The organism is Rhodovulum marinum, from assembly GCF_004343075.1.
GTDB classification, from domain to species: Bacteria; Pseudomonadota; Alphaproteobacteria; order Rhodobacterales; family Rhodobacteraceae; genus Rhodovulum; species Rhodovulum marinum.
Genome location: NZ_SLXP01000005.1, coordinates 20,936 through 134,371 on the forward strand (window position 1 = coordinate 20,936; position 113,436 = coordinate 134,371).

Here is a 113,436-nt window from a genome sequence, read left to right on the forward strand (position 1 = left end):
CACCCCCCCCCACCGACCCCCCCCCCCCCCCGCGCCCCCCCCCCCCCCCCCGCCCCGCCCCCCCCCCCCCCCCCCCCCCCCGCCCCCCCCCCCCCCCCCCCCCCCCCCCCGGCCGGTCGCGTTGCGACGCAACGCGACACCCTTGGCCGATCAATCCTGCAAAGCCCCGCGATCGGCCGCCGCCTCCAGCGCCGGGTAGCGCGCGCCCAGCGTCGCCGCGCGCGCCACGAAGGACACCAGCAAGGCTGCCCACAGCCCGTGATTGCCGAACACGGGAAGCAGAACCGCAGCCGCCGCCACATAGACCGCCAGCGAAATCGCCATCATGTTGCGCATGTCGCGGGTGCGCGTCGCGCCGATGAAGATACCGTCCAGCATGTAGGAGGCCAGCCCGAAGACCGGCGCGGCCACCATCCAGGGCAGGTAATCGCGGGCCGCCGACCGCACCTCGGGCGCGGTGGTCATCAGGTCGATGATCGCGCCTCCGAACACCGCGAACCCCGCGGCCAGCCCCACCACCGTGACCGCGCCCCAGGCACTCGTCATCAGCGCGGCCCGGCGCAGCGCTGCGCGCGCCCGCGCGCCCATCGCCTGGCCCACCAGCGCCTCGGCGGCAAAGGCGAACCCATCCAGCGCATAGGCGGTGATCTGCAGGAACTGCAGCAACACCTGGTTGGCCGCCAGCGGCACGTCGCCGAAATCGGCGGCGAGGAACAGGAACGACACGAAAATCCCCTGCAGCATCAGTGAACGCAGCAGGATGTCCGTATTCACGCTGGCCATGCGCCGCAGCCGCGCGGGGGCGAAGACCCGCGCCCGGTCGCGCCAGGCCGTGCCCCGGAACGCCGCGCGGCACAGCCACAGCCCCATCGCCGCCCCCGACCACTCGGCCAGCAAGGTGGCGGCGGCCACCCCCTGAACGCCCCAGCCCAGGCCGAGAACGAACCAGAAATCCAGCGCGATGTTGACGGAATTCATCCACAGCTGGATCGCCAGAACCGCCCTCGTGCGCCCCTGCGCGATCAGCCAGCCGGTGATGCCGAACAGCCCGATCGCCGCGGGTGCCGACCAGATGCGGATCGCCAGGTAGTCGCGCGCCAACGCCTCGACCTCTGCCGAGGCGGGCGAGACCAGGAAGGCGCCGGCGAAAAGCGGCCCCTGCAGCGCGATCATCGCCGCCCCCGCCGCACCGCCCACCATCAGCGCGCGCGACAGCATCGCGTCGACCTCGGCGGTGTCGCGCGCGCCCCAGGCCTGCGCGGTCAGCCCCGTGGTGCCCATGCGCAGGAAACCGAACACCCAGTAGATCGCCGACAGGATGATCGCGCCGATCCCCACGGCCCCGATGGGCACCGCCGCGCCCATCTGGCCCACGACACCGGTATCGACCGCCCCAAGGATCGGCACGGTGGCGTTCGACAGCACGATGGGCAGCGCGATCGCCAGAACACGCCGGTGGGTCAGCGTCGGCGCATCGGGCACCGCGGCGGCCGTGTCAGCCATTCCGGGTCGGCATCAGGAAATGGCCCGTCGCCTGGGCGAACAGCCGCGCGCGGTTATCCTGCCAGGCCTCGACATGGACGCTGGCATAGCGCCGCCCCGAGCGGTTCACCCGCGCCCGCGCATAGGCGTCGCGCGGCAGGCCCGAGCGCAGGTAATCCACGGTGAAATCGATGGTCTTGGGCAACCGGGGCAACGTTTCCGGCGTCAGTGCCAGCGGATCCAGCGCACCCGATTCCATGTCCTCCCAGACCAGCGACCAGGACAGCCCGATGATCGCCGTCACCTCCAGAAAGGCCGCGGTCGCGCCGCCATGCAGCGCGGGCAGCATCGGGTTGCCGATCAGCTTGTCGTCGAAGGGCAGGATCGCGGTCAACTCGTCGCCGCGCCGCTCGAACTCGATGCCCAGGAAATTGATGTAGGGCACGCCGTGCACCAGCGCCGACAGCGCCGCATCGCGCCGCTGCTTGATGACCTGCACGGGTTCGGGGGCCTTGCGCGTCATTGCTTGCCACCGGCGCCGCGTTCCACGGTAAAGGCCCCCGCCGCCGTCGCCACCGGGTTTTCGCGATCCTCGTCGGTGGCGGTCGCCCGCACGAAGGCCACCGAGCGGGTGACGTGATAGCACTGGGCCCGCGCGGTGATCCGCTGGCCGGGGCTGGCCGCGCGCATGTAGTCGATGCGCAGGTCGATGGTGGCGGTGCCCGCCGGCGCGTCCGGGTGGCTCATCACCGCCGCCCCGCCACAGGTATCCAAGAGCGCCGAGACCGCGCCGCCATGGATCACCCCGCTTTGCGGGTCGCCCACCAGGCGTTCGTCATAGGGCATGGAAATCACCGCCAGGCCCGCCCCGATCTCGTCCACACGCATGTTCAGCGCGCGCGAGTGCGGGATCATCTCGATGAATTGCCGCGCGATCCGCGCCTTGTCATCATCCATGGAGCATTCCTTTTCCGCCCGAGTTTATTGGCCCTTGCCAAGCATGCCGCAAGCGCTAACTTGTGCAACTGAGAACCATTCGCATTCGCATGGTGGCTGGCGAACATGGAAACGAACATCCTCGACAGACGGCCCGACCTGGCGCGCGTGGGCAGCGATTTCCTGGGTCCGATCCGCGGGCGGCGGCTGCTTGTGGCGCTGACGCTGCTGGGGCTGGCCCTTGCCCCGGGTGAACTCGGCCAGTTGACGCGCGAATTGATGACCGATGCCTACGTGCAGGTCAGCGTGTTCGTGGCCGCGACGCTGTTGCTGTTCTACGGCTCGGAACGGGTGTTCCGCTTCGACATGGGCACGGCGCTGAAGAACGCGCGCGGCTGGCAGGTGCCGCTGGCGGCGCTTCTGGGGGCGACGCCCGGCTGTGGCGGGGCGGTGATCGTGGTGGCGGCCTATACCTCGGGCAATGTGGGGCTGGGGGCGGTCGTGGCCGCGCTGACCGCGACGATGGGCGACGCGGCCTTCCTGCTGATCGCGACCCGGCCCGACGCGGCCGCCGTGGTACTGCCGTTCTCGCTTGCGGTGGGCGTGTTGTCGGGCTGGCTGGTCGACCGGTTCGACCGCAGCGACCTGCCCCGGCTTGCGGGGGCCTCGTGCGACCTTGCGCCCCGGATCGGGCGGCTGCGGCCCCGTGACATCGCCTATCTGTTGCCCATGCTGCCCGGTCTGGCCGTTGGCGTGGCGCAATTGGCCCAGATCGAGATCGGGCACGTTCTGGGCCTGCCGGTGGCGGCCATCGCCCTGAGCGGCACGGCACTGGGGCTGTTCATCTGGGCGACCTCGCCGGTCAACGCGATGACCAACGCCAAGGACGGGCCGCTGACCCGCATGGCCGAGGAAACCAGCTTTATCTCGGTCTGGGTGATCGGCGCCTACCTGGCCTATGACTACGCCGCAACCTTCGCCGGCATCGACATCGCCGCCTGGTTTCAGACCGTCGCGCCCCTCTTGCCGCTGATCGCCGTTGCCGTCGGCCTGGTGCCCGGCTGCGGGCCACAGGTTCTGGTGGCCACGCTCTACATCAACGGGGCGCTGCCGTTTTCGGCGCTGATCGGCAACGCGATCTCGAACGATGGCGATGCTCTGTTCCCGGCGATCGCGATCAACCCGCGCGCCGCGCTTCTGGCCACGGCCTATTCCACGGTGCCTGCGTTGATCGTCGCCTACGGCTTTCATCTTTTCGCCCCCGGTTTCATGAACTAAATTGAGGCGGCAACCGGATTGCCTGCGCAATCGCAGAGGCAAAGCGGAAAGTGCCGATGCCCGACGACCGTTTGAGTTTCAAGCAGATGTGCGCCCGTTTCGACGTGACGCCGCGCACCCTGCGCTATTACGAGTATATCGAGCTGCTGAGCCCCGAGAAGGAGGGGCGCACGCGCTATTACACGCCGCGCGAAGTGGCACGAATGACGTTGATCCTGCGCGGCCGGCGGTTCGGGTTCAGCCTGGAGGAAATCCGCCAGTGGCTGCTGATCTACGACGAAAAGGGCAGCCGCGCGCAGCTGGAAAAGATGATCGAGATGTCCGACCGCCAGCTCAAGGCGCTGAGCGCCGAGCGTGACGAGATCGAGCGCAGCATCGCCGAGCTGAAGGCCCTGCGCGACGAGGTCGCCGCCACCCTCGACTGAGCGCGGGGCGTCGTCAGGCCCGCGCTGGCCGTGACGCAGCGTTACGTTTACGTAAGCGTCATCCTGGCTTGTATCCTGGTCCGGCAATCTGCAATTCCGGGGTCAGGGAACACACCATTCAACAGATCGAAATGACCGAAGACACTATGACGATTCGCGAGATGTGCGACGCGTTCAACGTGACCCCGCGCACCTTGCGTTTCTACGAATCCAAGGAATTGCTGAACCCTGTCCGCGAGGGTCAGAAACGGCTGTACACCCGCCGCGATCGCGGTCGCCTGACCCTGATCCTGCGCGGCAAGCGGTTCGGCTTCAGCCTCGAACAGATCCGGCAATTGCTGGCGCTTTACGATGTCGACGGCGGCCAGGAGGCGCAGCACCGCGAGGCCCATGCGATCGGGTGCGAGCGGCTGGCCGACATGGAACGCCAGCGCGCCGAGCTGGACGAGGCGATCCGCGAACTGAAACAGCAACTGTCCTGGTGCGAGGAAAAACTGGCCGAATTCGCCAGAACCGCTCGCACCGGCTGAGACGGACCATGCCAGCCGCCCCGCAGAAGGGCGGCGCGCAGGTCAAGGGAGAGATCGATGCCGACCTATACCCCGCCGACCGAGGACATCCAGTTCGTCCTGCAGGACGTCCTGGGGTCCAGTTCCGCCGACATCCCCGGCTATGACGAGCTGGAACCCGATTTCACGGCCGCCGTGCTGGACGAGGCAGGCAAGATTTCCGCCGAACTTCTGGCGCCGCTGAACGCCACGGGCGACGCCGAGGGCTGCAGCTTCGACAACGGCGTGGTGCGCACGCCCAAGGGTTATCCGGAAGCCTACGAGCAAGTGCGCCAGGGCGGCTGGATCGGGCTGGACGCCGACCCCGACTATGGCGGCCAGGGCATGCCCTACCTGCTGCACACCGCGGTGGGCGAGATGTTCGTCTCGGCCAACATGGCGTTCAACATGTATTGGGGCCTGACCCATGGCGCGATCTCGGCGATCCAGGTCCACGGGTCCGAGGAACAGAAGGCGCTGTACCTGCCGCGGATGATCGACGGCACATGGTCGGGCACGATGAACCTGACCGAGCCGCAATGCGGCACCGACCTGGGCCTGATCCGAACCCGCGCCGAACCGCAGGACGACGGCACCTACAGGATCACCGGCACCAAGATCTGGATCTCGGCCGGCGAACACGACCTGACCGAGAATATCGTCCACCTCGTGCTGGCCAGGATCCCCGGCGGGCCCGAGGGCACCAAGGGTATCTCGCTGTTCATCGTGCCGAAATTCCTGCCCGATGCGGACGGCAAGCCGGGCCAGCGCAACGGCGTCGCCTGCGCCGGGCTGGAACACAAGATGGGGCTGCATTCCAACGCCACCTGCGTGATGAGCTATGACGGCGCGACCGGGTTCCTGGTGGGCGAGGCCCACAAGGGCATGCGCGCGATGTTCACCATGATGAACGAGGCCCGCCTCGGCGTCGGCCTGCAGGGCTATGCCCAAGGGGTCGTGGCCTACCAGAACGCGCTGGCCTGGGCGCAAGAGCGGCTTCAGGGCCGGGCGCTGGGCGCGCCGGCCAACCCCGGCGGCCCGGCGGATTCGATCATGGTGCACCCGGATGTGCGCCGGAACCTGATGCACCAGAAAAGCTTTGTCGAAGGGGCCCGCGCCTTCACCTTCTGGGGGGCGCAACTGATAGACCGCGCGCACCGGGGGGGCGACGCCCGGGCCGAGGCTCTGATCTCGCTTCTGACCCCGGTCATCAAGGGGTTCCTGACCGACAAGGGCTTCGAGACCACGGTACTGGCGCAGCAGACCCTGGGCGGCACCGGCTTTACCCGCGCCGCCGGGATCGAGCAATTCGTCAGGGACGCAAGGATCACCATGATCTACGAGGGCACCAACGGCATCCAGTCGCTGGACCTCGTGGGCCGCAAGCTGCCTCAGGACGGGGGCCGTGCGATCATGGCCTTCTTCGACATCATCAAGGGGTTCATCAAGGAAAACGAAGGCGACGCGGCCCTGAAGGCCGAGTTCCTCGACCCGCTCGAGGCCGCCTCCAAGGACCTGCAAGCCGCGGCGATGTATTTCATGGAACAGGGGATGACATCGCCGGCAAACGCGCTGGCCGGGTCCTACGATTTCATGCATCTCTTCGGCCATGTCTGCCTCGGCTACATGTGGGCACGCATGGCCCGGGCGTCGCGCGCGGCGCTGGCCGATGGCCGGGGCAACCCGGCGTTTCACGAGGCCAAGCTGGTGACCGGGCGCTACTACATGCTGCGCCAGCTGCCCGCGACGGCCCTGCACCTGGCCCGGATCACCAGCGGGGCCGAGACGGTCATGGCGCTGGCGCCCGAGGATTTCTAGGCTTGTGTCCAGGACCGGCCGAGGAGAAGACCATGCCGAAACGCCTGCGCCTGACCCGCCGCTTTCCGGTCGCGATGAGCGAGGACGCCTATCGCCGCCTGCGCCGCTTCGCGCGCGAGGCGGGGCTGGACGAGGGCGAGGCGCTGTCCTTCCTGTTCGAGCATTTCGACAGCGTCACCGACGCCGAGGTGCTGTCGCACCGGCTGCGCCTGTTCAATGCCGAACTGGAGGAGCGGACGCGATGACCTCGCGCTCGGGCAGCGGGCCCCAACGTTGGGCCGTTGAGTATTTCTGCCAAGAAAAAGAGGGCTGGAATGCCTCCTGCCCGGACGGCGCCCCCGGTCGATACCGGGGTGGAGGCGCCGGGCAGGAGGTCTTTTCCTTGGGCGGTCATCGGCTCTCCAGCCTGTACCGCGACTCGCAGACTGGCGTATTAACCTTAACGGCCGGTTATCGGGCGCGATCAATGGTCTTTTTCTTGGTTCAAATACTCATGGCCCGCCGCACGGCGCCGGGCGCACCGCGGGAGGGAAGCGCTTGACGATCCAACTCTACTGCTTCGGCGAAAGCGGCAATGCCTACAAGGCGGCGCTGACGCTGGAACTCGCCGGACTCGAATGGGAGCCGGTCTGGGTGGATTTCTTCAACGGTGCCACCCGCCGCCCGGACTTACTCGCGCTGAACCCGATGGGTGAGGTGCCCGTGATGGTCGATGGCGAGGTGACGCTCAGCCAGTCGGGGGTGATCCAGGATTATGTCAGTTCGAAGACCGGCAAGTTCGGTGGGCAAAGCGCGGCCGAGCGGCGCGAGGTGTTACGCTGGATGTTCTGGGACAACCACAAGATGTCGGGCCAGGCCGGCGCGCTTCGGTTCCTGATGAATTTCCTGCCGGAAGAGAAGCGCCCGACCGAGGCGATCGGCTGGTTGTCGGGCCGGGTCCATGCGGCGCTGAAGACCCTGGAGGCGGCGCTCGGGGACCGCGACTGGCTTGTGGGTGACCGGCCGACCTGTGCCGATCTCGCCTGTTGCGGCTACCTGTTCTACCCCGAGCCCTTCGGGTTCGACCGGCCCGCGTGGCCCGCCATCGACGCCTGGCTGGACCGGATCGCCGCCCTGCCCGGCTGGAAGCCCCCCTATGACCTGATGCCCGGCTCGCCCGCCGACCGGGCCTGATCCTGACAACGAGGCCCCCCATGACCGATGCCTATATCTATGACGCGATCCGCACGCCGCGCGGGCGTGGCCGCAAGGATGGCAGCCTGCACGAGGTGACCGCGCTGCGCCTGTCGGCGGTGGTTCTGGATGCCCTGTCGGCGCGCAACGGCCTGGACGGCGGCGCAGGGATCGAGGACGTGATCTGGGGCAACGCGACCCAGGTGGGCGAACAGGGCGGGTGCCTCGCGCGCAGCGCGGTGCTGGCCTCCGGCCTTGACGAGCGCATCCCGGGGCTGTCGATCAATCGGTTCTGCGCAAGCGGGCTGGAGGCCGTGAACCTGGCCGCGAACCAGGTGCGCGCGGGGGCGGGCCGGGCCTATATCGCGGGCGGGGTCGAGATGATGGGCCGCGTCGCGATGGGCAGCGACGGGGCCGCCATCGCCGTCGATCCCAGCCTGGCGATGAAGAGCTATTTCGTGCCGCAAGGAATTTCGGCCGACATCATCGCCACCGAATACGGCTTTACCCGCGACGATGTGGACGCGCTGGCGGTGGAAAGCCAGCGTCGCGCCGCCGCCGCGTGGGCGGCCGGGCGGTTCGACGGCTCGGTGATCGCGGTCAAGGACTTGAACGGCCTGACCATCCTCGACCGCGACGAGTACATGCGGCCCGAGACGGACATGCAGACGCTGGGCGCGCTCAAGCCTTCGTTCAAGGAGATGGGCGAGGTGATGCCGGGCTTCGACCAGGTGGCGCTGATGAAGTATCCGCATCTTGAACGAATCGAACATGTGCACCATGCGGGCAATTCCTCGGGCATCGTCGACGGGGCGGCCGGTGTGCTGATCGGGAACGCAGAGTTCGGGCGGGCCAACGGCCTGAAACCGCGGGCGAAAATCCGGGCGAGTGCCAAGATCGGGACCGACCCCACGATCATGCTGACCGGCCCCGTGCCGGCGACCGAGAAGATCCTTCGCGAGGCCGGCATGCAGATTTCCGACATTGACCTGTTCGAGGTGAACGAGGCCTTCGCCGCCGTGGTGCTGCGCTTCATGCAGGCTTTCGAGGTCGGCCCGGAGGTGGTGAACGTGAACGGCGGCGCCATCGCGCTGGGGCACCCGCTGGGGGCAACGGGGGCGATCATCCTTGGCACGCTGCTCGACGAGATGGAGCGCACCGACAAGGAAGTGGGGCTTGCGACGCTCTGTGTCGCCTCGGGCATGGGTGCTGCCACGATCATCGAACGCGTGTGAGGGAGGATACCATGGCTGAATTCCACTACAACGTCGACGCGGACGGGGTTGCCACGATCACCTGGGACGTGCCCGGCCGCAGCATGAACGTGATGAGCCTGGCCGGGTTCCGGGAACTCGACGCGCATATCGACACTGCCCTTGCCGATGACGCGGTCAAGGGCGTGGTCATCACCAGCGGAAAGAAGGATTTCGCCGGGGGCATGGACCTGAACGTCATCGCCCGGATGCGTGACGAGGCGGGGGACGACCCGGCCAAGGGTCTGTTCGAGGGCGTGATGGGGATGCACGCCGTCCTGCGCAAGATCGAACGCGCGGGGATGGACGACAAGAACAAGGGCGGCAAGCCGATCGCCGCCGCCCTGCCCGGCACGGCGCTGGGGATCGGGCTGGAACTGCCCTTGGCGTGCCATCGGATTTTCGCCGCCGACAACCCCAGGGCAAGGATCGGCCTGCCCGAGATCATGGTGGGCATCTTCCCCGGCGGCGGCGGGACCACGCGGCTGGTCCGGAAACTGGGCGCGATGGGGGCGGCGCCCTTCCTGCTGGAGGGCAAGCTGTCGGATCCGAAAAAGGCCAAGGCCGCCGGGATCATCGACGAGGTGGTCGAAGACCCGGTGGCCGCCGCCAAGGCATGGGTGCTGTCCGAGCCGAAGATCGTGAAACCGTGGGACGAGAAGGGCTACAAGATGCCCGGCGGCGCCCCTTATCACCCTGCGGGCTTCATGACCTTCGTGGGCGCCAGCGCCATGGTCAACGGCAAGACCAAGGGGGTTTATCCGGCGGCCAAGGCGCTGCTGTCCGCGGTCTACGAGGGCGCGCTGGTGCCCTTCGACGCTGCCATCCGGATCGAGGCGCGGTGGTTCACCCATGTGCTGATGAACCCGTCGTCGTCGGCGATGATCCGGTCGCTTTTCATCAACAAGGAGGCGCTTGAAAAAGGCGCCGTGCGCCCCGCCGATGTGCCCGACCAGAAGGTGGCGAAGCTGGGCATCCTCGGCGCGGGGATGATGGGGGCGGGCATCGCGCTGGTCGCCGCCCAGGCGGGGATCGAGGTGGTGCTGATCGACCAGCAACAGGAGGCCGCCGACAAGGGCCGCGCCTATACGGAATCCTACATGGACAAGGGCATCAAGCGCGGCAAGGCGACCGAGGCGAAAAAGGACGAGGTGCTGGGCCGGATCACCGCAACCACCGATTATGCCGCACTTTCCGGCGCGGATCTGGTGATCGAGGCGGTGTTCGAGGACCCGGGAGTAAAGGCCGAGGTCACGCAAAAGCTGCAAGCGGCGGTCGGCGAGAATTGCATCATCGCCACCAACACCTCGACCCTGCCGATCACCGATCTGGCCAAGGCCGCCGACCGGCCCGCCGACTATATCGGCATCCATTTCTTCAGCCCGGTCGAGAAGATGATGCTGGTCGAGATCATCAAGGGCCGTGAAACCGACGACCGGGCGGTGGCCAAGGCGCTGGATTTCGTGCGGCAAATCCGCAAGACGCCCATCGTGGTCAACGACGCGCGCTTCTTCTACGCCAACCGCTGCATCATTCCCTATATCAACGAAGGCATCCGCATGGTCGCCGAGGGCGTGACGCCCGCGCTGGTGGAAAACGCCGCGAAACTGGTGGGGATGCCGCTGGGGCCGCTGCAACTGGTCGACGAGACCTCGATCGACCTGGGAGTGAAAATCGCCAAGGCCACCAAGGCGGCGATGGGCGATGCCTATCCCGACGGGGCGGTGGACGAGGTGCTGTTCTGGATGGCCGACCAGGGGCGCCTGGGGCGCAAGGCCAAGGCGGGTTTCTACGCCTATGACGAGGCGGGCAAGCGGACCGGCCTGTGGGACGGGCTTGCTGCGCACTACCCGGCCGCCGAGGATCAGCCGGACCTGTCCGAGGTGCAGCACCGCCTGCTATGCGCGCAGGTGCTGGAGGCCGTGCGCGCGCTGGAAGAGGGCGTGCTGATGGACATCCGCGAGGGCGACGTGGGCGCGATCCTGGGCTGGGGGTTCGCGCCGTGGTCGGGCGGGCCGTTCAGCTGGCTGGACATGATCGGGGCGGCGAAGGCCGTCGCGCTGTGCGACGACCTTGCCGCCCGGCACGGCGAGCGGTTCACCGCGCCCGGGCTGCTGCGCGAGATGGCCGAGCGGGGCGAAACCTTCTACGGCCGGTTCGGCCCGGCCGCTCAGGCGGCCTGACGCGCCGTCCCGGCGGACTCGATCAGGCGCATCGGGCGCTGGTCTGTCAGGGTCTCGGCCAGGCGCCGCGCCTCGCGCGGGGCGGGCGGATGCCCATAATCCATGTCCGACACGATCTGCAGTTCGCCCAAGCGGTTCAGCGGCAGCGTCTCACCCTCGCCCCGGGCCGGGCAGAACACCAGTGCCGACCCGTTGGCAAAGGCGATCTCGGGCTGGTCGAACAGCGGCACGATGACCTCGACCGTCATGCCGAGGGCCGGCGCGACGCGCCGGATGTCCAGCGCCCCCTCGAGGTAGCGGGCAGGCAACAGCACGAACGGATCGCCATACAGATCCTCGGCCATGTCGGATTCGACCAGCACGCTTTGCTCGGGCATCAGGGTCAGCGGCGCGGAATTGCCCAGCACCCCCTCGGGCACCAGAAGCGGCCAAAGCGGTTCCGGGCAAGGCGCCGCGCCCCGCCACAGGAAACCGCGCTGGACCGCGCGCACCGGTTGCGAGCCGTGGTCGAAGGTCAGCACCCGGTCGCCCGGCTCCAGTGCTTCAACCCGGCGCCAGCCCAACGTGGTCGCGACCTCGGTGCCCGCGGCAAACCCCGATGCGATGCCCGCGACACCGGCCATGTTCCGCGCCGAACACGCGTCGCGCATGTCCCGCGCCCCCGAAACCGCCTGGCATCCCTCGAAAGCGATCCTGAATTCCATCCTTCGATCCCCAGATCACGCCGCGGGTCTTGTCCGGTCCTTGCCGCGGTCGGTTGTCGATTGTCCTGAATGCCGGGGCCGGTCCGGCACATTCGCTAACGGCATGTTAACGCGCGCAAGCGGACGCCAATTCGGCCCGATTGGGATGGCTTTGGGGCAGCGTGACACCGCGCGGGGGCAATCCCGCCAACGCCGGTGCGACTGCGCGGCGGAGACGAACAATTAACCTTGTTTTCAGAACCGATAGCCGAAGCGCGCGATATCCGCGGCGGCCAGCCGCCCCAGCCATGCGGCCGATTCGTCATCGTAATAGCGCCGGTAATCGGCCGCCCGGTCAGACGGGTTCACCCGCGCCAGCGGCCGCAGGCCGAAGCCCAGATGCGCCTCGACCGGGGCCAGATCCTCGTCCAGGTGCTCGATCCGCACCCAGGCGTCGCAATGTTCCACCCCGGCACCATCCGTCATGTAATCGGCATAGCAAGACGCGCGCAGGCTTGCGGCAATGGCGGGATCGGTCAGGAATGCACCGAAGTCCAGCCGCCGCGCAAGCTTCACCGCAGGATGGTCAAAGCGTTGCACGCGCAGCCAATGGTAATAGCTGGCCGCCCGGTCCCAGGGGTTGCGCACCAGGGTAAAGCAGAACAGCCCGCCGAATTCCTCGCGCGCGACCAGCCCCTCGATATCGGCAAGCCGCGAATGCTTCCACAGCCGCCCCGCCGTGCGAACTCCCTCGATCCGCCGCCGCCTCTTGCGGGCCTTGGGCGTGTCGCCGATCACGATGTCGCAGGCTGCCGCCCGCGCCTCGAGCGCCAGCGTCATCGCGGTGCCGCCCGTCTTGGGGATATGAACGAAGATATAGCGGCGGGCGCGCGAAACGATCATGGCCGACACGCTACCCGCAACCTGCCGCCGCGCAAGGCTTTGCGCGCGACGGCCCTTTTCAAAGACGCGCGCTGCGGCCAAACTCCGCGCCGACCGACGAAGCACCGGGAGGAGATGTCGATGGGCTGGCTGTCCGACGAAACGGGTCTGGAAAAATGCGCGGCGAATTACGTTCCGTTGACGCCGCTGTCCTTCCTGCATCGGGCCGTACAGGTCTATCCCGACCGCGAGGCCGTGGTCTACGGCGCGCGCCGCTTCACCTATGCCCAGTATCACGAGCGCGTCACGCGGCTGGCCTCGGCGCTGGCGGCGATGGGGGTAAAACCGGGTGACGTGGTCGCCACGCTGCTGCCCAACGTCCCCGCCCACGCCGAGGCGCATTTCGGCGTGCCGGCCTGCGGCGCGGTGCTGAACACGATCAACATCCGGCTGGATGCCAACACGGTCAGCTATATCCTGGACCACGGGGGCGCCAAGGTGCTGCTGTGCGACCCGCAATTCATCCCGCTGGCGGTGTCCGCCATCGAGGACATGGAGGGCGAGCCGCCCACCATCATCGAGGTCGCCGACGACGCCGCCGGCGTGCATGATTTCGGCGACTACCCCGAATACGAGGACATCCTGGCCAAGGCAGATCCGAATTTCGACTGGATCATGCCCGAGGACGAGTGGGAAAGCATCGCGCTGAACTATACCTCGGGCACGACCGGCCGGCCCAAGGGTGTCGTCTACCACCACCGCGGGGCCTATCTGAACGCGATGGGCCAGGTGATCTCGTGGCGGATCACGCTTTTCCCGAAATACCTGACCATCGTGCCGCTGTTCCACTGCAACGGCTGGTGTCACACCTGGATGATGCCGCTGGTGGGCGGCACGGTCGTGTGCTGCCGCGACATCACCGCCAGAAACATCTTCGACGCCATCGCGGACGAAGGCGTGACCCATTTCGGCGGCGCGCCGATCGTTCTGAACATGATCGTCAACGCCAAGGACGAGGACCGGCGCACGTTTTCCCACACGGTCGAGGTGTTCACCGCAGGCGCGCCCCCTGCCCCGGTGACGCTGGCCCGGATCGAACCGATGGGCTTCAACATCACCCATGTCTACGGACTGACGGAAACCTATGGCCCGGCCACGGAATGCACCTGGGACGCGAAATGGGACCCGCTGGAGGGCGACGACCGCGCCGCGCAAAAGGCCCGCCAGGGGGTCGCCATGCCCTTCATGGAGCCGGTGCAGGTCTGGGATGACACGCACACCCCGGTGCCGCTGGATGGCAAGACCCAAGGGGAGATCGTGTTCCGCGGCAACGGCGTGATGAAAGGGTACCTCAAGAACCCGCGCGCCACGCGCGAGGCGTTCCAGGGCGGCTATTTCCATTCCGGCGACCTGGCCGTCCAGCACCCCGACACCTACCTGCAGATCGCCGACCGGGCCAAGGACATCATCATCTCGGGCGGCGAGAATGTCAGTTCGGTCGAGGTGGAAGGCGTTCTGATGCGCCACCCCGACGTGCTGCTCTGTGCCGTGGTGGCGAAACCCGACGAGAAATGGGGCGAAGTGCCCTGCGCCTTCGTCGAGTTGAAGGATGGCCATTCCGTCGATGCCGAGGCGCTGATCACCTTTGCCCGCGAACGGCTGGCGGGCTTCAAGACGCCAAAGGCGGTGATGTTCCGGGAACTGCCCAAGACCTCCACCGGCAAGATCCAGAAGTTCGAGCTGCGCAAGCTGGCCAAGGAGCTGTGAGATTGTGGGCGGCGGCGCGCTCGGCTATCGTTGACGCAGAGGCAAGGCAAAAATCAGGCATGGTCGGCCGCCCATGACGGCGCTCAAGCGGTTTCAACGGCTGGAAAGCCCCGGGCTTTGGCGCGAACACGCCGAGGCGCAGCGGCGCAACGTGATCCTGTCTTTCGGCGATGCCTCTCTGGTCGTCTCCGACTCCGCCGAGCGCGTGTTGGCGCATTGGTCGCTGGCCGCGCTGGACCGGCTGAACCCGGGCGAGACGCCGGCCCTATATTCCCCCGGTGCCGACAGCGACGAAACGCTCGAGGTGGACGACGCCTTGATGATCGAGGCGCTGGAAACCGTGCGCCTGGCGGTGGCCCGCAGCCGCCCCCGACCCGGCCGGTTGCGCTTGGCCCTGTTCGCCGCCATCGCCGCGGGGATCGTCGCGCTGGGGGTGTTCTGGCTGCCGGGCGCGCTGGTCCGGCACACGGTCTCGGTCGTGCCCGCGCAGGTGCGGGCCGAGATCGGGCGCGACCTGCTGACCCGCGTGACCCGTGTCGCAGGCCAGCCCTGTACGCGGCCCGGCGGCACCCGCGCCCTTGACCGTCTGAGCGAACGGCTTTTGCCCGGCACCGGAACACGGGTGCTGGTGATGCCCTCGGGAATGCCACGTGCCGCGCATCTGCCGGGCCGCCTGATCCTGCTGAACCGCGCCCTGGTCGAGGATCACGAGGATGCCAGCGCCGTCGCGGGCTTCATCCTGGCCGAGGCCGCCCGCGCCGCGCAGACCGACCCGCTGGCGGTGCTGCTGGACGAGGCGGGGCTGCTGGCCACGCTGCACCTCTTGACCAGCGGCAGCCTGCCCGAGCGCGCGCTGGCCGACCATGCCCGCACCGTGCTGGCCGCGCCGCCCGCGCCCCTGCCGCAATCGGCATTGCTGACCCGTTTTGCCGCCGCGGGTGTGCCCTCGACCCCCTATGCCTATGCGCTGGATGTCTCGGGCGAGGCCGTGCTGGGCCTGATCGAGGCCGACCCCTTGCGCGGCAAGACTCCTGCGCCGCTGCTGTCCGATGGCGACTGGGTACAGCTTCAGGCGATCTGCGGCGGCTGACCGGCCCGGCGCCACGCAGAAAGAAAGACGCCCCATCCGGGGACGGGGCGTTTCAGTCTTGCTGCTCGATCGGGTTGCTTGCCTCGATATTTCTATTTGCGTGGAACAAGGTCGCGAAACCCCGCCCGCTGCAGCCGGGTCTCGGCCCGCGCCAGGTCCTCGGCATCGGCGAAGGGGCCGGCATAGATCACCTCGACCGGGCGCGCGCCCCGCCGCCCCTCGGCGCGGCTGGCCGGCAGGCCCAGCGCCCGGAGCCTGCGCACGGTCGGTTGCGCCGCTCCCGCATCGTGGAAAATGCCCACCCGCAGGAAACGCGGCGCGCGCGCGGCGACCTGGCGGCGCGGCACGGTATCGGTCCAGACCTGCGCCATCTGCGCATCACCTTGCGCCGTGCGCGGCCCGCGCAGCTCATTCAGCCGGCCATCGGTCCAGATCGCGCGATAGCCGCGCGGAATACGAATGGCCACGGGCTTCAGCGGGTCTTGGGGGGGCAGCGCGCGATGCACGCCCGTCCCGCCCCTGGCCGCAGCCGCCCGGCGCGCGGGGGTCGCGACCGCCCGCACCGGACGTGCCGACGGGGCAACCGCTGCGGCGGCCTTGACCGGCACGGCGCCTGTCGCCGGGGCGACCGTCGGCTGATAGCCGCACAGCGCGCTGCGGTCGCGCGACAGGCGCGGCACCCATGCCACCCGGCCATCGACGCCCGCCCGCATGAACACGCAACCGCGGCTATCGACATATTGGGATCCGCTGAATCCTTGCGGGGGCAGTTCGGCCGGGCCATCCGTGACCGCGTCCTGGGCGGCGGCCACACCCGCACCAAGTCCTGCCATCAGCAGACCGGCGCAGAGCCAAGCACGAACCTTCATGTCATCCCCCACAAGATGTGGGCGAATCATGCCTGATCACACACTACGAGTAAAGGCGGAATCCGGTTATCTTGTGCCGAACATGCGGTCCCCCGCATCCCCTAGCCCGGGCACAATATATCCATGGTCGTTCAGGCATTCGTCCACTGCCGCTGTGACGATCGGCACATCCGGGTGTGCCTCGCCCATCCGCTCGACCCCTTCGGGCGCGGCCAGCAGGCACATGAAACGGATGTTGTTCGCTCCGGACCGCTTCAGCAGGTCCACCGCCGCGGCCGAGGAATTGCCGGTCGCCAGCATCGGGTCCAGCACGATCACCAGCCGGTCTTCCAGGTCCTGCGGCACCTTGTAGTAATACTGCACCGGCTGCAGGGTTTCCTCGTCACGATACAGCCCGACATAGCCCACCCGCGCCGAGGGCACCAGTTCCAGGACCCCGTCCAACAGACCGTTGCCCGCCCGCAGGATCGACACCAGCGCCAGCTTCTTGCCGGCCAGCACCGGCGCGTCCATCTCGCACAAGGGCGTTTCGATCCGGCGCGTCGTCATCTCCAGTTCGCGGGTGATCTCGTAGGCGAGCAACTGGCTGATCTCGCGCAGCAGTTGGCGGAACACGGCGGTCGGCGTGTCCTTGTCGCGCATCAGGGTCAACTTGTGCTGCACCAGCGGGTGTTTGACGACGGTCAGGTGCTCATACATCGGCGGACTCCAGTTTCTTGACGATCTCGGCGCGGGTGTCGGCGTCGCAGAAGGCGGCGTCAAGGGCCACCCGGTTGATCTGCGCGAAATCGCCCTCGTCCCAGCCAAAGGTTTCGGCCAGCCGGTCGTATTCGCGGCGCATCGTGGTGTGAAAGAACGGCGGATCGTCGGTCGAGACGGTCACCTTGACACCCGCGCGGCGCAACCGGTCGATCGGGTGCGAAGGCCAGTCGGGATAGACCCCCAGCGCGATGTTCGAACCCGGGCAGACCTCCAGCACAATGCCGGTTTCGGCCAGGTGATCGACCAGCGCCGGGTCCTCGACCGCGCGGACCCCGTGGCCGATGCGGTCGACCCGCAGCGCCTCCAGCGTATCGCGCACCGCCCCCGGCCCGCCCCATTCGCCGGCATGCGCCGTCAGGCCCAGCCCCGCCTCGCGCGCCATGTCAAAGGCCCAGGCGAAATCGCGCGGGTGGCCCGCGCCCTCGTCGCCCGCGATGCCGAAGCCCACGATGAACCGCCCCGCGGTTTCCGCCGCGCACAGCGCCGTCTCGCGGGCCTTGTCGGGGCCGAAATGGCGGATACAGGTGACAATGCCGCGCAAGGTGATGCCATGCACCGCCTGGGCGTGGTGGGCGGCCTCTTCGATGGCGTGCAGGTATTCGCGCCAGGCCAACAGGTCGCGCCCCCCGCAGAAATCCGGCGAGAGGAAGGTTTCCAGGTAGACCACGCCTTCGGCCGCCGCCTCCTCCAGGATCACGGCGGTCAGGCGCGCATAGTCGTCGGGGCTTTGCAGGACAGAGGTCGCGGCCTCGTAGATGTCGAGAAACTGCACGAAATCCCGGTAGGCATAGCCGCCATCGGGGCCAAAAATGCCGGAAATGTCCAAGTGCCGCGCCTTGGCCATGTCGCGGATCAGCGCCGGGGGCGCGGCCCCTTCCAGGTGGTGATGCAGTTCGATCTTGGGAATGTTGGAAAGGGTCACAGGAAACTCCGTCCGGGACCGTGGGCGGGCACACCCAGGTGGGCCGCGACGCTGGCGGCGATATCGGCAAAGGCGCACAGGCCGACCGCGCGGGGGCCGAGGCCCGCGCCCAGCACCGGCACCCGTTCGCGGGTGTGGTCGGTGCCGGACCATGTCGGATCGTTGCCGTGATCGGCGGTGATCAGCACCAGGTCGCCCGGGCGCATGCGGGCAAACACGGCGGGCAGTTGCGCATCGAACCATTCCAGCGCACGCGCATAGCCCGCCACGTCGCGACGGTGGCCGTAAAGGCTATCGAACTCGACGAAATTGGCGAAGGTCAGGCTGCCGTCGGGGGCCTCGTCCATCAGGTCCAGCCAATGGCCCATCAACTCGGCATCGGTGCCCTTGCGCACCTCGTCGATGCCGCGCATGGAAAAGATGTCGCCGATCTTGCCGATGGCCTGCACCCGGCGCCCGGCCCCCCGCACCCAGTCGCACAGCGTCGGCGCGGGCGGCGCGATGGCGTAGTCATGGCGGTTCTTGGTGCGGGTAAACCCGGTTTCCGGCGTGCCGGTAAAGGGCCGCGCGATGACCCGGCCCACCTTCATCGCGTGCAGCGTGGGCGCGATGCCCTCGCACAGCCGCAGCAACCGGTCGAGGCCGAACGCCTGTTCGTGGGCGGCGATCTGGAACACGCTGTCGGCCGAGGTGTACAGGATCGGCCAGCCCGTCGCCATGTGCTCGGCGCCCAGGCGCGCCACGATCTCGGTGCCCGAGGCATGGCAATTGCCCAGCGTGCCCTCGACCCCGGCCAGCCGCCGCACCTCGGCCAGCAGGGTTTCGGGAAAGGCCGGCACCGCGCGCGGGAAATAGGCCCAGTCCCACGGTACCGGCACGCCCGCCAATTCCCAGTGCCCGGACGGCGTGTCCTTGCCCGGCGAGGTCTCGGTCGCCGCGCCCCACAGGCCCTGCGGCGCGGCGCGCAGGCCGGGCGGGCGTACACCGCTGGCCAGTTCGACCGCAGCCCCCAGCCCCAGATTGTCGAGATTGTGCAATTTCAACGGGCCGGATCGCCCGGTTTCGGCCTGTCCTGCCGCACAGGCCTGTGCGATATGTGCAAGCGTGTTCGCGCCGGTATCGGGCCGGCCATCATTGAAGAACCGGTCCGCATCCGGCGCCCCGCCGCACCCCACCGAGTCGATCACCACCAGGAAGGCGCGGGTCACCGCAGGATCCTCCGCCGGATCAGGGGCGGGATATCGGGGACGCTGTCGCCCAGCCGGAAAGCCGCCAGCACCGCCTGCGCGGCGGCCTCGGCATCCTCTTCGCTGGCGGCATGGACCAGCGCCAAGGGCTGACCCGCGCCGATATCCTCGCCCAGCGCGGCGATCTCGGACAGCCCGACCGAGGGGTTGATGCGGTCGACCTCGCGCCGCCGCCCGCCGCCCAGGCCCACCACCGCGTGGCCCAGCGCCTCGCCGTCGATCGCCTGCACGATCCCGCCCTCGTTGTCGACCACCTCCTGGATCACGGGGGCGGCGGGCAGGCGGTCGGGCCAGCGTTCGATGAAATCGGCGGGCCCGCCCAGTTCGCACACCATCTCGCCGAATCTCAGCGCCGCCTCGCCCGATTCCAGCGCCTGCTCGATCCGCCCCGCCCCGTCGGCGGCGTCATCGGCCAGCCCGCCCAACGCCAGAACCTCGCCGCCCAGCGCGCAGGTGATGTCCCACAGCGCGGGCGTGACCCCGGTCCCGGTCAGCGTCTCCATCACCTCGATCACCTCCAGCGCGTTTCCGGCGGCGCCGACCAGCGGTTGCGACATGTCGGTGATCAGCGCGGTCGTCATGCAGCCCGCCCCCTGCGCCGTCTGCACCAATGCGCGGGCCAGGTCCTCGGCCTCGTCCATGTCCTTCATGAAGGCGCCCGAGCCGACCTTGACGTCGAGCACCAGCGCCTCGAGCCCCGCGGCCAGCTTCTTGGACAGGATCGAGGCGGTGATCAGGTCGATGCTTTCGACCGTGCCGGACACGTCGCGCACCGCGTAAAGCCGCCGGTCGGCGGGCGCGATATCGGCCGAGGCCCCGACGATGGCACAGCCGATCTGGGCGGTGATCGCCTTCAACTCGGAAATGCCGACCTGGGTGCGGTAACCGGGGATCGCCTCCAGCTTGTCCAGCGTGCCGCCGGTATGGCCCAGCCCCCGGCCCGAGATCATCGGCACATAGGCCCCGCAGGCGGCCAGCGCGGGCCCCAGGATCAGCGAGACGCAATCGCCGATCCCGCCGGTGGAATGCTTGTCCAGCACCGGGCCGGGCAGGTCCCAGGTCAGCACCTTGCCGCTGTCGCGCATCGCCCGCGTCAGCCCGACCCGTTCGGGCGTGGTGAACCCGTTCAGCAGCACCGCCATCGCGAAGGCGCCCGCCTGGGCATCGCTCACCGCGCCCGAGGCGAGGCCCGCAACGAACCAGTCCAACTGCGCGTCGGTCAGCGGCTCGCCATCGCGGACCTGCGCGATGATCCGGCGCGCGTCCATCACGGCCGGTCCCCCATATGGGCGGCCGAGAATGCACCGGGCAGCAATTCGGCCACGGTCATGGTCAGCGCCTCGCCCGACAGCGTGGCCATGGTCACCGGCACGTCGGGGCGCGCGAACTCGGCCAGTTTCTGCCGGCAACCGCCGCAGGGCGTCACCGGGGCCGGGCCATCGGCGATGACCGCCACCTCGACGATCTCGCGGCAGCCCGCGGCCACCATCGCGGCGATTGCGCCCGCTTCGGCGCAGGTGCCCTCGGGCGAGGCGATGTTCTCGACGTTGCAGCCGACATGGATCGCCCCGTCCGCCCCCCGGATCGCCGCGCCCACCTTGAAGCGCGAATAGGGGGCATGGGCGTTCTCGCGCACCGCGCGGGCGGCGGACAAAAGCGTCATGGAGGTCTCCGTTTTGTGGTCAATCTGCGGCGCGCCCGCCGGGGATGCAAGAGCGGGCGCGACGCTCGGCCCCACCTTATTAGCGCTAACAGCGACAGGTCGCCCGGGTTTCTATCTTGCGCGGCGCGGCCCGCCTGCGTAACAGAATTGCCGAAACCAAGAGAAGGGACGACCATCATGGGCTACGCCGCGCTGTACGAGAGCTGGAAATCGGATCCCGAAAGCTTCTGGATGAAGGCCGCCGAGGCGATCGATTGGGACAAGAAGCCCTCGAAGGCGCTGTTCGACGAAAACGCCCCGGAATACGAATGGTTCTCGGATGGCATGGTCAACACCTGCTGGAACGCCGTCGACCGCCATGTCGAAAACGGCCGGGGCGACCAGACCGCGATCATCTATGACAGCCCGGTCACCGGCACCCGCAAGTCGATTTCCTATGTCATGCTGCGCAACCGCGTCGCCCAACTGGCCGGCGCGCTGCGCGCCAAGGGCGTGGAAAAGGGCGACCGGGTCATCATCTACATGCCGATGATCCCCGAGGCGCTTGAGGCGATGCTGGCCTGCGCGCGGCTGGGCGCGATCCACTCGGTGGTGTTCGGCGGGTTCGCGGCGCACGAGCTGGCGGTGCGGATCGACGACGCCAAGCCGAAATGCATCATCGCCGCAAGCTGCGGGATCGAACCGGGCCGCATCGTGCATTACAAGCCCCTGCTCGACGGCGCGCTGGAACAATCGTCCCACCAGCCCGATTTCTGCGTGATCTTCCAGCGCGAACAAGAGGTCGCGAAACTCGAAGAAGGGCGCGACTACAACTGGCACGGCTTCCAGTATGGCGTGGAACCGGCCGAATGCGTGCCGGTCGAGGGCAACCACCCAGCCTACATCCTGTATACCTCGGGCACGACCGGCCAGCCCAAGGGCGTGGTGCGGCCCACCGGCGGCCACCTGGTCGCGCTGAACTGGACGATGAAGAACATCTACAACGTCGATCCGGGCGACGTGTTCTGGGCGGCCTCGGACGTGGGCTGGGTCGTGGGCCACAGCTATATCTGCTATGCGCCGCTGATCCACGGCAACACCACCGTGGTGTTCGAGGGCAAGCCGATCGGCACGCCGGATGCGGGCGTGTTCTGGCGGGTGATCTCGGAACACAAGGTGAAAAGCTTCTTCACCGCGCCGACCGCCTTCCGCGCGATCAAGCGGGCGGACCCGAACGGCGAATTCGTGAACAAGTACGACCTGACCGGGCTCAAGGCGCTGTTCCTTGCGGGTGAACGGGCCGACCCCGATACAATCAAGTGGGCGCAGCGAATGCTGGGCGTGCCGGTGATCGACCACTGGTGGCAGACCGAGACCGGCTGGGCCATCGCGGGCAACCCGCTGGGCGTCGAGAAACTGCCCGTCAAGATCGGCAGCCCGTCTGTGGCGATGCCGGGCTACGACGTGCATATCCTGGACGAAGGCGGCCACGAGGTCGGCCCGAACACGCTGGGTGCCATCGCGATCAAGCTGCCGCTGCCGCCGGGCACGCTGCCCACGCTGTGGAACGCGCCCGACCGGTTCCGCAAATCCTATCTGGACCACTTCCCCGGCTATTACGAAACCGGCGACGCGGGCTACAAGGACGAGGACGGCTATCTCTACATCATGGCGCGCACCGATGACGTCATCAACGTCGCGGGCCACCGCCTGTCCACCGGCGCCATGGAGGAGGTCCTGGCCGGCCACCCGGATGTCGCCGAATGCGCGGTGATCGGGGTCGCGGACGAGCTGAAGGGCCAACTGCCGCTGGGCCTGTTGTGCCTGACCGACGGGGTCGACCGCGACCATGGCGAGATCGTCAAGGAATGCGTCAAGCTGGTGCGCGACCAGATCGGCCCGGTCGCGGCGTTCAAGCTGGCCTGCGTGGTGGACCGTCTGCCCAAGACCCGCTCGGGCAAGATCCTGCGCGCCACCATGGTCAAGATCGCCGATGGCGAAGAGTTCAAGATGCCCGCGACGATCGACGATCCCGCGATTCTGGACGAGATCACCATCGCGCTCAAGGCGCTGGGCTATCCCCAGGCGGCGTAACGGGCGGCGGTTTGGACCAACCTGACTTTTATACAGGTTGGTCCAAAGCCCCGCGAGGGGTACAACCGTGCCGATGCAACCTTTGCGAGTGCCGCCATGGCCGTCCTGTCGGACCCCGTTTCAGCGCCCGCGGTGACCGGATCGGCGCCGCGCGGGGGGACCGGGTCCGACACCCGCGTTGAAACGGCGGCGCGATCCCCGCATGACCGCGCCGCCATGTTGGGCCATGACATGCGCGCCGCAATCGCGGATGTGCTCGGCGGGCTTGCCCTTGCCGATCTTTCCCGGCTCGACCCGGAATCGCGGCTGCAACTGCAACGTGTCCAAAGCGCGGCCGAACAGTTGGCCCGCCTGACCGACGAGACGCTCGCCCTTGTCACCGGCGATGACCTGCCGCGCGCCAACACCCCGGTGCAGACCAGCCTTGGCCCGTTTCTCGACCGGATCGCCGCGCGCTGGCGTGCCCATGCCGAAGAGCGTGGCCTTGGCTTTGCGCTGGATTGCGACGAGGATCTGCCCGGCGAGATCGGCACCGACCCCGCCGCGCTGGAACGCATCCTGTCCAACATGATCGGCAACGCGGTGAAATACAGCCCCGCGGGCACGGTGCGCCTGCGCGTGCATCGCGGCGCGCAAGAGGCGCTGTGCCTGCGGGTGCGCGACACCGGGCCGGGCTTTTCCGACGCGGCGATGGCGCGGCTGTTCGACTATGCCGGCCGCCCCGAGGACAGCAGCCAGCCGGGCACCGGGCTCGGGTTGCATATCGTGCGCGACCTGGCCCAGCGCATCCGCGGCCAGTTGCAGGTGGCCAACGCCCGGGGCGGCGGCGCCGAGGTGTCGCTGATCCTGCCGCGCGCCGCCTGGGCGCCGGGCGTCGAGGCCCCGGCCGCGCTGAGCGCCCTGCCCGACCTGTCCGGGTGCACGGTGCTGGTGGCCGAGGACAACCCCACCAACCAGCTTCTGGTGCGCCAGATGCTGGAAACCCTCGGCGCCCGGGTCGCCCTGGTCGAGGACGGCGAGGCCGCGGCCGACGCGCTGGCGGCCCAACGGTTCGACCTGGTGCTGGTCGATATCGAAATGCCCCGCCTGTCGGGCATCGACGTGGTCCGCCGCCTGCGCGCCGCCGAAGGCGACGGCCCCGCGACGCCGGTGCTGGCCGTGACCGCCTTCGTGCTGTCGGCCAACCGCGACCAGATCTATGCCGCGGGGGCCGACGGCATCCTGGCGAAACCGATCATGAGCCTGGATGCCTTCGGCGAGGCGATCGCCCGCGTGCTCAGCAAACGCCCCGCCCCCTGCGACCCGACAACCGATAGCGCCGCGCCCTTCGACCCGGTGCACCTGGACCGTCTGCTGGCCCTGGCCGGCCCCGAAGACGGCCGCGAATTGCTGACCCGCATGCGCGAGGATTTCGGGGCCGTGCGCGACGGTCTTGCCGAGGGCCGCGCGCGGGGCGACAGCGCCCTGTTGCGCGCGCGGACCCATGTGCTGATCCCGCTGGCCGGTGCCGTGGGCAACACCGCGCTGCAGGCCGAGGCCGAGGCGCTGAATGCCGCGGCCCGCAGCGGCGACCGCGCCGTGATCGGCCGGCTGTTGCCCTGCGTGCTGGAACGGGTGGACGTGCTGGGCGCCGCCCTTGGGCGCGAGTTCCGCGCGCGCTATTGCGAGGAACCGGCCCGATGACCGTCCCCGCCCCCCTGTTGCTGATCGAGGACACGCCCTCGCTGCAGATGATGTATGAATCCGTCCTGCGCGGCGCCGGGCACGCCGTGGTTTCGGCCGGGACCGCCGAAGAGGGGCTGGAGCGGTTTCGAACCCTCAAGCCCGCGGTGGTGCTGCTCGACCTGATGCTGCCCGACCGGCCCGGCCAGGCGGTGCTGCAGGACATCCTGGAACTGGCCCCCGAAACCCGCGTGATCGTGGTGACCGCCAACGGGTCGATCAACCGCGCGGTCGATGCGATGCGGGCGGGGGCCTATGAATTCCTGCTCAAGCCCTTCAATGAACAGAGATTCCTGCACGCGATCGAAACCGCGCTGGCCGAACGTGCGGCCGCCGTCGCCCAGCGCGCGCCCAGCGCGCCGACGGGCGAAAGGCCGGTTTCGGATTTCGTCGGAACCTCGCCGCAGATGCGCGCGGTCTACGACCGCATCGCCTCGGTGGCCCGCTCGATGGCCACCGTGTTCATCACCGGCGAAAGCGGCACCGGCAAGGAGATCTGCGCCCAGGCCGTGCATGCCGCCTCGGCGCGCGCGGCCGGCCCCTTCGTGCCGCTGAACTGCGCCGCGATCCCGCGCGATTTGCTGGAATCCGAGGTATTCGGCCATCTCAAGGGCGCCTTCACCGGCGCGCTGGCCGACAAGCCGGGCGCGGCGGCGGTGGCCGATGGCGGGACGCTGTTCCTCGACGAGATCTGCGAGATGGACGGGGCGTTGCAGACCAAGCTGTTGCGATTCCTCCAGACCTCGACGATCCAGCCGATCGGGGCCGCGCATCCGCGCAAGGTCAATGTCCGCATCGTCTGCGCCACCAACCGCGATCCGCTGGAAGAGGTGCGCCGCGGCCGGTTCCGCGAAGACCTGTATTACCGCCTGCACGTGGTGCCGATCCACCTGCCGCCCCTGCGCGAGCGCGGCGAGGACGTGATCGAGATCGCCGAGGCCGCGCTGAAGCGACTGGCCGCCGAGGAGGGGCGCGTCTTTACCGGGCTGTCGGGCGAGGTCGCGGACCTGTTCCGCCGCCTGCCCTGGCCGGGCAACGTGCGCCAGTTGCTGAACGTGCTGCGCCACGCGGTGGTCCTGAACGACGGCCCCCTGGTGATGCTGGACATGCTGCCACTGGCGTTGCAACAGGAACGTGGGCGGCTAGGCGAGGCCCCGTCCCAGGGCCCGACCCCGGACGGCCCGGCCCCGGCGCCCCTGACCGCCGAGGACCTGGTCGGGCGCACGCTGGCCGAGATCGAACAGATCGTGATCGAGGCCACGATCGCGCGCGAGGGCGGATCGCTGCCGCGCGCGGCGCGGGTTCTGGACGTGTCCCCCTCCACCCTCTACCGCAAGCGCGAGGCCTGGGCGCGCAAGGACAAGGCGGTATAGCGCAAGGGGCTTGCGCCCACCGCTCAAAGGAACTGTTCGCGGATCAGCCGTTCTTCCAGACCGTGGCCCGGGTCGAACAGGATGCGGTGCGCGATCGCCGGTTCCGACGCGATCTCGACCGCCGTCACGATGCCCGCCCCCCGGCTGTCGCCCTCGGCCATCACCGGGCGCTTCTGGGCCTCCAGCACCTCGATCCGCACCCGCGCCGATTTCGGCAACAGCGCCCCCCGCCAGCGCCGCGGCCGGAACGGCGCCACCGCCGTCAGCGCCAGCACGTCCGACCCGATGGGCAGGATCGGCCCATGCGCGGAATAGTTGTAGGCCGTCGATCCCGCGGGCGTCGCCACCAGCGCGCCGTCGCAAACCAGTTCCTCCAGCCGCAGCTTGCCATCGACGATGATCCTCAGCTTGGCGGCCTGGGGGCCGGCGCGCAACAGGCTGACCTCGTTGATCGCCAGCGCCTCGGCCACGCTGCCATCGGGCCGCGTGGCGGTCATCCGCAGCGGGTTGATGATCTCCTGCTCGGCCTCTTCCAGCCGCCGGGTCAGGCCGGTCTCGCGGTACTCGTTCATCAGGAAACCGATGGTGCCGCAATTCATCCCGTAAACGGGCGCATCGCAGGCCTGGGTCGCATGCAGGGTCTGCAACATGAACCCGTCGCCGCCCAGCGCCACGATCACGTCCGCGGTTTCGGGCGTGGCCTGCCCATAGCGCGCGACCAGCTTGTCCAGCGCGCCCTCGGCACGCGCCGTCTCGCTGGCCAGGAAGGCGATCTTGCGTGCAGGCGCCATCCGGACCGCCCCCTTTTCTTGCAGATTCGGGCCAGTGTTCGCCCGCCCCGCCCCGAAACACAAGCCCGACGAAAGGACCATTCCGGCACACGCTTTGAGACTTCCGCCGGCGCGCTACTTCCGCTAGAACCGCGGCCACGCCGCGAACGCCGCCATGAGGGAGACGCCAGGATGAACGCACCGCACCAGGACAATGGCTTTTTCACCGAGACGCTCGCCAGCCGAGACCCTGAAATCGCCAAGGCCATCGGCCTGGAACTTGGCCGCCAGCGCGATGAAATCGAACTGATCGCCTCGGAAAACATCGTCAGCCATGCCGTGCTTCAGGCGCAGGGTTCGGTGATGACGAACAAATACGCCGAAGGCTACCCGGGCCGGCGCTATTACGGCGGCTGCCAGTTCGTCGATATCGCGGAAAACCTGGCGATCGAACGCGCGTGCAAACTGTTCGACGTGGCGTTCGCCAACGTCCAGCCGAACTCGGGCAGCCAGGCCAACCAGGGCGTGTTCACCGCCCTGCTGAAACCCGGCGACACGATCCTGGGCATGAGCCTGGACGCCGGCGGCCACCTGACCCACGGCGCCGCCCCCAACCAGTCGGGCAAGTGGTTCAACGCGGTGCAATACGGCGTGCGGCAGGACGACCTGCTGCCCGATTACGACCAGATCGAGGCGCTGGCCAAGGAACACCAACCCAAGATGATCATCGCCGGCGGCTCGGCCATCCCGCGCGTGCTCGACTTCGCCCGCTTCCGCCAGATCGCCGACATGGTGGGGGCCTACCTGCTGGTGGACATGGCCCATTTCGCGGGGCTGGTGGCGGCGGGCCTCTACCCCTCGCCCTTCCCGCATGCCCATGTGGCGACCACCACCACGCACAAGACCCTGCGGGGGCCCCGCGGCGGCATGATCCTGACCAATGACGAGGCGCTGGCCAAGAAATTCAACTCGGCCATCTTCCCCGGCATCCAGGGCGGCCCGCTGATGCACGTGATCGCGGGCAAGGCCGTCGCCTTCGGCGAGGCGCTGCAGCCGGGCTTCAAGACGTATCAGGAACAGGTCATCAAGAACGCCAAGGCGATGGGCGCCGCCCTGATGGAAGGTGGGCTCGACCTGGTCACCGGCGGCACCGACAGCCACGTCCTCTTGGTCGACCTGCGGCCCAAGGGGGTCAAGGGCAACGCCACCGAAAAGGCGCTGGGGCGTGCCCATATCACCTGCAACAAGAACGGCATCCCCTTCGACACGGAAAAACCCACGATCACCAGCGGCATCCGGCTGGGCTCGCCCGCCGGCACCACCCGCGGCTTCGGCGAGGGCGAATTCGCCCAGATCGGCCGCTGGATCACCGAGGTGGTCGATGGCCTCGCCGCCAACGGCGAAGAGGGCAACGCGGCGGTCGAGGAAAAGGTCAAGGCCGAAGTGGCCGAACTCTGCGCCCGCTTCCCGATCTATCCCGGCCTGTAATCCCGGGCCCGGAACGCTGGATCGAAGGGGGCTCCGGCCCCCTTCTTCTTGGTCCAAATACCCAAAAACGGGGCCATCGGTCCCGCCAGCCCGAGGTGACATGCTCGCCACCCAGATCCACGGCTCTCCGACCGACGCACTGCCCCTGCTGATCGCCCATGGCCTGTTCGGCTCGGCGCGGAACTGGGGGGTGATCGCGAAACGGCTGTCGGACGCGCGCCAGGCGATTGCCGTCGACATGCGCAACCACGGGGCCAGCCCCTGGACGACCAGCCACCGCTACCCGGACCTTGCCCAGGACCTGGCCGAGGTGATCGACGCCCATGGCGGGCGGGCCGACGTGCTGGGCCATTCGATGGGGGGCAAGGCGGCGATGGCGCTGGCGCTGACCCGGCCGGACCGCGTGCGCCGCCTGGTGGTCGCCGATATCGCCCCGGTCGCCTATGGCCACAGCCAGACACCGCTGATCGAGGCGATGCGCAGCCTCGACCTTTCGGCCATCGACCGGCGCGGCACCGCCGACGCGGCGCTGGCCCGCCGGATCGACGAACCCGGCGTGCGCGCCTTCCTGCTGCAATCGCTGGACCTGAAGGCCAGCCCGCCCGAATGGCGGCTGAACCTCGATACGTTGCAGGCGGAAATGGCCCATATCGTGGGCTGGCCCGACGACCTGTCCGGCCGGTTCGACGGCCCCACCCTGTTCCTGTCCGGCGCGGCCTCGGACTATGTCCGCCCGGACTACCGCGACCGGATCAAGGCGCTGTTCCCCGCCGCCCGCTTTGCCAAGCTTCCCGGCGCGGGCCATTGGCTCCACGCCGAGAAACCGCGCGACTTCGAGGCCGCGGTGCGCGCCTTCCTGGACGCCTAGTCGACCGGCTTGACCATACGGGTCATGGTGCCGTCCTTCTTGACGAACTGGCCCACCAGCGCGGCGGCGACATGCACCACGATCAGCACCAGCATCGCCACCCGCAGCACCGAATGGACATTGCCCGCCAGCGCAGACCCCTGCGACCAGGCCACCATGCCCGACACCGGCAACAGAACCATCAGCAGGTAGAACAGCCCATAGATGACACGGGCCACCATCACCTGCGCCGCCGAATGCGACGGGTCGGGCGCGGGCACGCCGTGCAGCATGCGCAGCCCGATGCGCCAGAAGGCCAGCACCAGGATCAAAAGCCCCGAGCCGATGTGCAGGATCACGCCCGGGGTAAAGGTCTGCGCCCGCGTCTCGATCAACTGGTCGAACGCGCGCGCCATGCCGTCGCCGAACAGGAACTGCACCGCGACAAGAACGAACACCGCCCAGTGCAGGCGGATTTGCATACGGGAATAACCGGAAACCGACATCTCAGGCCCTCCGAGGATCACAACCGAAAACGTGCGACCGCCGGAGGGACCCGGCGGTCAGTAGATGGCGCGCGCCACCTGCCAGGAAACGGGCATCGCGACCACGAAGCCGACCGCGGCTGCGGCGACGATCGGGACCAGCGTGCCATATCCCGCGACAAGGACGGCCAGAACGCCAACCCCCATCAGCGTAGCGGAAATCAGCGTGAACAGGACTGCGGCGAGCCGAAGCATCTCGGACCTCCTGGATTGGAATTGAACCAATACCAAGCAAAGCCCGAGCCACCCCGGCCCCACCTTGATCCAGCGCAAGCTGCGTCAGAAAGACCAGACCCGCGCGCGGCGGTCGGCCATCGCCTTGGCCATCGCCGGCGGCTGGGCCACGCCCACCCCCTCGATCAGCGCTTCCGGCCCCAGCCCCTTGCCCGGCAGGTAGATCGCGCAGACTTCGGCCTTGGCGCCCTTCTTCATCGCCGCCTGCAGCAGCGCCTGGGGGCTGGCCCCCTTGGGCGGCTGGGGCGCGGTGGCGGCCTCGGGCGCGTCCTTCAGCGCGATATCGGCGGCCGGGCCGCACAGCAGGATACGCGTGGGCATGCCGCGGTCGATCGCCTGGTTGGTCAGCACCATGCTCATCAGCTGGGTCTGCGGGTTGGCATCGGTCACCACGGTCACCAGTTTCACGGCGTCCTTGGCCAGCGCCGGCGTCGCGGCCAGCACCACGGCCAGCGCCGTCGCCTTCAGCGTCTTCATCATCGGGTCATCCCCTTCCTGCGGTTTCGATGGCGCAGCCCTAGGGGAATTCCGCCGCCCCGTATGTGACCAAAGCACATTCCCCCGCGGCGGGGCCGAACCGTGCTATCATGGCCCCGTCATCGGAGGGGGAGCCATGATCACGCTGGACGATATCGAGGACATGACCGACCTGACCCGCGAAGAGATCGCGGCGATCGCGGAACACGAACACATCCCCGAGGCGGATGCGACATTGCTGGGCGATTACCTGATGCACCTGCACCATGGCGGGCAAAAGGTTCAGGCGATGATCTGCGAGGATATCCGCGCCGCGCTGCATGCCGACAACCTGGCCCATGCGCGCGAATTGTACGCGGTGCTGCACCGTTTCGTGGCCGATCACCCCGAGGCGGTGCGGGGGGCGGACTAGCGCCCCCCGATGTGGCTCAGACCTCGGGCAGGCCCGCGTTGGGGGCCAGGCTGCGCTGCACCCGCGGGTCGCGGCGGGTCCAGAACGGGTCTTCGTCCTTGATGCGGCGCGAGACGATATAGGCGGCGGGCCAGGCGCCGATGCAGCCGATCCCGGCACCGATGGCGACCGCGATCCAGCTGTAAAAGCCCAGCGAGAACATGAGGATAACGAAGAACCCGGTAATGACGGCCCCGGTGACGGGGGTCAGCATGATGCTGAGACGGTCCATGGTAGCCTCCCTTTGTTTCTTGGGGTTGCGGGAGGGATACGTGCGGCAGGATGTCGCGGATCAGTCGGGGGTCATAACGAGGGCGTGAGGCCCGTAGGGTGGGTGCAACCCACCATGGGCGGTGCGGCGGTGAGTGGTGGGTTGGCACCCACCCTACGTTTTCTACGGCTTATACTTGGCAATCAAACTGACAAGAATTGATGCAACGGCGCCAAGGCCACAAACGATGAGCGAACCGTATCCAACAGTAGCCCAATACGCATCTCGGGCTGCGAAAGAATAACGTTCAGCAGAAGCTGCTACGGTACCAGCCCAGTGTAGCGCCCCCAAAACCCCACACAGAGAAGAAAAGACAAGTATCCACGCTATCAGGCTCAAGAGACGCTGTATTTTCAATAAATTCTCTATCGACGCGCACAAATTTTTACGGTCACCGTCACTATCTCCGCCTAAAGCCTCTACCTCCGCACCAACAGAAAACATTTCACTTTTCTCAAGTAAGGCTTCTTCTAAGGCTTCTTCATCTGCTTCACGCTTTGTATCAACTACGGCAGATGCACAGCTGGCACAGAGTTCCCCCTCTCTGTTCCAAAAATTTAGCTTCTTGCCGCAGACTCTACAGGTCGTCATACTCAGAACCTTCAAAGCTCACGTTCAGAGTTTGGTGTACGCTCTCCCAATAAACAAGGTCGAGAGTAACCGCTAAACTCAAACAACCGAAAAATGTGCGGGAAGGCCACTGAAAGAGCAAAACCACGTCACAAAAAAACGCTAACTATCCATCTTCAACGCATTGATGAACGCCGCCTGCGGGATCTCCACCTTCCCGAACTGGCGCATCTTCTTCTTGCCCGCTTTCTGCTTGTCCAGCAGCTTGCGCTTGCGTGTCGCGTCGCCGCCATAGCACTTGGCGGTCACGTCTTTCCGCAGCGCCGCCAGCGTTTCGCGGGCGATGACCCGGCCGCCGATCGCCGCCTGGATCGGGATCTTGAACATGTGGCGGGGGATCAGTTCCTTGAGCTTTTCGCACATCGCCCGGCCCCGCATTTCCGCCCTGTCGCGATGCACCATGGTCGACAGCGCGTCGACGGGTTCGTCGTTCACCAGGATCTGCATTTTCACCAGGTAATCCTGCCGATAGCCGATCATCTGGTAGTCGAAGCTGGCATAGCCCTTGGTCACCGATTTCAGGCGGTCGTAGAAATCGAACACCACCTCGTTCAGCGGCAGGTCGTAGACCACCATGGCACGCGAGCCGGCATAGGTCAGGTCAAGCTGTTCGCCGCGCCGGTCCTGGCACAGCTTCAGCACGTCGCCAAGGTATTCATCCGGAACGAGAATCGTGGCCTTGATCCGCGGTTCCTCGATATGGTCGACATGGGTGAGATCCGGCATGTCGGCGGGGTTGTGCAGTTCCGTCACCGTGCCGTCGCGCATGTGGATCTTGTAGATCACCGAGGGCGCGGTGGTGATCAGGTCGATGCCGTATTCCCGTTCCAGCCGGTCGCGCACGACCTCCAGGTGCAAGAGCCCCAGGAACCCGCAGCGAAAGCCGAAGCCGAGCGCGGCGGAGGTTTCCATCTCGTAGGTGAAACTGGCGTCGTTCAGCGCCAGTTTCTCGATGGCGTCGCGCAGGTCCTCGAACTCGTTCGTGTCGACGGGGAAAAGGCCACAGAACACAACGGGTTGGCTGGGCTTAAAGCCGGGAAGCGGGGTCTCGACGCCCTTCTTCTCGGTGGTGATGGTGTCGCCCACCCGGGTGTCGCGGACCTGCTTGATCGAGGCGGTGAGGAACCCGATCTCGCCCGGGCCGAGTTCCGCGATGTCCTGCATGGCGGGGCGGAAAACGCCGATCTTGTCGACCTGGTAGGTGCCCCCCGTCTTCATCATGCGGATGCGGTCGCCCTTTTTCAGGACGCCGTCGATGATGCGGACAAGGACGACAACCCCAAGATATGGGTCATAATAGCTGTCGACCAACAAGGCCTTGAGGGGTTTGCTACGGTCGCCTTCGTGGGGCGGGGGCAGGCGGGTGACGATGGCTTCCAGCACGTCGGGGATGCCGAGGCCGGTTTTCGCGCTGATCTGGATGGCGTCGGTGGCGTCGATTCCGATCACGTCCTCGATCTGCTCGGCCACGCGGTCGCAATCGGCCGCCGGCAGGTCGATCTTGTTCAGCACCGGCACGATCTCGTGGTCGGCCTCGATGGCGGTGTAGACGTTGGCCAGCGTCTGCGCCTCGACGCCCTGCGTGGCATCGACCACCAGCAAGGACCCCTCGACCGCGCGCATCGATCGCGACACCTCGTAGGCGAAGTCGACATGGCCGGGCGTGTCTATCAGGTTGAGAACATAGGTATTTCCGTCCTTTGCGGGGTATTCGATGCGGACCGTGTTGGCCTTGATCGTGATGCCCCGCTCGCGCTCGATATCCATCGCGTCCAGCAACTGCTCCTTCATGTCGCGTTCGGCGACGGTGCCGGTCAGCTGGATCAGCCGGTCGGCGAGCGTGGATTTGCCGTGGTCGATATGGGCCACGATGGAGAAGTTGCGGATGAATTTGAGCTCGGTCATGGGCGGGATATGCGGCGGAATCCGTGCGAAAGCAAGCGGAACGAGAGGGCCGCCGCACGCTGCGTTAACGGGGGCCGAGGGGCACGGATCGGCGCGTATGAATTCCATATGACTCGCATATGAATCCCATATGACTCCGGTATGCGCCCCGCCGGGGCGGGCGAAGTGTTAACGTCCGGGCGGAACGGGCCAGATTGCCGCGCTTGATCGGGGCCGGGCGGGCGGCAGGCGCCCCGCAAACGGCAGGTTAGCCTGACGACTTGCGGCGCCGGTGTGGAGGCAGCGATACTTGGACGGTTGCGGGCGGAACGACGCTACGACATGTTGCGACTGTAACTCAGGTAACACTGCAAAGCCGGAAGTCATGTCAGAACAGCACCATACAGGGCTGGATACATTCCGACTCGCGAAACAGTTCAGCTACATGAACTCCTACGCGCGGCAAGTTGTCCTCATACGCGCGGCTTTAAGGTTCGCCTGTGATGTTGCCCGATCGGTTCCACTCGAGGGGAAAAACTCTGTCCAAATAACGCTTCTTGCATTATTTCGTTGCGCCCTAATCATATTCACCAAAAAAGAATATGAAAATGCTGAGGTAGTTGCACCAATTCATCCATCACGACGCCCAATACAGCTTACGATCCGCAACAAACGGGATAAATTTGGATTTTCACTCGTTTCCATTGGCTCGAGCGAAGTTGAGGCAAATTATCTAGCATACACAAACGAGTTTGGCGATCTGTTACTAGAGGAGCCAAACAAGCGCATTAGATTGGGCTTGAACCTGTTACAATTAGAAGCAAGCGCTGTTCTAAAATCACTTTCGATCGGACAAAAAGATTTTGGAAACGCCAGAGCCGATAAACTGAAAAAAACACCGCTTTGGCGAAACATAAAAGTAACAGATGAACTTCCGTTACTGCTTGCAGATTTGGATCATTTCCGATTTTGGATTGAATGGTATCAGGGGTTGCTCGATGGCAAACCCATCGATTGGGACCTTCAGAAACGTGTTGCGCTGATCCCGGACAGAGACTGGGGAAAAGGGCCGGAACACATCGCCCGCAAGATCGAAGAGATCGAGGCTGCGTATCTAGCGGAGAAGCTGCCCCAAGCCGAGCACATCGAATTCAACCCGGAAACCGCCCGGTTCCGCGCGGTGCCGATCCCGGTGGAAAAGGCCGATCTTCTGGGCGCGACGCTTTCGCAGGTCGAGGATGCGCTGGACGATGCGCTGGCGAACCCGTCGAATGGCCTTTCGGAGCGCTCGCGCGAGGCACGGGTGCTGCGCCGGACCGTGGCGAAATACGGCAACGATCCGCAACGGATCGAAATGGACCTGACGAGTGTCCACGGCACACTGACCCGCCAGATCGCAAGCGAGGACTTGCCGCCAAGCGAAGAAAACCTCGCGCTGCAAAACGCCTGTGCCGAAGGGGCACGGGCGATCCGGGCGACCCATCCCGAAGTAGCCGAGAACAGGGCGATCCTTTCGGAACAGGCTTGGCGCGAATTGACGCCAGCGGCGAAGGCCCAATTGGAGCAGAGCGTGCCCATTCTCGTTGCCGCTTCCGAGGACGATTTGGCCGATCAGTTTCGCGAAGACATTCCAGAACTCATCAACGATGCGATTGGCCCTGTTCCTGACTACGCGCCAAAATTGCCGGGGGCCGACCCCGCGACCCGGATATTCAGCCGGGTCTCGAAAATGACGATCATTCTGCGCCAGTCGAACGAGGCGCTCGAAGCGATCTCAAAACGCAGTGGGCTGACGAAAGGCGAGGTTATCTCAATATTTCTCGGCCTCGTTAGTATCGGCATCAGCCTGCTTTAGCCAGCCAGATTGAAGGTTTGAATAGGGCCGCGCCCGACCCTGGGGGGGGGGCGCTTTGGCCGGGTTGGGTTGCTTGGTGTATGGGGCCACCAACCTGTTCGCGTTCTGCCACTTGGAACGGTGCAAGGCGCCCTCCCGGGGGGGTCGCCATTGTCGCTCGGACCAATGGCGCGCCAATGGCGACCGGGCGCGGCCCGGGCTGGGCGCCCGGGCCAAGGGGGATGGCGGGTGCGCGGGCCAATGGAAGGACGCGCGCGCGGAAGGATTTGGGCGGGGGCGGGGGGCGTGGTAGGATGTGTCATCCAGAGGGAGGACGGGCGATGAACCTGACCGGCTATATGAAGGTCCCCGATATCGACGGCGAGTCGAAGGCCGCCGAGCACGAGGACGAGATCGACCTGTTCGATATCGAGTGGCAGATCGAGCGCGAGACCTCGGGGCTTTTGGGGCGCGGGCGGCTGAGGGGCCGGGTCGAGGCGGCGCCGGTGCTGGTGCGCAAGTGGTATGACGCGTCCTCGCCGTACCTGGCGGAGGCGGTGGCGACCGGACAGGCCTTTGACGAGATCGTGATCCGGATCCGCAAGGACAGCGGCGACGCGCACCTGGATTACCTGACCCTGACGCTGGAGGATTGCCGGATCGCTGGGTACCGGATGGGCGGGGCCGAGGCGATGGCGGTGATCGAGGAAGAGGTCGAGATCGTCTATGACAAGATCACCGTGAAATACGTCGTGCAGGCCGACGATCACAGCGCCGGCGACGAACACGAGGTCGAGATCGACCCCAACGCGGTGGTCTGAGCGGGCGGGGGCGCGGCCCCGCGCCCCCTTGTGTTGCGGGGGGGCTGGGGGCTAGATGCGGCCAGCCAAAGACATTGCCCGCAGGATTTCCCGATGCCCGACACCCAAATCACCGATTTCAACGACCGCATGCTGTCGCTGGGCCTGGCCCGCGTGTCCGAGGCCGCGGCGCTTGCCTCGGCGAAACTGATCGGCCATGGCGACGAGAAGGCCGCCGACCAGGCCGCGGTGGACGCGATGCGCACCCAGCTGAACAAGCTGGAGATCGCGGGCGTGGTGGTGATCGGCGAGGGCGAGCGCGACGAGGCGCCGATGCTGTTCATCGGCGAAGAGGTGGGCATGGGCACGGGCCCCGCGGTCGATATCGCGCTGGACCCGCTGGAGGGCACGACGCTGACCGCCAAGGACATGCCGAACGCGCTGGCGGTGATCGCGATGGGGCCGCGCGGCTCGATGCTGCATGCGCCGGACGTCTATATGGAAAAGCTGGCGATCGGGCCGGGTTACGCCGAGGGGGTGGTGACGCTGGACATGGCGCCCGCCGAACGGGTGCGCAAGCTGGCGGCGGCCAAGGGCGGCGATCCGGCGGATATCACGGTGTGCATCCTGGAACGGCCCCGGCACGAGGACCTGATCGCCGAGGTGCGGTCCACCGGCGCGGCGATCCGGCTGATCACCGATGGCGACGTGGCCGGCGTGATGCATTGCGCCGAGGCGCAGCGCACGGGGATCGACATGTACATGGGGTCCGGCGGGGCGCCCGAGGGGGTGCTGGCGGCGGCCGCGCTGAAATGCATGGGCGGGCAGATGTTCGGCCAGCTGCTGTTCCGCAACGATGACGAGCGTGGCCGCGCCGCACGCGCCGGGATCGAGGATCTGAACCGGGTCTATACCCGCGACGACATGGTGCGCGCCGACGTGATCTTTGCCGCGACGGGGGTCACCGACGGCTCGCTGCTGCCCGGCATCCGGCGCGAGGTGGGCTGGCTGACGGCCGAGACCCTGTTGATGCGGTCGAAAACCGGGTCCGTCCGGCGGATGTGCTATCGCACCCCCGCGCCCTGAGGGCATGGCGCGGGCCTTTCTCGACGTCGACTGCTCGGCGACGGGCCGGCGCTGGACCGGCCCCGACCCCGAGACCGCGCGCCAGGCCGAGGCGCTGGAACAGGCCGCGCGCCTGCCCGGCCCCGTGGCCGCGGTGCTGGCCCGGCGCGGCGTGGCGCCCGAGGCGGCCGAGGCGTTCCTGGCCCCCACGCTCAAGGCGCTGTTGCCCGACCCGTTATCCCTGCGCGACATGGGCGTGGCGGCGGAACGGGTCGTGGCGGCCGTGACGGGGCGCGAACGGATCGCGGTGTTCGCCGATTACGACGTGGACGGGGGGGCGTCGGCGGCGCTGATCCTGTGCTGGCTGCGGGCGCTGGGGCTGGGCGCGACGCTGTACATCCCCGACCGGATCGACGAGGGGTACGGCCCCAACGAACCGGCGATGGAACGGCTGGCGCAAGACCATGACCTGATCGTCTGCGTCGATTGCGGGACGCTGTCGCATGGCCCCATCGCGGCGGCCAGGGGGGCGGACGTGATCGTGCTGGACCACCACCTGGGGGCCGAGACCCTGCCCCCGGCGCTGGCGGTGGTGAACCCCAATCGACAGGACGAGACCGGCGAGCTGGGGCATCTGTGCGCGGCGGGCGTGGTGTTCCTGATGCTGGTCGAGGCGAACCGGCAGATGCGGGCGGCGGGGCGCGCGGGGCCGGACCTGTTGCAATTCCTGGACCTGGTGGCGCTGGCCACCGTGGCGGACGTGGCGCCGCTGACGGGCGTGAACCGCGCGCTGGTGCGCCAGGGGCTGAAGGTGATGGCCGGGCGCAAGCGGCCGGGCCTTGTGGCGCTGGGCGACGTGGCGCGGATGAACAGCGCGCCGACGCCCTATCACCTGGGGTTCCTGCTGGGGCCGCGGGTCAATGCGGGCGGGCGGATCGGGCAGGCCGACCTGGGCGCGCGGCTGTTGGCCACCGGCGATGCGCACGAGGCCGCGGCGCTGGCCGAAAAGCTGGACGCGCTGAACACCGAGCGGCGCGAGATCGAGGCGGCGGTGCGTGCCGCAGCCCTGGAACAGGCCGAGGCGCGGGGGCTGGACGGGCCGCTGGTCTGGGCCGCGGGCGAGGGCTGGCACCCGGGCGTGGTGGGGATCGTGGCCAGCCGGCTGAAGGAACTGACCAACCGCCCCGCCGTGGTGATCGGGCTGGAGGGCGGCGAGGGCAAGGGGTCGGGCCGGTCGGTGTCGGGCGTGGACCTGGGCGCGGCGGTGCAGCGGCTGGCGGCCGAGGGATTGCTGGTCAAGGGCGGCGGGCACCGGATGGCCGCCGGGCTGACGGTGACGCAGGACCGGCTGGAGGCCGCGATGGAGCGGCTGGGCGCGTTGCTGGCGAAACAGGGCGCGGGGGCGCACGGCCCGGCCGAGTTGCGGCTGGACGGGGTTCTGATGCCCGGCGCGGCCACGGTCGAGCTGATCGAACAGATCGAGGCCGCGGGGCCGTTCGGCGCGGGCGCCCCTGCCCCGCGATTCGCCTTTCCCGGCATGGGCATCGGATTCGCCCGCCGGGTCGGCGACAGCCACCTCAAGATCGGTTTCGGCGACGGGATGGGGAAGCGGCTGGACGCGATCTGTTTTGGCGCCTTCGACGGCCCGCTGGGCCCCCTGCTGGAGGGCCATGGCGGCGCGCGGTTCCACCTGGCCGGGCGCCTGGAGATCAACGAATGGGGCGGCCGGCGGCAAGTTCAGCTGCGCCTGGAGGACGCCGCGCGGGCAGAGTGAAAAGAGCGCGAAAAAATCGCGAGAATCCTCTTGCGCAGCCCCGGCATTTTTTCTAGGTAACGCCGCACACGGCAGCACGGCCCGTTCGTCTATCGGTTAGGACGCCAGGTTTTCAACCTGGAAAGAGGGGTTCGATTCCCCTACGGGCTGCCACTTCCCAAAATCTTGACGTGATTTCAGGCGGTTGCCGCAGCAGCCCCGCCCGCCGACGGGCGCGCGCCTAGGCGCGCTTGCGCTGGTCGTCGCGGTAGAAGGCCACCAGTTCGTAGGTGAGCGAGCGCATGTCGGCCACGGTGTCGACGCAGCGGTTGGCCAGCGATTTCGACCAGGTATGGATGCGCCCGGTGGCGCGGTCGCCGGTGCGGACGATGTCGAAGGGCAGGCCGTCGTCGATGATGCCTTTGGCCCGGGTTTCGTCGATATGCGTGAAACGAAGTGCCATGTGATTCTTTCCTGTTCTATTGGCCGGGGCGCACCGGATCGTGCGCGGACCGGCAGGGTCGGTTCGGGCGGCGCCCTGCCCCGCCTGTATCGGGGATGACGGCCGCCTGGATCACACATATGCCCGAAATGCCAAATTTCCATGAAGCCCGGCCCGGATCGGACCACATTTGCAGTTGCATCGGCGCGCGGGATCGGCCTTGCAGGGGGCACAGGCCGCGATCAGCCAGGGGAGAGCCAGCCATGCCGGGGGACCAGCCGCAATACGTCATCGCCCCGCCGCCCGCCGTGGCGCTGCCCGTGGCGGGGTCGGACGCGCTGTTCCCGGTGCGCCGGGTTTATTGCATCGGCCGCAACTATGCCGCCCACGCGGTCGAGATGGGCCATGATCCCGACCGCGAGGACCCGTTCTTCTTTCAGAAGAATCCCGACAACCTGACCACTGATGGCCGGTTCCCCTATCCGCCCATGACGCGCGACGTCCACCACGAGGCCGAACTGGCGGTGATGCTGAAATCGGGGGGGCGCGACATTGCCGTGGCCGAGGCGCTGGAGCATGTGTTCGGCTATGCGCTGGCCCTCGACATGACGCGGCGCGATCTGCAGGCCGCGCAAAAGGCGCTGGGCCGGCCCTGGGAGATCGGCAAGGCGTTCGAGGGGTCGGCCCCGGTCGGCCCGATCCACCCGGCCCGCGCGATCGGCCATCCCGACCGGGGGCGGATCACCCTGCGCGTCAACGGCGCATTGCGCCAGGACGGCGACCTGAACCAGATGATCTGGAAGGTGCCCGAGATGATCGCCCACCTGTCGCGCTATTACGCGCTGGCGGCGGGCGACGTGATCCTGTCGGGCACGCCCGCGGGCGTCGGCCCGGTCGTGCCCGGCGACGTGATGGAAATCGCGGTCGAGGGGCTGGGCGCGATGACGGTCACGGTGGTCTAGACCGGCCCCGCCGCCGCGCCGAGGCCGCGCAGAAGCACCGCGATGGCGCGGTCGACGCGCGCCCGCGCCGTCTCGGGCGCCTCGCGCGGGGCGCCGACATCCAAGAGCTTGTCCAGCGGACAGGGCAGCGCCATCGCGTGCAACAGCGCCGCCGCCGCGTCGGTATCGGCGATGGACACCTCGCCCCGGGCGACGCCGCGGTCGAGTTCGGCGCGGATCAGCCGGCGAACCGCGCGCGGCCCCTCCTCCAGCATGGTGCGGGCCAGGTCGGGCTGGCGCGGGGCCTCGGCGATGGCCGCGCGCATCACCTCGAGCGCGACGGACCCGCCGGGCGGCAGCCGGTCGGCGGCCAGCAGCAGGCGCAGCCGCTCGGCCAGCGGCAACGCCCCCTGCGCGGGGGTCAGCGGCGCGACGAACCCCTCGCGCAGGCGGCGCACCAGCGCGGGAAACAGCGCCGCGCGCCCGTCGAACACGGCGTAAAGCGTGCGCTTGGACATGCCCGCCTCGCGCGCGATGGCGTCCATCGTGATGCCCTGAAGGCCGCGGTCGAGCAGCACCCGCTCGGCGGCATCGAGAATCACCCGCTCGCGCTCGGCGGGGGGCATCTGGGGCGGACGGCCCCGGCGCGGCGCGGGCTTGCCCATTGCGGCGGCACTCACATTTTCTTTTGCGTCCACAGGCCGCCCCGGGCGAATTCCGGCTTGCGCGGCGGTGTGGAAGCGAATAACGAAACGCATAGGTTTTATAAATGCGCGCACCGCTCTTTGCCAGCGTTTTCGCCCCTTCCAGGAGCCCTGCCATGCCCCGCCTCTTCCGGGTTCTCGCCGCCATCCTGACGCTTACGCTTGCCACGGGCCCCGGCCTGGCCCAGCAGGGCCCCGGCCAGGGCGGCGAGCGCCCGCCGACGCCGGTCACGGTGGTCACGCTGGCGGCACAGGACGTGACGCTGACCACGCGGCTGCCGGGGCGGGTGGTGGCCTCGGGCGTGGCCGAGGTGCGCCCGCAGGTTGCCGGCCTGATCATCGAGCGGCTGTTCGAGGAGGGCGCCGAGGTCGCGCTGGGCGACGCGCTGTACCGGATCGACGCGGCCAGCTACGAGGCGCAGGTCGCCGCCGCCGAGGCCGCGGTGGCCCAGGCCACGGCCACGCTGCGCGCCGCGCGGAAAGAGGCGGACCGCATCCAGACCCTGCTGGCGCGCAACGTGACCAGCCAGCAGAACGTGGACGACGCGGTGGCCGCGCGCGACGCGGCCGAAGCCGGCCTGAAGGTCGCCGAGGCGCAGCTTCTAGCCGCCCGCATCGACCTGGAGCGGACCACGATCACCGCGCCCCTGGCGGGCACCGTGGGCCGGTCGCTGACCACGCGCGGCGCGCTGGTGACCGCGGGGCAGGCCCAGCCGCTGGCGGTGATCCGCAGCCTGGACCCGGTCTATGTCGATGTCACGATGTCGGCCGCGGAACTGATCGCCTGGCGGCGCGGGCACCTGGAAACCACGCTGCAGAACGCCGATCGCACGGTCAGCCTGAACCTGCCCGACGGCGGCGGGTTCGATCACGAGGGCGAGTTGACCGCGGCCGAACCCTATGTCGACGAACAGACCGGGGTGGTGGTGCTGCGCATGGAATTTCCCAATCCCGACAAGCTGTTGCTGCCGGGCATGTATGTGCAGGTCGACATGCCCACCGGCGTCGTGCAGGGCGCGATCCTGGCCCCGCAGGAAGGCGTCAGCCGCGACCGGCGCGGCCGGCCCACGGCCATGGTCGTCACCCCCGAGAACGTCGTGGAAGAGCGCGTGCTGACGGTGATCGGCGACCGCGGGTCGGACTGGATCGTGACCGGGGGGCTTGCCGATGGCGACCGGATGGTCGTGGCCGGGCTGCAGAAGATCGCCCCCGGCGCGACGGTCGCGCCCGAGGAACGTGCCGCCGCCCCGGCGCCTGCCAACTGACCCCCGGAGACCCCTGCCCATGGCCCGTTTCTTCATCGACCGCCCGGTCTTCGCCTGGGTCATCTCGATCCTGATCATGGGGATCGGGCTGTTGTCGATCTTCAGCCTGCCGATCGCGCAATACCCGCAGATCGCGCCGCCATCCGTCAGCGTGCAGGCCGCCTATCCCGGCGCCTCGGCGGACACGGTGGCCAATACCGTCACGCAGGTGATCGAACAGCAGATGACCGGCCTGGACGGGCTGCGCTATATCTCGTCGTCGTCCACCTCGGCGGGGCAGGCGCAGATCACGCTGACCTTCGAGACCGGGACCGATCCCGACATCGCGCAGGTGCAGGTGCAGAACAAGCTGGCGCAGGCCACGCCCCTGCTGCCCGAGACGGTGCAGCGCCAGGGGGTGAGCGTGCGCAAATCCTCGGCCGGGTTCCTGATGGTGATCGCGCTGATCTCCAGCGACGGGTCGCTGGAGCAGGTGGACCTGTCGGATTACATGGAATCGAACCTGGTCGACGCCTTCGCCCGGATCGAGGGCGTGGGCGAGGTGCAGGTCTTCGGGTCGCAATACGCGATGCGGATCTGGCTGGACCCGGCGAAACTGGCCGCGTTCGAGTTGACGCCATCGGACGTGGTCGCCGCCGTGTCCGAAGAAAACGCGCAGATTTCGGCCGGGTCGTTCGGCGCGCTGCCCGCCCCCGAGGGCCAGCAACTGAACGCCACGATCACCGCGCAATCGCTGCTGACCAGCCCCGAGGATTTCGAACAGATCGTGCTGCGGGCGGAAACCGACGGGGGCCTCGTGCTGCTGAAGGACGTGGCGCGGGTCGAGATCGGGGCCGAAAGCTATGACACCGTGGCGCGGCGCAACGGCCAGCCCGCGGCGGGCATGGCGATCCGGCTGGCGCCCGGCGCGAACGCGTTGGACACCGCCGACCGGGTCAAGGCCAAGATCGAGGAATTCGCCGAGTTCTTCCCCGAGAACGTCGATTACGTGATCCCCTATGACACCACGCCCTTCGTGGAAATCTCGATCAAGGAGGTGGCCAAGACCCTGGTCGAGGCGATCGTGCTGGTGTTCCTGGTGATGCTGCTGTTCCTGCAGAACATCCGCGCCACGCTGATCCCGACGCTGGCGGTGCCGGTGGTGTTGCTGGGCACGTTCGGCATCCTTGCGGCCTTCGGGTTCTCGATCAACACGCTGACCATGCTGGCGATGGTGCTGGCCATCGGCCTGTTGGTGGACGACGCCATCGTGGTGGTGGAAAACGTCGAACGCATCATCGAGGAAGAGGGGCTGGACCCGCGCGAGGCGACGCGGAAATCCATGGGCCAGATCACCGGGGCGTTGGTGGGCATCGCGCTGGTGCTGTCGGCGGTGTTCGTGCCGATGGCGTTCTTCGGCGGGTCCACCGGGGTGATCTACCAGCAATTCTCGATCACCATCGTCTCGGCGATGGCGCTGTCGGTCTTGGTGGCGCTGACGCTGACGCCGGCGCTGTGCGCCTCGATCCTGCGGTCCAAGGATGTCCAGCACGCCAAGCGCGGGCCGTTCGGCTGGTTCAACCGGTTCTTCGACCGGCTGACGGGCGGCTATGCCGGGTCGGTCGGGTGGATCGTGCGCCGGCCGCTGCGGGTGGGCATCATCTATGTCATGCTGGCGGTCACGATGGGCTGGCTGTTCGTCAAGACGCCCACCGGGTTCCTGCCCGACGAGGACCAGGGCCTGCTGTTCACGCTGATCCAGGCGCCGACGGGGGCCACGGCGGAACGCACCCAGGCGGTGGCCGAGCAGGTGCGCGAATTCTACCAGAACGGCGAGGCCGAAAACGTGAAATCGGTGTTCACGGTCGTCGGCTTCAGCTTTGCGGGCCGGGGGCAGAACATGGGGTTGGGTTTCGTCCAGCTGAAGGACTGGGACGAACGCCCCCGCCCCGACCAAAGCGTGCAGGCCATCGCGGGGCGCGCGTTCGGCGCGTTCAGCCAGATCCGCGACGCGATGGTATTCCCGATTGTGCCGCCCTCGGTGATCGAGCTGGGCAACGTGTCGGGGTTCGATTTCTACCTGCAGGCCCGCGCGGGGCAAAGCCACGAGGAATTGCTGGCCGCGCGCAACCAGTTGCTGGGCATGGCCTCGCAAAGCCCGCTGATCGGGTCGATCCGGCCCAACGGGCTGCAGGACGCGGCGCAGTTCAAGCTGGATATCGACTGGCGCGCGGCGGGCGCGATGGGGCTGTCGGCGACCGATGTCGGACAGCTTCTTTCGATCGCCTGGGCGGGGCGTTACGTGAACGATTTCGTCGACCGTGGCCGGATCAAGCGGGTCTATGTCCAGGGCGCCCCCGAGGCGCGCGCCACCCCCGCCGATATCGAGCTGTGGCGGGTGCGGAACGCGTCGGGCGGGCTGGTGCCGTTTTCCAACTTTACCACGGCCGGGTGGGAATTCGGGCCGCAGGGGCTGACGCGCTATAACGGCGTGCCGGCGATGCAGTTGCAGGGCGGCCCCGCGCCCGGCGTGACCACCGGCGAGGCGATGGCCGAGATCGAGCGGCTGGCGGGGCAGTTGCCGCCCGGGTTCGGCGTGGCCTGGACCGGGCTGTCGCTGGAGGAACGCGAATCGGGCAACCAGGCGCCGTTGCTGTATGCGCTGTCGCTGGCCGCCGTGTTCCTGTGCCTGGCGGCGCTGTACGAAAGCTGGGCGATCCCCTTCGCGGTGATGCTGGCCATGCCCATCGGCGTGCTGGGCGCGCTGTTGGGGGCGTGGCTGGGCGGGTTCGAGAACGGGGTGTTCTTCCAGGTGGCGATCCTGACGGTGATCGGGTTGACCGGCAAGAACGCGATCCTGATCGTGGAATTCGCGCGCGACCGGCAGGAGGCGGGCGAAGACCTGCTGAGCGCCGTGCGCGACGCGGCGCGGCAACGGTTCCGGCCGATCATCATGACCTCGATGGCGTTCACGCTGGGGGTGCTGCCGCTGGTGCTGAGCACGGGCGCGGGGTCGGGCGGGCGCACGGCGATCGGGTCCGGCGTTCTGGGCGGCACGCTGACCGCGACGATCCTGGGCGTGCTGTTCGTGCCGCTGTTCTATGTGGCGATCCGGCGGCTGGCGGGGGGCCGGATGGCGAAATAGCGCCCGGCCCTCAGCCCGGGTCGCCGCCTGCGGGCGGCTCGGGCGGGATGTAGACGGTGACGCGGGCGCGCCCCGCGCCCTTGGATTCATACAGCGCCATGTCGGCCTCGCGCATCAGGCGGGCCGGGTCGGGCGCGCTGTGCCGGGTAAAGACGGACAAACCGATACTGGCCGAGATCCGGCAGTCGATCCCCTCGACCTGGATGGGGTTTTCCAGCCGCGAGATCAGGCGCTGCGCGATCTTTTCAAGCCGCAGCGGGTCGACGATGTCGACGGCGAGGATCACGAATTCGTCCCCGCCGACCCGGGTGACCACGTCCTGAACGCGGCATTCGTCCGTCAGCCTTTCCGCCACCTCGCACAGCACCACGTCGCCGACCGCGTGGCCATGGGTGTCGTTGATCTGCTTGAAGTAATCCAGGTCCATATGCATCAGCGCAAAGGGCCGGCCCTGGCCCAGGAACTGCTTGAGCGTGGCCTCCAGGCGGCGGCGGTTGCCAAGGCCCGTCAGAATGTCGGTCGCGGCCTTTTCCTCGGCCGAGACGCGGGCGCCGTTCAGCCGCTGGGCCAGGCGGCGCAACTCGCCGGTGACGGCGGACTTGGCCTCGGTCAGGTAGAGCAGTTCGGCGGCCAGGTCGGTGGGGGCGAAATCGTGCAGGGTCAGGTCGAACTTGCCCACCGCGTCCAGCAGGGAAATGCCCATCGACAGGTTCAGCAACGCCCCCTCGCCGTCCGGCAGGGCCACCACCAGCCCCTTGAGCGACAGCACGGGTTCCGCCGCCAGGGTCAGCTTGAGCGGCAGGCCCGCCAGCGCGAGCAGCCCCGCCATGTCGGCGGCGGCGCGCGGGCGGCGCAGCGTCACCACCTCGGCGAAGGGGCGGCCGCAAAGGTTGCCCCCGGCCAGCCGTTCGACCGTGGGCCCGGCATGGCGCACGCGGCCCTCGGGGCACAGGTACAGATGCATCGGCATCAGCCGCCCCAGCGCCGGGCCATCCAGCCCGACCAGCGCCGCGCAGGCCCAGGATTCGGAAACAGCGTTCATCGCCCCCCCGCCGCAAGTGAAAAGCTGCGCCCGGCATGGAACGCCGCGTCCAGCAGGCTGACCGTCAGGGTGGCACGGCCGGGTTTGCGGTCGATCACGTCCAGCAGCGCAAGCGCGCCGTAATCGTCGGCCATCGCGCGCAACATGCCCTGAACGACGAATTCCACCCCCGGCCAGCCGCCCCGGCAGTGGATCACGAACCCGTCCTCGGCATCCTCGGACAGTTCGAGATCGGGCAGTTCCAGATCGGGCACGGCCAGGTGCCCGCGTTCGGGCAGGTCGTCCAGGGTGAACAGGAATTCCAGGAAATTCTCGCCCCCGAAGCGCAGCAACCGGCGCAGCGCCTCGAATTCCTTGTTCGAGACGAGATAGGTTCCCAGGTCCTCGAGCAGCATCTCGCGGGGCAGGCCGACACGGTCGACGGCGGCGTCCAGGACCGCGTCGGTCAGCGCATCCTCGTAGGTCAGCATGGCTTCGAAGCCGCCGGGTTCGACCCCGGCAACGCGTGCCACATGCGACCAGCATTCCGCGCCATAGGTGTCGCCTAGAAAACACTGGATCGCGCGGTTGATGAGACCGTGCATCGAATACGCTCCGCAGAAACGGCATCCTCACTAAACGCCGTCACTCTGCCGCCAACGCATTAACAAATGGCAAAGCGCCGCCGCCGGGTCAGCGCCCGAAAAACAGCGTCCGCCCCGACACGCTGAGCGCGTTGAGTGTCTGCGGTTCCAGCCGGAAATCGCCCGCGATCAGCGCGTCGATGGCGTCGTCCGGGGCGCGGTAGAAATCGCCGCCGGACAGGAATTCGGGGCTGCGCATGGCGAATCCGGGGCCGTCCTCGCGCGCGAAATAGGCCCGCACCAAGAGCGCGCCCGCCGGGTTGTGGGCGACGATCAGCACCTCGTCGCCGGGGCGCGGTTCCGAGAAATCGGCCAGCACCGCCACGCAGCCCGGGTTGCCGCCCGCGGTGCGATAGGTGCAGGCCCGGCCGATCTGCTGCAATTCCCAAAGGCGCAGGCTGGCCAGAAGGCCCTCGGGCAGGGTCGCGCCGCGGGGGCGCACCGGCAGCCGGGCCGCCAGGTCGGCGGCCAGCCGGGCCGCATCGTCGGTTTCGCCCGCCCGTTCAAAGGCATAGCGGGTGGCGGCGCCATCCAGCGCGGCCAGCCGCGGGGCCAGCCCGGGGTCATCGAGGGCGGCCAGCCGGGCAAGCCCCGCCTGCCCCGCGCGGCCCCAGTCGCGCCCGATCGCCCAAAGGTCGAGCGCCTGGGCATCGATGCGGCCGCTTTCGAACCGGGCCAGCTGGTTGGCGACCGACAGCCGCTGGGGGTTCATCAGCGGGGTGAAGAAGGCCACGATCACCGCCATCGCGACCAGGGCCATGGCGACATTGGCCCGCCGGATGCGGTCGCCCCAGCCCCGCCCCCGCAGCACCGCCGCGGCATAGGCCAGCCCGTAGCCCAGCGCCAGCGCGGCCAGCGCCCCGGCCACGATGCGGTCGGGCGTCAGGCCGTATTGCTGGACCCGCATCCAGATCGCGAATCCCGCCAACCCCGCCAGCGCCGGCAGGATCAGCGCCATCAGCCGGCAGCACCAGCAGGTCAGCCCGCCGGGCACGCGGCGGTCCTCGGCGGCGTCCAGGCCGGTCGAGACCAGCGTCGCCGCGCCGAAGGCCATCGCCAGAAGCGTGGCGGCGGCGGAAAACTCGCCGAAGAGGTTCGACAGCCCGCGGAACGGCAGCGCGGCGAGGAACACCGCGTTGACCACCAGCACCACCGGCAAGAGCAGCCGCAACAGCCGCAGCACCAGGTCGGGCGAGACGAAATCGGACAGCTCGCCCACCACCGCCAGCGCCAGCCCCAGCACCGCGCCGGTCAGCAGGTAGGGCACCTCGGGGCGGTCGATCAGCCGCTCGATCAGGTCGATGCCCACCAGTTCCAGCAGCGCGTTCGACAGGAACAGCACGCCCCAGACCAGCCCGACGAACAGCCAGGCCGCGGCCAGGCGCACGACGATCATCCAGGACTGGCCGAACAGCACCGCGTAATCGGTCATCCGCGTGCCCTGCCCGAGCCCCGCGACCAGGAAGGGCAGCGCCAGCACCAGCAACAGCGCGAAGCCCGGCCAGGGATGCCCGCTGGCCAGGAAGCCGGCCACGTCGTCAAAGCGCAGGCTGGCCCAGGTCATCAGCCCCGCCAGCGGCAGCGCCACCAGCGCCGCCGCCCCCAGCGCCCGGCGCAGCGGCAACGGCCCGGCCAGCGCCAGCGCGGCAGAGAAGAACGCGGTGCAAAGGGCGGTGAGGAACAGCAGCACGCGCGGCGCATCGGCCATCCGGTCGGGCAACAGGTCGCGCAACAGCCAGGCCGAGAGCCCGGCCAAGAGCCCCAGCCCGCCGAGGGTGATCCGCCCCGCCGCCGGGGCCGCCGCCGTCTCGCCCATCGCCTGCCTCCCTGTGCCGTCGGGGCGAGCATAAACCCGCCCCGCGGCGGCGGCCAGAGGCCGGGCAGCGCGCGGAGGCGAAGGGGGTGCACGGGATACACCATACCCCGCGCACGCGCGGGGGGGGGGCCGGGGGACAGGGGGAATTCGGGAGGAAGGGCAGACCGCCGCAGGCACGGCGGGCGCATGGCGGGGGCGGTTCGGCGCGTCAGGCCGCGGTGCAGCTGACCTCGACGGTGTTGCGGCCCGAGGCCTTGGCGCCGTAAAGCGCGCGGTCGGCCTGTTCCATCAGCGCGGTGACCTCGGCCTCGACATTGGCATCGCCCGCGGCCAGCGGCCGTTCGCTGCCGAAGGCCACGCCGACACTGATGGTCACGCCGATCTCGCCCGCGCCGCCGGGCAGCGTCACCGGGCGTTCGCCGACCAGGCTGCGCAGCCGTTCGGCGGTGGAACAGGCGCGGTCGGGATCGGTCTCGGGCAGGGCGACCATGAATTCCTCGCCGCCGATCCGGGCCACCAGGTCGACCGCACGCAGGTTGTCCTTGAGCCGGCGCGCCACCTCGACCAGCACCGCGTCGCCCGCGGCGTGGCCATAGCGGTCGTTCACCCGCTTGAACCGGTCCAGGTCGATCAGCATCACCGCGTAGTTCCGCCCGGTTTCGGCGGCGCGCTCGGCGATGCGGGCCAGGTGGGGCAGCGCGTAGCGGCGGTTGAACAGCCCCGTCAGGGGATCGGTCACCGCCAGCCGCAAGCCATCCTCGACCGTGGCGCGCAGCCGGTCGGCCTGATTCTTGCGGCGCAGCTGGGCCTTGATGCGGATCGCCAGTTCCTGGGGGTCCACCGGCCCCACGATCAGGTCGTTGGCGCCCAGGTCCAGCGCCATCGCGGCGGCTTCGCGGGCGGCCTCGGGCACCACCACAAGCACCGCGGCATGGCGGGTGGCGACATGGGCGCGCAGTTCCGAGACCAGGCGCAGGCCGGCGCCCTGGGGGGCAAGCTGGGAGTCGATCACGAAGACATCGGGGGCGGGGCTGCCTTCGGGCGGGGTCAGCGCCTCGGCCCGCGAGATGGTCGTCAGCGTGTCCGATACCAGCGGCGCCAGCGCGGCGCGCCAGGTCCGGGCCGTGCGCGGATCGGCCGAGATCAGCGCGATGCGGCCCGGCCCCACGAAGGCCTCGGCCGCCTCGGCAAAGCCCAGCGCGCGGTGGGTGCCGTTGCGCAGCGTCAGTTCCTCGGCGGTTTCGCGGGCGCGCAGCAGGTTGCGCACGCGCGCCAGCAGGATCATCTCGTCCAGCGGTTTCGACAGGAACTCGTCCGCGCCGGATTCCAGCGCGCGCATCTTGGCATCGGCCGCGCGCGCGGCGGTGACCACGATCACCGGGATCGCGGCGGTTTCGGGATGCGACTTGAGCCGGCGGCACAGGTCCGCCCCGTCCATGTCGGGCAGGGTCATGTCGAGCAGGATCAGGTCGGGCCGGTCACGCCGCGCCGCGGTGATCGCCGCGGCCCCGTCGGAGGCCTGGAGTACCTCGTAATGCGCTTCGCTCAGCCTTACCTTCATCACGATGCGGTTGGTGGCCACGTCGTCGACTATCAGGATTCGCCGGGACATCGGCGCCGCTCCCCTGTTTAGAATAAAGAGAACTTTTTACAGACATTTTTCGAGGTTCAGTCTTGGGCAGGAAGTGTTAACAAACCCTTTAACGGAAATCGGGAGAAAGCGGCGATGCGGGAATCCGCCGATGTGGTCGCGCTGGGCGCGCTGGCCTGGCTGGTGGGCGATGACGAGCTGTTGCCGGTCTTCCTGGGGGCGACCGGGGCCAGCGAGCACGATTTGCGCGCGCGGGCGGACGACCCCGAATTCCTGGCCTCGGTGCTGGATTTCCTGTTGATGGACGATGCCTGGGTGCTGGCCTTTTGCCGGCACGCGGGCCTGCCGGGCGAGGCGGTGATGCGCGCGCGCGCGGCGCTGCCGGGGGGGGCGGATCCGCACTGGACCTGAGCGGGGCGGGTTCTCGGCGCCGCGCGGGGCGCGCCATCACGTTCGCGTGGGTGTCATGGAGGACCGGTATCGGGGGAAGATGGCGATGATGGACCGGATCACGGCGATCCTTTTCGACAAGGACGGCACGCTGTTCGACTTTCAGGCCAGCTGGGGCGGCTGGGCGGCGCGGCTGCTGGAGGGGCTGGCCGCGGGCGATCACGGGCGCCACGCCGCGCTGGCCGCGGCGGTGGGGTTCGACACCGCCACCCGCCGGTTCCGGCGCGACAGCATCGCCATCGCCTCGACCGCCGAGGAGATCGCCCGGCGCATGGTGCCGCACCTGCCCGGGCACCGCGTGGACGACCTGGTGGCCTCGATGAATGCCCAGGCGGCGGCGGCCAGGATGGTGCCGGCGGTGCCGCTGGGCCCGCTGATGGACGGGCTGGCCGCGCGCGGCCTGGCGCTGGGGGTGGCGACCAACGAGGCCGAGGCCCCGGCGCGCGCCCACCTGGCCGCCGCCGGCATCGCCGACCGGGTGGATTTCGTCGCGGGCTGTGACAGCGGCCACGGCGCCAAGCCCGCGCCGGGCCAGTTGCTGGCCTTTGCCGCGGCGGTTGGCCGCAGGCCGGGCGAGGTGTTGATGGTGGGCGACAGCCGCCACGACCTGCTGGCCGGGCGCCGGGCGGGCATGGCGACGGCGGCGGTTCTGACCGGGATCGCGGCGGCGGAGGACCTGGCCGACCTGGCCGACGCGGTGCTGCCCGATATCGGCCACCTGCCGGATTTCCTGGACCGCCTGGCCGGGCTGCCGCCGCGGGCGTGATCCGCCGTGCGGGTCGGGGGCGGCCGGGGGGACTCTGGGGGGGCTCTGCCCCCCGTCCTTCGGACTCCCCCCGGGATATTTCGCGCCAGAAGAAGGCACGAGGCGGGGCATTGGGGGAGGGGTCGTTTTCCGGGGGCGGGGGAGCGGCGGTCTGGCTTTCGGGCCGGGTGCGGGTGGCGGGTCGCGGCATGGGCCCCGGCGGGGGGACGGGCGGGTTCGGCGGTACGGCCCGGCCGGGTCTGGAACGGGGCCCGGGATGGTCCGGGCCGGGCGGCCGGGTCGAGGCCCGGAGCGGCTTGGGGGTGGTCGGCGGGGTCGTCGCGGGGTGGGCCGGGGGCGTCAGCCCCCGGCCCCGGTCGCCTTGGCGAAGCCAAGGCGAAACCCCATCCTTCCCGCCCCAATCCTTCCCGCCCCCATCCTTCCCGCCCCCATCCTTCCCGCCCCCATCCTTCCCGCCCCCATCCTTCCCGTCGGGTGGGGCGCGCGCGCCCGGATCAGGGGCGCGCGCCGCGGTCGCGCTCGCGCGGGGGGCCGCGGCGCAGGACGCGTTCCAGCCGGTCGGCGAAGCCGGCGCGGGCCTCGGGGGGCATCGCCGCGATGCGGTCCAGCATCAGCCCGCGCATCAGCGCCGCCTGGTCCTGGACGCGCGCCTGCTGGGTCTCCATCACCCGGGCCACCCTGGCATGGTCGTAGGGTTCGGCGCGCAGCGCGGCGAGCAGGTCGCGGAACCCGTCGCGCACCGCCGCGCGGTTCTGGCCGAGCCGCGGCGCCTGGTCCTTCAGCGCGGCGCGCAGCGCGGCGCGGTCGGCCTCGGTGAAGGCGCGGCCATAGGGGCCGTAATCGCCGGGGCCGATCGTGGCCTGCGGGCCGCGGTCGCGGCCGTGGCCGATCACCGCGCCGCCGACGATGCCGAGGATCAGCAGGTTGAGCGCGAGGCTTGTCACCAGCGCGACGCGGACCCAGGTGCGGGTGCGCGGCGGTTGGGGGTCCGGCGCTCCGGGGGTGGGGGTTTCGGTCTCGGCCATCGCTCAGCCCTCCGTCAGGTAGGTGTCGAGGCTGGGCACCATGTCGGTGACGTCGTAGCCGCTGCCCAGCATCGCCGCGGTCACCGCCTCCAGCCCGCCCGGCGCGGCGTAGCCGATCCAGATGCCCACGACGCCCGCCGTGGCCAGCCCGCCCAGCGCCGGCCAGCCGCCGAGCGCCGCGACCAGCCCGGCCAGCGCGCCCCGCGGCGCCCCGTGCGGGCGGGGTTCGGGGGTGGCGCGCGCGCCCGTCTCGGCCATGGCGTCGTCCATCACCCGCGCCAAGAGCGCCGCCGAGGGCGTGGCGCGCACGGCGCGGCCCGCCGCGAACAGCGCCTCGAGTTCCGTGTCGTTCATCTGCCGGTCAGTCATCTTCGAATCCCAGTTCCATGCGCCGCCCGGCCAGCATGGCCGACAGCGCCCTCTTGCCCCGGGCGGTCAGGCTTTCGACCGCCTCGACGCCGATTTCCATCACCGCGGCGATCTCGGGGTTCGACAGCCCCTCGAGATGGCGCAGGATCACCGCCTGGCGCTGGCGTTCGGGCAGGCTGGCCAGCGCGGTTTCCAGCGCCTCGGCGCGCGCCGCCGCGATCAGCCGCGCCTCGGCGCCGGGCGTGTCGTCCGCGGGGTCGGGCACGCTGTCGAGCCCCTGCCCGCGGCGCCGGCGCAGCCGGTCGGTGCACAGGTTGGCCACGACCCGGTAGAGCCAGGTCGTCACCTTCGCCTCGCCCGGGCGCCAGTCGGGCGCGATGCGCCAGAGCCTGAGCATCGCCTCTTGCGCCACGTCCTCGGCCTCGGCCGCGTCGCGCAGCATCCGCGCGGCATAGCCCAGCACCCTTGGCGTCAGCCGCAGCGTCAGCGCGCGCGCCGCCGCCGCATCGCCCCGGCCATAGGCCAGGAGCAACGCCTCGTCGGTTTCCCCGCTTTGCTCGGCATCGAAAGGCATCGGCATGCGTCCCCCGGCCTATCCGCTGGCCCCCGGCCCGGCAAGCCCGGCGGGGCGTGCAGGCCCCGCCGGCCATAGGGTCAGCGGGCGCCGCCCCCCGCGCCGAAGCGGCCGCCGAAGCGCTGGATCGCGGCATCGAACTCGTCCTTGGTGATCGTGCCGTCGCCATCGGCATCGACCCGGTCGAACATCATCTGCGGGCCGGGGCGGGTCGCCATCTCCTCGGGGCTGAGCTTTCCATCGCCATCGGCGTCCAGCATCTCGACCAGCGATTGCGCCCGCGCGGCGCGGTCCTCGTCCGACAGGGTGGGGTCGCCGAAGCCGCCATAGCCCATCGGGCCCGACCCCTCCCTGCCGCCGAACAGGCCGTAGCCGCCGCCGCGCATGCCCTGGCCCATGCCTTGCCCGGGTCCCATGCCATAGCTTTGGCCCATGCCATGGCCGTGGCCGCGGCCCATCCCGTGGCCCTGCATCATCGGGCAGCCCTGGCCCGGCCCCATGCCGTAGCCCTGCATCATGCCCGTCTGCCCGGCACCCTGGCAGCCGGTCCAGCCCTGCTGGCGGCCCTGGCCGCGCCCGTCGCGCCCGCCACGGCCCTGCGCCCCGGCCATCTGGCGGCCGCCCCCGGCGGGGCCCAGGTCCTGCGCCTCGTCGGCGGAAATCGCGCCGTCGCCGTCATCGTCGAGATAGGCGAAACGGGCGCGCGCGCGGGCGGTGAATTCCTCGAGGCTGATCGTCCCGCTGTCATCGGCATCCAGCCGGTCGAACAGCGCCGCACCGCGCCCCTGCCCGGCCTGCATGCCCTGGCCTTGGCCCTGCCCGGCGCCCTGTGCCGCCGCGGGCAGCGCGGCGCCCAGGATCGCCACCGTGCCGATCGCCAGCGCCATCATCGAAACGCGCCCCGTTATCCGTGCCATCTGCCGTCTCCTTTTCCAGTCCGTTGCATCGCGGCCGGGCGCCCTGCACCCGCCTTTCGATCCTGTTACGCACCGGCCCGCCGGTTCCGTCGCAGGCTTTCGGATTTCTTTGCGACATCCCGCCGCAAGGACAGTGCGTCATCTTTTAACGACCGGCGCGTTCACTAGCTTGGCAACTGCACGCAAAGCCGGAGGCGTGCCCACATGGCAACGACTGACCACTCGATGATCGACATGCACCCGAGGCCGCTGGGGACCGCGCTTTTGCGTGGCTGGTGCAAACGCTGCCCGAATTGCGGCGCGGGCCCGATGATGTCGGGCTATCTGACCGTGCGCGAACATTGCCCGGTCTGCAGGGAAGATTTGCACCACCACCATTCCGATGACGGGCCGGCCTATCTGACGGTGCTGATCGTGGCCTTCATGGCCGCGCCGCTGGCGTTGTGGGCGTTCCTGGCGTTCCGGCCCGATCCCCTGGTGCTGACATCGGTTTTCTCGATTGGCTGCGTGGGGCTGGCGCTGTACCTTCTGCCCCGACTGAAAGGGGTGATGGTGGCGTTGCAATGGGCCAAGAGGATGCACGGCTTCGGGGACGAGACATAGCAGAGCCGCCGATCCGCGACGCGGCCACGGTGATCGTGCTGCGCGATGCGGGCACCGCGCCCCGGGTCCTGATGGGCCAGCGCGGCGCGTCCGCGGCCTTCATGCCGAACAAGTTCGTCTTTCCCGGCGGCGCGGTCGACCCGGTGGACGCCACCGTGCCGCTGGCCGGCCCGCTGGGCGCGGCCTGCAGCGCGCGGCTGTCGGCCGAGGCCGACCCGGGCCTGGCCCCGGCGCTGGTGACCGCCGGCATCCGCGAGCTGTGGGAGGAAACCGGCCTGATCCTGGGCCGGCGCGGGGCGTGGGAGGCCCCCGCGCCCAAGGGCTGGCGCGGGTTCTCGCGGACCGGGCACCTGCCCACGGCCGAGGGGTTGCACTTCATCTTTCGCGCGATCACCCCGCCCGGCCGCCCGCGCCGGTTCGACGCGCGGTTCTTCCTGGTCGAGGCCGAGGCGATCGCCAACGATCTCGACGATTTCTCGGGCGCCGAGGACGAGCTGGGCTGCCTGCAATGGATCCCGCTGGCCGAGGTGCGCGGCTTCAACCTGCCCTTCATCACCGAGGTCGTGCTGGCCGAGGTGGCGGGGCTGCTGAAGGCGGGGCTGGAACCGGCCAGCGTGCCGTTCTTCGACAACCGCAGCCCGCGCTCGGAATTCCTGCGGCTGCGCTAGGCCGGGGCGGCCCTCACAAGGCGAGGATCAGGATCAGGATCGAGGCGGTCAGGAACCCCATCGCCACCAGTTCGCGCGGGCTGGTCTTCTCCTTGAACACGAAGGTGGCGGCGAGAAAGCTGAAGATCAGCTCCACCTGCCCCAGCGCCTTGACATAGGCCGCCGTCTGAAGCGTGAAGGCCAGGAACCAGCCGCCCGAGCCCAGCATCGAGGTGACCCCCACAAGACCCGCCACCCGCCAGTGACGCAGCACCCGGGTGATCTCGCCCTTCTCGCGCCAGGCCAGCCAGGCCGCCATCGCCAGGCTTTGCGCCGCCGTCACCACCGCCAGCGTCAGCGCCGCGCGCAGGAAAACGTCGTCCAGCCCCAGCGCCAGCGTCGCCCCGCGATAGCCCGTGGCCGACACCGCGAACAACACGCCGGAGGCCAGCCCCAGCCCCGCGGCGCGGTTGAACAGGCGCCGGTGCCAGGGCGGCCCGCCCGCGGAGGGCGTATCCGACAACAGCACCACCCCGGCGAAGCCCACCAGGATCGCCAGCAACCCGCCCGGCGAAACCCCCTCGCCCAGCACCACGAACCCCACCAGCGCGGTCTGCAATACCTCGGTCTTCTTGAAGGTGATGCCGACGGCGAAATTGCGGTGCGAAAACAGCGCGACGACGCACATCGTCGCCAGAATCTGCGCCAGCCCGCCGGCCATGGCAAAGACCCAGAACCGCACCGTGAACCCGGGCAGCCCCTGCCCCGTGGCCAGTAGGTAACCCGCCACGATCGCCGCCACCAGGGGCGCCGAAAAGACGAAGCGCGCGAAGGTGGCGCCACCGGTGGACAGCCGCGTCGCCTTGAGATGCTTTTGCAGCATGAAGCGCAGGTTCTGCACGAAGGCGGCGAACAGCGTGATCGGGATCCAGGGGGCCATGGCATGACCTGCCACCAAGCCGGCCCGCTGTCGAGCGGGAAACGGCACGCCCCCCGGCCCGTCTCGTCGCGCCCTTTCGGTTTCGCCTTGGCTGCGCCAAGGCGACCGGCTGGGGGGCTTTGCCCCCCAGACCCCCCAGGATATTTCGGGCCAGAAGAAGCAGGTCAGGAACTTCTTCTGGCCCGAAATATCCCGGGGGGAGTCCGAAGGACGGGGGGCAGAGCCCCCCTGCCCCGCCCCCAGGGCGAGGATGGCCGCCCGCCCGAAGCCGTCAGCCCGGCTTCTGCCCCACGGCGCGGCCTGCGCCGTCGGGGCGGGGCAGTGCCGCGTGGGCCGTGGCGATCCGGGACAGGCGATGCGCGAGGTCGGGGCCGGGCGGGCAGGAGCGGCGGGTCTCAAGGTTTACATGCAGGAGCAGGTGCTCGCCGGTGGCCAGCAGGGTCTCGCCCGAGAGCATCCGGTGGAACAGGTGCATCTTCTTGCCCGCCCCCTCCAGCACCGTGGTCTCGATGCGGAAGCGCTGGCCGGCATGGGCCTCGGCGAGGTGGCGGATATGGGTCTCGGCGGTGAAATAGCTGTTGCCGGCCGCGATGTAATCGGCGTCGCAGCCGATCATCTCCATGAACCGGTCGGTCGCGTCGGCAAAGGCGTAGAGGTAGCGCGATTCGGTCATGTGGCCGTTGTAATCGGTCCAGTCGAGCGGCACCGCGCGGTCCTGGGTCACGATGGGCCGGGCGATGTCGCCCGCCGCGCCCTGCCGCGCCGCGTCGAAGCGGCGCAGATGCGCGCCGGCCCCTGCACCGGTCCATTTCAGCGCGCGCAGGAGACCCACCAGGTTGGTGTCGCGCGCGCGTTCCAGCTCGGCGATGGTGCGCGTGCCCGATTGCGCGTCGGACTGGTCGGCGATGGTGCGCACCAGCTCGTCGGTCAGCTCGGGCACGTCGGTCAGGTGCGACCAGGGCGCCTTGAGGCAGGGGCCGAACTGCGACAGGAAATGGCCCATCCCCTGCTCGCCCCCGGCGATCCGGTAGGTTTCGAAGAGCCCCATCTGCGCCCAGCGCAGCCCGAAGCCCAGGCAGATCGCCTCGTCGATCTCCTCGGTGGTGGCGATGCCGTCATGGACCAGCCACAACGCCTCGCGCCAGAGCGATTCGAGCAGCCGGTCGGCGATATGGCCGTCGATTTCGTGGCGGACGTGCAGCGGCGCCATGCCGATCCCGGTCAGCACCTGTTTCGCGCGGTCGAGCATGTCCGCTGGCGCGTCGGGGGCGGCCACCAGTTCGACCAGCGGCAGCAGGTAGACCGGGTTGAACGGGTGCGCGACCAGGACCGGGCAGCGCCGGGCGGCGGGCCCCTGAAGCGCAGACGGCGTGAAGCCCGAGGTCGAGGAGGCGAGGATCACCTCGTCGGCGCAATGTTCCTGCACCTTCTGGTAGAGGGTGCGTTTCAGGTCCAGCCGCTCGGGCACGCTTTCCTGGATCCATTCGGCCCCCCGGACCGCCTGCGAGATGCGGTCGACGACGATCACCGCGCCCTCGGGCGGCAGGGGCGTGTCGTAAAGGCCCGGCAGCGCGCGGCGGGCGTTCTCCATCACCCGGTCCAGCCGCGCGGCTGCGGCCGGGTCGGGGTCGAAGACGCGCACCTCCCAGCCCATGAGCGCGAAGCGCGCGGCCCAGCCCGCCCCGATCACGCCCGCCCCCAGGATCGCGGCGACCCCGGTCATGCCGCCGTCCCCGGCGCACGTTTCACCAGGCCCAGCCGGGCGCGCACCGCGTCCGGGCCGATCACCCGCGCGCCCAGCCGTTCGATGATGCCGACCGCGCGGTCCACCAGTTGCGCGTTGGTCGCGGGCACGCCGCGGTCCAGCATCAGGTTGTCTTCCAGCCCCACGCGCACGTTCCCGCCCGCCAGCACAGCCGCCGCGACATAGGGCATCTGGTGGCGGCCCAGCGCAAACGCCGAGAAGGTCCAGCCCGGCGGCACCGCGTGCACCATGGCGAGAAAGGTGGTCAGGTCGTCGGGCGCGCCCCAGGGCACGCCCATGCACAGCTGGACCAGCGCGGGCGCCTGCAGCACGCCGTCGGCGGCCAGCCGCTTGGCCAGCCACAGGTGGCCGGTGTCGAAGGCCTCGATTTCCGGGCGCACGCCCATCGCGGTGATCGCCCGGCCCATGGCGGCCAGCATGCCGGGCGTGTTGACCATGACGTAATCGGCCTCGGCGAAGTTCATCGTGCCGCAATCGAGGGTGCAGATCTCGGGGCGGCACTCGGCGATATGGGCCAGCCGCTCGGCCGCGCCGGCCATGTCGGTGCCGGGGCCGGAGGGCGGCAGCGGCGCCTCGGGCGGGCCGAGGACCAGGTCGCCGCCCATGCCGGCGGTCAGGTTCAGCACCATGTCGGGGCGGGCGTCGCGGATGCGGTCGGTCACCTCGCGGAACAGGCGCGGGTCGCGCGACGGCGCGCCGGTGTCGGGGTCGCGGACATGGACATGCACGATCGCCGCGCCGGCCTCGGCCGCCTCGACCGCGGCCTGCGCGATCTGGGCGGGGCTGCGCGGCACGTGCGGGTTGCGGTCCTGCGTCGCACCGGAACCGGTCACGGCGCAGGTCACGAAGACCTCGCGGTTCATTTCGAGCGGCATGAACATCCCCTGTTCGCACCGATGATAATGCCGGGTCATGCCCCCGCGGCAAGTCCCGGGTCCCCCGCGCCCGCCCGCCGGGTGGCGGGCGTGCCACGGATGCAACGCCCGGGGCCTGGTGGCGGGTGTTCGGGCGGGGGGGGGAACGGCGGGGGGAACGGCGGCGGGCGGGGGCGGCACCCGGGGCGACGGCGCAGGTCCGGCGGCGTTCCGGGCGCGGCCCGGTGGCCTGCGCGGGCGCGGCGGGCCATGGATCGACCGCCCCGGTCCGAGGGGGCGGCGTCAGGCAGGGGGGGCGGCACCGGCCGGGGTTCGGCTTTTGGCCGCTGCGCCTTCGCGCGGGCGGGAGCGGCGGCCAAGGGCCGCCACGCCCCGGGCATGGGCCGGGCGGGGCGCCCGCGCTGCGGACCCGGGCATTGCCGAAGGCGCCCTGGGACAGGCTGCGCCGGGCGTACCCATGCGCGGGCGGGGCGGCCGGGCGGCGGCGGATCGCCACGCGCCCGGCCCGCGCCGCGCCGCCCGGCCGGGTCAGAACGGCATCGGGTGCGCCTTGTGGGCCAGCGCGATATCGGCCAGCACCTCGTCCGACAGGGTCACGTCGGCCGCGCCCAGCACGGTGCGCAACTGCTCGGTCGAGGTCGCGCCGACGATCGGGACCACCGGGAAGGGCCGCTGCGCCACGAAGGCGATGGCCATCTGCGCGGGCACCAGCCCATGCGTATTGGCGATGCCCAGATAGGCCGCCACCGCCTCCCAGACGCGGGGGGTGATGCGGCCGTTCAGGTCGGGCTGGCGTTCGCGCCGCGTGCCGTCGGGGGTCACGTCGCCCGCGTATTTCCCGGTCAGCAGCCCCGCGGCCAGCGGCGTGTAGGCCAGAAGCGTGACGTCCTCGTTCACGCCCAGTTCCGCCAGGTCGGTGTCGTAATGGCGGCAGAGCAGCGAGTATTCGTTCTGGATCGACTGGGCGCGCGGCAGCCCGTGCGCCTCGGCCAGGCGCAGCCATTGCGCCATGCCCCAGGCGGTTTCGTTGGACAGGCCGAAATGGCGGATCTTGCCCTCGGCCACCAGCTCGCCCATCGTTTCCAGGCAGGCCAGCATGTCGTCCAGCGTGGCGGCCGCGTCCTGGCCCGAGGGGTCATAGGCCCAGTTCTTGCGGAAATGGTAGGAGCCGCGGTTCGGCCAGTGGACCTGGTAGAGGTCGATGTAATCGGTCCGCAGCCTGCGCAGCGAGCCCTCGACCGCCTCGCGAATGATCGCCGGCGTGATCGGCGCGCCGTCGCGCACCGCCTTCTGGCCCGCGCCGGTGATCTTGGTCGCCACCACCCATTCGTGCCGGCGGCCGGTGTCCTGGAACCAGTTGCCGATGATGCGCTCGGTGCGGCCGACGGTTTCTTCCTTGATCGGGGCGACCGGGTACATCTCGGCGGTGTCCATGAAGTTCACCCCGCGGTCCAGCGCCAGGTCGATCTGCGCGTGGCCCTCCTCCTGGGTGTTCTGGCTGCCCCAGGTCATGGTGCCCAGGCAAAGGCAGGACACGGTCAGCCCGGTTCGGCCCAGCGCAACTCGTCTCATGGTGGTCCCCTGTTCTTGTGGTCCCGCGCAGAGTTATCGGCTGAGGCGCCAAGAGCAACCCCCAAGCGCCACAGCCGGGGGGTCCGGGGGGCAGCGCCCCCCGGCGGGTCGGCCCGGCGTCAGCCGGGGCGAAACCGGGACGCGGGCCGCCCGGGCCGGCCCTTCCCGGGGCCTCACGGCCGGACGTAGCTGAACCCGTTCTCCTGCAACTCGACCAGCCGCACCACGCCCGAGGGCACGATCCGCGCCTCGTCCAGCAGGGCGATTTCCCGGCCGGCCCTTGCGCTCATCTTGCGGTGGGTGTTGCCGCAGGCCGAAAAGGTCAGCCCCTCGCCCATCTCCAGCGCCATGGTCGAGATGCGGTCCTCCACCGGGCTTTTGCCGGGGATCAGCATGTTGAGGCCGGGGCCGTAGGCGACGACCTCGATCACCACCGCGTCGCCCTGCCCGCGGTAATGGGCGGCGAGGTTCTGCACGTTGTTCAGCGCCATGTTCATCAGCTGCGGGTCGGCCTGGTTGACATGGACGGCGACGTGATGGGTCCGCCCCTCGGCCCAGGCCATGGGCGCGGCGGCAAGGGCGGCCAGCCCCGCCAGTGCAAGTGGCTTCGTGGTCTCTCCTCCCTTCAGGGGGCGGACGTGTAACAGGGGCGGGCCTTCGGGCAATGCGGGAAAAATCTTGAGAACATTTGATGAACATCTTACCTTTCCCCCATGAGTACCCTCACCCGCGCCCCACACCGGGACCGCCCGGCCCTGACCCTGCTGTCGGAGATCGCGCTGCCGCTGGCCCGCGCGCATGAACTTTGCGGCCCGGCGCGGCACATGCTGGCGCTGCTGCTGGCGGGCGCGGCCGCGGGGCCGGTGCTGTGGATCGCACCGGCCTGGGCGCCCGCCCGGCTCTACCCCGACACGGTGGCCGAACGGCTGGCGCCGGGGCGGCTGATCCTGGTCCGCCCGAAACGGGCCGAGGACCTGTTGTGGTCGATGGAAGAGGCGCTGCGGGCCGGCGTGGTGCCGGTGGTGGTGGCCGAACTGCCCGAACCGCCCCCCCTGACCCCGGTCCGCCGGCTGCACCTGGCCGCCGAGGCGGGGGCCGGAACGGGGCACGGCGCGCCGCTGGGGCTGCTCCTGACGCCGGGCGCGGGCGGCGCGGCGGGGGTCGAAACCCGCTGGCACATGGCCCCGCGCCACGCGCCGGACCGGACCGCGTGGCACCTCGAACGCCGCCGCGCCCGCACCGCGCCGCCGCGCGCCTGGCGGCTCTGCGACACGGACGGCCGGCTGACACTGCACCCCGCCCCGCTCGGCACACCCGCGGGGGCCTGACCCGGCGGCACAGGCCCGGCGGCACAGGCCCGGCGGCACAGGCCCGGCGGCACAGGCCCGGCGGCATCGCCACACCTCCGGTTTCGCCCCGCTTGCGCGGGGCGACCCGCGCCGGGGGCTGACGCCCCCGGCGCGGCCCGGTCCCGGCGATAGCCGCCCACATCCCACCTGTCCGCTTTTTCTTGGCCCAAATACTCCCGGCGGCACAGCCCCCAAGCCGCACGACCTCTGCCCCGGACAGAACCGCACCAAAAACCCTGCACCGATCACCAGCAGGTCCACCGTCCCAACACCCCGGAAACGCCCCTGTCCACCCCGCACGCACCGGCATCCGGGACCTTCCCGACCGGCGCCCGGCCACAACCGTCCCATTCGCCCGAACCTGCCCAGCCCGCCCCCGACCCAAAGGCACACCAGCCAGACCGGCCCCAACACACGCACCCGGCCTCGTGCCAGGCCGCCCCCCATCCCCCCCCGGGGGGGGGGGGGGGGGGGGGGGGCGCGCCCCCCCCCCCGCCCCCCCCCCCCCCCCCGGCCCCCCCCCCCCCCCCCCCCCCCCCCCCACCCCCCCCCCCCCGCCCCCACCCCCCCCCCCCCCCGGCGGCGGGGCCCCCCCCCCCCCCCCCCGGGGGGGCGGGCCCCCCCCCCCCCGCCCCCCGGTCGCCTCGCGCAGCGAGGCGAAACACCTCCCCCGGCACCACGCCGGGCGGAGTCACCCCCGTCACGGAAACGTCACCCCCATGTCGCTTTCCGCCCTGCACCTCATCCCCGCAGCGGCTAGCACGGAAAGGCCATGCGCCTGATGATCTCCTTCGCCGCCCTGTTCCTTTCGGTCGTCCTGCTCCAGCTGTCCTCGGGCGGCGTCGGGCCGCTCGATGCGCTCTCGGGGCTGGCGCTGGGCTTTTCCACGGCCCAGGTCGGCCTCCTGGGTTCGGCGCATTTCCTGGGGTTCTTCGTCGGCTGCTGGTGGGCGCCGCGGCTGATGGGCACGGTGGGCCATTCGCGCGCCTTCGCGGCCTTTACCGCGCTGGGGGCGATGGGGCTGATCGCGCACATGATGGTGGTCGACCCGCTGGCCTGGGCGGGGATGCGCATGGCCGTGGGCCTGTGCGTGGCGGGCTGTTACACGGTGATCGAGGCCTGGCTGAACGCCAAGCTGACCAACGAGACCCGCGGCCGGGCGATGGGCACCTACCGGATCGCCGACATGGGCGCGTCGCTGGCCGCGCAGCTGCTGATCGCGGTGCTGCCGCCGGCGGCCTATGTCTCCTACAACCTGCTTGCGCTGATCTGTTGCGCGGCGCTTCTGCCGCTGACGCTGTCCACCCTGCCCCAGCCCGAAACGCCCGAGGCCCCGCGCCTGCGCCCCGGCCTGGCCTTCCGGCTGTCGCCGCTGGCGACGGTGGGGGTGATCGTGGCGGGCCTTACCTCGGCGGCGTTCCGCATGGTGGGCCCCGTCTACGGCCAGGAGGTGGGGTTGAGGCCCGACCAGATCGGCCTGTTCCTGGCGGCCTTCGTGGGTGGCGGGGCGCTGGCGCAATATCCCGTGGGCGCGCTGGCCGACAAGGTCGACCGGCGCCACGTGCTGATCGGCCTGTCGCTGGCCGCGATCGCGGCCTCGGCGGTCACGGTGGCGGTGGCGGGCGGGGGCACGACGGCGGTGTTCCTGTCGGCCATGCTGTTCGGCGCGACGACCTTCCCGGTCTACTCGGTCTCGGCCGCGCATGCCCATGACTGGGCCGAAAGCCAGGACCGGGTGGAGCTGTCGGCGGCGCTGATGTTCTTCTTCGCGCTGGGGGCCATCGCCTCGCCGCTGGCGGCCTCGGGGGTGATCGACCGGTTCGGGCCGCAGGCGCTGTTCTGGATGATCGCCGCGGGGCATGCGGGGCTGGTCCTGTTCGGGCTGGCCCGGATGCGCAGCCGCCCCGCGCGCGGGCCGCGCACGGCCTATGTCTGGACGCCGCGCACCTCGTTCCTGATCGGCCGGCTGACCAAGCCCAGCCGCGAGAAGCGCCCCACCGACAGCCGCTAGCCATCGCCGCGCCCTTGGGCTAAACGGGGCGCCGACGCTCGGCAAGAAGGCAAGGGCCCCATGGCACGCATCCTCATCACCTCGGCGATCCCCTATATCAACGGGATCAAGCACCTGGGCAACCTGGTCGGCAGCCAGTTGCCCGCCGATCTTTACGCCCGTTATTGCCGCGCGCGCGGCCACGAGGTGATGTTCCTGTGTGCCACCGACGAACATGGCACGCCCGCGGAACTGGCCGCCGCCAAGACCGGCGAGCCGGTGGCGGAGTATTGCGCGCGGATGCATGGCGTTCAGGCGGAACTGGCGCGCGGCTTCCGGCTGTCCTTCGACCATTTCGGGCGCTCGTCGAGCCCGCAGAACCACCATCTGACCCAGTATTTCGCGGGCCGGCTAGCCGAGAACGGCTATATCGAGGAGCGCACCGAACGGCAGGTCTATTCCCACGCCGACAAGCGGTTCCTGCCCGACCGCTATATCGAGGGGACCTGCCCGAATTGCGGCTATGACAAGGCGCGCGGCGACCAGTGCGAGAACTGCACGAAACAGCTGGACCCGACCGACCTGATCGAGCCGCGCAGCGCGATTTCGGGGTCCACCGACCTGGAGGTGCGCGAGACCAAGCACCTGTACCTGCGGCAATCCCTGATGAAGGACGAGCTGGAGGCCTGGATCGACTCGAAAACCGACTGGCCGATCCTGACCACCTCGATCGCCAAGAAATGGCTGAACGACGGCGACGGGCTGCAGGACCGGGGCATCACACGCGACCTGGATTGGGGCATCCCGGTCAAGCGCGGCGAAGACGACTGGCCGGGGATGGAGGGCAAGGTCTTTTACGTGTGGTTCGACGCGCCCATCGAGTACATCGCCGCGGCCGCCGAATGGGCCGAGGCGAACGGCAAGGCCGAGGCCGACTGGCGGCGCTGGTGGCGCACCGACGAGGGCGCCGAGGATGTTCGATACGTGCAATTCATGGGCAAGGACAACGTGCCGTTCCACACGCTGTCCTTCCCGGCCACGATCATGGGCTCGCGCGATCCGTGGAAGCTGGTCGATTACATCAAGTCGTTCAACTACCTGAACTATGACGGCGGGCAGTTCTCGACCAGCCAGGGGCGTGGCGTGTTCATGGACCAGGCGCTGGCGATCCTGCCCAGCGATTACTGGCGCTGGTGGCTGTTGTCCCATGCGCCGGAAACATCGGACAGCGAATTCACCTGGGAGAATTTCCAGCAAGCGGTGAACAAGGACCTGGCCGATGTGCTGGGCAATTTCGTCAGCCGCGTGACCAAGTTCTGCCGGTCCAAGTTCGGCGAAGAGGTTCCGGCGGGCGGCGCCTATGGCGAGCGCGAGAACGCGCTGATCGACGATCTGTATATCCGGCTGCGGGCCTACCAGGACCACATGGACGCGATCGAGGTGCGCAAGGCGGCGGGCGAGCTGCGGGCGATCTGGGTGCTGGGCAACGAGTACCTGCAGGCCGCCGCGCCCTGGACCGCGTTCAAGACCGACCCGGACGAGGCCGCCGCGATCATCCGGTTCTCGCTGAACCTGATCCGGTTCTACGCGGTTCTGTCCGCGCCCTTCATCCCCGATGCGAGCGCCGCGATGCTGGCGGCGATGAAGACGGGGGCGGCCGGCTGGCCGGGCGAGAACCTGATCGAGGAAATGGCGGTGCTGGCGCCCGGGCACGGGTTCGAGACGCCCGAGATGCTGTTCCGCAAGATCGCCGACGAGGAACGCGAGGGCTGGCAGGCGCAATTCGCGGGGCAGCGGGGCTGAGGCGGGGGCGCTCCCGCCCCCGGCCCGCGCGCGGCTGCGCCGCGCTTGTCCGGCGTTGGGCATGGCGCCCGGCCGGGCCGGGCGCGCCTCCGGCGGGGATATTTGCCGCCAGAAGAAGCCGGGGGCGTCCGGCACCGTTCTGCGCGGTCGCCCAGGCGACTGGAGAACGGGTCGAACCGTCGGATCAGGTGGGTTGGCGCACCACGTAGACCGAGCAATCGGAATGGCGCACCACGCGGGCGGCGTTGGGGCCGAGCAGGTAGTCGCGCAGTTCGGGTTTGTGCGAGCCGATCACGATGAGGTCGGTGCCGGCCTCGCGCGCGGCGTGGAGGATTTCCTCGTAGGCCTTGCCGGTGGCCACGATGTGGCGGACGGCCTGGTTGGCCTCGGCACCGATCACGTCGATGGCGAAATCGTTGAGGATTTTCCGGGCCTTGGCCACCGCCTTGTCGTGGAAGCCCTGGTCGAAGAACTGGCCCACCACGCTCATCCCGAAATCGGGGACGACGGTGATCAGGTCGAGCCGGGCGCCGTCGAGGCGGGCGAGTTTCTCGGCCACGCGCAGGACCTCGCGGTCCAGTTCGGGTTGGCTGACGTCGATGGCGGCGAGGATCGCGGCACTCATGCGGGCACCTTTTGGCGTTGGGCGCGGCCCAGTTGCAGCCAGGCGACTGCGCCGAGCAGCAAGAGCGCGGGGAGAAAGACCAGTTCCTGCGGAAGTTGCGGGCGCGGCACGCGCAGCGCCGACAGTGTGACCGGGTCGTCGCCGTAGAAGTCGAAGCCCTGCAGCGTGTCGGCGAAGGGCGTGCCGAACATCGGTTCTTCGAGTTTCACGACGCCGTCCTCTTCATAGGGCAGCAGGCCGGTGGCCTGGAGCCGGGCGGCGCCGCCCTCGGCATCGGGCACCGAGATCACGAGGCTGGTCTCTTTCGGTTCCAGCGTGTCGAAATCGGGCCCGGCGACGCGGACGCGGATGGTGTCGCCCGGGTTCGCCTGGGCCAGCGCCTGTTCCAGCTGGGCGGGCGGCAGGTCGGCGAAGGGGGGTTGCAGCTTGTTCATGAAGTAGTCGGGCCGGAACAGCGCGAAGGCGATCAGGATCAGCGCGACGCTTTCGTAGAGGCGGTTTTTCGTCAGGAACCAGCCCATGGTGCCCGCGGTGAAGACGAGGATCGCGATGGTGGCGACCACGAAGACGAGGATGCCCTGCAGCCAGCCCACGTCGATCAGCAGGAGATCGGTGTTGAAGATGAACACGAAGGGCAACGCGACGGTGCGCAAGCTGTAGAAGAAGGCGGTGAAGCCGGTGCGGATCGCGTCACCCCCGGACACGGCGGCGGCCGCGAAAGAGGCCAGCCCCACGGGGGGTGTCACATCCGCCATGATGCCGAAGTAGAACACGAAGAGGTGCACCGCGATCAGCGGCACGATCAGGCCCGATTGCGCGCCGAGTTCCACCACGACGCCCGCCATAAGAGACGAGACGACGATGTAGTTCGCGGTGGTGGGCAGGCCCATGCCGAGGATCAGCGACAGGATGCCCACGAAGACCAGCATCAGGATCAGGTTGCCGCCCGAGACGAATTCGACGAGATCGGCCATCACCTGGCCGATGCCGGTCAGCGTCACGGTGCCGACGATCACGCCGGCGGTGGCGGTGGCAAGCCCGATGCCGATCATGTTGCGCGCGCCCGCGATCAGCCCCTCGACCAGGTCGACGACGCCGGCCCTGAAGGCGGGCACCATGGCCCGCCCGCCGCGGAACAGCGCCTTGAGCGGGCGCTGGGTCAGCAGGATCGCGAACAGGAGCGCCGTCGCCCAGAAGGCCGAGAGGCCGGGCGATTTCTGTTCGATCATCAGGAAGTAGACCAGCACGATGATCGGCAGCAGGAAGTAGAGGCCGGACTTGTAGATCTCGCCCACCACGGGCAGGCGCACATCCGGGGCGTTGGGATCGTCGGGTTCGAGGTCGGGCACGGTGGCGGCCAGCGCCAGCAGGGCGACATAGGCCACGAAGATCAGCGCCGCCAGCACCCAGCCCGCGCCCTCGGGCACGGCGGCGGCGACCCAGCCGACGGGATACTGCACGAAGTAGCAGAGCGCGGCGAAGCCCGCGAAGAAGGCGAACATCCCCCCGATGGTGCGGCCCAGCGAGACCACGCGGTCGCCCAGCGTGGGCATGTTCCGCTTCACCGCCTCGAGGTGCACGATATAGACCAGCGCGATGTAGGAGATCACGGCCGGCAGGAAGGCATGGGTGATGACCTCGACATAGGAAATGCCGACATATTCGACCATCAGGAAGGCCGCGGCACCCATGACGGGGGGCATGATCTGGCCGTTGACGGAACTGGCCACCTCGACCGAGCCCGCCTGTTCCGAGGTGAAGCCCACGCGTTTCATCAGCGGGATCGTGAAGGTGCCGGTGGTGACCACGTTGGCGATGGAAGAGCCCGAGATCAGGCCGGTGGCGGCGGACCCCACGACCGCGGCCTTGGCCGGGCCGCCGCGCAGGTGGCCCAGCGCGCCGAAGGCCATCTTGATGAAGTAGTTGCCCGCCCCGGCCTTTTCCAAGAGCGCGCCGAACAGGACGAACAGGAACACGAACTTGGTGGACACGCCCAGCGCGATGCCGAACACGCCTTCGGAGGTGATCCACATGTGGCTCATGGCCTTTTGCAGGCTGGCGCCCTTCCAGCGGATCACCTCGGGCACCCAGGAGGACGAGCCGAAGAAGACGTACATGAGGAAGACGGTGGCGATGATCGCCATGGCGGGGCCGAGGGCACGGCGGGCGGCCTCGAACAGCAGGATCAGACCGGCGAGGGCGAACCACTTGTCCACGTTGTCGGCCAAACCGCCCGACTGGACGATCTTTTCATAGAAGAAATAGCCATACATCGCGATGAAGGCGCCGACGATGGCATAGACCCAGTCCTGGATCGGGATACGCCGGCGCGGGCTGGACCGGAAGGCCGGGTAGGCGGCGAAGGCCAGGAAGATCGCGAAGGCCAGGTGGATCTGGCGCGAATTGTTGATCAGGTCGCCGGGCAGCACGTAATTGGCGATGGGCGAGGCCAGCAGCACCTGGAACACAGACCAGATCACCGCGACCGCGGCCAGGAACAGGCCGACCGGCCCGGCGGGGTTGCGCGCGCCTGAATCGGAGGCTGCGACGAGGTCCTGGAGTTCCTCTTCGGACAGGGCACGGCCCTTGGCTGTCGTCTGGGACATCGGCCTGGTTCTCCCGGCTGGGCCGCGAAGGTGGCGCGGCTTTGTCGTTTACCGGCGCTGTTTCCGCGCCTTTCGGGGGCCGGGGCACGCGTCCGCGTGCCCCGGCCGTTGGGTCATAATGGCAGACCGGCTTACTCGATCCAGCCCTTTTCGCGGTAATAGCGCGCGGCACCGTCATGCAGCGGCGCCGACAGGCCGTCCTTGATCATTTCTTCGGCTTTCAGGTTGGCAAAGGCCGGGTGCAGCCCCTTGAAGTCGTCGAAATTGTCGAACACCGCCTTGACGACCTGGTAGACCGCCTCTTCGGACACGTCGGCCGAGGTGACGAAGGTCGCGCCCACGCCGAAGGTGGTCACGTCCTCGTCGGTGCCGCGATACATGCCGCCGGGGATCGTGGCCGTGCGGTAGTAGGAGTTTTCCGCGATCAGCTTGTCGATCGCCGGGCCGGTGACGTTCACCAGCACCGAGTCGCAGGCCGTGGTGGCCTCCTGGATGGTGCCGGACGGGTGGCCCACGGTGAACACGATGGCATCCACCTGGTTGTCGCAGAGCGCGGCGGACTGCTCGGCCGGTTTCAGCTCGGCGGCCAGTTCGAAATCATCGGTGGTCCAGCCCAGTTCGCCCATCACGATCTCGAACGTGCCGCGGGCGCCCGAACCGGGGTTGCCGAGGTTCACGCGCTTGCCCTTGAGATCGGCGAATTCCTTGATGCCGCTGTCGGAGCGGGCGACCACGGTGAAGGGCTCGGGGTGGATCGAGAACACCGCGCGCAGGCCTTCGAACGGGCCGTCCGCCTCGAAATTGTCCGAGGTGCCGTTATAGGCGTGGAACTGCCAGTCGGACTGGGCGACGCCGAATTCCAGTTCGCCCGCGCGGATGGTTTTCAGGTTGTAGACCGACCCGCCGGTGGATTCGACCGAGCAGCGGATGCCGTGTTCCTTGCGGCCCTTGTTCACCAGCCGGCAGATCGCGCCGCCGGTGGGGTAGTAGACGCCGGTCACGCCGCCGGTGCCGATGGTGATGAATTCCTCGGCGGCGACGGGTGCGGCCATCGCGGTCAGCGCGGCGGCGGCAGCGGTCAGTTTCAGTCGTGCAAACATGAAGTTACTCCCTTCGTTGGATTGTCGTTTGCGTTCGCGGCTTGGGATCACGTGCTCCAGAATTCCTCGAGCCGGTGATTGCGGGCCTCCACCTCCTCGATCCGGGCCTTGGCGGCGGGGCCTGCCCGCGCGGCCAGCATGCCGATGATCGTTTCGGCCAGCACCAGGCTGGCGGCGTAGGAGGAGAAGAATTGCGGGCTGTCCGAGGGCAGGATGAAGCCGGAATCGGCCCATTTCAGCGCCGGACAGCTATGGGTGTCGGTCATCACCACCACGTAGGCGCCGCGCTCGCGCCCCATCTCGGCGGCGCGGACGGCGCGGCGGGCGAAGGGCGGCTTGGTCAGCACGATCAGCGCGTCGGCCTGGGTCAGGTCGGCCATCGCGGTGGCCAGCGACGCGCCCATGCGCCCGGCCAGCCGCCAGTTCGAGGCGAAGTAATTGCCCATGTAGGCCATGTATTCGACGATACCGGTGGACCCCAGCGCGCCGTACAGGACCACGTTTTCCGCCCGGTGCAGGCGGTCGACCGTGGCCTCGAGCCGGGCGGGGTCGATCAGGCGGGTCATCGCCTCGATATTGGCCGCGCAGGCGCTGGCCTGGCGCGTCAGGAAGGGCGGCTGGGCGCCCGCCTCGGCCTCGGCCTGAAGGCGCTGGACCCGTTCGGAAAAGCTGACATAGCGCCGGCCGACCGCGTTGCGGGAAAGTTCGCGCATTTCCTCGTAGCTGGCAAAGCCCAGCGCGCGGGCCAGCCGCGAGAAGGTCGCCGGGGCCAGCCCCGAGGAGGCCGAGATCGAGCGCAGCGACCGGGTGGCCACGTCGACGGGATGCCCGGCCACGTAATCGGCGGCGTCGCGCAGCTTGGCGCTGAGCGTGCCGTATGCGGCCGCGATCTTGTCCTCGATGGACGGGCTGTCGGTCATGCACCCCCCGTGAAGAATCGTTGAAACGCAGCGTTTCAACCGTTTTGCCCGTTGTCAATTGCTGAAACGTCTGTTTCAATCTTTGACCGAACGTCACCCGCGCGACTCGCGCCCCAAGGGCCCGCCCCATGTCCCATATCTTCCCCCGCAATTCCCGCGCCGCCCCGCCCATGGTCGCCCGCGGCGACGGCGTCTACCTGATCGACACCGACGGCAAACGCTATCTCGACGGGTCGGGGGGGGCTGCGGTGTCCTGCCTGGGCCATGGCGACCCGCAGGTGACGGCGGCGATCAAGGCGCAGCTGGACCGCGTGGCCTTTGCCCATACCGGGTTCTTCACCTCGGACCCCGCCGAGCGGCTGGCCGACATGCTGATCGACCATGCGCCGGCGGGTCTGGACCGGGTTTACCTGGTCTCTGGCGGGTCCGAGGCGATGGAGGCGGCGCTGAAGCTGGCGCGCCAGTATTTCATCGAGATCGGCCAGCCCACGCGCCACCGGGTGATCGCGCGGCGCCAAAGCTATCACGGCAACACGCTGGGCGCGTTGGCGACAGGGGGCAACATGTGGCGGCGCGAACCGTTCGCGCCGCTGATGATCGAAACCACCCATATTTCGCCCTGCTACGCCTATCGCGGCCGGGCCGAGGGCGAGAGCGACTGGGACTATGGCCAGCGCGTCGCCAACGAGCTGGAGGCCGAGATCGCGCGGCTGGGCCCCGACACGGTGATGGCCTTTGTCGCCGAACCGGTGGTGGGCGCGACCCTGGGCGCGGTGCCGCCCGTCGAGGGGTATTTCAAGCGCATCCGCGAGATCTGCGACACCCATGGCATCCTGTTGATCCTGGACGAGGTGATGTGCGGGATGGGCCGCACCGGCACGCTGTTCGCCTGTGACCAGGACGGGGTGGTGCCCGACATCACCGCCATCGCCAAGGGCCTGGGCGCGGGCTATCAGCCGATCGGCGCGATGCTGTGCACGGCCAAGATTCACGATGCCATCGCGGACGGTTCGGGGTTCTTCCAGCACGGGCATACCTACCTGGGCCACCCGGTCGCGGCGGCCGCGGCCCTTGCCGTGCTGACCAGGCTGACCGAGGGCGGTCTGGCGGACCGGGCGCGGGTGATGGGCGAGCGGCTGCAATCCGCGCTGGAGGCGGCGTTCGGCCAGCACCCCCATGTCGGCGACATCCGCGGGCGCGGGATGTTCCGGGGGATGGAATTCGTCGAGGACCGCGAGACGAAACGCCCCTTCGACCCCGCGCGCAAGGTCAGCGCGCGGCTGAAGGCGGCGGCGTTCGAGGCCGGGCTGATCTGCTACCCGATGGGCGGCACGATCGACGGGCGCCAGGGCGACCACGTCCTGCTGGCCCCGCCCTTCATCCTGGAAGACGCCCATATCGACGAGATCGTGGACAAGCTGGGCACCGCCCTGGCCCGGGCGATCTGATCGCGCTGGTGCCCGCGGCCGGCAGCGAATACCCATATCTTGTGGTCTCACTTACTCTCACGCGCCTTGCCCTGCCTCATTGGTCCCAATTTTTAAAGGGCAGGTCAGATCAGGCCATTTCAAGCCATCTCAATTCATGCTACATGTTGTGGGTGGATTGATGGGTGGTCTGAATGACACGTGCCTTGCACAGGCTCTCGGCAGCAAAGGTTCGGTCGGCCCCGCCCGGGAAATACGCCGATGGCGGTGGGCTCTGGCTCAACAAGCGCCCGGATGGTGGCGCGCAATGGTTTCTTCGCGTCACCGTGCACGGGCGCCGTCGGGAGATGGGGCTGGGGTCGCTGCACCACGTTTCCCTGAAGGAGGCGCGCGAGGAGGCAGAGAAGTGGCGGGCGATCGCGCGCAAGGGCGTCGATCCGGTGAAGGAGCGACAGCGCCTGGCCAGAGTTGCGGCGCGCAACATGCATCTGCTGCGGGACATCGCGCAGGACGCCTTCGAGAGCCGCAAGGCCGACCTCAAGGATGACGGCAAGGCCGGCCGCTGGTTCTCGCCCCTCGAACTCTACGTCTTGCCCAAGCTCGGCGGCGTTCCGGTCAGCCAGATCGACCAGCAGGACATTCGCGACACGTTGCGCCCGATCTGGCACAGCAAGGCCGACACCGCGCGCAAGGCGATGAACCGGCTTGGGATCTGCCTCAAGCATGCCGCCGCCCTCGGCCTCGATGTCGACCTTCAGGCGACCGAGAAGGCCAAGGCGCTGCTCGGGCGGCAGAAGCACAAGGTGCAGCATGTTCCTGCGCTCCCCTGGCGGGAGGTGCCCGCCTTCTATGCCAGCCTGTCGGACGGGACGATCACCCATCTGGCACTGCGGCTCTTGATCCTGACCGCCGTCCGATCGCGACCGCTGCGTTTCCTGCGGCTCGACCAGATCGAGGGGGATGTCTGGACGGTTCCGGGCGAGATGCAGAAGGGCCGCCGTGACCGCACCGCGGATCTTGCCGTGCCGCTCTCGACCGAAGCGATGGCCGTGGTCGCGCAGGCGAGGCCGTTCGCACGAGACGGATTTCTGTTCCCGAGCGTCCGCAAGGGCGTGATCAGCGACGCCACGATGGCCCGCCTGATGGAGCGCCGGGGCATGGAGGCGCGGCCGCATGGTTTCCGTTCCAGCTTTCGCGACTGGTGCGCCGAGGCGACGGACACGCCGCGCGAGGTGGCCGAGACCGCGCTGGGTCACGTGGTCGGCGGCTCAGTCGAGCGCGCTTATCGCCGAACCGATTTCCTGGAGCAGCGGCGCGTGCTGATGGAGCGGTGGGCAGATCATGTCCGCGGTAAGGACGGGCAGGTTGTGAGGCTGGCGCATCGGTGATGCGCGGCTTGATTGGGATTCCGAGTTGCCACCAATTGATCATGAAAGAGGAAGATGAACGAGCAAGAGCGAAGCCTACAGGAACTCATCGACCAAAGGGTGGAGGCAGCCAAAGATCGAGCTTGGGCAGAAAGATTGGATGGAGCCCAAATCACGCTTGAGGAGGCGCGACAGAAAGTCACCGAAGTCCTTCGATCGCAATTGGTCGACCGCCCGGGCAGCTCCAAGGCTCCCGGCATGAGCATTCATATCGGCATGCTCGAGCTGCAAGGGGTCTTCCCCTCGCTGCCGTCACCCCCGTCCGAAGCTGAGGTGGTCGATGCCATCGAGCGTTCGAGCACGGATTACAAGACGTTTCAGGCGCTACGACTTTCAGCGCGGCTCGGCTTCTCGGACCAGTATCCGGCCCTGAAGGCGTGGGAACGCGACTTGATAAGCGGACTGGTGAACGAGCCTCCCCTGCCAAAAGGTCCTTCAAACGCCCGAGACGCACAGCGCAATATGCTGATCGTTTCTCAGATCAGGCAGCTCGATGTGGCGGGATTCAAACCGATGCGAAACGAGGCGACCTCCGCGCGTACCAGCGGCTGCGACATTGTCGCCGACGTCATGACGGATCTTGGCAACCCGATGACATACTCGGCAGTAGAGGCCGTCTGGAAAAACCGTGACAAGGCCCCACAGCCAAAGTTTCTCGCCGACCTGCTCGTGGAAGGTGTTCTACGCAAGCTTCCCGACCAAGGCGAGCCGACGTCGGAAAAGTAAGGCGCCTTTCTTTTCCGATGCGACTTGCTTGGTCAGCATGCGACTGCCTGTCGTGGAAAACGATAGGAGTTGCCCATGTCTGTCAAGAAACTGTCTAATACCGCACTGGCCGGGTTCACTCTGAGCCCGCACAAAGGGGAATGCCTAATCCGCGACGCCGAGGGCGCGGCGCTGCTCGGATGCTCGAAGGCAACCTGGTGGCGCCGGGTCGCCGACGGCACGCTGCCGCCGGCGATCAAGATCGGCGGCATGTCCCGCTGGAAGCTCTCGGACGTGCTCGAGGTGATTGACCGCGCGTCGGAACAGCGCAAGACCTAAAACAAACCCCACCCAGCACTTAGACCGGGCGGGGCGACTTCTTCTTTCGCACCTGTAAGTTACATCCCGCGACCGGTCCTTGCAATGGCGAGGACGTGACATGGCTCTGAAAACCGGTGCAAATCCGGAAGTCGTCTCCGATACGCCGGAACGCGCAATGAGCGGCCGCATCACCGGTACCGATGAAGGACCCACCGGCTCCGACACCGAGTCCCTGCTGCCAAACGCCCGCCCGGGGGGCGGAGATGGCGGCATCACCGGTGCCCACGTGACGGTCATCACCGCACAAAGCCCGCGCCGGCTGTCGAAAGGATTTCGACTGGATGGCGATGATCTCGTCAAGCTGCCGGGGGGCAATTTGGTTTCGGGTTCGATCGAATACGGCACTATCGCGACGCTGGCCGATCTATCCAGGCTCCTGAAATCGCTTACGCCTGCGCAGGCTTTGATCTACGGCAAGCCAAGGAACTCCGCGCAACGGCTCATTACGCGTAAAGCTTTTGCGGCGGCCGGCCATTCGGAAGGGGTCACGACCCGGACGAAAGAGGCGTTCACGTGGCCGTCCGGCGCGGGCGTGCTCATGCTCGACTACGATCCCTGCGCGGATGGCGTTGCGCTTGACCGCGACGACCTTGTGGGAAAGATCCGCACCGCCGTGCCGGGGCTGGCATCTGCAGCAATGCTTTGGTGGCCGTCTGCGTCATCCTGCATCTATGCCGGCGCGCAGGAGTTGCGCGGCGTAAAGGGCCAGCGCCTCTACATTATCGTCACCGACGCGACCGACATTCCGCGCGCCGGCAAGGTCCTCGTCGACCGCCTTTGGCTTTCGGGTCACGGGCATATCGAAATCAGCGGCTCGGGCGCCATGCTGGAGCGGACGCTGATCGACGCGTCGGTCTGGCAACCGTCGCGGCTTGATTTTGCCGGCGGGGCTGACTGCGGGCCAGGCCTGGAGCAACGGCGTGGCGATCCCGCCATCATCGAGGGCACGGCCGAACGCCTCGATACGCGTGCCGCGCTGCCGGCGCTCGGTAGCGACGAACTCGCTCGGCTGGCACAGATCAAGGCCGATGCAAAGCGCGCCGCCGCGTCCGAGGCGGAGCGTGCGAAGGAGAAGTGGGTTGAAGAGCGGGTGCAGGAAATGCTTGCGCCCGAGACGTGCATAGACCCCGAGGCGAGACGGGCGGCCGCGGGATCCGCCCGCCAGGCGTTGGAACGCGGCGTTCTCGGCGGTGACTTCCTGGTGCCGGTAGAGGTACACGGCGAAGTGGAAATGGTCGCGGTCGCCGCACTGCTGGATGACCGAGACCGTTACCACGGTGCGCTGACCCGCGATCCCGTCGAGCCGGATTACGATGGGGGGCGGCTGGTCGGGCGCCTGTTCCTGATGCAGGCAGGCCCGGTGCTGCACAGCTTCGCACACGGCGGTCGCACCTATAAGCTACATCGCGCGCCTGCACGCGTGGAACTGGTGAAGGGACACACCGCCGAGGCCGCAACGGCTACAATCGACCTGTTGCGTCATGATCCGGTGACTTTTGACTTCGGCGGCCAGCTAGTCGTTGCGGATAATGGTCGCCTCCATCCCCTCTGCGAGCATGGCCTTGCACATCACCTCGGGACCGTAACGCAATTCTGGAAGGCTCGTCCGAGCGGCGACGGCATGAAGCCGGTAGATTGCGATCCGCCGGCCGCGCTTCTGAAGCAGATCCTTGCCCACGGCGAGCGCCGCCAACTCAAGCCGCTGGAGGCCGTCATCACCGGGCCCACAATACGCCTGGACGGAACCCTACTGTCGGAACCAGGTTACGATAGCGTCACCCGACTTCTGTTCGACCCGGTGGGCGAAGAAGTGCCGGTCGTTCCGCTGCAACCGAATCAGAATGAAGCCGCCGAGGCACTTGAGCGGTTGTTGGAGCCGTTCAGGTCATTTCCGTTCGTCGATGCCGCGGCGCGCGGGGCGCTGCTGGCCGCGCTCTTGACGGCTGCCGTGCGCCCGATCCTTCCGACCGCACCGGCCTTCGCCTTCGACGCGCCGATCCAGGGGTCAGGCAAGACGTTGTTGGCGTCGTGCGTCGGCGCTTTGACGAATGGGAGGACGCCTGACATCTGGCCACACACGCAGGGCCGCGACGATGAGGAAGTTCGCAAGCGGCTCTTCACTGCGCTGCGGACCGGTAGTCGGGCGTTGGTCTGGGACAACGTCACCGGCGTGATGGACAGCGCGAGCATGGCCGCGTTCATCACTTCCGAGGCGATCGTGGATCGCGTGCTGGGCAGATCGGAAAGCATCAGGATTCCGAACCGTGCGCTGCTGATCCTGACAGGCAACAACCTCTCGCTTGCCGGCGATCTGCCCCGCCGCGTCATCACCTGCCGCATCGATCCTCAGACAGACGAACCCTTCGCCCGGCAATTCGGCCTGGATCCGCTGGCGCACACGCTCGACAACCGCATCGAAATGCTGGCAGCCGCCTGCACCCTGATCCGCGCGCGCTTCACACATCTCGATACGCCTGCGTTGGGCCGGCTGGCCTCGTTCGAGGCTTGGGACCACCTTGTCCGCCAGACAGTCGTGTGGGCCAACCGCGTTCTGCGACCAGGTGCGTTCGGTGACCCGATGGATCTTGTCCGTGCGGCACAGGCCGCCGACCCCGCGGCAGATGCCCTGTTCGCGCTCCTCGCAGCCCTGCATGAATGTTTCGGTAGGGAGGAGTTCTCGGCAAAGGATGTGATGCGCCAAATGGGAAGGGACTTCAGTCAGACGCCCATACAGATCGCGGTCGCGGATTTGGCCGGCGACCGCGCGGTGCGCTCCGCGCGCAGCCTCGGACGCGTCTTGCAGTTCCGAGAAGGGCGGATCGTAAACGGACTGCGCCTTACAAGCCGTCAAGACAGCAGCGCCGGCGCGCGCATCTATCGCGTATCACGCACCGATGAAACGCCAAATGGCTAGGATATGCGGGTTTGACGGGTTTGACGGGTTTCTTGTCAACCGGGAAGATTCAGCCCCAGCACCCCATCATGGTGAAGGAGGGGAAAACAAACCCGCCAAACCCGTCAAACCCGGATAGCGGAATGTTCAGTATCCGGTTTTCCAGTTGATTTCGAAAAAACGTGCAGCGGAGGCACCATGGGCGGAAGAGGAAGTGGTCGGCATCGCCAATTCGGTTCATGGGACACGGAGGATTTCAGGTCTCTCGACGTGCGCTGGCTCAAACGGGAAGGGCTGCTCGAGCCCGGTCGCATCGCGCAGGTCACGTGGTCCCGACGCGACAGGGTGACCGGCGAGATTGGCATCATAGCCGAAAGGGGCCGGATCATTCTCGACTACCGCCAACGGCCGCGCGGCGGCGAGTGGGAAACGTTGTCCTACCCTGTGGACCTCGTGGAAACGCCCTGCAATCTCGGAGGCGCGCGTCCATGGTTCCTCTGTCCCAATCCGGGCTGCAGACGGCGCGTCGCCATCCTTTACGCGGATCGGCTCTTCGTCTGCCGGCATTGCCTGTCGCTGACCTACCCCTCGCAGCGGGAAGACGCGACGGACCGAGCCGCCCGACGCGCCGATCGGATACGCGATAAACTGGGCTGGAAGCGAGGCATCCTGAATGGCCCCGGTTGGCTGAAACCCAAGGGCATGCACTGGAAGACGTTCCAACATCTTTGTTGGAAACACGATCTGTTCGCGTCGAGGGCGCTTGCCGGCATGAGGGAAGACCTGGATCGCAGATACGGTCGACGGTGACATGCCACTCGTCAATTCAGCCGGTTCCAAAAGTCGCTAGGGTCACGACCCATCGATCTGCTTGAGGCCACCCGGCCTGCGTGATTCAAGCTCCCGGACTGACCGGGGGTGATGATGAGCAGTCTTTTCTGGCTGACGGATACGCGGATGGCGCGTCTGGAGCCCTACTTCCCAAAGTCCCATGGCAAGCCAAGGGTCGATGACCGACTGGTTTTGAGCGGGATTATCTTCATAAACCGCAATGGGTTGCGCTGGCGTGACGCGCCAAAGGAGTATGGTCCCCACAAGACGCTCTACAATCACTGGAAGCGCTGGAGCAAAAGGGGTGTCATCCCCGCGTGGGCGGGGAACAGACTACATCCCGCGGCCGTCCTCCAGTGGTTCCCGGGTCATCCCCGCGTGGGCGGGGAACAGATCGCCGCAGCACGTCCGCGAAGGCCTGCGCGCGGGTCATCCCCGCGTGGGCGGGGAACAGGAGTAGGTCTCGGGCGCATAGCTTTCGCCCACCGGGTCATCCCCGCGTGGGCGGGGAACAGACGGCGCGGAAGTCCGCACTTTTAGACGCGGACGGGTCATCCCCGCGTGGGCGGGGAACAGAGTGAGATTTCCGTAAAATATCCGGGGAGCGACGGGTCATCCCCGCGTGGGCGGGGAACAGCTGGTCGCGCTGCAGACGACCATCGTGCAGTTCGGGTCATCCCCGCGTGGGCGGGGAACAGCTGGGGGTTCCCGCGATCTGGGCTGCGGTGAACGGGTCATCCCCGCGTGGGCGGGGAACAGCGCGATCTGCGTGGCCGTGATCCAACGCCCGCCGGGTCATCCCCGCGTGGGCGGGGAACAGGCTGGTCGAGATGTTTCTGGCGGATACTGCAACGGGTCATCCCCGCGTGGGCGGGGAACAGGAGTCGTGGAACCGCAAGCCGTCCACACCGGCCGGGTCATCCCCGCGTGGGCGGGGAACAGGCGCCAGCCCTCACGGCCATGCCGACGATGACCGGGTCATCCCCGCGTGGGCGGGGAACAGATGTGCAGCGCGACATAGCGGTCGCGCACCGGCGGGTCATCCCCGCGTGGGCGGGGAACAGCCCAGCCCCGAGGCCGCGCCGCGCAGCATTGCCGGGTCATCCCCGCGTGGGCGGGGAACAGAGAACTACATGGCTGACCTGATCGCGGAGCGCCGGGTCATCCCCGCGTGGGCGGGGAACAGGCACCAGGCGGCGGCGGCGGCCTTGCGCGCCTCGGGTCATCCCCGCGTGGGCGGGGAACAGGTGGCCGCAAGCGCCTTGCCGAACTCCAACTGCGGGTCATCCCCGCGTGGGCGGGGAACAGGACCACAGCGCCACGTCGGAATAATCCTCGGCCGGGTCATCCCCGCGTGGGCGGGGAACAGGCGCGCCATGCCGCATCCGCCGCCGCAGCCGTCGGGTCATCCCCGCGTGGGCGGGGAACAGCGTGTCGCCCCGTCGTCACCGGCCCCCTCTCCCGGGTCATCCCCGCGTGGGCGGGGAACAGAACGGGTCGTCATCCTCCATGCCGTGCTCGGCCGGGTCATCCCCGCGTGGGCGGGGAACAGCGCGGCGGAGGCAAGTTGAACGATATCGCCCACGGGTCATCCCCGCGTGGGCGGGGAACAGGCGGCATGGTCTTTGGGATGTACAGGATAAACCGGGTCATCCCCGCGTGGGCGGGGAACAGGTGGCCGACGCCGGGTCCGCGATGTCCGCAATCGGGTCATCCCCGCGTGGGCGGGGAACAGCGCCGGATCGACCCGCCCGAGCCCCGCAGCAACGGGTCATCCCCGCGTGGGCGGGGAACAGCAGGAACATCTCGCGCGGCGCATCGGGGACCTCGGGTCATCCCCGCGTGGGCGGGGAACAGCCGGCCTGCCTCGGACAACGACGCGCCAATCTCGGGTCATCCCCGCGTGGGCGGGGAACAGCATCGCTACGCTATTGGATAGCGTCGTCATGGCGGGTCATCCCCGCGTGGGCGGGGAACAGCGACGAAGACGAGCCACCCCCAGACGAAACACCGGGTCATCCCCGCGTGGGCGGGGAACAGTCACGGTCGACGCCGATCGTCATCTCGTAGGACGGGTCATCCCCGCGTGGGCGGGGAACAGGCGATCTGCGCGGTCACGATGGCCGACAGCGCCGGGTCATCCCCGCGTGGGCGGGGAACAGCGCTCCAGCCACAGCCAGACCACGCGCGCCGACGGGTCATCCCCGCGTGGGCGGGGAACAGTCTTCAACGGGGTCCTTGACGGGGCGTTCGCCCGGGTCATCCCCGCGTGGGCGGGGAACAGTCCTTGGCCGCGCCCGCGAGGCGTTCATCGAACGGGTCATCCCCGCGTGGGCGGGGAACAGTGGCCGGTCTGCCGCAGCGACGCGCTGGCGTCCGGGTCATCCCCGCGTGGGCGGGGAACAGCCCGCCACGTTCGCGGCCTGGATGCGCCTCGCCGGGTCATCCCCGCGTGGGCGGGGAACAGGCTCCAAACGGGCGGCGAATTCAACTGCATGCCGGGTCATCCCCGCGTGGGCGGGGAACAGCCAGCAGATCGGGAACCCGCGCTACGCCGCCGCGGGTCATCCCCGCGTGGGCGGGGAACAGTCTGGGCGCCCCAAGCCGCCAGCGACAGCCTGCGGGTCATCCCCGCGTGGGCGGGGAACAGGCGGTGCTGGATCAGCAGCGTCTCTATGTAGTCGGGTCATCCCCGCGTGGGCGGGGAACAGTAGTGTTTGGCGCGCTCAACGGCCCATTCGAGCGGGTCATCCCCGCGTGGGCGGGGAACAGCAGCGCGGCCGCAAACACGATAATATTGTCTACGGGTCATCCCCGCGTGGGCGGGGAACAGACTTGCTGCAGGCCCTTGATCTACCGAAAGAATCACGATGTCAAAGAGCGTACCGAAACGTCGGCCGATTCTACGGCCGTCAGCGCGGTTTTTCAGGAAAGAAGCTCACCAACTTGAGGCCGTCGAATTCCACCGGCATCCGCCGGTTCGTTCCGGCCGTGAGGAAATCGTAGCCCTGATCGGTGGGCGCCTTCCAGACCATGACCGCATCGCCGGTCTCGAGCCCGGCCAGGACCTGGTCCCAGATCATCTCGCGCGTGCGGGCGGAGTAGTCGCCGACATAGACGCCGGCGCGGATTTCGACCAGCCAGGCGGCCAGCCGGCCGCGCAACCTTGCGGGCGCATTGGAGACGACCACGACCATCATGCGTCACCTGTGTCCCGGATCGCCGGAGGGCGGCGCGTCGGGAAAGGCGGGGGACACGGCCTCGGGCGGTGGATCGGGGCGCGGCAGGTCCCCCGCCGACAGAACCTCTTCGATGGCGGGAATGATCCGGGCCAGGAGTCCGGTGCGCCGGAAGGCATCGCGGCAGGCCAGCCGCACTGCACGGTCGGGCGCCATGTCGAGCTTGCCCTTCGCGGCCTGGCCCGCGATGCGAAAGGCCTCGGGCACCACGGTCTCGAGCTTGTAGAGATCGGCGATGTCGTAGACGAAGGAAAGCGGCTTGCCCGTATGCAGGAACCCGATGGCGGGGGCATATCCCGCCGCCAGGACGGCCGCCTCGGTCAGGCCATGCAGGCAGGCGGTTGCCGCGGAAAGGCAGCGGTTGGGAATATCGCCGGCCTGCCAATCGGCGGGGTCGTAGGCGCGGCGTTTCCAGTACACACCGTATTGCCGGGCCAGAAGTGCGTAGGACTCGCGGACCCGCACGCCCTCGATGCCGCGAAGCTGGTCGATGGACCGGCGCGAGGGCGCGGCCTCGCCGAAGCGCATGGCATACATCTTGCGCACCACCCTGAGACGCGCCGCCTCGTCGAGCGCGATGGCGGCCTGCCAGAGCAGGTGGTCCGAGCGCGCCCCGCCGGGCTGTCCCGCCGAATAGAGTCGCACGCCGCCTTCGCCGACCCAGGTGATCAGCGTGCCCGCCCGCGCCGCCAGTGCGACGGCCGCATGCGATATGCGCGCGCCGGGTTCCAGCATGATCCCGGCCAAGCCGCCAACCGGGATCTGCGTGCGCGTGCCATCCGCATTGAGCGCCACGAAAGCACCGTCCGCCACATCGAGCCTGGCGCGCTCGACGAAAACGAGCGAGGCGCGATCCTTCAACGGGATTGGCCGCGGCGGCGGCAAACCGGGAAGGCCGCCACCGCTCATTGCGCCCGGCGGATCAGCATCAGGCCGCAGCCGAACGCTTTGGCGCGGCCGAAGCCGCGGGCCAGCCGCGCGAGGAAGGCGTCGGGGTCGGTCACCTCGATGCGACCCTCGAGATCCAGAATGCCGAATTGCGGCTGACCCTTGCGCGGGCCGCGATGATCGGAAAGGGCCACGGTCGAATAGTCGCCGGCCGCCGCCCGCACGACCTTGAACCCCGCCGCCTCGCCCTGCCGGGCAAGCCAGGCCGCGCCTTCCCGCCCGGCCACCCCCATTCGCGCGGCGGCGCGCGCGCCCTGAGGAATAGCGTGCAGCGCGTCCATCACGACATCGACGCGGCGCTTGCCGTCGCGTTTCGTCCGTGTCGCATTGGCGCGCAGAACGAAGTCGAGCATCTGGCCGGGCGCAAGCACCGGCGCGAATTCCTTGACCTCGTGCGGCTCGAACAGATCCATCGCGAGAGGCGGACGTTCAGACAGTGTGAGGAATGTCCCGTCCCGTTCCTCGCGCCACAGGAAATCGCGGCGCCGGTTGGGGCCGTCGGCAAACGCCGCCCACAGAAGACCGTGGTGCGCCGAGCGGCGCGGCCCGGCCTCGGTCGGCATCAGCAGCCCCGACAGGGCCTGCGCAGATGGGCTGCGCGACAACCGGATGCGGCTGAGATAGAGGCTCATGACGCACCTCCCACGGTGATCGCGACATCGCGAAGCGCCACGCGACGCGGCGCGAAATGCCAGAGCGCCCGGTCGCGGGGAACATCGTGGACCTGTTCGCGAATGGCGTCGTCCGCCGTCGCATCACAGATCAGGGTGCGGGCGATGGCGGGGGCGCCAAACCGATCGGCGCGGCGCCAAGGCGGAAGGGTCAGCTGCGACAACGCAGACTCGGGGCTTGCCGCCTCGATCACCTTTGCCCCCGGCGGAGCGGCCAGCGGACATGACTTGCGGCCAAGATAGAGCGTGTAGTGCGGACGATTCAGGGCCGCCGCCAGCGCCTCCAGCCCGTCACCCCAGACCGCGACACCATAGAGCCCTCCCACCCGGTAATCGCGCAGGGTGATTGTGGTGTTGGTGCGCCCCCGCGCCGCCGCAAGCGCCTCGGGGCGTGAATTCGGCCTTTTCGCGGCCGCCGTGGGTATGGTCTCGACAGTGTGATAGTCCCGCAGCGAAGCGCCCGTATCGAAGACGGCGACGGCCAGTTCCAAAGCATCCAGCCCGGAAAAGTCGCCTCCGCGGTCGATACCCATGGCGGCGCCAAGCAACCCCAGGATCGCCGAGCGCCCCGGCCAGACCAGCGAACCGCGCCGCTCATGCCCCGCCAATTCGCCCATCGCACCAAGAGCGGCGGTCAGGCTGAACACCAGGTAGGGCTGCATCACGCCCCCCGAACCGCATCGCCTGCAAAGCGCACGACCTCGTCCAGCGTGCCGCCGACGCCGACATGCAGGACGCAGTCGGCCTCCCAGGCCTGGCCATAGGCCGCGTCGATATCGGCGCGGGCCTTGGCAAGAGCGGTCACGGAGTTGTCGAGGAAAGGCGGTTTCCTGACGGGCTCGAAAAAGGCGCCCGACAGGTCGCGCGGGGCCTGCGGCCCTTTCTCGGCGAGGACATAGTGGGCGCGGGGATGGTGGGCAAAGCTGTTCTGCTTGCCGCGCGGGGTGGTCTGCGCGATGGCACGCGCCAATGCCTCGGCCGCCTTTGCCGCGAGGTCACGATCGCCGGCGAGGTTCTCGATCAGCAGGTCGGCGTTCACGCAAACATACTGATAGTAGACACCAGACCCGAAAGCGGTCTCGCCCAGGTGGCCAGCCCCGGTTTCCTCGGCCTTGTTCAGATCGTCGACGGCAGAATACCAGTCTTCCTCGGCCTGCGCGGGATGGGTGGTGATGGCATGGGCCACCTGCACGGCCGCGTCGCGGTTGAAATCGGCATCATCGGCCAACATCCGTCCGAACATCGCGATGTCCACCGCACCATCGGCCCGGCGAAGCACCAGCTTCTTCAGGTCCTTTTCCTTGGGCAGGTCCTCGCCCGCGATGATCTTGCCCGCCAGGCCCTCGGCCAGTTGCCATTCCTCGGGAGAGATGAAGGCCAACGTGGTTGCGACCCGGCTTTCTTCGCCTTTTTTCGGCGTTTCAAGCTTGCCGAAGATTGCCGCCACCTGCTCGGCGGCCGCGCGAACCGCCGTTTCCTGGGCGTCTTGCCGCGACAAACGCTCGACTAGTTCGCCATAGATGCGCTTGGTGCGCGTGCCCATGTTGCCTTCCAGATCCAGCGCGAAGAAGGCGCTTTCGCGCAAGGCGCGCTTGACCGATTGCGAGGACATGCGCAGCCGCGGGCTGCCCCCGACCATCGCCTGTTTCGGGCGCCCCTGGTCGTCGCGGTTCGGGTTCGAGGGGCCATAGCTGGTCAGCAGATGGAATTGCAGAAAGGTGCTCATTCGATCGTCTCCTTCAACTCGTCCTTGGGCGCATCCGCCCCGAAATAGTGAAAACACCAGCGCGGCCGGGCGGCCTCCCAGTGCAGCAAATCACCCGCCAGCGCCGCCACATTGCAGCGCCGGTCCGCCATGACGATCGCCCGTCGCATCAGCGCGGTCAGCTCGTCGCCCTCGGCCCGCATCAGGCGCTGGAACCGCAGATGGGACAGGACCGGCTCTGCCCCTCCCAGCCGTTGCGCAAGCGATGCGCTGTCATGTTCGCGCACCTCGGCCAACAGACCGGCCAGCCGAACGAGATCCTGCGCCCGCGCGGGCCCTAGACCCAGCGCGCGCGCCAGGTCCTGCACGGCGGGTTCGCACAAGACCGCCATCGGCGCCGCCCGCCGTAGCCGGGCCGCCAGCCCACGGGCCGCGGCGCTGTCGCGCGCACCGATATGCGTGCTCCACCAGCCAAGGGCGATGGCCCCCGGCGTCTTGGCCTGATCGCTCATGCTGCTTTCCCCTTCTTTCTTGCCGGCAGTTCCATCCCGAGATGGGTAAAGATCTCACGCCCATGCTTGCCGTAACCTGCGAACGCACTGGCCAGGCCTTTCCGCGCCGTGACGATCTGCGCGATCCGGTCGGTTTCACGCCGGTCCAACCCGGGCACCGCCAGCGCATCGAACTGCCCAAGGGCCTGCGCGCGCAAATCGGCCCGCCAAGCGGGGCGCGGATCATGCCCCGCCTTCAGCGCTTGCACCCGGTGCAGGAACCGATCCTCGGTCGTGACAAAGAACGCCTCGCGCTCGGCTTCACGCGCCTCGCCGCCTGCCAGAACCGACTCCAGCGCCCCGCGCAACGCCACACCGGCAGCCTCGGCGGCAAGGATCATCCCCACCAGGCAGTCTTCGGCTTCGACGGGCAGGTTCAACAGGGGTTGAACCGACAACGTGAAATCGCGCGGCTTCATGTTGTCCATGGCCCAGCCCGCGACGACGACCGACGCCTCGCCGCCCCGCAGCCCCCAGTCGCGCAGGGACAGCGACCGTTCCGAGGTTTCGCTGCCCACCTCCTGCGCCACGACGCCCAACCAGTTGCGATAGCCGAACCGGCCTGCGCGCGGGTGTTTCGGCAGCCATTCCTCGCCCGGCTTCAGGCGGTAATGGGGGCTGAGCGGGTGTTTCCACAGGGCATAGTTCGTGCCCCAGGGTTTCTGGATCACACCGGTGATCCCCTCGTCGTCCCCGATCAGGCGCAGCCGCCGCGGCATGCCGAAGAACGCCTCGGCCCCGAAGACCCGACCCTCGGGCGGCAGGGTCTGCTGCCCCTTGTCGGAGATATTCGTCGGCCGCATCCAGGGCAGGTCGTCGAGTGTGCCGGGCGCGCCGCAGGGGACGTTGGCCCAGACCAGCGACCAAAGCCCGTCGCCCGGGTCGACCAGCGTCACAAGGGGGCCGCCGCCGCGCATCGAGGTACGGATTCCCGCCCCGCCCGCCGGGGCATGCGCTTGAAGGGCATAAAGCGCCATTGCCGCCAGCGGCAGGTCAATCCGCGGATAGCGGCCGCGGTGGACCATGAGGTCGGCATTGTTTTTTGCCGCGTTCGCCCCGGAACTGTCGATGAACAGCATGTCCACCGGGTTCGCGGCGCCCACGAGCGGCTCCAGGTCCTGAAGGAACCGCGGCCCCTCGCCCAACAGGTTGAACGCGGGCGCAAGGGGGGCCAACCGGTCCTTCAGGCGTTGCAGGTCGGGGGCCGTCCGGCGCTGCCACTCGCCGTTGTTGGCGGGCGGGTCGGCCAGAAACACCAGCCCGATCAGGAATTCATGGCAGGCGATGTTCAGATCGGGGCGCGGCCAGTCCGGGCGCAGGATGCCCGGTTCGGCCATCTGCCAGGGCGCGATCACCCGCCGCGTGCCATCGGCGCAGAGAACCGGAATCCAAGGGTTTTCGATCAAATTGAGGGGCATGAAAAACCTCCGACCGCAACGAACAGGTGAAAGGGATCACCCGAAACGAAACCTGTAAAGGCGGTTGAATGGCAGGGTGTCAGCTTTCGTCATGGAAGATCAGCCCGCGTTCCGCGTCATAGCGTAACCCCGTACAGATCGCCCCGTCTTCGGCGACCGGGCACAGGCGGTATTCGGCGCGTTTCCAGTCGGGCCATTCCCGCGTGACGGCCGCGATCTCCGGCGCCGACGGGTCGGGTAGCGGCAGGGCGTCCAGCCGGCCGATGCGGGCGGAAACCTCGGACAGCGACCAGGCCTCGGCCCCCGTCCCCTCCGCCCATGGCCGCAGGGCGCCGGCCTCCTTTCGGGCCAACACAAGCACCCGCTGCGCCTCGCCCAAACGCGTGGGATAGCGCGCGTCGTCATTGGCCTGCCCGCCGGCCCGATAGCCGGCCGCCAGATCGACGATGTTCTGCGCCGCGTGACCGCGCTCGGCGGCGCCCTGCCCTTCGGCCCTGGCTTCGGCCTCAACGAGTGCCTCGGGGACCGGCGCCGCCTCGAGCCCATGCACCGCCTCGATCAAGGCGCGCAGGCCTTCCGGTGCGTCGATCCGGCCGGCCCGGAACAGCACGTCCGCGGTACGCCACTGATCGGCGACCGGATAGACCCACGCGCCACGATCCAGCGTGCCGTGCAGCCAGCGGGCATCGACCACCTGCGCCGGATCGGACGAAACCACGTGCAAGACGGGCGCAGGCACCGGACGCGATGTGGCCGGGCGCAGGTCCATGTGCCGCCACAACCGACCGGCGCGCTGGATCAATGCCGCCATCGGCGCGAGGTCGGACACCATCACGTCGAAATCGAGATCGAGCGAGGATTCCAGAACCTGCGTGCCGACCAGCACGAAGCCTTCTCGCCCTTGCCCGTCCTTCCCCACGCGCGCCAGAACCTCGGCCTCAGTCCGCTTGCGGTCGCACAGGGCAAATCGCGCATGCAGCAGACGCGCCGAAACGCCCCGAGCGTGAAGCATCTCGACCGCGGCGATGGCATCATCCACGGCGTTGCGCACCCAGACACAGGCCGCGCCCTGTTGCGCAGACTCTGCAAGAAGATCGACCGCCTCATCCGCACACGAGAGCCGCTGGACCCCGACCGACCGCCGTGGCCCCGTCGCCTGCGGCAGGGCTGTTGGAGATGCCGCCCCCGCCACCGTCAAGGCCGGATAGGCCGGGCTGTCCGACCGACCGCCGTAGATGGCCAGCAACCGTTCACGCTGCGCCAAAGGCAGAGTCGCCGTCAGCAGGATCGCCGATCCCCCGGCCGCCCGGTGCATCCGCAGCAGCGCCTCAAGCTCGGCCCCGATATAGGGTTCCCCCAGCTCATGCACCTCGTCCACGATCAGGATCTTGGACGACAACCCGAAATGGCGCAGGGCCTGGAACCTGACCGGTAGGACCGACAACAACGCTTGGTCAATGGTCCCAACGCCGACATCAGCCAGCAGAGCGCGGCGGCGGTTTTCGGCTAACCAGTCGGTACAGGTTGCATCCTCTTCGCCGCGCGGGCCGTCGTTCACGAGATCACGGAAATCCACGGAAAGACCGGCCCGGCCATGGGCCAGCGTCAGGGTCGTATGCCGGTCGAACAGCCGGCCGACCGATCCGGCGGCCCGACGGAACATTGCATCCGCGGTGGCCATCGTCGGCAGCGCGAAGAACAGCCCCCGCCCCTTGCCCGCCAGCAGCATCCGCTGGGCCAGGATCAGGGCCGCCTCGGTCTTTCCCGCGCCGGTCTCGTCCTCGATGACGGCCAACATCGGGCCCTCGGCCAGGGCTACCTGCGCGCAGGCGGCCTGCATGGGGCGCAGTGTGAAATCGAACAGGTTCGCGTCACGGGCTGTGCCCGCTGCAAGGCCCGCTTCGGTAACGGCGTTGACCGCGATTTCCTTCGATTCGGCGAGGTACGCGGACAGTGCCGATTCTGGGGCCCGGGGTCCGAACCATCGCGTATTCGATCCAACCCAGTCCGCAGCTGTGCAAAACCCCGGCAGCCACCAGGACAAAGCCGCCACCGCACGGTCATCGGACAGCCCCTCCAGCGAGGCATCCGGCCAAAACGCACACAAGTTCTCCATCGCCTTGCGCGCATCGTCGAGGCCCGAGCCGACAGCCTGCAACGCGAGGCGGTACTCGCGGGGCCGCCGCCCCGGACACACAAGACCGCCCGTGGCGCGCTTCGGCGGCCGCCCGTGATGCCCGGCGATGGCCGCATACAGCGTTTGCCGGTGCCAGGGTGCACCACCGAGCCGTTCCCCAAGAATATGGTCCAGCTCGAACAGAAGTACTTCGGTAAGTTCCCAGTGCCGAAAAGCCTGCGGCACACCCTCCCGCAGCATCCGCCGGAAGCTGTCGCTGATCTTGCCCAGGTCGTGCAGGCCGACCAGAAGGACAAGTGCGTCCCGCAATGGCCAATCGAAGCCGAAGGGCTCGATCAGACGGTCTGCCACGGCCGCGACATCAAGCATGTGGTGGACCGCCATGTGTTCCGGAAGACCCAGAGCGTCGGCACTTTTTCCAGGCCAGTCGAGAAGCCCCATCACACTCTCCCTGTTAACTGGGCCATAAGCGCTGGAAAGACGCATGGCGATAACCCGTCTGGAAAATCGTTCAGCTCGTAAGACATGACCGAAGACCCAGCGCAGCTATAAAGTGCGACCTGCCGATCAACCTCACCGTCATGAAATCCGTCACTTGATACCATCCCTCGAGGCCGGAATCACATCGACAGGCCGCATCCACGTTTCTACGCTCATACGGTGTCAATTTGTGTCATGGAATCTGCGCATGTCCTCCTTCGCCAAGGCCTCCGACCTTCTTCGTCTCGCCGAGATGGCCGCCGCCCGCCACCTCGGCGTGGGCCTCCAGGACATCGAGGAGGAGTTCGACATCGACCGGCGCACCGCGCAGCGAATGACCAAGGCGTTGGAAACCCTGTTCCCTAACGTCGAGACCCGGCAGGACGAGGCCCGGCGCAAGTTCTGGAAGATCCGCGGTTCGGACGCGCAGCTGATGCTGTCGCAGGGCATCCGCGACGGCGAACTGGCCGCCCTCGAGATGGCGATCCGGCGCGCGGCACGCGACGGCGCGAGCAACGAGGTCAAGGCGCTGACCTCACTGCGCGACCGGCTTTTGGCCAGCATGCCCGGCCCCCATGCCCGCCGCGCCGAGGCCGATGCAGAAGCGGTGCTGGAGGCGCATGGATTCGCCTCGCGCCCGGGGCCGCGGGTGCGCACCGATCCGCGCATCCTGGCGACCATCGCCGAGGCGCTGAAGGCGCCGAACATGTTGACCATCACCTATACGGGCGAGCGCGACAACGCGCCCCGCGACCGCCTGATCGAACCCTACGGCCTGCTGCTCGGCATCCGTCGCTACATCGTCGCCCGCGAAAACGGCGGCGACGGCCGGTTCCGGCATTTCCGCCTCGACCGCGTCGGCGCGGCCCGGCTGGAGCCGCACTCCTTTCAGCGCGATCCCGATTTCGACCTCGACGCCCACGCCGCCCGCGCCTTCGGTTCGTTCCACAACGAGGCCGAGTATGGCGAGGTGGTCTGGCGCTTCGCCCCCTCGGCCGCCCCGACCGCCCGCGAGTTCGTGTTCCACCCGCACCAGGAGATGACCGAGGAGGAGGACGGGTCGCTCACCATCCGCTTCCACGCCTCGGGCTGGCTGGAGATGGCCTGGCATCTCTACCAGTGGGGCGACCGGGTCGAGGTGCTGGCCCCCGAGGGCCTGCGCGCGCTGGTCGCAAGTTATCAGAGGTCCGATTTCCCGGCCTTGCCATAACGCCAATTCCGGTTCCGACCATGTTGCGATCAGAAGGCGAGGATTGAAGACAATGACCGCATGGCTGGGATGAGTCGAGCCCGCTGAGAACAGGCCATGGACGTAACGTGCCGCAGGTTTGCAGGGATGCTTCTTTCCCTGCTCGGAAAACCATCCTGGAGTTTGCGGCTCGGGGAAGACGGGCTAAAGGTAAGCGGTAAACCAGCAATGACATCAATTGCTTCAAGGCCAGCACGGAGGCCGCTCGAAGAAAGCGGAGTACTGACCGACATTGACCCACAGACCATAGACTTCTGGCGGGACACTTCTCGATGAAGACCCCGCTCAGTTCTCAGCGGGAATCAACATTGGGTCGTCAATATGCGTCATAGAGATCGAGCAGCAAGTTCGGATTTCCACCCTCGCCGCGCAGATATTTCAGCAGGTCGTCGAGGATCGGCACGTATTTTTCGCGCCGTCTTGCAAAGGCCTCGTCGACACGCCGACGCGACATCAGATCTTGTCGCGCGGCTTCGATCACCTCGAACAGGCTGTCGGCGAGGGTGTCATTGCCGGTCAGCAGGGCCCTCGGCTCCTTCAGCCTCCAGCGGAGGAGTCCGCCGACAAGGAAGGGGGCGTAATTGAACCGGGTATAGTGCCCGCCCAGTTCCTCGCGAAACTCGATGACCGCGCGTTGCCCGATCTCGTCAACATCCTGGCGCTCGAGAAGCATCGGCGCGGTTTCGGATCTCGAGAGCATCAGCGCAACACACGCGCTTTCGGCACGATAACTCCAGCGTTCGATTCCACGGCGCAGCACAGCGCGCAACACCCGTTCCTCCAACGCGGCATCCCGCACGGTTCTGGAAAAGCCTTGATAGATCAGCACCCAATTACTCTGGTGCCAGATGAACGGATGCGTGCCGATGGTTCCGGCATGGTTTTCGATACAGGTTGCGAGCCATTCGCTGACTTCGGTCGGACAACGTCGGAATTGCCAGGTCAGGAACTTAAGGGCTGCATTGTCCCGTATCCCCTGGGCCGGTCGCGACGTAAGGCGCTCAGCCGTAACGGTCAACGCGGCGTGCGTAAGCATGTCGAGTTGGCGGACGGCATCATCCGAAACCTCCGCCGGGAGGTGCCCATCGCTCGAGACACAGTATTCCTGATAGGGCCGCGCCGCCGCCTTGCGGGCATAAGGCTCCCAATCAGAGACCCCGTTGCTCTCCATCTGGTCGAGCAGCGTGAACATGCCGGGGGCACCCGATGAATCCCGCCAGGGATGCATGCCGCATTTCAGCACTAGGCGGTCCGGAAAGGCGGGCGGGGGCGTTTCAAGTGCCGTGATGATGTCGTCCCAAGCGCGCTCGTCGTCTTCGGCGTTTTCCCAGTCTATGGTGATGCTGCGTGCCAGAGATGGGACCTCCAATACGATCCTGGCGCGACCGGCAGCCGGTTTCTGTTCGACCCAGACAGAGACGGGCGTCTCCTTCTTTAGCGCGACATCCAGCTTGACAAGCGCCTTGCGGGGATGCGGTGCTGCATCCTTTCGGAGATAAACGGGTATTTCGTCGACGCCCTTCGGGATCGCGAACACTGCGGGGCGAGGGCTGCGATAGATATGCCCCGCTTCGAGCGTTTCACTTTCGTCAATCAAATCGAAATTCTGCGCCCGGCCATTCGAAGAGACGATCGTGGAGATTCGTGGAAGAAAGTCGAAATAGACAGGATCGCCGTCACTCATGCGGCAGGCGGCGACAAGAGCACCCTTCGCGACCGCATCCGGCGGCAAGGTTTGCAGGTCTCCGATCTTGAGATCGGTTATCAGTGTCGCAAGGTGTGAGCGGACGTCGCCTTCTGCGATGGTCTCGAGGAACACCTGATCGCAGTCCCCCAGGGACGGGAAAGGGCCGTCCATCGTAAACGCGGGCAGATCACCCGCGCCCGCGAGCGCGATCTCTTCCCAGTCACCGTTCGGCAGGCGCAGGATCTCTCGATCGCAACGCAGACCGAGCGCGAGGCGACCGACCGTTCGCGCCATGGCAAGATTGGCGGCCCGACCGTTTCCACCGTTGTCTCCGATCACCCGATGCCTCACGCGTTCGACGAGGTCTCGCAAACCTATCGAACACCCAAGCATTTGCGCCGCGTTCCGCCGCTCGGGCGCAAGAACGTCTCGGAGGGTGCCAGCACGGCGCACTCGAAGCTTCTGGACTGAAAGCCCCGACGATGCGTGGGACACGATCCCGACGGTGCACTCTTCTTCGATCATACCGGCATCAATGGCGTAAAGAATACCTAGAACCGTCCGCCAGACCAAGGCTGCGTTCCGCATTCTGGCTTGGGACAGCCCGGCGAGCAGGCGTTCCTGCAAAGTCTCCGTGGTCTCGGGGCTGTCCTCGATTGCCAGCACCGTATGGGCGGCACCGCGCGCCAGATCAGAGAAGGCTGCAGCCAATTGTTGCGGACCGCCCGACACTCCTTCCAACAAGGCTCGCAACTGGATTCGTCGGCTTTCGTCTCCGATCGCGCCCCAGCCACCGCCAAGCCCGTGTGGCGCAATATCGGCCGGAAACCCGCCGATCCATCGACCCGTGCGTTCATCGCCGATGCGAACGACCGACCCGAGCGGCCCTGCGGCTCGGACATGAACGCCACCGATCCGTTCGTCCTCGCCCGGGAAAGTGGTCCAGTTGCGTGCGACGTGATCGCGCCAGCCGTTGATATCGAGACCGGCAGCCTTCCTCCTGCTCATGTCGGCAAGCCGTAGAATTCGCTGCGCACGAATTCACGAACGGCACGCAGTCCTGCTGCCAGGCTTTCACCCGAAGCACCCAATGCAATGCCGTTTACGCGGCTGACCCTCCCGTTAGCTCGCGCGGTCTCGGGACTGCCGTGAGCGGGAGTGAGAATGAGTCCGTGACGGAGGATTTCGGTCATGGCGAGCGGTTGCAATTGATCGACAAGGGCCGCTGCCTCCTGCACGGCAGCGTCAAGATCGATGCGCCGCATGGCGTGGGGCGTCCAAACGGCGACACGGTGCGGGATTTCCGAACGTGTCGGGTCCGTAATCCTGAGCGCAACATGCGCTCGCGCTGCCGTGAGCAGCGAGCCAGGTGTCTCCGGCCGCGCTTGCACCTCAACGATCCGGCCGGTCTTACGCAGCCAGAAGACGGCGATCGGCCGGTCCTGGTCGAACCAGCGGCCCGTCTCGGCCTCTGCCCGCCAGTTGATCGGAGACTGGGCAACAAGCTGGGCTTCATCGAGTTCATCAATGGCAAGCGTGACTGCAAGAACCGCGAAATCGGTCCATGTCTGCGCCTGCCATGCCCACAGGTCGTCAATCGCCTTGTCGCGTTTCAGCAATCGCTCCCAACCTTCGCGAACACTGCGGTAGTCCCGATCCTGCATGAGGACGTAGTTGGGTGTGCAACCCGGTTCCGCGACGGACACATCGAGCTCCACCAAGACCGCCCCAAGAGTTCGGCATGTCTTGCGGAGAGCATCGACCTGGGCGTATCGGGCGCTTTCCTTTGCCCGAGGATGCTCACGCATCCACTCCCGTGCCGCGTCGGCGGCGAGCCGGGCATATGCATGGAGAACTCGATTCTCGAGTGTGTCGAAGTTTTCCTGTCGAACCGTCGCGAGGATCCGCTGTCCGGCGCCTGCGCGCTCCGCCACGCTTCGCCCCGGTTGGCGGCTGAGCCAGACCATCGAGGCCCGGTCCATCTCTTGCACGCGGTCCAGAGGTGTAAGTTCCCTATGGCGCCGAAGCACGCGCCGGATGCGTTTAAGCAATGCACCTAGGACCGGCTTGAGTTCCCGTGCCTGCTTGACGATCTCGGCCATACGAGGGTCTTCTTCCCGTTCTGCGCGCTTCCAGGCGGCCCGCAAACGTGCCCATACATCACTCGGATCATCGAGCGCCTCTTCCAGCTCCTGAATCCGCGCGAGCACCTCGTTCATCCAACGCAAAGCGTCCGCGGCAAAGAGCTCGCTTTCGTCCTTGGGATCATGCCCTTTGCGCGGACGGCTGGGGAATCCCGCTCTATCCGGGTTCTCCGCCTGCTCGCGCTTGGGATAGGGGCAGAGCGCCAGGCAGGTATCCTGCCCCCGGACGTTTCCCTTCATGAGAACTGCATGTTGCACGCCCCTCGGCGGCAAGCCTTCGTAGGCGATCATCAGGCAATCGTCGGGTCCAAAAGGTCGGTCCTGCGGAAGGGGGTGCGCGGACCAGGGCCGCGGCAATCTTCGCATCAGCGCGTAACTCCGCTCCACACAAACTGACCGGTCTCCTCGGATGACTGAATCGAGTCGGAGATTGCGTGGGCCAGCTTCTCGTCACCAAGGTCTTGCTCCACGAAGGTCCTGAGCCGGGAAAAATGTGCAGCAGCGACCTCCACATCGACACCTCTGAGTTTCGGGAGTAGGCGCATCTCAACCTGATCCGCCAGCGCGTCTTCGATCGGCCGGGTGCCTTCCGCTTTGGGATAGTTGGCAACGTAGGCCATGATTGCCCGACCCAGCCGGTGTCCGATCGGCCGTTTGAGGTCTTTCATGATCTCGACCATCGTCTCTACGCTGTTGCGAACCCGGGCTTCGCCTTCGACCTCCGAGACGGGACGTACCCAGCCTTGCCAGCGTTCCTGCGACAAGGCCCGCACCTCCGAAACCTCGCCTTCCGGCCGTGCGGTGTTGATCGCGCGAGGTGCAGCGAAACGCAAAACGTTCGCGCGGTCGACGACCTTGTCAGACAAAGACTGTGTGCTTTCGTCTTCGTTCATCGTGCCCGCAAATAGCAGATTGTAGCCTGGGAAGATGCGCGGCGGGTACTGCATGTTGGGGATTTCGAGTTCGATTTCGGCGTCCTTGCGTTCGTTGGCGTCACCGACGTCTTCCGGTTTCGGACGGCTTTCAAGCCGGCTCAGGAAGTCGGAGAAATAGTATTCGACTCGCGCCAGGTTCATCTCGTCGAGGAGGATCATCATCATGCGATCCTGTATGGCGTCGTCATTGTTGATCTCGTCCAGTGCCCAGAGGGCCCTTGCCATGTCGGTAGGCCGGAACTTGCCTTCGATGTAGTTGTAGAAACCCATCAGGTCCTGTGGGCTGTCCCATCTCGGCTGAACTGGAACCTGCAGGAACCCGATTCCCATGCCGGCCGCGTATTGCCGTGGAAGTTGGCTCTTGCCGGTGCCCGAAATCCCGGCAAGCACCGCCATCTGCGTGGTTTCGTTCACCTTCATGGCGGTATGAAAGGCATAAAGCGTTCGGGCCGGATAATGGAGGCCCTTCGCCCGGAAGCGCCGTTCCACCCGTTTGAGCGCGTCGGTTTCGTTCTCTCGGTCAGCGAGAGGCCAGTCAAGCATGGCCCGGATGACGGGCGGCTCTTCCCGAAGCTCGCGCAGCTTGTCGCTCTCGGCAGCCTCGCCATCCGGCGTACGTCCTTCTGCTTTGGCAATTTCCCCCTTGAGATAGGCAAGCCGCGCTTCCAGGGCGGTTCGCGTTTCTCCGAGGGCTTCGAGTTCTCCCTGCTGGCGCCGAAGCTCGACCTTTTCTGCTGCAGACTGCGCTTCGGTGCGCGAGTGCTCCGACTGCACCTCGGCCAACGCATCTCGCGCCTTCGCAACGCGGGCTGTGAGTTCGGCCAGTTCATCGTTCTGCGATGCAATTCGCCCTTCCAGACGGGCGCAGTCGGCTTCAAGCTCGTTTCCGCGGTCTTCCAGGCGCGCCACGCGAGCCTCGGCCTCTTCGAGCCGGCGAAGTTCACCACGCATCGCCTCGACCTTGCCCGATATCTCGGCGTGCTCGTTGGTCAAAGCGTCAATCCTGCCGACAAGCTCCTCCGCTTTTTCAAGGCGTTCCTTGACCGAGAGATATTCGGCCCGCAGCGGGGCGAGCTCGGCTTCGAGCGACTGGCGCTCGATGACGACATCCTCGATTTCGCGGCGCATGGCCTGAACTTCTTCACGCTTGTCACCCATCGCGTTCCATTCCGCGAGGAGTTCTTCTTTCTGTCGGCGCAGCCCGTCGACCTCGGCGCCGATATCAGCGACAACCGCCATCGCCTCGCGCCGTTTGGCGAGTTCCTCCTCAAGGTCGTCCATGAGGCGCTGCTTCTCTTCGAGGCGTTTTTCATAGACGGCAAGCTCCTCGATGGGGCCGGCAGCAGAAACCAGACGATCCTGCCGGATCGCGAGGGTGATCTGCACAATCGCCAAAAGCGCGAGAGCGCCGACGATGATGAACACGATCAGGGTATTGTCGGTGATCATTCTCCCGTCTCCGCTTCTTGCGAGGTCGCCTCGTTTCCGGCTGCCGCGGCCTCCGAAAGCCTGTCGCGCCGATTCGCCAAGGCGTCTTCGGCGGCGGCAATGCGCGCTTGCAGGTCTTCGATGCGATCCTGAAGATCGGTGCGCCGTTCGGCGACGGCGTTCAGTTCGGCCCGGGCCGTCGCCTTCTCTGCCTCGAGAGAAGCGAGGGTCGATTGTGCTGCTTCTGCCGCCGCTTCGGCGGCCTCCGTCGCCGCGATCAATTCGGATTGCTGCTGCTCGAGTTGCGCTATCCGCTCTTCCAGCACCGAGGCACGCCCGGTCAATGCGGCGACGGTCTCGCGCGCGGCATCCACCCGCGCCTGTTCCTGGTCCGCAAGCGCGCGCGCGGCATCCGCCTCCTGCCGCAAGCCGGGTAGCGCGCTTTCCAAGCCGGCCTTTTCCGCCTGAAGGCGCTCGACATCAGCTGACAAACCCTCGACTTCCATCCGCAGCACATCCAGTCTGGTCACCTCCGCTTCCGCGCTATCGACCCGCGCACGAAGTGCTGCGAGCGCGTCAGCAAGCGTAGCCTCTTCCGAGCGGGACGATTTCAGCGCCTCTGTGGTTTGCGCCAGTTGCGCACGAGCCTCCAAGAGCCGCTCTTCCGCAAGCTTGGCTTGGGCGTCCAACTCTTCTGCCGTGGTTCGCTTCACCGCCAACTCGGCGATTAGGGCGTCGCGCGTTTCGCTAAGATCGGTCAGATCGCCGTTCAGCGTTTCGACCGATACCCTCAGTGTTTCCGCCTCTTCCGTGCGCGCGGCGATCGCGTCCTGAATACCGCGGAGAGTTTCATTCGCGGCGGCAAGCGTGGCCCTGGTTTCACTCTCTTCGGTCCGAAGCCCCTCAAGAACCGACCCCAAGCGATCCTCTTCGTTTTCGAGGTTCCGCACCTGCCGTATCTGGGCCTCGAGGTCTTTCACCTGTGGCCCCAACTCGTCGAATTGAGCTTGAAGGGCATCCCGTTGACCCGTGAGCTGGTTATTTTCCTCTGCGAGACGGGCATTCCTCGCCTCCGCCTCATCGCTTCTTTCGGTCAAGGACTGAACGGTCTTCTCGAGAGACGCGATCTCGGCCTCGAGTTCCCGTCTGCGCGCGGTCAGGTCGCGGGTTTCGCGCCGCAAACGCTCCGCTTCTGCAATGGTGGACCGCGCCGCACTCGTCTCTGCCGCAAGCGCTTCGAACTCCGTACGGGCCGCCTCGATCCTCTTTAGAGCATCGGCCTCCAGTTTTCTGGCACTTTCCAGGGCCTCTTGGCGCGCAGCGACTTGTTCTGCGAGATCAGCCTCGGAAGCCCGAAGCCCCAGGATTTCGAACCTTGCCGCCGCCACCAATTCACGTGCCGCATCACGTTCCTTGATCGCGCTCGCAAGCTGGTTCTGCAAATGCGGCAGATCGCTCTTTATCCGTCCGTATTCCCGATCCAGACCATTGACCTGAAACAGGAGGTATCCCGACGTTGCCAAGGCGACCGTCGCGAGTCCGAGCGCTACAAAGGTGTTGCGGCTGGATTTACGAGAGGTCCCGTTCGACGATGTCAATGCATCCCTCCATATCCTTTGCAAGTTCATCGACCCAGAACCGACGGACGCGCCATCCCAACGATTTGAGCTGGTGATCACGCCAAAGATCGGATGTTTTCCGGCGTCCGTCCGGTGTCTGGTGCCAGCGTCGCCCGTCCACCTCTAGATCGAGCTTCACGCCATTGGTGCCAAACAAGGCGAAGTCGAGCCGCCGCCCGGCGATCTCGTGCTGCGGCTCCGGATCGAGACCGCGTTCCTTGAGGGCGTAGAAAACCCGCCGCTCCCAATCGCTGTCGAAAACACCTTCACCGGACTGCCGTTTCGGCTCGGTCGCCCGGGCGTCCAGGGTCCTAAGCGTCTTGGACCTACCGGACCGGGCGAATTCCAGATCGCCGAAGATCATCGCGATGGCCCGCGCCCGCGAGATCGCGACGTTGAGCCGCCGCGCGTCCCTTTGGAAGAAAGTCAGTCCCGATTGCGGGCTGCGGGGGCCAACGCAGGGTGAAAACAGGATCAGATCCCGTTCCTGCCCCTGAAAGCCATCCACCGTCCCGATCTTCAGATCGGCCGCCACCCGCTTATGTTCCGGTATGCTCGCCACTGCTTCCTGCAAGGCCATCACCTGGGCGCGGAACGGTGTGATAACGCCGACGCTCCCCTGATAATCCTGCTCCTCCAGAAGAAGCCGTAAATGTCGCGTGATCGCGGAAACCTCTGCGGGATTGACATTTCCGGCCTGCGGAATTCCGGGCGCCGGAACGTGTTCCCAAGCCAGGCCAGGCTTGGCGCCCTTCGGCAGGATAAGGCCCTTGGGGTCATAGGAGGTCTCGAGCTGGCCGCCGTAGAAGTAGTCGCTGATGTACTCGACGATCGGGCCGGCGGAGCGATACTGATGGCGCAGCGTGACGCGCGGCACATCCGGCACGCGCGAGGCGAAGTCGAACAGCGAACGCCGGCTTTGTGCGAACCGCGCCATCTTCGCGACCGGGAGGTTCTGCGCCTGCATGAGGTTCCTGTCCTGTGCGCGCCCCAATTGCGCAATGAAAGACAGCTGTTGATCGTCACCGACGACCACCGCCCTCTTGGCCCGGGCGAATAGTGGGATGGCTGTGGCGATGTCGCACTGGCTTGCCTCGTCGAAGATGACCAGATCGAAGAGCCCGTCATCGAGGGGGATACGCCGCGGCGTTCCGAGGATGGAGGCCAGCCAGAGTGGCCTGTGCTCCAGAACGGCCCGGGATAGGTCGTTGGGAAGGTGCCCCCTTCCCCCGGCAAAGGTCCAGTCGTCGTAGGTCTCGGCGATCGCCTGCCGCCTTGCCTCGCCGATAGCCGTTCGGCGATGCATCGCCCGCGGAAGAACCGCTTTCGCAAGCTCTTGAACGCGTTCTCCGAGTTCGACCGGGTCCGCGACCGGTTGCAGCGCATCGCGGGACGCCCGCTTGCGGTCAAGTTGGCTTCGCAGATCGGACAAGCTTGCACCATGGAGTAACGTTTCACCGGAAGCCGTCTGCGAACCCGTTCCTTTGGAGAACATGCGAAGAAGTAAGACGATAAGGCGGCGCCATAGGGACAGCGCCGGAGCAACGGGTGCATGGTCAAGGTCCCGCCTGCCGCGGCTCTCCCGATAGGCTACGCTTTCAAGCAGATCGGCGATTTCGCATTCCAGCTCCGCACGTGCGGAAAGAGTATCGATCGCAGCGCTCCTTTCGCGGGCTGCCACCCTCAGGTCGCCGATCATCGCATCATCGAAATCTCCGAGATGTTGATGCGCGTGATCCCGGTCGATCAACGCCTTCAACGCATCGACGAAACCGATATCGATCTCCTCTTCGGGCTTAAGCGTGCGCGTCACGAACGGGGCATCGGGCGCAAGCGCGCCAAGGCGGTCTTCGACGGCGTCTAACGCCTGATGGTTCTTCGATGCCACCAGAACGCTGCCTCCGGACAGCAGAACCGATGCGGCCATGGATACGATTGCCTGGCTCTTGCCGGTTCCCGGCGGTCCGGTCACGACCGAGAGGGCTTCGGAACAGGCATTTCGGACCGCCATGGTCTGTTCCGCATTCAACGGACCGACGTTGATCGCGGCAAAGTCCCGGACATCAGCCTGCGATGCGATGCCGAAGACTTTCGCAAGGGCAGTGCGGGCGATTCTCTCGGTTGGCCAAGTCGCGATCGTGTCCAGATCCCGCGCGGCGCCGGCGGTGAAGCTCGAGTCCGTTGGAAGAAACAGCGCTGCCGCATCGAAGATTCCGGTCGAGGTCTCATCGAGCCGGGGGGCAAGATCTTCGCCGACGAGACGTCCACGGATTTGGCTCGCCACCGCATCCTTTACCTTCAGGAGGAAATCGCTTGCATGCAGGCCGACTCCGTCCTCCGCATCGAACAGTTCCCTGAGCGCATCTCGGTGCCACCCGGTCTGACGCGCCGCTTCGCGAAGCCAATCCGGATTCACCAGCACATCGTCCGCATCTACCGACAGCACGAGGTCGCCGTCGCGGCGTTCCCACCTCGCGGAAAGCAATCCGACCGGCTGAAAGGCTGGAACACCCCGTACCCTCGTGACGGCCATGGGCCAGCCGACGGCAAGCGCGTTCTCGTGACCTTCCCTGAGCACGATCGCTTCACGGAATGATGGCGTCAGTGCATCCAGCGCCATGGTTAGCCTTAGCGTTTCGCCTTCCGAAGGTGCGATCGGTCCGCGCCCGCAAATGAGGGTCCATTCCACCCCGTGCTTGTCGGCAACTTGCGTGGTCGCCCCGCGCGGGTCCGCGCGGAGGGCCGAGCGCCAGTATCGCAAAAGGGCCTGATAATCGACGGTTGCTCCGACCTCGCCCGGATCCAGCGGCGACTGTTCCTCATCGGGAGCCGGCATTCGCGCGAACAGCGCAGGCGCCGCAACAAGATCATTCCGGGATTGTTCCGGCTGGGAGCCGGCATGTGCGCTGCCAGCGCCTACCCTTTCGTCAATTCGGCGCGAAGCCACACGCCACTTTCCATCGCGCCCCCTCTCGACGTGACCATCGCGCAGGAGATGATCCAACTCCGCTAATGCGGCCAAGCGTTTGTCATGGGAGAATGCTGCACCGACCAAGACAAGTAATTCCTCGGTCGTGCGTCCGCGCGGAAACGCCTTCAAGGTACGAAAAAGAAGCGACATCCTAGAAATACTGGTCCCCGAAGACCCCACAAGCAGCCCGTTTCGGGAAAGCGATCATGCTACTATCTTGCGACAACAACCCCTGATCGCAATTTTGTGCCATGCCGCATCATGGATATCAACATGCAGTCGGACAGCAGTCGCACGGGGTTCCGGCCTAAGCATATGAAATTCTTTTATTTCAGGGTGGCCATTGTTGCAGAACTCTCGCCGTGAAGCATTCGCATCACGAATCCATGCGGTTAGACGGATGGCATGAGCAAGCCCAAGCCCGCCCGTTACCGCACGACGAACTGGTCCGCCTAGAACGCTGCGCCCCGCAAGCGCGGGTCGTTGTTGATCTGGCTGGACAAGGAGATGGCCTGGCACGCGCCGCATGAGGGCCGCCCTGGGCGCCAGCCGGTGTTCTCGGCTGCGGCGATCCAGTTCTGATGGGTTGGACACCCCCGCCCGACGGCATCGCAATGTGCCATGGTGGTGATGTCGAAATCGCCACAGAGGAGAGGTGTCCATGGAAGCAATTACCATAGTCGGGGTCGATCTGGCCAAGAGCGTTTTCCAGGTTCACACCGCAAATTCAGACGGGCGAGCCGTCATCAGAAAGCGGCTGCCGCGCACCCGTTTCCTGTCCTTCATGTCACAGATCAAGCCCTGCGTGGTCGCGATGGAAGCTTGCGCAACCTCGCACCACTGGGCGCGTGAACTGACGTCCCTCGGACACAACGTTCGTTTGATACCACCGATCTACGTGAAACCTTTTGTGAAGCGCCAGAAAAACGATGCCAACGACGCTGAGGCTATTGTCGAAGCGGCGCTGAGGCCAGCGATGCGCACGGTGCCAGTCAAATCTCCGGAGCAGCAGGCCCTTGCCATGCTATTCCGGACACGCGAACTGCTGCTGACGCAGAAGACCCAACTGGTAAACGCGCTTCGGGCCCATCTGGCAGAGCATGGGGTCATCGTGGCGGGAGGTCGTCGATCGATTGATCCGTTCATCCGCATTCTCGATGATGTGACAAACACGCTTTCTCATGTGGTGCGCAAGGTCGGCGCCATTTATCTGGACCGGATTGCCCGGACAGCTGGCGAAATCGAAGATCTGGAGCGGCAGATCGACGAGCATGCCAAGGAGCAAGAGATGGCGCAGCGCCTCCGCACCATTCCGGGGGTCGGGCCAGTCACGGCCATGGCCATTGAGGCTTTCGCTCCGGCCATGGAGAGTTTTGCGCGCGGCAGGGATTTCTCGGCCTGGCTCGGGCTTGTTCCCCGGCAACATTCCAGTGGAGGCAAGCAGCGCTTGGGACGAACGTCGAAAATGGGGCAGCGCGATATCCGCAGGTTGTTGATCAGCGGCGCGATGTCGATCATCCACTGGAGGGGGCGGAACGGTGGAAAGCCCGGATCATGGCTGGCGCGAATGCTTGCATGCAAATCGCGGATGCTGACCGCCATCGCCCTGGCCAACAAACTCGCCAGGGTCATCTGGGCCATTATGACACGGAAAGACGTTTACAGAGATCCTGCGGGTGCGATCTGCTGACCGCGCCCTGTCAGGAGCGTCGGTGACGCAAGTAGAGCACTGATCTCGTATGGGCAAAAGATCGACCGATCGGGGTGGGGCAGCCAGCGAAAGGCAAAGAGCTTCGAGCTCGCAGTTCTGATATGGCCTCCATCCGCGCATCACCATCCCGGCCAGCGGCATGAACGGCCGCGCACGAAGGCCTTACACATGTTAGCAGCCGGTCACTTGCTCGCGAAGATCACAAAAATACTTGCGCAAGCGGGGGTATCCACACATGCCTGTCGATCAAGGTGCTGTTCAGGCTGCCGCTCAGACAGCCCGCCGGGATGGTCGCCAGTCTGCTGCGGCTCGCGGGGCTGGACTGGCCCGTTCCGGACTACTCGACCCTGTGCCGCAGGCAGAAGACCCTGGAGGTGTACATCCACGATCGCCGTGCTGGCGGGCCGCTGAACCTGCTGGTGGACAGCACCGGCATCAAGTTCCTCGGCGATGGCGAGTGGGGCTCCGCCCGTTCAGGGCTGAAACGATCCCCCGGATCGTTTCCAAGGCGCCCTTCACCCCCGAAGCATGGTGTTCAGGGGCGACGGTGAGCCATTCCGCGCCATTGGTCCGAGCGACAATGGCGAACGGCGCAAGGTCCATCTGGCCATGGACACCGCCACATCCGACATCCGCGCGGTCGAGTTCACCCCGAGCCGGGAAGGCGACAGCCCCGTCCTGCCAGACCTGCTGGACCAGATCCCGGACGACGAAGACATCGGGACCGTGACCGCAGATGGCGCCTGCGACACCCGCCGCTGCCACGGCGCCATCATCGCACGCGGTGGCACGGCGATCATCCCGATCCGCAAGAATGGCCGACCGTGGAAGGAGGATTGCTCAGCCGCGCTCGCCATTGTCCTCGGACCAATGGCGGACAATGGCTCGCCCCGCAACGAAACCCTGCGCGCCACACGTCACTACGGCCGGGCGTTCTGGAAACGGTGGACGGGAGACCACGCCCGCAGCCGCGCCGAGGCCAGGATGCGCTGCCTCAAGTCCTTCGGCGAGCGCATCGCCGCGAGAGACCCAGACCGCCAAACCGCCGAAATCCACATCCGCGTCGCACTCATCAACCGCTTCAATGCCCTCGGCACCGCCGAGATCGTCCGCGTGGCCTGAACCGGAAGGGCAAGGGGAAGTCACGCCTCAAGCCACTTTTCTGCCAAAATGCCGGTCGGGAGCATAATCGACCAATACTCAAAGGATGGATTCTTGGGTGGACAATCTCCCGCATCCAAACACTAACCTATTGAATAAAAAACACTTTCGAAATTAATATGGTGCCCGCGGCCGGACTCGAACCGGCACGGCGTTCGCCTAGGGATTTTAAGTCCCCTGTGTCTACCAATTCCACCACGCGGGCGCGGCGCGGACCATAGCGGCGCGACCGGGCGATGGAAAGCGCTAGCGGCGCGCGGTGACGACCGTGTCGCCCCCCGCGATCAGATGAAGCGCCCCGTCGGGCGCGATGTCGAACCGATCGACCCGCGCCAGCGCGTCGAGCAGGCGCCGTTCCTGCGCCATCAGGGCGTCGGGGCAGGCCATCATCGTCACCGCAAGCGGCGCGAAGTGCAGCCCCTCGCCCGTCATCTCGACGCCGCCGCTGAACCGGTTGCACCCCGCCGACCCGGCCACGCGGCCGCCCGGCGTGAAGGCCAGCGTCACGGTCGAGGCGTCGATCACCCCCTGCCCCGCGATCTCCGCGACCCACCAGGGATGCGCGGTCAAAAGGTCCATCGGGTCGCCGCCACAGCCCGACAAGCGCCGCCCGCCCGTTTCGACCGTGGCCCGGGCGGGATAGGGCATGCCCGTCATGTCGTCATGGCAGAGGTCCAGCCGCAGGCTCAGCACGAGATCCGCCCCCTCGGCCGCGTAACGCCGCACGCCGTCGACCGTTTCGGGTTCGGGCAGCGGGGCCGTGATGTCGGTTTCGCCGTAATCGCCAAGGTAACGCATCTGCCCGCCTGCGATCTGCAGCGTCCAGCCAGGTTCGTTGCCGAGGGCGGTGTAGCTTTCGCCGGGAAGCGTTTCGGTGCATTCGGGAAACGCCGTGCCGGACAGGCGGAGCGTGGCGGCGTCGCCCTTGGTCCAGATCCAGGTTTCGGGGTCACCGGACGCCACGTATTTCGCCCCCGAGGCCGTAGGTTCGGGCACGAGGTCCAGGTAGCGGCCCCCGACCCGCAGCCGCGCGCCGCCTTCGACGACGCCCAGGTCCGCCGTCAGTTCGCCGCAACTGAACGTCGTGGCGACCCCCATCGGCTGGACCCCCCGCAGCGGCACCATCCCGAGGGTGACCGGATCGGTCCCGGCCTCGATCGTGACCGGTAGGGACAGCCAGCGGACCGCGCCCCCCACCCGCAGGCCCGCGCGCAGCGACAGGGCCGGGCCGGACGGCGCCGCGACCGCGAAGGGCAGCGGCACCTGCGCGCCCTCGGTCGGCGCGGCCCGGCGCGCCACCAGCGCGCCCGTGTCGTCGCGCAATTCGACCAGCATCCGGGCCTCGGGCGGCAGCGCGATCCGTTCGCGATAGGCCAGGCTGCCCGAAACCGGGCGGGTGTCCTGGGCGGCGGCGGCCAGCGGCAGGGCACACAGGACAAGGGCGGTGATGCGTTTCATGGCGGCGGCCTTCGGTTGCGATCGTCACGCCAGCCTAGCACGGAACCGCGCGCCCCGGTCACGTGAGGTTCGCCAGCCCGGTATCCTTGACCGCCTCCATCGCGACATAGGTGGAGGTGTTGGCGACATGGGGCAGCGCGGACAGGCGGTCGGCCATCACCTCGCGATAGCTGGCCATGTCGGCGGTCCTGACCTTCAGCAGGTAGTCGAAGCCGCCCGCGATCATGTGGCATTCCTCGATCTCGGGGATCGCGCGGACGGCGGCGTTGAACTGTCTCAGCGCGGCCTCGCGGGTGTCGGTCAGGCGCACCTCGACAAAGGCGACATGGGCCAGGCCCAGCCGGATCGGGTTCAGCATCGCGCGGTAGCCGGTGATGATGCCGTCCTGTTCCAGCCGTCGCAGACGCGCCTGGGTCGGCGTCTTGGACAGGCCGATCCGGCGGGCGAGTTCGGCCACGGGGATGCGCCCCTCGGCGGCGAGAACGCGCAGAATCGCGCGGTCGTGGCGGTCGAGCGGCGGAAGATCGTTCGGCATGTCCTGGTCCCTGATTTCAGTCGAACCGCCTATGACCTGGCGCATTTCAGGCCGAACAGGCGAGCCATTCGACGATATACTGCCCGCACATCAGGGAAAATGCCATGACCGACGCCATGACCGCGCTGCGCGCCCGCATCGAGGCCGCCACCTATGCCCCCGAGGGCCCCGTTCTGAACCGCCTGCTGGCCGAGGCCGCGCTGGATGCCCCGACCCGCGCCCGCATCTGCAAGGCCGCCGCGGGGCTGGTGCGCGACATCCGCGCCAAGGACCGCCCCGGGCTGATGGAGGTGTTCCTCGCCGAATACGGCCTGTCGACCGAGGAGGGCGTGGCGCTGATGTGCCTGGCCGAGGCGCTGTTGCGGGTGCCGGACGCCGAGACGATGGACGCCCTGATCGAGGACAAGATCGCGCCCAGCGACTGGGGCCGGCACCTGGGCAAGTCGGCCTCGCCGCTGGTCAATGCGTCCACCTGGGCCTTGATGCTGACGGGGCGCGTGCTGGAGAAACCCGAACCGGGGCTGGCCTCGACCCTGCGCGGCGCGGTGAAACGGCTGGGCGAACCGGTCATCCGCAGCGCGGTCGGACGCGCGATGCGCGAGATGGGGCGGCAGTTCGTCCTGGGCGAGACCATCGAGGCCGCCATGGACCGCGCCGCCGGGATGGAGGCCAAGGGGTACACCTATTCCTACGACATGCTGGGCGAGGCCGCGCGGACCGAGGCCGACGCGCAGCGCTACCTGCGCGCCTATGCCGACGCGATTTCAAGGATTTCCCGGGCTGCCACCCGGGGCGACGTGCGCGCCAACCCAGGCATCTCGATCAAGCTGTCGGCGCTGCACCCGCGGTATGAGGTGGCCCAGCGCGACCGGGCGATGGCGGAACTGGCGCCGCGGCTGTTGCAGCTGGCGGTGCAGGCCAAGGACGCCGGGATGGGCCTGAACGTCGACGCCGAAGAGGCCGACCGGCTGACCCTGTCGCTGGACGTGATCGAACGGGTACTGGCCGATCCGCAGCTGGCGGGATGGGACGGGTTCGGCGTGGTGGTGCAGGCCTATGGTCAGCGCGCGGGGCTGGTGCTGGACTGGCTGTATGCACAGGCAAAACGGTTCGACCGCCGGCTGATGGTGCGGCTGGTCAAGGGCGCCTATTGGGATACCGAGATCAAGCGCGCGCAGGTGATGGGGGTGGACGGGTTCCCGGTGTTCACGCGCAAGGCGGCCACCGATGTCAGCTATATCGCCAATGCGCGCAAGATGCTGGGGATGACCGACCGGATCTATCCGCAATTCGCCACGCATAACGCCCACACGGTGGCCGCGATCCTGGAAATGGGGGCGGACCGGAATGCGTTTGAATTCCAGCGGTTGCACGGCATGGGCGAGTCGCTGCACGACCTGGTGATGGCGCAGCATAACGGCACGCGCTGCCGGATTTATGCCCCCGTGGGCGCGCATCGCGACCTGTTGGCCTATCTTGTGCGGCGGCTTTTGGAGAACGGCGCGAACAGTTCCTTCGTGAACCAGATCGTGGACGACAGCGTGCCGCCCGAAACGGTCGCCGCCGACCCGCTGGCCGAGATCGAGGCGCATCTGGACGTGCCAGAACACCCCGCGATCCGGCGCGCGCCCGCGCTGTTCGGCCCGGACCGGCGGAACTCGCGCGGTTGGGAGCTGACCCACGGCCCCGACCTGGCGGAGATCGAGGCCGCCCGCGCGCCGCACCGCGCCGCGCGGTTCGAGGCCGTGCCGCTGATCGCGGGAACCGCCCTGCCCGACGAGGTGCTGGAACTGCGCAACCCCGCCGATCCGCGCGATGTAGTGGGCACCGTGTCCCCGGCCTCGGCCGCGGATGTGGACAGGGCCCTGGCCGCCGCGCGGCCCTGGGACGCGGACCCGGCCACGCGTGCCGAGGTGCTGCGCCGGGCGGCCGACCTGTACGAGGACCATTTCGGCGCGATCTTCGCCATCGTCGCGCGCGAGGCGGGCAAGTCGCTGCCCGACGCGGTGGGCGAGCTGCGCGAGGCGGTCGATTTCCTGCGCTACTACGCCGGGCAGGCCGAAACGCTGGACGCCCCGCCCCGCGGGGTGTTCGCCTGCATCTCGCCCTGGAACTTTCCGCTGGCGATCTTCACGGGGCAGGTTTCGGCGGCGCTGGCCGCGGGCAACGCGGTGCTGGCGAAACCGGCCGAGCAGACGCCGCTGATCGCCCATTACGCGGTCGGGCTGCTGCACGAGGCGGGGGTGCCGCGAGACGCGCTGCAACTCTTGCCCGGGGACGGGGCGACGGTGGGCGCGGCGCTGACGGCCGATCCGCGGGTGAACGGCGTGGCCTTCACCGGCTCGACCGAGACCGCGCGGATCATCGCGCGGTCGATGGCGGAAAACATGGCCCCCGGCACGCCGCTGATCGCGGAAACCGGCGGGCTGAACGCGATGATCGTGGATTCCACCGCGCTGCCCGAACAGGCGGTGCGCGATATCCTGGCCTCCAGCTTCCAGTCGGCGGGGCAACGCTGTTCGGCGCTGCGATGCCTTTACGTGCAGGAGGATATCGCGGACGGGTTCCTGAAGATGCTGACAGGCGCCATGGCGGAACTGCGGCTGGGCGATCCGTGGGATTTTTCGACCGATGTGGGCCCCCTGATCGAGGCCGCGGCCAAGGAGGATTTCGCGGCCTATATCGCCAAGGCCCGCGCCGAGGGCCGCGTGATCTGGGAGGGGGACGTGCCCGGGGCGGGGCATTTCCTGTCGCCCACGCTGATCCGCGTGCCCGGCATCGCGGCGCTGGAGCGCGAGATCTTCGGCCCCGTGCTGCATGTCGCGACCTTCGCCGCGGACGAGATCGACGCGGTGATCGGGGCGATCAACGCCACCGGGTATGGCCTGACCTTCGGGCTGCATTCCCGGATCGACGACCGGGTGCAGCACGTGGCGGACCGGCTGGCGGTGGGCAACCTTTACGTCAACCGCAACCAGATCGGCGCCATCGTCGGCAGCCAGCCCTTTGGCGGCGAGGGGCTGTCGGGGACCGGACCCAAGGCGGGGGGGCCGCATTACCTGGCGCGGTTCACCGCGCGGCCCGCGCCCGCGCTGGCCGATGCACCCGAGGGCGTGGCAGAGGCGGACGAGATCGCCCGCGCGCTGGCCGCCGCCGCCCCGCCGCGCGGGGTCGAGACGCGCGCCCTGCCCGGGCCGACGGGCGAATCGAACCGGCTGTCCACCCATCCGCGCCCGCCGATCCTGTGCCTGGGACCGGGGCGGATCGCGGCGGCGGCACAGGTGGACGCGGTCCATGCCCTGGGCGGGGCGGCGGTGGCGGTGACGGGGGCGGTCGCGCCCCGGATGCTGGAGACGCTGGACGGGTTCGCGGGCGTGATCTGGTGGGGCGATGCCGAGACGGGCCGCGCCCATGCGCAGGCGCTGGCGCGCCGCGGCGGGCCGCTGGTGCCGCTGATCGCGGGGCTGCCGGACACGGCCCATGCCCGGCACGAACGCCACCTTTGCGTCGATACCACCGCTTCGGGCGGGAACGCCGCGCTGCTGGCCGAGGTCGGTTCCGCTTGACCGGGGCGGGCGACCGGCTAGCCTGCGGGCGATGTTCCCGATCCGCGACCACAACCCCTCGACCAGGACGCCGCATGTCGTCTATGCGCTGATCGCGGCGAACGTGATCGTGTTCCTGTCCTACTGGGGCAAGCTGACCGACCCCGACCCCGAGGCGGTGCAATACGTGTTCCTGCGCTGGGCGCTGATCCCGGCGGCGATCAGCGAGGGGATCAACCTGCACGGGCTGTTCACCTCGATGTTCCTGCATGGGGGCGTGATGCACCTGGGCGGCAACATGCTGTTCTTGTGGATCTTCGGCGACAACCTGGAGGAAGAGCTGGGCCACCTGGGGTTCCTGGCCTTCTACCTGGCGGGCGGGCTGGCGGCGGGCCTGGCGCAATACGCGATGGACCCCTATTCGATGGTGCCGATGGTCGGGGCCTCGGGGGCGATCGCGGCGGTGATGGGGGGGTACCTGCTGCTGTTTCCCAAGGCGCGGGTCGATATCCTGATCTTCCTGATCGTCATCATCCGCATCCTGCCGGTGCCCGCCTGGCTGATGCTGGGGCTGTGGTTCGGATTGCAAGTGGCGGGCGGCGCCGCGACCCCGACAGATGCGGGGGGCATCGCCTATTGGGCGCATGCGGGCGGGTTCGTGGCGGGGCTGGGGCTGATGCTGCCGTTCTGGCTGAGGCGCGGCGGGCCGGTGTTCTGGGCGCGCACCCATGGCCACCCGCCGCATCCCGAGATCGCCTATCGCCGGACCTCGATCCCGCGGGCGGGACGGCGGCGATGACGCGGCTGTCGTGCCATTGCGGCGCCGTGGTGCTGGAGGTGGCGCTGCCGCCCGGCGCGCTGGCGGCGGCGCGGCGCTGCGACTGTTCCTATTGCCGGCGGCGCGGGGCGATCATGGCCGGGGTGCCGCTGGACGGGCTGCGGGTGGTGAAGGGGGCGGATCACCTGGCGCTGTACCAATGGGGCACGGGGGTGGCGCGGCATTATTTCTGCCCGACCTGCGGGATTTACACCCATCACCGGCGGCGGTCGAACCCGAACGAATACGGGGTCAATGTCGGCGCGCTGGAGGGGGTGAACCCGCGCGACCTGGGCGAGGTGCCGTGGAGCGATGGCGTGAACCACCCCGCCGACCGGCGCTGAGCCGGGCACGGGCGGCGGGCCGGGCGCGCGCGTCTACCAGTCGTTGACCGTGCCCAGATCCTTGACCGTGGCTTCGGACAGGCGTTGGCCAAGACCTTCGCCCACGCTGTAGATGCCTGTATTGACCGAGGCGAACATGCCGATGCACAGCCCTACCGCCGCGCCGGTCAGAACCACCCAGTCGACGGTAACCGCGCCCGCCTCGTCGGTCACAAAGCCGCACAGGCGCGACCGCAGGTCGGCCGCGGCGGTCGCACTCGTCATCTTACACATGCTACGCTCCCTCGCCTTCTGGTTCTGGCCCAGTGTTGATTAAACAAATGGGCAGAACGAGGGCGTGGCGCGGGCCGTTAAGTGTTTCTTATGAGATCGGCCAGCGGGTCGAACAGGGACGGGTTGGCCACCAGCACGTCGCCATGTTCGATCGGGTCGTGGCCCGGGCGGATCGCGTCGACCAGCCCGCCCGCCTCGCGCACCAGGATCAGCCCCGCGGCGATGTCCCAGGCGTTGAGTTCGCGTTCCCAGTAGCCGTCATAGCGCCCCGCCGCGACATAGGCCAAATCGAGCGCGGCCGACCCCCAGCGCCGCACGCCCGCGCAATGGGGCATCAGCCGGGCAAGGTCCTGCAGCGTGGCGGGCAGGGTCCGTTTGGCGGCAAAGGGCACGCCGGTGGCGAAGATCGCCTCGACCATGCGGTTGCGGCCCGACACGCGCAGGCGGCGTTCGTTCATCCAGGCGCCCGCGCCCTTTTCGGCGACGAACATCTCGTCCTTGGCCGCGTCGAAGATCACGCCCGCGACCACCTCGCCCTTGTGTTCAAGGGCGATGGACACCGCCCAATGCGGCAGCCCGTGCAGGAAGTTGGTGGTGCCGTCCAGCGGGTCGACGATCCAGCGGCGGGTGGGATCCTCGCCCGGTTCCTCGCCGGTTTCCTCGCCCAGCCAGCCGTAATTCGGGCGCGCGCCGCGCAACTCCTCTTTCAGGATCGCCTCGGCCGCGGTGTCGGCGCGGCTGACGAAATCGCCCGCCCCCTTCATCGAGACCTGAAGGTTCTCGACCTCGCGGAAGTCCTTGACCAGGCTGCGGCCGGCTTTGCGCGCGGCCTTGATCATGATGTTGAGATTGGCGCTGCCTTGCATCGGGGTCTCCTTGGGCTTGGCGCCGCCTTACACGGGCAAAGGCGCCATGCCAAGGCCCCCGGCGCCGCCTCAGCCCGCCGCGCGCAGCATCTCCCACACCCTGTGGGGCGTGAACGGCATGTCGGCGCGGCGCACGCCCCTGCCCCACAGCGCGTCCTGCACGGCGTTGGCGACCGCCGCCATCGCGCCCACGGTGCCCGCCTCGCCGCAGCCCTTCATGCCCAGCGGGTTCGCGGTG

Annotated in this window: 96 protein-coding genes, 2 tRNA genes, 3 pseudogenes and 1 CRISPR repeat array (1 of these 102 running past the window's edge); of the genes and pseudogenes, 45 read left to right on the forward strand and 56 right to left on the reverse strand. The window is 68.0% G+C overall.

Going from position 1 to position 113,436, the window contains the following annotated elements; translation table 11 throughout:
* Positions 1–150: 150 nt before the first annotated feature.
* Genes EV662_RS09105 through EV662_RS09115 form a run of 3 tightly spaced genes read right to left on the reverse strand, consistent with a single transcriptional unit; the run spans position 151 to position 2,439 of the window.
* Positions 151–1,503: an MATE family efflux transporter gene (locus EV662_RS09105; RefSeq protein WP_132461856.1), complete on the reverse strand. Its 1,353-nt coding sequence runs from the start codon at positions 1,501–1,503 to the stop codon at positions 151–153.
* Positions 1,496–2,005 (reverse strand): PaaI family thioesterase, encoded by a 510-nt coding sequence (locus EV662_RS09110; protein WP_132461857.1) that lies wholly within the window; start codon positions 2,003–2,005, stop codon positions 1,496–1,498. Before EV662_RS09110 ends, EV662_RS09105 begins: the two co-directional genes overlap by 8 nt.
* Positions 2,002–2,439 carry a PaaI family thioesterase gene (locus EV662_RS09115; protein WP_132461858.1) on the reverse strand — a complete coding sequence of 146 codons (438 nt, stop codon included), beginning with the start codon at positions 2,437–2,439 and terminating at the stop codon, positions 2,002–2,004. The genes EV662_RS09110 and EV662_RS09115 overlap by 4 nt, the downstream gene beginning before the upstream one ends.
* A gap of 105 nt (positions 2,440–2,544) precedes the next feature.
* Between EV662_RS09115 and EV662_RS09120 the strand changes: the two genes are divergently transcribed.
* From EV662_RS09120 to EV662_RS09155, 8 genes are all read left to right on the forward strand, one after another.
* Positions 2,545–3,696, forward strand: coding sequence for a putative manganese transporter (locus EV662_RS09120; protein ID WP_132461859.1), 1,152 nt, complete (start codon positions 2,545–2,547; stop codon positions 3,694–3,696).
* A 56-nt stretch (positions 3,697–3,752) separates the two neighbouring features.
* A complete protein-coding gene (locus EV662_RS09125) occupies positions 3,753–4,121 on the forward strand; it encodes a MerR family transcriptional regulator (RefSeq protein ID WP_132461860.1) in 369 nt (122 codons plus the stop codon).
* A gap of 131 nt (positions 4,122–4,252) precedes the next feature.
* Positions 4,253–4,651, forward strand: a complete 399-nt coding sequence (locus EV662_RS09130) for a MerR family transcriptional regulator (RefSeq protein ID WP_132461861.1) — start codon at positions 4,253–4,255, stop codon at positions 4,649–4,651.
* A gap of 57 nt (positions 4,652–4,708) precedes the next feature.
* A complete protein-coding gene (locus EV662_RS09135; protein ID WP_132461862.1) occupies positions 4,709–6,487 on the forward strand; it encodes an acyl-CoA dehydrogenase in 1,779 nt (592 codons plus the stop codon).
* 32 nt (positions 6,488–6,519) lie between these two features.
* Positions 6,520–6,732, forward strand: coding sequence for a hypothetical protein (locus EV662_RS09140; RefSeq protein WP_132461863.1), 213 nt, complete (start codon positions 6,520–6,522; stop codon positions 6,730–6,732).
* Between the two features lie 292 nt (positions 6,733–7,024).
* Positions 7,025–7,660: a glutathione S-transferase family protein gene (locus tag EV662_RS09145; protein ID WP_132461864.1), complete on the forward strand. Its 636-nt coding sequence runs from the start codon at positions 7,025–7,027 to the stop codon at positions 7,658–7,660.
* A gap of 20 nt (positions 7,661–7,680) precedes the next feature.
* Positions 7,681–8,895 (forward strand): acetyl-CoA C-acetyltransferase, encoded by a 1,215-nt coding sequence (locus EV662_RS09150; RefSeq protein WP_132461865.1) that lies wholly within the window; start codon positions 7,681–7,683, stop codon positions 8,893–8,895.
* A gap of 11 nt (positions 8,896–8,906) precedes the next feature.
* Entirely contained in the window at positions 8,907–11,096 is a 2,190-nt protein-coding gene (locus tag EV662_RS09155) for a 3-hydroxyacyl-CoA dehydrogenase NAD-binding domain-containing protein (protein ID WP_132461866.1), read from the forward strand.
* Here EV662_RS09155 and EV662_RS09160 read toward each other — a convergent pair.
* Both EV662_RS09160 and EV662_RS09165 read right to left on the reverse strand, forming a co-directional pair.
* The gene (locus tag EV662_RS09160) at positions 11,084–11,800 is read right to left on the reverse strand and encodes a Hint domain-containing protein (protein ID WP_132461867.1); all 717 of its coding nucleotides are present in this window, start codon (positions 11,798–11,800) and stop codon (positions 11,084–11,086) included. The two genes, EV662_RS09155 and EV662_RS09160, sit on opposite strands and share 13 nt — an antisense overlap.
* A gap of 234 nt (positions 11,801–12,034) precedes the next feature.
* The gene (locus EV662_RS09165; RefSeq protein WP_132461868.1) at positions 12,035–12,682 is read right to left on the reverse strand and encodes a sulfotransferase family 2 domain-containing protein; all 648 of its coding nucleotides are present in this window, start codon (positions 12,680–12,682) and stop codon (positions 12,035–12,037) included.
* Between the two features lie 120 nt (positions 12,683–12,802).
* Between EV662_RS09165 and EV662_RS09170 the strand changes: the two genes are divergently transcribed.
* Positions 12,803–14,428, forward strand: coding sequence for an AMP-binding protein (locus tag EV662_RS09170; RefSeq protein ID WP_132461869.1), 1,626 nt, complete (start codon positions 12,803–12,805; stop codon positions 14,426–14,428).
* A 73-nt stretch (positions 14,429–14,501) separates the two neighbouring features.
* Positions 14,502–15,518 carry a hypothetical protein gene (locus EV662_RS09175; protein WP_132461870.1) on the forward strand — a complete coding sequence of 339 codons (1,017 nt, stop codon included), beginning with the start codon at positions 14,502–14,504 and terminating at the stop codon, positions 15,516–15,518.
* A 92-nt stretch (positions 15,519–15,610) separates the two neighbouring features.
* On the opposite strand, the gene EV662_RS09180 is transcribed toward EV662_RS09175, so the two are convergent.
* From EV662_RS09180 to EV662_RS09205, 6 genes are all read right to left on the reverse strand, one after another.
* Positions 15,611–16,387 (reverse strand): SPOR domain-containing protein, encoded by a 777-nt coding sequence (locus EV662_RS09180; protein WP_132461871.1) that lies wholly within the window; start codon positions 16,385–16,387, stop codon positions 15,611–15,613.
* 66 nt (positions 16,388–16,453) lie between these two features.
* Positions 16,454–17,086 carry a uracil phosphoribosyltransferase gene (gene upp / locus EV662_RS09185; RefSeq protein ID WP_132461872.1) on the reverse strand — a complete coding sequence of 211 codons (633 nt, stop codon included), beginning with the start codon at positions 17,084–17,086 and terminating at the stop codon, positions 16,454–16,456.
* A complete protein-coding gene (locus EV662_RS09190) occupies positions 17,079–18,071 on the reverse strand; it encodes an adenosine deaminase (RefSeq protein ID WP_132461873.1) in 993 nt (330 codons plus the stop codon). Before EV662_RS09190 ends, upp begins: the two co-directional genes overlap by 8 nt.
* Positions 18,068–19,279: a phosphopentomutase gene (locus EV662_RS09195; RefSeq protein ID WP_132461874.1), complete on the reverse strand. Its 1,212-nt coding sequence runs from the start codon at positions 19,277–19,279 to the stop codon at positions 18,068–18,070. Before EV662_RS09195 ends, EV662_RS09190 begins: the two co-directional genes overlap by 4 nt.
* Positions 19,276–20,586, reverse strand: a complete 1,311-nt coding sequence (locus EV662_RS09200) for a thymidine phosphorylase (RefSeq protein ID WP_132461875.1) — start codon at positions 20,584–20,586, stop codon at positions 19,276–19,278. Before EV662_RS09200 ends, EV662_RS09195 begins: the two co-directional genes overlap by 4 nt.
* A complete protein-coding gene (locus EV662_RS09205; protein ID WP_132461876.1) occupies positions 20,586–20,981 on the reverse strand; it encodes a cytidine deaminase in 396 nt (131 codons plus the stop codon). The genes EV662_RS09200 and EV662_RS09205 overlap by 1 nt, the downstream gene beginning before the upstream one ends.
* Positions 20,982–21,158: 177 nt before the next feature.
* On the opposite strand from EV662_RS09205, the gene prpE reads away from it, so the two are divergent.
* The 3 genes from prpE to EV662_RS09220 all read left to right on the forward strand — a co-directional run bounded on the left by prpE (position 21,159) and on the right by EV662_RS09220 (position 26,149).
* A complete protein-coding gene (gene prpE, locus EV662_RS09210; RefSeq protein ID WP_132461877.1) occupies positions 21,159–23,054 on the forward strand; it encodes a propionate-CoA ligase PrpE in 1,896 nt (631 codons plus the stop codon).
* A gap of 216 nt (positions 23,055–23,270) precedes the next feature.
* On the forward strand, positions 23,271–24,737 hold the full coding sequence (locus tag EV662_RS09215) for a response regulator (protein WP_165915568.1): 1,467 nt from the start codon (positions 23,271–23,273) through the stop codon (positions 24,735–24,737).
* Positions 24,734–26,149, forward strand: a complete 1,416-nt coding sequence (locus EV662_RS09220) for a sigma-54-dependent transcriptional regulator (protein WP_132461879.1) — start codon at positions 24,734–24,736, stop codon at positions 26,147–26,149. The genes EV662_RS09215 and EV662_RS09220 overlap by 4 nt, the downstream gene beginning before the upstream one ends.
* 23 nt (positions 26,150–26,172) lie before the next feature.
* Here EV662_RS09220 and EV662_RS09225 read toward each other — a convergent pair whose 3' ends face one another.
* Positions 26,173–26,940: an NAD kinase gene (locus tag EV662_RS09225; RefSeq protein WP_132461880.1), complete on the reverse strand. Its 768-nt coding sequence runs from the start codon at positions 26,938–26,940 to the stop codon at positions 26,173–26,175.
* Between the two features lie 171 nt (positions 26,941–27,111).
* Between EV662_RS09225 and glyA the strand changes: the two genes are divergently transcribed.
* Both glyA and EV662_RS09235 read left to right on the forward strand, forming a co-directional pair.
* Positions 27,112–28,407, forward strand: a complete 1,296-nt coding sequence (gene glyA, locus EV662_RS09230; RefSeq protein ID WP_132461881.1) for a serine hydroxymethyltransferase — start codon at positions 27,112–27,114, stop codon at positions 28,405–28,407.
* Between the two features lie 100 nt (positions 28,408–28,507).
* Entirely contained in the window at positions 28,508–29,275 is a 768-nt protein-coding gene (locus tag EV662_RS09235; RefSeq protein ID WP_132461882.1) for an alpha/beta fold hydrolase, read from the forward strand.
* Here the strand turns inward: EV662_RS09235 and EV662_RS09240 are convergent.
* The 3 genes from EV662_RS09240 to EV662_RS09250 form a co-directional block, all read right to left on the reverse strand.
* Entirely contained in the window at positions 29,272–29,760 is a 489-nt protein-coding gene (locus EV662_RS09240) for a cytochrome b (protein ID WP_132461883.1), read from the reverse strand. The genes EV662_RS09235 and EV662_RS09240 overlap by 4 nt on opposite strands.
* A gap of 57 nt (positions 29,761–29,817) precedes the next feature.
* Positions 29,818–29,994 carry a CTP synthetase gene (locus EV662_RS09245; protein ID WP_132461884.1) on the reverse strand — a complete coding sequence of 59 codons (177 nt, stop codon included), beginning with the start codon at positions 29,992–29,994 and terminating at the stop codon, positions 29,818–29,820.
* A gap of 84 nt (positions 29,995–30,078) precedes the next feature.
* On the reverse strand, positions 30,079–30,513 hold the full coding sequence (locus EV662_RS09250; RefSeq protein ID WP_132461885.1) for a DsrE family protein: 435 nt from the start codon (positions 30,511–30,513) through the stop codon (positions 30,079–30,081).
* 133 nt (positions 30,514–30,646) lie between these two features.
* Here EV662_RS09250 and EV662_RS09255 point away from each other — a divergent pair, with 133 nt between their 5' ends.
* Positions 30,647–30,922, forward strand: a complete 276-nt coding sequence (locus tag EV662_RS09255; protein ID WP_132461886.1) for a hypothetical protein — start codon at positions 30,647–30,649, stop codon at positions 30,920–30,922.
* 16 nt (positions 30,923–30,938) lie between these two features.
* Here the strand turns inward: EV662_RS09255 and EV662_RS09260 are convergent, their stop codons facing one another.
* From EV662_RS09260 to lepA, 3 genes are all read right to left on the reverse strand, one after another.
* The gene (locus EV662_RS09260; RefSeq protein WP_132461887.1) at positions 30,939–31,193 is read right to left on the reverse strand and encodes a hypothetical protein; all 255 of its coding nucleotides are present in this window, start codon (positions 31,191–31,193) and stop codon (positions 30,939–30,941) included.
* Positions 31,194–31,355: 162 nt separating this feature from the next.
* Entirely contained in the window at positions 31,356–31,823 is a 468-nt protein-coding gene (locus EV662_RS09265; RefSeq protein WP_132461888.1) for a hypothetical protein, read from the reverse strand.
* A 141-nt stretch (positions 31,824–31,964) separates the two neighbouring features.
* Positions 31,965–33,767, reverse strand: a complete 1,803-nt coding sequence (gene lepA / locus EV662_RS09270) for a translation elongation factor 4 (RefSeq protein ID WP_132461889.1) — start codon at positions 33,765–33,767, stop codon at positions 31,965–31,967.
* Positions 33,768–34,191: 424 nt separating this feature from the next.
* On the opposite strand from lepA, the gene EV662_RS09275 reads away from it, so the two are divergent.
* The 5 genes from EV662_RS09275 (at position 34,192) to EV662_RS09295 (ending at position 39,372) form a co-directional block, all read left to right on the forward strand.
* A complete protein-coding gene (locus EV662_RS09275) occupies positions 34,192–35,601 on the forward strand; it encodes a hypothetical protein (protein WP_132461890.1) in 1,410 nt (469 codons plus the stop codon).
* Positions 35,602–35,921: 320 nt separating this feature from the next.
* Positions 35,922–36,401 carry an Hcp family type VI secretion system effector gene (locus tag EV662_RS09280; RefSeq protein ID WP_132461891.1) on the forward strand — a complete coding sequence of 160 codons (480 nt, stop codon included), beginning with the start codon at positions 35,922–35,924 and terminating at the stop codon, positions 36,399–36,401.
* A gap of 93 nt (positions 36,402–36,494) precedes the next feature.
* The gene (gene glpX / locus EV662_RS09285; RefSeq protein ID WP_132461892.1) at positions 36,495–37,466 is read left to right on the forward strand and encodes a class II fructose-bisphosphatase; all 972 of its coding nucleotides are present in this window, start codon (positions 36,495–36,497) and stop codon (positions 37,464–37,466) included.
* 4 nt (positions 37,467–37,470) lie between these two features.
* Positions 37,471–39,219: a single-stranded-DNA-specific exonuclease RecJ gene (gene recJ / locus EV662_RS09290; protein ID WP_132461893.1), complete on the forward strand. Its 1,749-nt coding sequence runs from the start codon at positions 37,471–37,473 to the stop codon at positions 39,217–39,219.
* A gap of 78 nt (positions 39,220–39,297) precedes the next feature.
* Positions 39,298–39,372, forward strand: a tRNA-Glu gene (locus EV662_RS09295).
* 67 nt (positions 39,373–39,439) lie between these two features.
* Here EV662_RS09295 and EV662_RS09300 read toward each other — a convergent pair.
* Complete coding sequence (locus tag EV662_RS09300) at positions 39,440–39,661, reverse strand: hypothetical protein (RefSeq protein ID WP_132461894.1); 222 nt, start codon at positions 39,659–39,661, stop codon at positions 39,440–39,442.
* A 242-nt stretch (positions 39,662–39,903) separates the two neighbouring features.
* Between EV662_RS09300 and EV662_RS09305 the strand changes: the two genes are divergently transcribed.
* Positions 39,904–40,602 (forward strand): fumarylacetoacetate hydrolase family protein, encoded by a 699-nt coding sequence (locus EV662_RS09305; protein WP_132461895.1) that lies wholly within the window; start codon positions 39,904–39,906, stop codon positions 40,600–40,602.
* On the opposite strand, the gene EV662_RS09310 is transcribed toward EV662_RS09305, so the two are convergent.
* The gene (locus EV662_RS09310; protein WP_165915569.1) at positions 40,599–41,261 is read right to left on the reverse strand and encodes a TetR/AcrR family transcriptional regulator; all 663 of its coding nucleotides are present in this window, start codon (positions 41,259–41,261) and stop codon (positions 40,599–40,601) included. The two genes, EV662_RS09305 and EV662_RS09310, sit on opposite strands and share 4 nt — an antisense overlap.
* Positions 41,262–41,401: 140 nt before the next feature.
* Between EV662_RS09310 and EV662_RS09315 the strand changes: the two genes are divergently transcribed.
* Both EV662_RS09315 and EV662_RS09320 read left to right on the forward strand, forming a co-directional pair.
* Complete coding sequence (locus EV662_RS09315; RefSeq protein ID WP_132461897.1) at positions 41,402–42,550, forward strand: efflux RND transporter periplasmic adaptor subunit; 1,149 nt, start codon at positions 41,402–41,404, stop codon at positions 42,548–42,550.
* Positions 42,551–42,569: 19 nt separating this feature from the next.
* On the forward strand, positions 42,570–45,674 hold the full coding sequence (locus EV662_RS09320; protein WP_132461898.1) for an efflux RND transporter permease subunit: 3,105 nt from the start codon (positions 42,570–42,572) through the stop codon (positions 45,672–45,674).
* A 10-nt stretch (positions 45,675–45,684) separates the two neighbouring features.
* On the opposite strand, the gene EV662_RS09325 is transcribed toward EV662_RS09320, so the two are convergent.
* From EV662_RS09325 to EV662_RS09340, 4 genes are all read right to left on the reverse strand, one after another.
* The gene (locus EV662_RS09325; protein WP_132461899.1) at positions 45,685–46,716 is read right to left on the reverse strand and encodes a GGDEF domain-containing protein; all 1,032 of its coding nucleotides are present in this window, start codon (positions 46,714–46,716) and stop codon (positions 45,685–45,687) included.
* Positions 46,713–47,300, reverse strand: coding sequence for a heme NO-binding domain-containing protein (locus EV662_RS09330; protein WP_132461900.1), 588 nt, complete (start codon positions 47,298–47,300; stop codon positions 46,713–46,715). Before EV662_RS09330 ends, EV662_RS09325 begins: the two co-directional genes overlap by 4 nt.
* Positions 47,301–47,388: 88 nt before the next feature.
* Positions 47,389–49,155: a DUF4153 domain-containing protein gene (locus EV662_RS09335; RefSeq protein WP_132461901.1), complete on the reverse strand. Its 1,767-nt coding sequence runs from the start codon at positions 49,153–49,155 to the stop codon at positions 47,389–47,391.
* Positions 49,156–49,363: 208 nt separating this feature from the next.
* Entirely contained in the window at positions 49,364–50,767 is a 1,404-nt protein-coding gene (locus EV662_RS09340; protein ID WP_132461902.1) for a diguanylate cyclase, read from the reverse strand.
* A gap of 114 nt (positions 50,768–50,881) precedes the next feature.
* On the opposite strand from EV662_RS09340, the gene EV662_RS09345 reads away from it, so the two are divergent.
* Together EV662_RS09345 and EV662_RS09350 are read left to right on the forward strand one after the other, a co-directional pair.
* On the forward strand, positions 50,882–51,157 hold the full coding sequence (locus EV662_RS09345; protein WP_132461903.1) for a DUF3572 domain-containing protein: 276 nt from the start codon (positions 50,882–50,884) through the stop codon (positions 51,155–51,157).
* 88 nt (positions 51,158–51,245) lie between these two features.
* On the forward strand, positions 51,246–51,962 hold the full coding sequence (locus EV662_RS09350; protein WP_132462057.1) for an HAD family hydrolase: 717 nt from the start codon (positions 51,246–51,248) through the stop codon (positions 51,960–51,962).
* Between the two features lie 494 nt (positions 51,963–52,456).
* On the opposite strand, the gene EV662_RS09355 is transcribed toward EV662_RS09350, so the two are convergent.
* The 4 genes from EV662_RS09355 to EV662_RS09370 all read right to left on the reverse strand — a co-directional run bounded on the left by EV662_RS09355 (position 52,457) and on the right by EV662_RS09370 (position 54,847).
* The gene (locus tag EV662_RS09355) at positions 52,457–52,987 is read right to left on the reverse strand and encodes a periplasmic heavy metal sensor (RefSeq protein ID WP_132461904.1); all 531 of its coding nucleotides are present in this window, start codon (positions 52,985–52,987) and stop codon (positions 52,457–52,459) included.
* A 3-nt stretch (positions 52,988–52,990) separates the two neighbouring features.
* Positions 52,991–53,356, reverse strand: a complete 366-nt coding sequence (locus EV662_RS09360; protein WP_132461905.1) for a hypothetical protein — start codon at positions 53,354–53,356, stop codon at positions 52,991–52,993.
* Positions 53,349–53,936: an RNA polymerase sigma factor gene (locus tag EV662_RS09365; protein ID WP_132461906.1), complete on the reverse strand. Its 588-nt coding sequence runs from the start codon at positions 53,934–53,936 to the stop codon at positions 53,349–53,351. Before EV662_RS09365 ends, EV662_RS09360 begins: the two co-directional genes overlap by 8 nt.
* A 74-nt stretch (positions 53,937–54,010) precedes the next feature.
* On the reverse strand, positions 54,011–54,847 hold the full coding sequence (locus EV662_RS09370) for an EF-hand domain-containing protein (protein WP_132461907.1): 837 nt from the start codon (positions 54,845–54,847) through the stop codon (positions 54,011–54,013).
* Between the two features lie 204 nt (positions 54,848–55,051).
* On the opposite strand from EV662_RS09370, the gene EV662_RS09375 reads away from it, so the two are divergent.
* The gene (locus tag EV662_RS09375) at positions 55,052–55,450 is read left to right on the forward strand and encodes a DUF983 domain-containing protein (RefSeq protein WP_132461908.1); all 399 of its coding nucleotides are present in this window, start codon (positions 55,052–55,054) and stop codon (positions 55,448–55,450) included.
* On the forward strand, positions 55,411–56,118 hold the full coding sequence (locus EV662_RS09380) for an NUDIX hydrolase (protein WP_132461909.1): 708 nt from the start codon (positions 55,411–55,413) through the stop codon (positions 56,116–56,118). Before EV662_RS09375 ends, EV662_RS09380 begins: the two co-directional genes overlap by 40 nt.
* Positions 56,119–56,131: 13 nt before the next feature.
* Here the strand turns inward: EV662_RS09380 and EV662_RS09385 are convergent, their stop codons facing one another.
* From EV662_RS09385 to EV662_RS09405, 5 genes are all read right to left on the reverse strand, one after another.
* Entirely contained in the window at positions 56,132–57,037 is a 906-nt protein-coding gene (locus EV662_RS09385) for a DMT family transporter (RefSeq protein WP_132461910.1), read from the reverse strand.
* A gap of 271 nt (positions 57,038–57,308) precedes the next feature.
* Positions 57,309–58,760, reverse strand: coding sequence for a carnitine 3-dehydrogenase (locus EV662_RS09390; RefSeq protein ID WP_132461911.1), 1,452 nt, complete (start codon positions 58,758–58,760; stop codon positions 57,309–57,311).
* On the reverse strand, positions 58,757–59,677 hold the full coding sequence (locus EV662_RS09395; RefSeq protein WP_132461912.1) for a beta-keto acid cleavage family enzyme: 921 nt from the start codon (positions 59,675–59,677) through the stop codon (positions 58,757–58,759). The genes EV662_RS09390 and EV662_RS09395 overlap by 4 nt, the downstream gene beginning before the upstream one ends.
* A 528-nt stretch (positions 59,678–60,205) precedes the next feature.
* The gene (locus tag EV662_RS09400) at positions 60,206–61,249 is read right to left on the reverse strand and encodes an aldo/keto reductase (RefSeq protein ID WP_132461913.1); all 1,044 of its coding nucleotides are present in this window, start codon (positions 61,247–61,249) and stop codon (positions 60,206–60,208) included.
* Between the two features lie 173 nt (positions 61,250–61,422).
* Positions 61,423–61,914: a DsrE family protein gene (locus EV662_RS09405; protein ID WP_243695817.1), complete on the reverse strand. Its 492-nt coding sequence runs from the start codon at positions 61,912–61,914 to the stop codon at positions 61,423–61,425.
* A gap of 48 nt (positions 61,915–61,962) precedes the next feature.
* Between EV662_RS09405 and EV662_RS09410 the strand changes: the two genes are divergently transcribed.
* The 3 genes from EV662_RS09410 (at position 61,963) to metG (ending at position 66,391) form a co-directional block, all read left to right on the forward strand.
* Positions 61,963–62,577: a hypothetical protein gene (locus EV662_RS09410; protein ID WP_132461914.1), complete on the forward strand. Its 615-nt coding sequence runs from the start codon at positions 61,963–61,965 to the stop codon at positions 62,575–62,577.
* 793 nt (positions 62,578–63,370) lie between these two features.
* Complete coding sequence (locus EV662_RS09420; protein WP_132461915.1) at positions 63,371–64,609, forward strand: MFS transporter; 1,239 nt, start codon at positions 63,371–63,373, stop codon at positions 64,607–64,609.
* A gap of 60 nt (positions 64,610–64,669) precedes the next feature.
* Complete coding sequence (metG, locus tag EV662_RS09425; protein ID WP_132461916.1) at positions 64,670–66,391, forward strand: methionine--tRNA ligase; 1,722 nt, start codon at positions 64,670–64,672, stop codon at positions 66,389–66,391.
* Between the two features lie 184 nt (positions 66,392–66,575).
* Here metG and EV662_RS09430 read toward each other — a convergent pair whose 3' ends face one another.
* The 4 genes from EV662_RS09430 to EV662_RS09445 form a co-directional block, all read right to left on the reverse strand.
* Positions 66,576–67,016 carry a universal stress protein gene (locus EV662_RS09430; RefSeq protein WP_132461917.1) on the reverse strand — a complete coding sequence of 147 codons (441 nt, stop codon included), beginning with the start codon at positions 67,014–67,016 and terminating at the stop codon, positions 66,576–66,578.
* The gene (locus tag EV662_RS09435; protein ID WP_132461918.1) at positions 67,013–69,622 is read right to left on the reverse strand and encodes a TRAP transporter permease; all 2,610 of its coding nucleotides are present in this window, start codon (positions 69,620–69,622) and stop codon (positions 67,013–67,015) included. Before EV662_RS09435 ends, EV662_RS09430 begins: the two co-directional genes overlap by 4 nt.
* Before the next feature lie 131 nt (positions 69,623–69,753).
* Positions 69,754–70,722, reverse strand: coding sequence for a TAXI family TRAP transporter solute-binding subunit (locus tag EV662_RS09440; protein WP_132461919.1), 969 nt, complete (start codon positions 70,720–70,722; stop codon positions 69,754–69,756).
* Between the two features lie 47 nt (positions 70,723–70,769).
* The gene (locus EV662_RS09445; RefSeq protein ID WP_243695818.1) at positions 70,770–71,642 is read right to left on the reverse strand and encodes a MurR/RpiR family transcriptional regulator; all 873 of its coding nucleotides are present in this window, start codon (positions 71,640–71,642) and stop codon (positions 70,770–70,772) included.
* 128 nt (positions 71,643–71,770) lie between these two features.
* Here EV662_RS09445 and EV662_RS09450 point away from each other — a divergent pair, with 128 nt between their 5' ends.
* The 7 genes and pseudogenes from EV662_RS09450 to EV662_RS20085 form a co-directional block, all read left to right on the forward strand.
* The gene (locus EV662_RS09450) at positions 71,771–73,090 is read left to right on the forward strand and encodes an aspartate aminotransferase family protein (RefSeq protein ID WP_132461920.1); all 1,320 of its coding nucleotides are present in this window, start codon (positions 71,771–71,773) and stop codon (positions 73,088–73,090) included.
* A 173-nt stretch (positions 73,091–73,263) separates the two neighbouring features.
* A complete protein-coding gene (locus EV662_RS09455; protein WP_132461921.1) occupies positions 73,264–74,457 on the forward strand; it encodes a tyrosine-type recombinase/integrase in 1,194 nt (397 codons plus the stop codon).
* Between the two features lie 54 nt (positions 74,458–74,511).
* On the forward strand, positions 74,512–75,222 hold the full coding sequence (locus tag EV662_RS09460; RefSeq protein ID WP_132461922.1) for a hypothetical protein: 711 nt from the start codon (positions 74,512–74,514) through the stop codon (positions 75,220–75,222).
* Positions 75,223–75,297: 75 nt separating this feature from the next.
* A complete protein-coding gene (locus EV662_RS09465) occupies positions 75,298–75,540 on the forward strand; it encodes a helix-turn-helix transcriptional regulator (protein ID WP_132461923.1) in 243 nt (80 codons plus the stop codon).
* Between the two features lie 100 nt (positions 75,541–75,640).
* Positions 75,641–78,496 (forward strand): hypothetical protein, encoded by a 2,856-nt coding sequence (locus EV662_RS09470; RefSeq protein WP_132461924.1) that lies wholly within the window; start codon positions 75,641–75,643, stop codon positions 78,494–78,496.
* 249 nt (positions 78,497–78,745) lie between these two features.
* Positions 78,746–79,285: a hypothetical protein gene (locus EV662_RS09475; RefSeq protein WP_207903606.1), complete on the forward strand. Its 540-nt coding sequence runs from the start codon at positions 78,746–78,748 to the stop codon at positions 79,283–79,285.
* Between the two features lie 147 nt (positions 79,286–79,432).
* Positions 79,433–79,558: pseudogene (locus EV662_RS20085) on the forward strand (transposase); the annotation flags it as partial.
* Between the two features lie 51 nt (positions 79,559–79,609).
* Positions 79,610–82,139: a CRISPR direct-repeat array (repeat unit 29 nt; unit sequence CGGGTCATCCCCGCGTGGGCGGGGAACAG).
* Between the two features lie 79 nt (positions 82,140–82,218).
* Here EV662_RS20085 and cas2e read toward each other — a convergent pair.
* The 8 genes from cas2e to cas3 form a co-directional block, all read right to left on the reverse strand.
* Complete coding sequence (gene cas2e, locus EV662_RS09485; RefSeq protein WP_279533251.1) at positions 82,219–82,503, reverse strand: type I-E CRISPR-associated endoribonuclease Cas2e; 285 nt, start codon at positions 82,501–82,503, stop codon at positions 82,219–82,221.
* Positions 82,504–82,509: 6 nt separating this feature from the next.
* Positions 82,510–83,406 carry a type I-E CRISPR-associated endonuclease Cas1e gene (gene cas1e, locus EV662_RS09490; RefSeq protein WP_243695819.1) on the reverse strand — a complete coding sequence of 299 codons (897 nt, stop codon included), beginning with the start codon at positions 83,404–83,406 and terminating at the stop codon, positions 82,510–82,512.
* Between the two features lie 44 nt (positions 83,407–83,450).
* A complete protein-coding gene (gene cas6e / locus EV662_RS09495) occupies positions 83,451–84,125 on the reverse strand; it encodes a type I-E CRISPR-associated protein Cas6/Cse3/CasE (RefSeq protein ID WP_132461928.1) in 675 nt (224 codons plus the stop codon).
* Positions 84,122–84,826, reverse strand: coding sequence for a type I-E CRISPR-associated protein Cas5/CasD (gene cas5e, locus EV662_RS09500; protein WP_132461929.1), 705 nt, complete (start codon positions 84,824–84,826; stop codon positions 84,122–84,124). Before cas5e ends, cas6e begins: the two co-directional genes overlap by 4 nt.
* A complete protein-coding gene (gene cas7e, locus EV662_RS09505) occupies positions 84,826–85,890 on the reverse strand; it encodes a type I-E CRISPR-associated protein Cas7/Cse4/CasC (RefSeq protein ID WP_132461930.1) in 1,065 nt (354 codons plus the stop codon). The genes cas5e and cas7e overlap by 1 nt, the downstream gene beginning before the upstream one ends.
* On the reverse strand, positions 85,887–86,381 hold the full coding sequence (gene casB, locus EV662_RS09510; RefSeq protein WP_132461931.1) for a type I-E CRISPR-associated protein Cse2/CasB: 495 nt from the start codon (positions 86,379–86,381) through the stop codon (positions 85,887–85,889). The genes cas7e and casB overlap by 4 nt, the downstream gene beginning before the upstream one ends.
* Positions 86,378–87,838: a type I-E CRISPR-associated protein Cse1/CasA gene (gene casA, locus EV662_RS09515; protein WP_132461932.1), complete on the reverse strand. Its 1,461-nt coding sequence runs from the start codon at positions 87,836–87,838 to the stop codon at positions 86,378–86,380. The genes casB and casA overlap by 4 nt, the downstream gene beginning before the upstream one ends.
* 79 nt (positions 87,839–87,917) lie before the next feature.
* Entirely contained in the window at positions 87,918–90,416 is a 2,499-nt protein-coding gene (cas3, locus tag EV662_RS09520) for a CRISPR-associated helicase Cas3' (protein ID WP_132461933.1), read from the reverse strand.
* Positions 90,417–90,663: 247 nt separating this feature from the next.
* On the opposite strand from cas3, the gene EV662_RS09525 reads away from it, so the two are divergent.
* Positions 90,664–91,665: a helix-turn-helix transcriptional regulator gene (locus tag EV662_RS09525; protein WP_132461934.1), complete on the forward strand. Its 1,002-nt coding sequence runs from the start codon at positions 90,664–90,666 to the stop codon at positions 91,663–91,665.
* Positions 91,666–92,020: 355 nt separating this feature from the next.
* On the opposite strand, the gene EV662_RS09530 is transcribed toward EV662_RS09525, so the two are convergent.
* The 5 genes from EV662_RS09530 to EV662_RS09550 all read right to left on the reverse strand — a co-directional run bounded on the left by EV662_RS09530 (position 92,021) and on the right by EV662_RS09550 (position 102,638).
* On the reverse strand, positions 92,021–94,399 hold the full coding sequence (locus EV662_RS09530; RefSeq protein WP_132461935.1) for a hypothetical protein: 2,379 nt from the start codon (positions 94,397–94,399) through the stop codon (positions 92,021–92,023).
* Positions 94,396–95,826, reverse strand: coding sequence for a hypothetical protein (locus tag EV662_RS09535; RefSeq protein WP_132461936.1), 1,431 nt, complete (start codon positions 95,824–95,826; stop codon positions 94,396–94,398). Before EV662_RS09535 ends, EV662_RS09530 begins: the two co-directional genes overlap by 4 nt.
* A 74-nt stretch (positions 95,827–95,900) precedes the next feature.
* Positions 95,901–97,919 (reverse strand): McrB family protein, encoded by a 2,019-nt coding sequence (locus tag EV662_RS09540; protein ID WP_132461937.1) that lies wholly within the window; start codon positions 97,917–97,919, stop codon positions 95,901–95,903.
* Positions 97,916–99,496, reverse strand: a complete 1,581-nt coding sequence (locus EV662_RS09545) for a coiled-coil domain-containing protein (RefSeq protein WP_132461938.1) — start codon at positions 99,494–99,496, stop codon at positions 97,916–97,918. The genes EV662_RS09540 and EV662_RS09545 overlap by 4 nt, the downstream gene beginning before the upstream one ends.
* Positions 99,468–102,638, reverse strand: a complete 3,171-nt coding sequence (locus EV662_RS09550; protein WP_132461939.1) for an AAA domain-containing protein — start codon at positions 102,636–102,638, stop codon at positions 99,468–99,470. Before EV662_RS09550 ends, EV662_RS09545 begins: the two co-directional genes overlap by 29 nt.
* Before the next feature lie 255 nt (positions 102,639–102,893).
* Here EV662_RS09550 and EV662_RS09555 point away from each other — a divergent pair.
* The 3 genes and pseudogenes from EV662_RS09555 to EV662_RS09565 all read left to right on the forward strand — a co-directional run.
* Positions 102,894–103,067: pseudogene (locus EV662_RS09555) on the forward strand (transposase); the annotation flags it as partial.
* An 82-nt stretch (positions 103,068–103,149) separates the two neighbouring features.
* The gene (locus EV662_RS09560; RefSeq protein WP_132461940.1) at positions 103,150–104,178 is read left to right on the forward strand and encodes an IS110 family RNA-guided transposase; all 1,029 of its coding nucleotides are present in this window, start codon (positions 103,150–103,152) and stop codon (positions 104,176–104,178) included.
* Between the two features lie 248 nt (positions 104,179–104,426).
* Positions 104,427–105,321, forward strand: a pseudogene (locus EV662_RS09565) (IS5 family transposase); the annotation flags it as partial.
* A gap of 159 nt (positions 105,322–105,480) precedes the next feature.
* On the opposite strand, the gene EV662_RS09570 reads toward EV662_RS09565, so the two are convergent.
* The 3 genes from EV662_RS09570 to EV662_RS09580 form a co-directional block, all read right to left on the reverse strand.
* Positions 105,481–105,565, reverse strand: a tRNA-Leu gene (locus EV662_RS09570).
* 41 nt (positions 105,566–105,606) lie between these two features.
* Complete coding sequence (locus tag EV662_RS09575; RefSeq protein ID WP_132461941.1) at positions 105,607–106,818, reverse strand: META domain-containing protein; 1,212 nt, start codon at positions 106,816–106,818, stop codon at positions 105,607–105,609.
* A 58-nt stretch (positions 106,819–106,876) separates the two neighbouring features.
* Positions 106,877–107,353: an Lrp/AsnC family transcriptional regulator gene (locus tag EV662_RS09580; protein WP_132461942.1), complete on the reverse strand. Its 477-nt coding sequence runs from the start codon at positions 107,351–107,353 to the stop codon at positions 106,877–106,879.
* 104 nt (positions 107,354–107,457) lie between these two features.
* Here EV662_RS09580 and putA point away from each other — a divergent pair, with 104 nt between their 5' ends.
* Genes putA through EV662_RS09595 form a run of 3 tightly spaced genes read left to right on the forward strand, consistent with a single transcriptional unit; the run spans position 107,458 to position 112,059 of the window.
* Positions 107,458–110,919, forward strand: a complete 3,462-nt coding sequence (gene putA, locus EV662_RS09585; protein ID WP_425057005.1) for a bifunctional proline dehydrogenase/L-glutamate gamma-semialdehyde dehydrogenase PutA — start codon at positions 107,458–107,460, stop codon at positions 110,917–110,919.
* A gap of 31 nt (positions 110,920–110,950) precedes the next feature.
* On the forward strand, positions 110,951–111,697 hold the full coding sequence (locus EV662_RS09590) for a rhomboid family intramembrane serine protease (protein WP_132461943.1): 747 nt from the start codon (positions 110,951–110,953) through the stop codon (positions 111,695–111,697).
* Positions 111,694–112,059, forward strand: coding sequence for a GFA family protein (locus EV662_RS09595; protein WP_132461944.1), 366 nt, complete (start codon positions 111,694–111,696; stop codon positions 112,057–112,059). Before EV662_RS09590 ends, EV662_RS09595 begins: the two co-directional genes overlap by 4 nt.
* Before the next feature lie 33 nt (positions 112,060–112,092).
* On the opposite strand, the gene EV662_RS09600 is transcribed toward EV662_RS09595, so the two are convergent.
* The 3 genes from EV662_RS09600 to EV662_RS09610 form a co-directional block, all read right to left on the reverse strand.
* Positions 112,093–112,332 (reverse strand): hypothetical protein, encoded by a 240-nt coding sequence (locus tag EV662_RS09600; RefSeq protein WP_341799077.1) that lies wholly within the window; start codon positions 112,330–112,332, stop codon positions 112,093–112,095.
* Positions 112,333–112,409: 77 nt separating this feature from the next.
* Positions 112,410–113,198, reverse strand: coding sequence for an inositol monophosphatase family protein (locus tag EV662_RS09605; RefSeq protein ID WP_132461945.1), 789 nt, complete (start codon positions 113,196–113,198; stop codon positions 112,410–112,412).
* Between the two features lie 69 nt (positions 113,199–113,267).
* Positions 113,268–113,436: the end of a xanthine dehydrogenase family protein molybdopterin-binding subunit gene (locus EV662_RS09610; RefSeq protein ID WP_132461946.1), read on the reverse strand. 2,120 nt of this gene lie beyond the right edge of the window; only the last 169 of its 2,289 coding nucleotides appear in the window; the start codon falls outside the window, past its right edge; its stop codon occupies positions 113,268–113,270.

Excerpts from the sequence above, each read along its gene's own strand:
- EV662_RS09105 (WP_132461856.1), bottom strand. The coding sequence starts at position 1,503 with ATGGCTGACACGGCCGCCGCGGTGCCCGATGCGCCGACGCTGACCCAC.
- EV662_RS09110 (WP_132461857.1), bottom strand. The coding sequence starts at position 2,005 with ATGACGCGCAAGGCCCCCGAACCCGTGCAGGTCATCAAGCAGCGGCGC.
- EV662_RS09115 (WP_132461858.1), bottom strand. The coding sequence starts at position 2,439 with ATGGATGATGACAAGGCGCGGATCGCGCGGCAATTCATCGAGATGATC.
- EV662_RS09120 (WP_132461859.1), top strand. The coding sequence starts at position 2,545 with ATGGAAACGAACATCCTCGACAGACGGCCCGACCTGGCGCGCGTGGGC.
- EV662_RS09125 (WP_132461860.1), top strand. The coding sequence starts at position 3,753 with ATGCCCGACGACCGTTTGAGTTTCAAGCAGATGTGCGCCCGTTTCGAC.
- EV662_RS09130 (WP_132461861.1), top strand. The coding sequence starts at position 4,253 with ATGACCGAAGACACTATGACGATTCGCGAGATGTGCGACGCGTTCAAC.
- EV662_RS09135 (WP_132461862.1), top strand. The coding sequence starts at position 4,709 with ATGCCGACCTATACCCCGCCGACCGAGGACATCCAGTTCGTCCTGCAG.
- EV662_RS09140 (WP_132461863.1), top strand. The coding sequence starts at position 6,520 with ATGCCGAAACGCCTGCGCCTGACCCGCCGCTTTCCGGTCGCGATGAGC.
- EV662_RS09150 (WP_132461865.1), top strand. The coding sequence starts at position 7,681 with ATGACCGATGCCTATATCTATGACGCGATCCGCACGCCGCGCGGGCGT.
- EV662_RS09155 (WP_132461866.1), top strand. The coding sequence starts at position 8,907 with ATGGCTGAATTCCACTACAACGTCGACGCGGACGGGGTTGCCACGATC.
- EV662_RS09160 (WP_132461867.1), bottom strand. The coding sequence starts at position 11,800 with ATGGAATTCAGGATCGCTTTCGAGGGATGCCAGGCGGTTTCGGGGGCG.
- EV662_RS09165 (WP_132461868.1), bottom strand. The coding sequence starts at position 12,682 with ATGATCGTTTCGCGCGCCCGCCGCTATATCTTCGTTCATATCCCCAAG.
- EV662_RS09170 (WP_132461869.1), top strand. The coding sequence starts at position 12,803 with ATGGGCTGGCTGTCCGACGAAACGGGTCTGGAAAAATGCGCGGCGAAT.
- EV662_RS09175 (WP_132461870.1), top strand. The coding sequence starts at position 14,502 with ATGACGGCGCTCAAGCGGTTTCAACGGCTGGAAAGCCCCGGGCTTTGG.
- EV662_RS09180 (WP_132461871.1), bottom strand. The coding sequence starts at position 16,387 with ATGAAGGTTCGTGCTTGGCTCTGCGCCGGTCTGCTGATGGCAGGACTT.
- upp (WP_132461872.1), bottom strand. The coding sequence starts at position 17,086 with ATGTATGAGCACCTGACCGTCGTCAAACACCCGCTGGTGCAGCACAAG.
- EV662_RS09200 (WP_132461875.1), bottom strand. The coding sequence starts at position 20,586 with ATGGACGCGCGCCGGATCATCGCGCAGGTCCGCGATGGCGAGCCGCTG.
- EV662_RS09205 (WP_132461876.1), bottom strand. The coding sequence starts at position 20,981 with ATGACGCTTTTGTCCGCCGCCCGCGCGGTGCGCGAGAACGCCCATGCC.
- prpE (WP_132461877.1), top strand. The coding sequence starts at position 21,159 with ATGGGCTACGCCGCGCTGTACGAGAGCTGGAAATCGGATCCCGAAAGC.
- EV662_RS09215 (WP_165915568.1), top strand. The coding sequence starts at position 23,271 with ATGTTGGGCCATGACATGCGCGCCGCAATCGCGGATGTGCTCGGCGGG.
- EV662_RS09220 (WP_132461879.1), top strand. The coding sequence starts at position 24,734 with ATGACCGTCCCCGCCCCCCTGTTGCTGATCGAGGACACGCCCTCGCTG.
- EV662_RS09225 (WP_132461880.1), bottom strand. The coding sequence starts at position 26,940 with ATGGCGCCTGCACGCAAGATCGCCTTCCTGGCCAGCGAGACGGCGCGT.
- glyA (WP_132461881.1), top strand. The coding sequence starts at position 27,112 with ATGAACGCACCGCACCAGGACAATGGCTTTTTCACCGAGACGCTCGCC.
- EV662_RS09235 (WP_132461882.1), top strand. The coding sequence starts at position 28,508 with ATGCTCGCCACCCAGATCCACGGCTCTCCGACCGACGCACTGCCCCTG.
- EV662_RS09240 (WP_132461883.1), bottom strand. The coding sequence starts at position 29,760 with ATGTCGGTTTCCGGTTATTCCCGTATGCAAATCCGCCTGCACTGGGCG.
- EV662_RS09245 (WP_132461884.1), bottom strand. The coding sequence starts at position 29,994 with ATGCTTCGGCTCGCCGCAGTCCTGTTCACGCTGATTTCCGCTACGCTG.
- EV662_RS09250 (WP_132461885.1), bottom strand. The coding sequence starts at position 30,513 with ATGATGAAGACGCTGAAGGCGACGGCGCTGGCCGTGGTGCTGGCCGCG.
- EV662_RS09255 (WP_132461886.1), top strand. The coding sequence starts at position 30,647 with ATGATCACGCTGGACGATATCGAGGACATGACCGACCTGACCCGCGAA.
- EV662_RS09260 (WP_132461887.1), bottom strand. The coding sequence starts at position 31,193 with ATGGACCGTCTCAGCATCATGCTGACCCCCGTCACCGGGGCCGTCATT.
- EV662_RS09265 (WP_132461888.1), bottom strand. The coding sequence starts at position 31,823 with ATGACGACCTGTAGAGTCTGCGGCAAGAAGCTAAATTTTTGGAACAGA.
- lepA (WP_132461889.1), bottom strand. The coding sequence starts at position 33,767 with ATGACCGAGCTCAAATTCATCCGCAACTTCTCCATCGTGGCCCATATC.
- EV662_RS09275 (WP_132461890.1), top strand. The coding sequence starts at position 34,192 with ATGAACTCCTACGCGCGGCAAGTTGTCCTCATACGCGCGGCTTTAAGG.
- EV662_RS09280 (WP_132461891.1), top strand. The coding sequence starts at position 35,922 with ATGAACCTGACCGGCTATATGAAGGTCCCCGATATCGACGGCGAGTCG.
- glpX (WP_132461892.1), top strand. The coding sequence starts at position 36,495 with ATGCCCGACACCCAAATCACCGATTTCAACGACCGCATGCTGTCGCTG.
- recJ (WP_132461893.1), top strand. The coding sequence starts at position 37,471 with ATGGCGCGGGCCTTTCTCGACGTCGACTGCTCGGCGACGGGCCGGCGC.
- EV662_RS09300 (WP_132461894.1), bottom strand. The coding sequence starts at position 39,661 with ATGGCACTTCGTTTCACGCATATCGACGAAACCCGGGCCAAAGGCATC.
- EV662_RS09305 (WP_132461895.1), top strand. The coding sequence starts at position 39,904 with ATGCCGGGGGACCAGCCGCAATACGTCATCGCCCCGCCGCCCGCCGTG.
- EV662_RS09315 (WP_132461897.1), top strand. The coding sequence starts at position 41,402 with ATGCCCCGCCTCTTCCGGGTTCTCGCCGCCATCCTGACGCTTACGCTT.
- EV662_RS09320 (WP_132461898.1), top strand. The coding sequence starts at position 42,570 with ATGGCCCGTTTCTTCATCGACCGCCCGGTCTTCGCCTGGGTCATCTCG.
- EV662_RS09325 (WP_132461899.1), bottom strand. The coding sequence starts at position 46,716 with ATGAACGCTGTTTCCGAATCCTGGGCCTGCGCGGCGCTGGTCGGGCTG.
- EV662_RS09330 (WP_132461900.1), bottom strand. The coding sequence starts at position 47,300 with ATGCACGGTCTCATCAACCGCGCGATCCAGTGTTTTCTAGGCGACACC.
- EV662_RS09335 (WP_132461901.1), bottom strand. The coding sequence starts at position 49,155 with ATGGGCGAGACGGCGGCGGCCCCGGCGGCGGGGCGGATCACCCTCGGC.
- EV662_RS09340 (WP_132461902.1), bottom strand. The coding sequence starts at position 50,767 with ATGTCCCGGCGAATCCTGATAGTCGACGACGTGGCCACCAACCGCATC.
- EV662_RS09345 (WP_132461903.1), top strand. The coding sequence starts at position 50,882 with ATGCGGGAATCCGCCGATGTGGTCGCGCTGGGCGCGCTGGCCTGGCTG.
- EV662_RS09350 (WP_132462057.1), top strand. The coding sequence starts at position 51,246 with ATGGACCGGATCACGGCGATCCTTTTCGACAAGGACGGCACGCTGTTC.
- EV662_RS09355 (WP_132461904.1), bottom strand. The coding sequence starts at position 52,987 with ATGGCCGAGACCGAAACCCCCACCCCCGGAGCGCCGGACCCCCAACCG.
- EV662_RS09360 (WP_132461905.1), bottom strand. The coding sequence starts at position 53,356 with ATGACTGACCGGCAGATGAACGACACGGAACTCGAGGCGCTGTTCGCG.
- EV662_RS09365 (WP_132461906.1), bottom strand. The coding sequence starts at position 53,936 with ATGCCGATGCCTTTCGATGCCGAGCAAAGCGGGGAAACCGACGAGGCG.
- EV662_RS09370 (WP_132461907.1), bottom strand. The coding sequence starts at position 54,847 with ATGGCACGGATAACGGGGCGCGTTTCGATGATGGCGCTGGCGATCGGC.
- EV662_RS09375 (WP_132461908.1), top strand. The coding sequence starts at position 55,052 with ATGGCAACGACTGACCACTCGATGATCGACATGCACCCGAGGCCGCTG.
- EV662_RS09380 (WP_132461909.1), top strand. The coding sequence starts at position 55,411 with ATGGGCCAAGAGGATGCACGGCTTCGGGGACGAGACATAGCAGAGCCG.
- EV662_RS09385 (WP_132461910.1), bottom strand. The coding sequence starts at position 57,037 with ATGGCCCCCTGGATCCCGATCACGCTGTTCGCCGCCTTCGTGCAGAAC.
- EV662_RS09390 (WP_132461911.1), bottom strand. The coding sequence starts at position 58,760 with ATGACCGGGGTCGCCGCGATCCTGGGGGCGGGCGTGATCGGGGCGGGC.
- EV662_RS09395 (WP_132461912.1), bottom strand. The coding sequence starts at position 59,677 with ATGCCGCTCGAAATGAACCGCGAGGTCTTCGTGACCTGCGCCGTGACC.
- EV662_RS09400 (WP_132461913.1), bottom strand. The coding sequence starts at position 61,249 with ATGAGACGAGTTGCGCTGGGCCGAACCGGGCTGACCGTGTCCTGCCTT.
- EV662_RS09410 (WP_132461914.1), top strand. The coding sequence starts at position 61,963 with ATGAGTACCCTCACCCGCGCCCCACACCGGGACCGCCCGGCCCTGACC.
- EV662_RS09420 (WP_132461915.1), top strand. The coding sequence starts at position 63,371 with ATGCGCCTGATGATCTCCTTCGCCGCCCTGTTCCTTTCGGTCGTCCTG.
- metG (WP_132461916.1), top strand. The coding sequence starts at position 64,670 with ATGGCACGCATCCTCATCACCTCGGCGATCCCCTATATCAACGGGATC.
- EV662_RS09430 (WP_132461917.1), bottom strand. The coding sequence starts at position 67,016 with ATGAGTGCCGCGATCCTCGCCGCCATCGACGTCAGCCAACCCGAACTG.
- EV662_RS09435 (WP_132461918.1), bottom strand. The coding sequence starts at position 69,622 with ATGTCCCAGACGACAGCCAAGGGCCGTGCCCTGTCCGAAGAGGAACTC.
- EV662_RS09440 (WP_132461919.1), bottom strand. The coding sequence starts at position 70,722 with ATGTTTGCACGACTGAAACTGACCGCTGCCGCCGCCGCGCTGACCGCG.
- EV662_RS09445 (WP_243695818.1), bottom strand. The coding sequence starts at position 71,642 with ATGACCGACAGCCCGTCCATCGAGGACAAGATCGCGGCCGCATACGGC.
- EV662_RS09450 (WP_132461920.1), top strand. The coding sequence starts at position 71,771 with ATGTCCCATATCTTCCCCCGCAATTCCCGCGCCGCCCCGCCCATGGTC.
- EV662_RS09455 (WP_132461921.1), top strand. The coding sequence starts at position 73,264 with ATGACACGTGCCTTGCACAGGCTCTCGGCAGCAAAGGTTCGGTCGGCC.
- EV662_RS09460 (WP_132461922.1), top strand. The coding sequence starts at position 74,512 with ATGAACGAGCAAGAGCGAAGCCTACAGGAACTCATCGACCAAAGGGTG.
- EV662_RS09465 (WP_132461923.1), top strand. The coding sequence starts at position 75,298 with ATGTCTGTCAAGAAACTGTCTAATACCGCACTGGCCGGGTTCACTCTG.
- EV662_RS09470 (WP_132461924.1), top strand. The coding sequence starts at position 75,641 with ATGGCTCTGAAAACCGGTGCAAATCCGGAAGTCGTCTCCGATACGCCG.
- cas2e (WP_279533251.1), bottom strand. The coding sequence starts at position 82,503 with ATGGTCGTGGTCGTCTCCAATGCGCCCGCAAGGTTGCGCGGCCGGCTG.
- cas6e (WP_132461928.1), bottom strand. The coding sequence starts at position 84,125 with ATGAGCCTCTATCTCAGCCGCATCCGGTTGTCGCGCAGCCCATCTGCG.
- cas5e (WP_132461929.1), bottom strand. The coding sequence starts at position 84,826 with ATGCAGCCCTACCTGGTGTTCAGCCTGACCGCCGCTCTTGGTGCGATG.
- cas7e (WP_132461930.1), bottom strand. The coding sequence starts at position 85,890 with ATGAGCACCTTTCTGCAATTCCATCTGCTGACCAGCTATGGCCCCTCG.
- casB (WP_132461931.1), bottom strand. The coding sequence starts at position 86,381 with ATGAGCGATCAGGCCAAGACGCCGGGGGCCATCGCCCTTGGCTGGTGG.
- casA (WP_132461932.1), bottom strand. The coding sequence starts at position 87,838 with ATGCCCCTCAATTTGATCGAAAACCCTTGGATTCCGGTTCTCTGCGCC.
- cas3 (WP_132461933.1), bottom strand. The coding sequence starts at position 90,416 with ATGGGGCTTCTCGACTGGCCTGGAAAAAGTGCCGACGCTCTGGGTCTT.
- EV662_RS09525 (WP_132461934.1), top strand. The coding sequence starts at position 90,664 with ATGTCCTCCTTCGCCAAGGCCTCCGACCTTCTTCGTCTCGCCGAGATG.
- EV662_RS09530 (WP_132461935.1), bottom strand. The coding sequence starts at position 94,399 with ATGAGCAGGAGGAAGGCTGCCGGTCTCGATATCAACGGCTGGCGCGAT.
- EV662_RS09535 (WP_132461936.1), bottom strand. The coding sequence starts at position 95,826 with ATGATCGCCTACGAAGGCTTGCCGCCGAGGGGCGTGCAACATGCAGTT.
- EV662_RS09540 (WP_132461937.1), bottom strand. The coding sequence starts at position 97,919 with ATGATCACCGACAATACCCTGATCGTGTTCATCATCGTCGGCGCTCTC.
- EV662_RS09550 (WP_132461939.1), bottom strand. The coding sequence starts at position 102,638 with ATGTCGCTTCTTTTTCGTACCTTGAAGGCGTTTCCGCGCGGACGCACG.
- EV662_RS09560 (WP_132461940.1), top strand. The coding sequence starts at position 103,150 with ATGGAAGCAATTACCATAGTCGGGGTCGATCTGGCCAAGAGCGTTTTC.
- EV662_RS09575 (WP_132461941.1), bottom strand. The coding sequence starts at position 106,818 with ATGAAACGCATCACCGCCCTTGTCCTGTGTGCCCTGCCGCTGGCCGCC.
- EV662_RS09580 (WP_132461942.1), bottom strand. The coding sequence starts at position 107,353 with ATGCCGAACGATCTTCCGCCGCTCGACCGCCACGACCGCGCGATTCTG.
- putA (WP_425057005.1), top strand. The coding sequence starts at position 107,458 with ATGACCGACGCCATGACCGCGCTGCGCGCCCGCATCGAGGCCGCCACC.
- EV662_RS09590 (WP_132461943.1), top strand. The coding sequence starts at position 110,951 with ATGTTCCCGATCCGCGACCACAACCCCTCGACCAGGACGCCGCATGTC.
- EV662_RS09595 (WP_132461944.1), top strand. The coding sequence starts at position 111,694 with ATGACGCGGCTGTCGTGCCATTGCGGCGCCGTGGTGCTGGAGGTGGCG.
- EV662_RS09600 (WP_341799077.1), bottom strand. The coding sequence starts at position 112,332 with ATGTGTAAGATGACGAGTGCGACCGCCGCGGCCGACCTGCGGTCGCGC.
- EV662_RS09605 (WP_132461945.1), bottom strand. The coding sequence starts at position 113,198 with ATGCAAGGCAGCGCCAATCTCAACATCATGATCAAGGCCGCGCGCAAA.